The organism is Peribacillus sp. FSL E2-0218 (assembly GCF_037992945.1).
Lineage (GTDB): Bacteria > Bacillota > Bacilli > Bacillales > DSM-1321 > Peribacillus > Peribacillus simplex_B.
Genome location: NZ_CP150304.1, coordinates 1,590,931 through 1,706,273, shown reverse-complemented (window position 1 = coordinate 1,706,273; position 115,343 = coordinate 1,590,931). Strand labels below are relative to the sequence as shown.

Sequence of the window (115,343 nt, the reverse complement as noted above, 5' to 3'; positions counted from 1 at the left end):
TACTGAATTTCCTAACGTAACCTGCCCATCACCGGACATGGCGCATTCACCTTTATGATGCACTGCAAATATCGTTGTCATAAAGTGTCCCCTTTCAACATTTAAGCCCGTGGATGTGTTGCATTATAGACTTTTTTTAATTGGTCTTTTGTAACATGCGTATACACTTGCGTTGATGAAATTTTGGAATGACCAAGCAATTCCTGAACGGTACGAATATCCGCCCCATTATTCAATAGATGGGTTGCAAATGAATGCCTTAGCATGTGGGGATGAAGACTTCCCTCCGCGGCTGACTTTTTGATCAATTCATTTAATATATAGCGAACTCCCCTAGGTGTCAGAGGGTCTCCACGAAAATTTACGAATAAATAAACATGCGCCTTGGCGTCAGACGAAGTCATTTCCATCCTGGCTGTACGTATGTATAACTCTATCGCTTCTTGAGCATATTTACCAACCGGAACGTAGCGATCTTTTTTCCCTTTCCCATGCACCAGTACTGTACCAAGGGACTGATCGATATCGTGCAGCTTAATCTCACAACATTCACTTACGCGAATGCCAGTGGCATACAGTAATTCCAGTAAAGCATTGTTCCTTTTTCCTATCGGTGAATCTTTATTTAAAGAAGAAAACAACTGTTCCATTTCCTTCTCATAAAGAAACCGTGGCAGTTTTTGATCCTTTTTAGGCAAAGAAACAAGGGAAAAAGGATTATCCTTCACATCGCCTTCACGTAATAAGAATTTATAAAAGCTCCGCAGACAAGAAGTTTTCCTTGCTACAGTGCGCTTAGAAAGGTTTTTCTCATATAAACTCGTTAAAAACAACCGGACATCAAAATATTCAACAGAGGTGATATCCGTCATTCCCTGTTCATCAAGAAACAGGAAAAATTCGAGAATATCACGTTTGTAATTTTCAATGGTGTAATGTGAACTGTTTTTTTCAATTTGTAAATATTCGATGAAGGATGATAATGCCTTTTTTTGATTCATCATGGAAACACCTCGCAAAGGCTAATAAATAGTATCATACTTTAAAACGGCAGGCAAATATTTTACAAATTTTTCACAAAGTTCTGAATTGTGTCCAAAGCGCGCTTAGCATGCGTTTCGTTCCGTTCTTTTTTCGATTTGATCCTCACTTCAAGGTCTGGAAGCAGTCCAAAGTTCGCATTCATCGGCTGGAAGCTTTTTCCGTTTGTCGATGTTATGTACCTTGCCATGCTCCCCATAGTCGTCTCGGCAGGGAAAACGGCAGGGTCCTGGCCTTGGACGATTCTTGCTGCATTTATACCTGCAATCAGCCCTGATGCTGCGGATTCAACATACCCTTCGACACCAGTCATCTGACCGGCAAAGAACAAATCATCCCTATTTTTGAATTGGTACGTAGGTTTCAGGACGTTAGGAGAATTTATGAACGTATTACGGTGCATAACTCCATAACGAACAATTTCCGCATTTTCCAATCCAGGGATGAGCCTTAACACTTCTTTTTGCGGGCCCCATTTTAAATGTGTCTGAAAACCAACAATATTATATAGTGTGCCTGCTGCATCGTCTTGACGCAATTGGACGACAGCGAAAGGGCGTTTTCCTGTTTTGGGATCTTCCAAGCCAACTGGCTTTAATGGACCGAATAACATGGTTTTCTTCCCGCGCGATGCCATCACTTCAATCGGCATACATCCCTCAAAAAAGATTTCTTTTTCAAATTCCTTTAGCGGAACCGTTTCAGCAGAAATCAACGCTTCATAAAAGCGATCAAATTCCTCCTCTGTCATCGGACAGTTCAAGTAAGCAGCTTCGCCTTTATCATAACGGGATTTTAGATATACCTTATCCATGTCGATGCTGTCCTTTTCAAGAATAGGAGCGGCTGCATCATAGAAGTATAAGTATTCTTCGTCCATGATTTGCTTTAAGCTGTCGGATAGGGACTGACTTGTAAGCGGACCGGTTGCAATGATGGTGGGCCCATCGGGGATCTCTGTTACCTCTTCATTAATGACCGTTACATTGGGATGATTCTTCACCCTTTCCGTTACAAGGCCGGCAAATTCATGACGATCGACTGCCAGTGCGCCGCCTGCAGGTACAGCACAAGCATCTGCTGCGGACATGATGACCGAATCAAGCATGCGCATTTCTTCTTTTAATACTCCGACTGCATTTGTTAGCGTATTTGCCCGAAGTGAGTTGGAACAAACAAGTTCAGCGAATTTATCGGTATGATGGGCTGGCGTTTGTTTTACCGGACGCATTTCGTATAGATCCACTTTAATTCCTCTTTTAGCTAACTGCCAAGCCGCTTCACTTCCAGCAAGCCCCGCACCGATAACACTTACTTTTGTTTCTTTCATTTTTTCGAACCTCCATGTATAGATATGATAAGACAGGATCATTTATCATTAAAATTGCATTCATAAGCGTTTCATTTTTAACGATATTTATGTATTTATTCTAAGAAATACCTACTCCTGCTAACGATAATTATAAAGCATATGCCTTGGATACGGCATTTCTCTTGCCAACCTTTTTTCCTAAGTGGATAATTTGGCGCAAAGAGGAATTATATCTTTAAAGGAATACACTTGTCCACTGAATTTTACATCACATCACCCAAATAAAAAAGTTTCATGTTCCATCCATTTTCTTCTTGGGAAGTAATTGTGCTCGTTACCATGATACCATACTTCCAGGAACATAAAGAAACTCGGCGAATGCCGAGTCGGTCTATATTGAGTTTTCTTCCGGATGCAGGCACAAAGCACCGTTCCATCCCATTTAACTCTACGCTTGAGGCGTTTCTTTGAAATCACAGTCCATACACTGGACCTGCACACCTTTTTTGAGCTTTTTCTCAACAAGTGTGCCCTCACATTTAGGACAACTACGAGGAAGGGGCTTATCCCAAGAGATGAAGTCGCATCCAGGGTAAGTATCACAACCGTAAAATATGCGGCGTTTTTTACTCTTCCTTTCAATGATGTTCCCTTCTTTACATTTCGGGCATTTCACACCAATCTCTTTCACGATCGGTTTGGTGTTACGGCAATCCGGGAAATTACTGCATGCCATGAACTTCCCGTAGCGCCCCATTTTAAAGACCATTTCATGGCCGCATTCCGTACAATCTTCTCCAGCAGGCTCATCTTTGATCTCGATTTTCTCCATTTCGACCTCGGCTTTAGCCAAATGAACCGCAAACTCTTTATAAAATTCATCAATGACCTTAATCCATTCGATGCTGCCTTCTTCGACGCTATCGAATTCCTGCTCCATCTTGGCCGTGAACTCGGCATCAAGAATATCCGGGAAGAATTCACGTATCAATTCAAGGACAATTTCACCAAGCTCTGTCGGGATGAATCGTTTATTGTCCAAGGTAACATAGCCCCGTTTTTGAATCGTATCCAAGGTAGGTGCATATGTAGAAGGTCGGCCTATACCAAGTTCTTCTAAGGTTTTGACAAGCCTCGCTTCTGTATAGCGGGGCGGCGGCTGTGTGAAATGCTGTTTCGGCTCGACATCTTTCGAAAAGAGTTGATCGCCTTTCTTTACATCCGGAAGGGAATTTTCCTTTTCTTCCACAGAGTCATCGGAACCTTCCACATATACCTTCATGAAACCTGGAAACTTGATTTTGGACCCATTGGCCCTGAAGATTACATCGCCATTATGAAGGTCAATGCTCATTGTGTCCATGACCGCCGATGACATTTGGCTCGAAACGAACCGTTCCCAGATCAATTTATATAGACGGAATTGATCTCTGGATAAATACTCCTTGACGATATTAGGTTCACGTAATGTGCTGGTTGGCCGAACTGCTTCATGCGCATCCTGTGCATTGGTCTGCTTTTTCTCTTTGCGCTGTTCAACCTGTACATAATCCTTCCCATAACTATTTTGGATGAAGGTATGGGCTTCCTGTTTAGCAATATCGGAAATCCGGGTCGAGTCCGTCCTCATATAAGTGATTAATCCGACTGTCCCTTCCTTTCCAAGCTCGATTCCTTCGTAAAGCTGCTGGGCAAGCATCATCGTTTTCTTTGCACGGAAATTCAATTTTCGTGCCGCTTCTTGTTGCAGGGAAGACGTCGTAAAAGGTGCTGCCGGATTACGTTTTCTTTCCTTTTTAGCCACGGCGCCGATAGTGAATTCACTGCCTTTTAAAGAAGCGAGTACTTTTTTGACGTCCTCTTCGTTGTTTAATTCTTTACGCTCTCCCCCGATACTGAAAAAGGAACCTTCAAACTGTTCTTTTCCTTTCACGAAATCCGCCTTGATTGTCCAATACTCTTCCGGGTTAAAATCTTTGATTTCTTTCTCCCGGTCGATGATCATCCTTACAGCGACCGATTGGACCCGTCCAGCACTTAGGCCTTTTTTTACTTTTTTCCATAACAGCGGGCTAATATTGTAGCCGACCAAGCGATCCAAGATCCTTCTTGCCTGTTGTGCATCAACCAATTTCATGTTGATCGGCCTCGGCGATTTAAATGATTCTTTGATCGCTTCTTTCGTGATTTCATTGAAAACCACGCGGCAATCGGAGTTGATATCCACATCGAGACTGTGAGCCAAATGCCAGGCAATGGCTTCACCTTCTCTGTCGGGGTCAGCTGCGAGATATATTTTTTTCGCTTTTTTTGCAGCGGTTTTCAATTCTTTTAAAACCGGGCCTTTGCCGCGGATCGTTATATATTTAGGTTCATATTCATGTTCAACATCGACACCCATTTGACTTTTAGGCAAATCACGCACATGCCCCATGGAAGCCTTTACTTTATATTTTTTTCCCAAGTAGCGTTCTATCGTTTTCGCCTTCGCAGGCGATTCCACAATCACTAAGTATTCTGACATCCAATAAATCCTCCTCAAAGAGGTAATATAAATCTTCACTATTATTAATCATACAAAAATCATTTGTCAACACCCCATTACTTTTCAAAGCATGTTGACTTACATATTCCTAACCATTTTAGCTAAGAGATTCCATTTGCAAAACTTATAACAGTTTTACAATATTTTCAACCCTTTTGTCTAATATTTCAACCCATTCAGGTAAAAATCGCCTTTTTTTACTAATTCCCTGGCTGATTTTCCGTCTATCTTCTATATTATATTGCGAAAAAACTCTTCCTCGATCTGCTTGGAATTCAAAACAAGTTTGGCTCCATCGGAAATCAATTGATTGGTCCCGATTGATTCTGGACTCGTTACATTTCCTGGAAGTGCAAACACCTCACGCCCCTGCTCCAAAGCCGTTTGTGCCGTTATTAAGGAACCGCTTTTTTCTTTTGCCTCCACAACGAACACTCCTTGTGATAATCCGCTGATGATACGGTTCCTTAGCGGGAACATCCATGGTTCCGCTCTCATTTCCGGTGGAGTCTCAGAAATGAGCACCCCTTTAGCCATGATTCTCTCTGCAAGGGGAATGTTGGACTTTGGGTATATTTGCATAAGCCCTCCTCCCAAGATTCCAATCGTATCCCCGTCCGCATCTAACGTGATTTCATGCGCCCTTGAATCGATTCCCGCCGCAACACCACTGATGATGACGTATTTTTTCTTAACGAGCGGTAATAAAATCGTTTTTAAGGCCTCCAGTCCGTACGAGGTCGGCTTACGCGTTCCAACGACACCTAGCGTATCACTCCTACTTAGGAGCTTCTTATCGCCTTTATAATAAAGAACCCAAGGGGGATCGAATATTTGCTTCAATAAAAAAGGATAATCATCATCAAGGATCGTTAGCCAATGAATTTGGCTATCTTCATATCTCTTGAGCTTTTCAAGGGTATTGAGAGAATGTAAATCTTTGAGAAAGAGGTTAAGTTTATTGGAAGGGATAGGGAGCAATTTTACCCATTCATTGCGTTTGGTAGTAAAGAGGGAAGAAAGGGATGGATCATTGGACATGATTGTTTGGATCGTTTTCCATCCTGCACCGCGGCAATGATGGAGGTGGATTAACTTTTCTATACGATTCAACGGAAGCACCCCTAGTCATTTATTTTTAAGAGGTTGATCGTGGCGGAAGCCGGATTGCCGAAAAAAGGAGAGGGAAATAAAGGCCGACCCAAAAAACAGGTCGGCCAGCATGGATCAATGTGTTTTACAAGGTTCGTAAATGCCTTTTTCTTTCAGGACGGAAATCAGTGTTTCGCCCATTACGGATGGAGTCTCGGCAACTTTAATTCCACATTCGTTCATAACGCGGATTTTCTCGTCAGCAGTGCCTTTTCCTCCAGAAATGATCGCACCTGCGTGTCCCATACGTTTACCGGCAGGAGCCGTACGGCCGCCAATGAAACCAACAACAGGCTTTGTCATATTTTCTTTCACCCAGAGAGCTGCCTCTTCCTCTGCCGTGCCTCCGATCTCTCCGATCATGATCACTGCATGGGTTTCCGGGTCCTCGTTGAATGCTTTCAACACATCAATGAAGTCCGTTCCGTTAACGGGATCTCCACCGATTCCGACAGCTGTCGATTGCCCGATGCCTTCTTGAGATAATTGATGAACGGCTTCATAGGTCAAAGTTCCGGAACGGGAAACTACGCCTACATGGCCTTTTTTATGGATGTAGCCTGGCATGATACCGATTTTGCATTCTTCAGGGGTGATGACACCCGGGCAGTTCGGCCCGATCAAACGGGTCTTTTTGCCTTCCATATAACGCTTCACCTTGACCATATCCAGAACGGGAATATGTTCCGTAATGCAAATGACAAGATCAAGCTCTGCGTCAACTGCTTCCAAAATTGCATCCGCTGCAAATGGAGCAGGAACGTAGATTACCGATGCATTCGCTCCGGTTTCAGTGACAGCTTCGGAAACTGTATTGAATACAGGTACTCCTTCCGCTTCCGTTCCACCTTTACCCGGAGTGACTCCGCCAACGATCTTCGTGCCGTATTCCAACATTTGTTTAGTATGAAATAATGCTGTTGAACCAGTGATTCCCTGAACGATCACTTTCGTATCTTTATTAATAAAAACGCTCATTATGTTCCCCCCTGCCTATTATCCTACAAGTGATACTATTTTTTGTGCTCCATCTGCCATTGATTCAGCAGCCGTGATATTCAAACCTGACTCTTTTAGGATCTGTTTGCCAAGATCCACATTCGTTCCTTCAAGACGAACAACCAAAGGTACGTCCAGGCCAAGCTCTTTAGCAGCAGCTACGACGCCTGCCGCAATGATGTCACATTTCATGATTCCGCCGAAGATGTTAACGAAAATGCCTTTAACATTTTGATCGGACAGGATGATTTTGAAAGCCTCTTTTACTTTTTCCTCTGTGGCGCCGCCGCCAACATCAAGGAAGTTAGCCGGATCTCCCATATAATGTTTAATGATGTCCATCGTTGCCATAGCAAGCCCAGCACCATTAACCATGCATCCGATATTACCGTCAAGCGATATGTAACTAAGGCCATGTTTTGATGCTTCGATCTCTTTCGCATCCTCTTCATCCAAATCACGGAATTCCGCGATGTCCTTATGGCGGTAAATCGCATTATCATCGAAGTTCAATTTAGCATCAAGTGCCATGACATTTCCATCACCCGTAACGACTAATGGATTGATTTCAGCAATTGAACAATCTTTGTCAACGAAAGCTGTATATAAGTTCACCATAAGCTTGGAAGCTTTGTTTATAAGTTTAGCCGGGATATTGATATTGAAAGCGATCCTGCGCGCCTGGAAGCCCGTCAGGCCGACAACCGGATCGATCACTTCTTTGAAAATTTTCTCCGGTGTCTTTTCAGCCACTTCTTCAATTTCCGTTCCGCCTTCTTCAGAAGCCATCAAAACGACACTATTGGTAGCACGGTCCAAAACCAGACCGATGTAATATTCTTTCGAGATGTCGCAGCCTTCTTCAATAAGTAAACGCTTAACTTCCTTGCCTGCAGGACCAGTTTGATGGGTCACCAGCGTTTTACCAAGAATTTCTTGTGCATATGTACGTGCTTCGTCAAGGTTTTTCGCTACCTTAACTCCACCGGCTTTTCCGCGGCCGCCCGCATGAATTTGAGCTTTGACGACAACAACTTCCGTACCTAACTCCTTCGCTGCTTCCACTGCTTCATCAACAGTAAAGGCAACCCGGCCATTCGGAACGGATACCCCGTATTGTCGCAAAATCTCTTTCCCCTGATACTCATGGATATTCATTTCCCATCCTCCTTATCTACTAAAAAACAACTTTGAGATTTAATGCGTGTTTTCTCTTACATAGTACAACAAAATTCTGCTTCGTGCATAATTTTCTTTCGTTTTTTTTGGAAATCATTATAATAATATACTAATATAAAAAGGGATAAACAGGGAATGGATCGAGCTTGCTCTCTCTTTCCCTCTATTAAATTTTATTTAATCGGCTTGCCTAACCCTATTCCAGAAAAGGTAATTTATAGAATGGGTTTTTGCAATAGAGCTTATTATGAAAGCCTTTTCCATGATATAAATCTAGTGAGCCATTTTTATAAATTATAGTTTTTTCTAAAAAAACAGTCTTTTCCAGCAATACCCTAATAAAAAAGCAAAAAGGAAAAGTTCTGGATTTTCCTTTTTGCTGCTTATTAATTATGTTTTTAGTATAATTAAATTCTTTTGGCAATTTCCCTAAATTTCTACATAAACCAACATGAATCACCTAAAAAGTCTAATGGCTCACCCATTGTCCTTCATCTGCATCTCCTTGTCCGCTTTATAAATGAAGGCAAATACCTCCGCTACCGCAGCATACAATTCTTCAGGAATCGTCTGATTTATATCCAATTGACCTAAAAGCGCTGCAAGCGACTCATCACTTTGAACGGGAATATTCAGTTTCATCGCCTTTTCCAGAATATTTTCCGCCGTTTTTCCTTTTCCCTTCGCCAAGATGACAGGGGCAATCGATTTCTCTTGATCATATTTTAAGGCAATCGCTTCTTTTCGTTTTACATTTTTCATATTCGAATATCCACTCCACTATAAGATCCCGTTTCTGAAAAAGGATTGAACTTCGGCCCTTTGCCGCCGATTCTTTCATGCTTCGGGTTAACGAACGACACACCGGACAATCTGTAATCCATCTTCTCCAAATTCCCTCTCAGCAGATTTACATATCGATTGGCTGCCCCTTCCATGTGTGCCACTTGCTCATTGATGACCGTCACATTGATGACCCGTTTTTGAACATGCATATCGATGACCGTTTCTTTTATGCCTTCTAGCTCTAGATAAAACAGGACCCGACAGAAATCGGGATCTATATTGCCATCTTTCATTTTCCGTCCGCTCCATTGCAATGTTAAATCTGTTTGGGCATGCCCCAGATTAAGAGGAAGTGTAAGGAGCAGATTCTGCAATGGCCCATTTTCCTGTGAAAGGATCTGCTGCGCCGTGATCCGATTCAGGATCTGTTCAGCCAACTCCTTGATACCTGCTGGCAATTGTTCATTCAGCAGTTTTAACAGCAGCGGCTTTAGTGTCTCCATTTCCTGCGGGTTTTCCTCCAGATTCGCTGCGGATTGGTTAATGAGTGCATGCTCCAGCTGAAGGCCGAGTAACTTCGTCAATTCTTTGAGCTGAAATGCAACAGATGCACCATTTGTAAAATTGACGGCTTGGTATTCCGCTTCCATAACATGAGCCAGAACCAATTTCTCATTATTCCTTAAGGACAGGGCCTCAGGCTGCTGTGTATCCGACTGCAAGATCATCTCGGCTGCCTTGCCCTTCGCTGCAGCTACCAGCTGCTTATCCCCATTCAAATAAGCCAAGAGGTCATCCACTGCCGTATTGGCACCTACCGCTGTTCTTCCTGATGCCACTTCAGTAAAAGCATCCACAAGCATATGAAAGGAAAGCGAAGATATCTTTTCAGAAGAAATACTTTTCTTCTGAACCTGCTGGATTTCAGCTGGCATTTTTGCCCCTACCTGGTCAATATCGTTCATTAAGCGCTGTAATTTAATTTCGACCTTTTCAAGTTCCCCCAATGACCCATCCTTTGCCCTTGACAGCATTTGCAAGCCGTGGTGAAATTTATCGATCGCTGGATTGTCAGGAAATCCGGTCCTTGCCTGTGCTCCATCCATTAAATTGTTCAAAAAGAAAGCTTCCGTCAAACCCTTTGGAATGAATCCTGTCTTTTGGAGCAGTGAGAAAGCACCGGATTTCATTTCGGCTGTAGAATCGGGATCGAGCCAGCTAGTCACAAGTTGCTGCAAACCGGTTTGTTGAATTTGGCTCCTTCCTGCAATTTGCAACCTGTCCAATACGGCCATTAACTTGACGGTTGTTATCGTTTTCTCCCCCATCGCCTGTAACTGCTGCTGGAGGGAAGTGAGCTGTTTGTGGAAGGGTGCTCCCTTGGCCTGTGCCAATAATGCATCAAAAACCTCTTTAACAATGGGAAATTGCTGAATAAACATCGTTTTAAAGATGGGAAGACCAGCTTCAGGTGAATCAGCAGCTTTTAACCATTGCAAAGCGGACTGAAAGGTTTCCTTGGTTATAGGAAGACGGTTTTTCAGGAAATATTCGGCAAGCTTGGCTGCAGCCGGGTCGGAATTCATGCCAAAGTGAGCGGTCAATTGTGCAGCCGCTCCCTTTAAATTGGCATAATTCACATCCGGCAACTCCAGAGCCCTCAATACAAGCTTCCCTTCAATCGGCTGCTCTACTTGAAACCAATATCTTTCCCCTGTGCGAAGCGGGATATCGAGCGTCGCAATCATCTTTTGATCGCCAATCTGCACCTCGGCCATCCGGTTAGGAAATACCTTATTCACCTTCCCGAAAAGAATTTGCCCATTTTTCAGACTTGCCGCTCCTAGCGTTTCAACTGGTGAAGCTGCAGGTTGACCGCTTGTTATGGATTGCATCACTCATCCTCCCTTAATCATTCATTCGTGCAGCAATTTCCTTGACAGGCGCAAAACTCCTCCTGTGCCATGGGGTTAGCCCGTGCTTGTCCAGTGCGTCCAAATGCTGGCTTGTCCCGTAGCCCATGTGCTTTTCGAAACCGTATTCCGGATATTTCTCCCCATACTCCTTCATCATCCGATCACGGGTCACTTTCGCTATAATGGAGGCGGCGGAGATGCTAATGCTTCTTGCATCTCCTTTTATGAGCGAAAGCTGCGGAATCGGGACATCCAGTTCCATCGCATCGATCAGCAAGTGATCCGGGAGACCTGACAGGTCGTTGACAGCTGCAATCATGGCCTTTTTCGTAGCTTGATATATATTGATTTCATCGATTATATCGCTATGTACAACACCGACCCCAATGGACAGGGCTTCTTTATAAATCATTTCATAAAACAGTTCCCGCTTGGACTCCGGAATCTTTTTGGAATCATTCAGCCCTGGCAAATAGAAGGATTCAGGCAAGATGACCGCACTCGTCACAACCGGTCCTGCAAGCGGCCCCCTCCCCACTTCATCGATGCCAGCGAGAATGGAAAACCCCTGTGCTCGAAGTTGCCTTTCAAACTCCGTCATTTCCATGAATGCATTCTTCACCTGCTGCGCTTTTTCATACTTCCTTTGCCACTTGCTCACTAAGTCGGTGACTCCCTTTCTGCCGTCATCCAAGCATTCTTGCAAAAATAAATCTTCAGGATCGTTGATTGCCTTTAATTTTGCAGATATATCTTTTATACTCATTGAAGTTTTCATCATTCATCACCCATCATCTTCATTATCGGCAGTCTTGCTTCCCGCTTACAGCCTAAACAAAAATACGGAGCGGAAAAGAGACATCAAAAAACATCTTGATATCCAACTCCAGCTCCGTATCACCCATTTTTCACTTACTGTCTTCAAAACTCAGCCAGCATTTTCAATCTCCACGCCAGATTATTCCGTAATGGCATCCTCTTCATAGTCCATGGGTACCTCAAACGTAAGTGGCCCCATCTTTTCCGAACGGATTTCACGTACGACCAACTCCGCGGTTTTATCATAATCAATGAACCCACCAGAAGCTAAACATCCCCTGAACTTTCCGACGGCATCAAAGAGTTCGAGCGTTTCTTGAGGAATTTCATCAAGGTTATAGCGTGATTTCATCCTATCCGGATATTCCTTTTCCAAGAAACGGAGCCCGTATAAGGAGACTTCATGCAGGTTTAGAATCGTATCCTTGATCGCTCCGGTTAACGCAAGCTTCAAGCCCACTTCCTGATCCTCGAATTTAGGCCAGAGGATTCCCGGCGTGTCAAGCAGCTCCATTTCCTTGCCGACTTTTATCCACTGCTGCGCTTTGGTTACACCGGGTGTATTCCCTGTTTTAGCAATGTTCTTTTTGGCGAGTCGATTGATTAACGTTGATTTCCCAACGTTCGGAATTCCCACGATCATCGCACGGATCGCCCGCGGCTTGATTCCCCTTGACTCCATCCGGTCATACTTCTCTTTCAAAAGTTTTTTTGCGGCAGCCGTGATCTGGTTCAATCCATTCCCTGCCTGCGAGTTAATCGCAATGGCCGTTTTCCCTTGTGACTTATAATAATCCAGCCACATGTTCGTTTTTGCCGGATCAGCCATATCCGCTTTATTCAAAAGGATGACCCTCGGTTTATGCTGTATGATCTCATCTATCATTGGATTTCTTGATGATGCCGGAAGACGGGCATCCACTAGTTCAAAAATGATGTCGATCAGTTTTAATTTTTCCGTTACTTCCCGTCTCGCTTTGGCCATATGGCCAGGGAACCACTGTATTGTCAATGGAATCAACCTTCCTACTATTCCGCCAATCGAAAGTCTTCGATTGGCCAATAAACTAATTTAGTTTTTCCTAACACTTTATCGTAAGGAACGACGCCTACGCTATCATAACGGCTGTCCTTGCTTAGCCGGCGATTATCCCCCAAGACGAACAGATGGCCCTTAGGAACCGTTTCCCGGCCTATGACCTCGCTTAATGTAAATGGCTCCGTCAAAGCACCGCCATCAATCAATTTCTTTTTATTTTCATCCAAGTATGGCTCAGCGTAAGCTTTTCCATTCACATAAAGTGTATCGTTTTTATATTCTACCTTTTCGCCTGGCAATCCGATGACCCGCTTTATGTAATCCTTGCCCTCTGGAGCATGAAACACGATAATATCGAATCTTTTCGGTTCACCGATCGAATAGGAGATTTTGTTAATGATCATGCGGTCCGTGTCCTTCAATGTCGGCATCATGGAATTACCGTCCACGACAATAGGTGCCAGGAGGAAATACCGAATCAGTGTCGCAGCTATGACCGCGATTATGACCGCCTTTGTCCATTCCCACAATTCATTTTTCTTTTTCGCCATCCTTACCCACCCTTTTAGAATGCATATCAACAACCATTTTAACATGTCGCGGAAGCTATAGCGAGCAGGATTCCATATGGATTTTCACCCACTTGGAGCATTCATGAGTTTCATCAAGTGCAAAAAGGGAGCCTGATGAACAAGCTCCCTTTTCGCATGATACTGTTTGGTTATTCACCTTATGTGGATCATGGTAAACCCGTATGGAGATATTCGAAGGATTAACGACGAATTTCTTTAATACGTGCTTTTTTACCACGAAGTTCGCGTAGGTAATAAAGTTTCGCACGACGTACTTTACCGTGACGGATAACTTCTAGTTTTGCAATTTTTGGTGTGTGAACAGGGAAAGCACGTTCAACTCCAACGCCGTAAGAGATCTTACGAACTGTGAAAGTTTCACTGACTCCGCCGCCACGACGTTTGATTACAACGCCTTCAAACAACTGGATACGTTCGCGAGTTCCTTCAATAACCTTTACGTGTACACGTACTGTGTCACCAGGTCTGAATGATGGAAGATCTGAGCGAAGTTGTTCTTTTGTAATTTCGTTAATAATGTTTTGCATCGTTTCCAACTCCTCCTGGACGCTCTTGCAAATACTGAATGTTTGCAGCGGAACATCGTTATAAGACTGAGCATTTTGCCCAAGTCACAAGGTATATCCTATCATATTCCAAACGTCGATGCAATAGGGATCAGTCTTCTTTTTGAATCTCGGACAATAATTTTTTCTCAAGATCCGAAAGTTCATAACTCTCGAGCAAATCGGGACGCCGCGTCCACGTTCTGCGCAGTGATTCCTTCATCCGCCATTCATCGATTTTTTTGTGATTTCCGGATATGAGCGGATCGGGCACTTTCATTCCCCGGAAATCTGCAGGTCTAGTATAATGGGGATGCTCTAACAAACCAGAAGAGTAGGAATCAAGGATCGGGGAGTCTACATTTCCTAAAACACCAGGCAGCAGGCGGACCACGCTGTCAATAATGACCATCGCGCCCAGTTCCCCACCTGTAAGCACAAAGTCACCGATTGATATTTCATCCGTTACGACATGCTCACGAATGCGCTCATCATATCCTTCATAATGTCCACATATGAAAATGAGATGTTCTTCTTTAGCGAGCTCTTCAGCTTTTTTCTGCGAATAACGCTCTCCCTGGGGACAAAGCAGGACCACCCGGGGGTTTTGTTCAGCTTGTCCTTTAAGAGCTTCCACGGCATCAAAAATCGGTTGTGCCTTCAACACCATCCCGGCACCTCCGCCATAAGGATAATCATCCACCGTCGAATGCTTATTATCGGCATAATCCCGGAAATTGGTCACCTTATAACTGACAGCCTGCTTTTCGGAAGCCTTTTTTAGAATCGACGAGCCGAACACGCCTTCGAACATTTCCGGAAAAAGCGAAAGTACATCGATTTTCATCAATCTAAAAGTCCTTCCATCGGCGTAATGATGACCTTTTTGGCGGATATATCCACTTCTTTGACGATTTGATCAATATACGGTATCAAAATATCCTTGCTTCCGGCTTTCTTTATGACCCATACGTCATTGGCACCTGGCGTCAGCACCTCAACGATTTCCCCTATTTCACTGCCCTCATCCGTAAATACCGCACAGCCGATGATTTCATGGAAGTAGAACTCGCCTTCGTCCAATGGACCAAGCTGTGCTTCCTTGACTTTCAGGACCCCGTTTTTAAAAGCCTCGACTTGACCCACGTTATAATAGTTCTCGAACGTCAATAGATTAAAGTTTTTATGGGTGCGGTGGGACCTGATGACAAGCGGCATAGGCTTTTTCTCCGTATCCCTGAACAAATACAGGGTATTCCCCACTTTGTAGCGTTTTTCCGGAAAGTCTGTTGAAGAAATGACCCGGACCTCTCCTAATAAACCATGGGTGTTGACAATTTTACCTACATTAAACCAGTTTTCCATTCTTTCACCTCTAACGAATTTCCGAGACGATTCCATCTTTAATGACAATGGTCTTCGTTGCCATTATTTCGTCCCAATCTGCCCCGATTTCCACATCAATGATACTTTGAACTTCCCGTTCCTTCAATTCGCTTCCGGCGGGAAGGATCTCCAGCTGCTCCATCTGAAATTCAAGCAGTTTAATTTTTTCCTGCCTCTGATTTATCTCTTTTTCGAAATGGGCACGGAGACTGGCAGGCTGGAGATTTCTTGTTTTTTCAAGCTTTTTCAGCTCAAATCGGAGTTGTTCACTCTCTTTTTGAAGCTGAAGGCGTTTTGATTTGTAATTCTCGAGGAGCTGACTCTTGCTGGATTCCGTTAATACTTGGTTAACGATTACATTTTGGAGAATTTTCATTCCAGCACCTCCTATTATCTATGATTTCTTATTTCCTTCAAAAAATATGTATGATGGGGTAATCTTTTTGAATAATGGGGGTCATTCCCTTAAGTATAACGTATATCGATAAAAGATGCGTCTTAAAAAGGCGTAAAGTTTATCTCCGGACCATTTTCAGAAGTGCGGGGAGCCGGGATTTCACTTTCTTGAAGTGCAAAAAAAGGAGGGGTATTAGCCCTCCTTATTCGGAAATCTCCAAATAGATTTTCTTCTGCTGTGAAGATCCTGCTGCATATACTACAGTCCGAATCGCCTTAGCAACACGCCCTTGCTTCCCGATGATCTTGCCCATGTCCTCTTTATGAACGGAGAGGATATAGACAATCCGGTCGGACTCTTCCTTTGAGGTCACAGTGACTTCTTCGGGAAAATCCACAAGCGCTGAAACAATCGTTTCAATTAATGCTTTCATCAACTACCGTCGATTACTTGCTGTTTTTTGCAACATGGAATTTTTCCATGATGCCTTGTGTTGAGAATAAGTTACGAACTGTATCAGATGGTTTAGCTCCATCTTGTAACCATTTAAGAGCAAGCTCTTCGTTGATGTCAACTTTAGCTGGTTGAGTCACCGGGTTATAAGTTCCTACCACTTCAATGTAACGTCCGTCACGTGGTGAACGGGAATCTGCAACTACAATACGATAGAAAGGAGATTTTTTAGCTCCCATACGTTTTAAGCGAATTTTTACTGCCATTTTAAATAAGCACCTCCGAATAGTTTCACACAAGATAGTATGATATCAAATGTCTTGTATGTTTGTAAAGGTTTTTTTCTTAACAGGCGAAAAAAGTGTTGAACTACATGGCTTCAGCCTGTATTTCCGCTTCGTTTCGACTTGAAATAACCCTTACATGAACGGGAATTTGAATCCCTTTTTCTTTCCTTTTTGCATGTTCGTGACCTGTTTCATCATTTTTTTCATTTCTTCGAATTGCTTCAATAAACGGTTCACCTCTTGAATCGATCTGCCGCTGCCTTTGGCAATCCGTTTCTTGCGGGATGCATTCATGGTTTCTGGATGTTCCTTTTCATGGGTCGTCATGGAACGGATGATGGCTTCAACATGACCGATCTGCTTGTCATCAATTTGAAGATTGTCCATCCCTTTCATTTTGTTCGCACCAGGAATCATTTTCAGAATATCATCAAGCGGTCCCATATTCCGCACCTGACCAAGCTGTTCAAGGAAATCATCAAAGGTGAAAGTCGCTGTACGCATCTTTTTCTCTAATTCTTTCGCTTTGTCTTCATCGACATTGGCCTGTGCCTTTTCGATAAGGGTCAATACATCGCCCATGCCGAGGATCCTTGACGCCATCCGTTCTGGATGAAATGCCTCAAGTGCATCCAGTTTTTCCCCCATACCGACGAATTTGATCGGCGTGTTCGTGACTGAACGAATCGAAAGTGCCGCACCACCGCGTGTATCCCCATCGAGTTTCGTCAAGACGACTCCAGTCAGGCCGAGCTGATCATTGAAGCTTTGGGCTACATTGACCGCATCCTGCCCCGTCATCGCATCGACCACAAGGAAGATTTCATCCGGTTTTGTCAGTTCTTTAATATCCTTCAGTTCGCCCATCAAGTTTTCATCAACATGAAGACGGCCTGCGGTATCGATCAAAACATAATCATGATGTTCTTCCTTCGCTTTTTCAATCGCCTGTTTCGCTATTTCAACAGGACTGATTTGGTCACCAAGGGAAAAAACAGGCATGCTTAATTGTTTGCCAAGTGTTTCAAGCTGCTTAATCGCCGCCGGACGGTAAATATCAGCCGCAACGAGCAATGGCTTGCGGTTGTATTTCTTTCTAAGAAGATTGGCAAGCTTTCCGGTGGTCGTCGTTTTACCCGCCCCTTGAAGCCCAACCATCATAATGACGGTCGGCGGCTTCGAGGCTACGGCAATCTTGCTCTGTTCGCCGCCCATCAGCTCCGTCAATTCTTCCTTAACTACTTTAATTACCTGTTGACCGGGGGTTAAGCTTTTCAGCACTTCCTGACCTACCGAACGTTCACTTACACGCTTTACAAAATCCTTCACGACTTTAAAGTTAACGTCCGCTTCAAGCAGGGCTAATCGAACTTCACGCATCATTTCTTTTACGTCTGCTTCGTTGACCTTCCCTTTTCCGCGGATCTTTTGCATCGTGCTCTGCAGTCGGTCGGCCAATCCTTCAAATGCCATATTGCCGCCTCCTAATCCAACTTCTCAAGCGTCGTGATTGCATCAAGCAGCTTCTCCTTCGAAAAGGAATCCTTTTCAATGAGTGCCTTCATATTCGCAATCCACTGGTTACGCTCTTGAAATTTTTGAAATAACAATAGCTTTGCTTCATATTCCTCAAGCATCGCTTCTGTTCTTTTTATATTATCATAGACTGCCTGCCTACTCACTTCGTATTCATCGGCAATCTCCCCAAGAGAGTAATCATCCAGATAGTAGAGGGACATATAGCTCTGCTGCTTCTCTGTTAACAACGATTGATAAAAGTCATACAAATAGTTAATCCGCGTTGTCTTTTCAAGCATCTTAGCAAGCCTCCCTGCTGTTAAGTGAAAACCCTTTACAAGTTTATATTGTATCGTCTTGTTTATTTGATGTCAAGCTAAACTCCTTACCACTGGCTTGGAGCCGATCCTTTTTTTTCTTTTTCTCGCTTTTAAACGCCGCTTCAGCCTGTTTTTAAGTTTAACTTGCCATCTTTTCATCTGCAAATAATGCCTGTGTAAGCCAAATTTCAATTGCACAAATAAACAGGGAAAGGTCGGAAAGACGCCGAGGTTTCCCTGTGTTTTGAATCCGCGTGTGTCCGGCCGATTGCCTCCAAGGACAGCGGCGGCTACCCCTATCGTGACCATTCCTGCTCTTCTTTTAAAATTGACCGTCGAGAGGAAGTGCGTCCATTTCTTCATTATGGCGACGATAGGCTCCATAAAAGGAAATAAGTCTAAAGATCAGCCATTCCCCTCTGGAGCAGCTATATGGACGGTTAAAACGCTTGTCTTCGATATCCGATGCTTTGATCGACAGTCATGTCCGATTTTTAAAATATATCTATCTTGAAATTACAGTAAACATCCCCATCATATTAGGAGAATAATCTTTAAAACGATATTTTTCATAGAAAGAGTGTTTACCGTGCGAAGCAAACAAACCGATAAATGCCTTATCTGGCGCATGGGTATTCAAGTACCCCACCCAATGATCCATGATCTCCTTTCCAATACCTTTTTTCTGATAATCTGGATGAACCACGATATCTTGAACATAGAAATAGACGGCCCCATGCCCACAACATGACTTTGATCTCTGACTGTAAGGCAGTGGATGGAGTTCCTTAGTAATATTTCCTCCGCTTCAAAATTCATATAATCGGCCCATCCCACAGAAGCACACAAATATATGTATTCTTCCAACGTTGGCGTATTATTTTTCAATCTCATATTTGCTCAAAATGTTTCCTCGCCTACTTATAAAACGGTGAATGGTTTTTCCCTTAAATACTATAGTATCAACAAAAAACCGGAAGAGAATAATCTCTTCCGGCTTACTAAGTTATATTCAAAGCTCTTCTTTATCAATGATATCAGCAAATAGGCCGTAAACATATTTTTCGGCATCGAATTCCTGAAGGTCGTCCATTTTTTCACCAAGTCCGACGAATTTAACGGGAATGGCCAGCTCATTGCGAATCGCCAAAACAATTCCGCCTTTTGCCGTGCCGTCTAGCTTTGTTAAAACAATTCCCGAGACATTCGTCGCTTCTTTGAATGTCTTGGCCTGAATCAGGGCATTTTGTCCGGTTGTTGCATCAAGGGCAAGGAGCACCTCATGTGGGGCACCCGGTACTTCGCGTTCGATTACGCGTTTCACTTTTTCCAATTCCTTCATTAAGTTCACTTTGTTCTGTAAGCGTCCGGCCGTATCACATATCAGAATGTCCGCTTTTCTTGCCTTGGCAGCCTGAACGGCATCGAACATGACCGCAGCGGGATCGGACCCTTCACCTTGTTTGATTACACTGACACCGACGCGCTCCCCCCATACTTCAAGCTGTTCGATTGCGCCAGCACGGAATGTATCCCCCGCTGCCAGTACAACCGATTTACCCTCACTCTTGAACTTATGAGCAAGTTTACCGATTGTCGTCGTTTTACCTACCCCATTCACACCGACAAACAAAATGACCGTCAAACCTTCTTCTTGGATGTTCAGGCTTGAGGTATCACCGTCATCACCTTGGTAGATGTCCACAAGCTTTTCTGAAATGACAGACTGCACTTCCCGTGTGTCCGAGATATTGCGGAGTTTGACCTCCGTTTTTAATTGATCGATCAATTCCATGACGGTGTCGAAGCCCACGTCAGCTTGAATCAGGATTTCTTCAAGTTCTTCAAAAAAGTCCTCATCCACTTTCCGGTAACGGGCAACAAGCTCATTAACTCTTCCAGTAAAGGAATTCCTCGTCTTCGTCAAACCTTGCTTGAATTTCTCCCCTATGGAGATTTCTTGTACCTCTATTTCTTTTTCCTTCTCTTCCTGGGTCGTAAACTTCTCTTTTAGCTTCTTGAAAAAACTCATTGTCCCACTTCCTCTCATTCATGAATTTACACTTCGATAAAGTTTTCCGACTCTTCCATCCGGACAGAAACAAGCTTGGACACACCTGACTCCTGCATCGTAATCCCGTAGAGGACATCAGCCTCTTCCATCGTACCTTTCCGGTGGGTGATGACGATAAACTGCGTTTCCCTGCTGAACTTCCTTAAGAATTGGCTGAACCGGACGACATTCGCCTCATCGAGTGCTGCCTCGACCTCATCAAGGATACAGAAAGGCACCGGCCTCACTTTCAGGATGGAGAATAATAGGGCAATTGCCGTCAGTGCCCGTTCTCCCCCGGATAAAAGACTTAAGTTCTGCAGTTTTTTACCTGGTGGCTGTGCAATGATATCTACCCCTGTATGCAGCAGATCATCGGGATTCGTCAGCTTCAGCTCCGCTCTTCCCCCGCCAAATAAAGCTTTGAACACCTGTTCGAATTGCTCCCGTATCGAATAGAAGGTATCAGCAAAGCGACGTTTCATCTCATCATCCATCTCATCTATGACTTGGAATAATGTGTCTTTTGCCTGTTGGAGATCTTCCTTTTGACTCATCAGGAATTCATAGCGTTCAGCTACACGGGCGTATTCCTCGATCGCACCTAGATTGACCGTCCCCAATTCCTCGATCGCCAGCTTGATGAGCTTCACTTTTTTGCGTGCTTCTTCTACAGGGAGCATCAATGGATACCGTTCCTTGGCCCCTTCATAGGATAGCGTATACTCTTCCCTTAAATGGTCAAGGCGATTTTCAAGTTCCATGTCCAACCGAGTTAATTTGACCTCTTCATCTTTTATCACTTCGATAACGCCTTTATAAACCCTATTTTCTTCCTTCAAGGCCAATTCAAGCGTTTCAACTTGTGAAAGAAGCTCATTTTTCTCTTGTTTTTTACTGGCAATCCCTTCAATGGCCCCGTTTTTATCAAGCAATTTTTGCTGGGCCATATCCTCGAGTGTCTCTTCGCCGCTTGAACTGTCCGTCATTTCATTTGTCAGAAGCCCCAAGTCATCTTTATTTTCGGCAAGCTTGCTCGTTTCCTTTGCAAGATCAAATTCAATGCGTTCCAATTTTTCTTTTTGGTTTTGCAGCAGCCCACGCTTGGACGCCAGTGTTACCTTTAGCTCATTCGTTTCTTCAGCAAGACTTTCTTTTGAAGATTGTTGAGATTGTTTTTGTGCTGTCATGTCTGAAATCAACTTGTCAAGCGCTTCGATTTCCGTTTTGCATGACTTCAATAACTCTTCCAACTCTTCCAATCTGGCCATTTTTTGTTGTTGCTCTTCCAAATAAGAGTTTTTATCCAAATCATACAGGTGAAGCCGGTCATTAACGTTTCTTTCCTGCAATTCGACTTCACGCAGTTCGCCCTTCAGGGTTTGCTCCTGTAACCGGAGATCCTCCCCCGTTTTTCTCGTTTGTTCAAGCGTTTGCTCTTGAACACCGACATCCACTTTCAGCTGTTTGACCTGCTTTTCCAGCTGGTTCGTTTTTGCTTCCATTGCGGAAAGTTTTTGATGGAGTTCTTCCAATTCGGTCTTCCTTGAAAGCAGAGAGGTCGTTTTTTGCTTTAGCGCCCCACCAGTCATTGAACCGCCTGGATTGACGATATCGCCTTCGAGCGTTACGAAACGAAAGCGATGCTGCATCATTTTGGCCAGGTCGTTCGCACCCTTTAAATCGGTGGTGATGATGACCGTTCCTAGCAGGTTTTCGGCGATTGCAGCATGCCTGACATCATATTGGATCAAAGAGGAGCCTGTCCCGACAAATGCTGCATGGCTTTTCAGCATCGATAATTGACTTGATGAAATTTCCCTTGCCTTTATGACGGATAACGGCAAGAACGTAGCACGTCCATATCTATTCTTCTTCAAGAAGGAAATGGCTTCACGTGCATGCTCTTCGCGTTCGACGACAACATGCTGCATCGCTCCGCCCAGGGCCGTTTCGATGGCCGTTTCATACTCCTTTGGCACCTTTATCAACTCTGCGACTGCGCCTTCAATGCCTGAAAGCTTTTCTTTCGCTTTCAAAACTTCTTTAACACCTTGAAAGAAGCCTGCATAGTCTTCTTCCATTTCTTCAAGAAGCTCTTTGCGAGACTTGGCCTGTTGAAGGAATTGATAAGCTTTATAAAGAGTGGTTTCTTGCTTTTGATACACATCTTTAGCCGCATCCAGTTTATTCTGCTGATTCCTGAAAACCGAGACATGCTCTTCAAGCTGCTTGGTCACCTTGTCCATCCGCTGTGAATACTCCCGTTTTTTTGCGGTGATATCATTTCTTTCAATTAGGAACTTTTCATTTTCCGAATCCAGTTTAACGTTTTTATGCTCCTGCTGCGTGAGCTGCTGAAGCAGATACTGTTTTTCGTTCTTGGCCGTTGCCTGCTTGTTCAGCCACTCAATATAATCACTTTTTTTCGCTTCAATCACGGCTTCGATATCGCTATTGAAAAGCCCCAGGCTTTTTTGTTTTTCATATAAGGTTTCCTGGATGCCGTTCACTTCCGAATGCAGCGCATGGAGGATTTCCCTTTCACTTTGCTGTTGGACAGAGAGGCGCTTGACCATGGTCTCGCCTTCCACGATCGCTCTTTCAAGCTGTGATTTGTTTTGGGCAGCATTTTTTTTCCGTTCCTTCAATACTTCTTTACGGCCTTCAAGCTTTTCAAGTTCCTCACTCGCGTTCAGGAGAATCTCCTGAAGCTCATTGATTGATGTTTCGAGCGTAGCCAGATTATCCCGGAGCTTTTTGAGATGCGCTTCCCGTTCATGAAGCTGCCCTGCCATTTGCTGCTCCATTTCATTATGCTTTTCTAGATCATGGGACAGCTTTTCCCATTTTTCATAAAGTTCTTCAATTTCAAACACGGTTAAAGCAACTTCAATTTGTTCAAGCTCGTCTTTTTTCTCCAAAAATTCCTTGGCAAGGGAGGATTGGATTTTTAAGGGTTCAACCTGCCCCTCCAATTCATGGAGGATATCATGGACACGGTTCAAATTATCCTGTGTTTCAGTCAGCTTCGATTCCGCTTTTCGTTTTCTTGTTTTATATTTGAGGACACCTGCTGCTTCTTCAAAGATCACACGTCTTTCTTCTGCTTTGCTGCTTAGGATTTCTTCGACTTTCCCCTGACTGATTATCGAAAACGCTTCACGGCCAAGGCCTGAATCCATGAACAAATCTATGATGTCTTTCAAGCGGCATCCTTGATTATTAATGAAAAATTCACTTTCTCCCGATCGGTATACCCTTCTCGTCACGCTTACTTCATGAAAGTCTATCGGCAGGGAATTGGTCTCGTTATCAAGGGTCAAGGATACTTCTGCAAAATTCAACGCTTTCCTCGTGTCACTCCCCGAAAAAATGATATCTTCCATTTTTGCGCCACGAAGCGATTTCGCAGACTGCTCTCCAAGTACCCATCGGACTGCATCGGTCACATTGCTTTTACCGCTTCCGTTCGGTCCAACCACTGCCGTGACACCAGGTACAAAATCAATCGATATCTTCTCTGCGAAAGATTTAAATCCTACAACGTCCAAGCGTTTGAGGAACATGACCTTTCCTCCTCTACTGTTCAACTATCTTGTTGATTTTTTTCTTTTAAGACGATCAATGCATGCTCGGCTGCATGCTGCTCCGCTTCTTTTTTGGACTTTCCTAAACCAGTGCCGAGCTCTACCCCGTTCAAAGAGACGGTGGAAACGAACTCCCGGTTATGGGCCGGCCCTTTCTCCTGCAGGATTTTATATTGCAGGACACCGATAGCATCACGCTGGATCAGCTCTTGAAGCTGGCTTTTATAATCCATCACATGAGAAAAAGCACCCTCGTCTATCTTCGGAAACACAACATTATTCAAAAACTGCACAACCGACTCCAACCCTTGGTCAAGGTACAACGCCCCGATATATGCTTCGAATACATCCGCTAACATCGCAGGCCGTTCCCTTCCGCCTGTCATTTCTTCCCCTTTTCCGAGTAATACATATTCCCCGTAGGAAAGACTATTGGCAAAAGCAACAAGCGAGGGTTCGCACACGATGGCTGCCCTTAATTTGGTCAGTTCGCCCTCGCTCATCATCGGGTATTTTTGATACAAGTATTTAGAGATGGTCAGTTCCAGTACAGCGTCTCCCAAGAATTCAAGCCTTTCGTTATCTTCATAAGGCTTACGGCGATGCTCATTCACATAAGATGAATGTGTAAAAGCTTGTTTCAATAAATTTTCATCCTGAAAATGAAAACCAAGACTTTCTTGCAACTGTTTAAATTTATTATCCTTGATTGATGGTTTACGATTATTTCCGTTCCTACGTATCACTTAAAACCCTCCACAACGGTTCAAAAAAGCATATTTTTCCAATATATAAAAAGAAACCTGGCAGGAATTCCTGTCAAGCTTTCCTATGTACCATCATACATGATAATTCGCTTAAAGAAAACTAACCGTCAACCACTGTCAGGCAGCAAGAAGCTTGCTTTAGCCAATCATCATTCCCTTATATCAAGCAGCTTTCCTTAAACTTCTTTCATTACAAGAGAAAGCCCCGTTAAAAACGGAGCTTTTAGTCAAAAGACCATACATTACATAGTGCTTTGTATGTAATTCACAGCATCACCTACTGTGGCGATTTTTTCAGCGTCGTCGTCCGAAATTTCCATATCGAACTCGTCTTCGAATTCCATGACTAGTTCAACTACATCTAGGGAATCGGCACCAAGATCTTCTTTGAAAGAAGCTTCAAGTTTCACTTCTGATTCTTCTACGTTCAAACGATCCACAACGATTTTCGTTACTCTTTCTAATACATCTGCCAATTTGTTCACCTCCCCTCAAGACATTATAAATTAAATTCGAAAAAAATCAAAGAAAACTTACATAACCATGCCGCCATCTACATGAAGTGTTTGTCCAGTCATATATTTGCTGGAGTCTGAAGCAAGGAAAGATGCGACAGATGCGACTTCTTTAGGGTCACCGAAACGCGCCAGTGGAATTTGGTCCAGCATCGCTTTTTGGACATCTTCAGGCAATTCCCCAGTCATATCAGTCGAGATGAAGCCGGGAGCAATCGCATTGACCGTTATCCCTCTTGAAGCAAGTTCCTTCGCAGTGGTTTTGGTCAGGCCGATTACGCCCGCCTTCGCCGCCACATAATTGGCCTGACCTGCATTTCCGCTTACGCCGACGATCGATGCCATATTTATGATCCTGCCGCTGCGCTGCTTCATCATTTGCCTGGTGACCGCTTTTGTGCAAAGGAAAACGCCTTTAAGGTTCGTATTGATCACTGCATCCCACTCATCTTCTTTCATGCGCATCAATAAGTTATCGCGTGTGATTCCGGCATTGTTTACCAGGATATCCACGCGGCCGAACCGTTCGACGACTTCTTTGACCATGTTAGTCACTGATTCACCATTGGCAACATCGCATTGAATGGCGAATGCTTCACGGCCCAAAGCCTTGATTTCATCGACCACTTCATTCGCTTTCGCTTCACTGCCGGAATAATTGATGGCAACATCCGCTCCCTGATGGGCAAGCTCTAACGCCACTTCCCTGCCAATGCCCCTTGACGCTCCCGTTACGAGTGCCTTTTTGCCTTTGAGGATCATGCTTGTGCCTCCTTTAATGTTTCAACCGTTTTAGTAAGGGTTTCTAGATCGGATACGGAATGGATTTGCACGGAACGGTCAATCTTCTTGATCAATCCGCCCAAAACTTTCCCCGGTCCTACCTCGATGAACGTATCGACACCCAAATCAAGCAATGTTCTGACGCTGTCCTCCCAAAGTACTGGGGAATACAGCTGCTCAATTAATTTCCCTTTAATTTCTACAGGTTCAGTAATCGGCTTGGCCGTTACATTCGAAATGACGGGAATAGCTGCTTGCTGGATGGTCACTTCCTCCAGGACACCTTGTAGTTTTTCTGCCGCTGGTTTCATCAATTCAGAATGGAAGGGGCCGCTCACTTCAAGGGGAAGTGCCCTTTTGGCTCCATTTCCCTTCGCTTTTGCACTGGCCAGTTTAACCCCTTCAGCCGTACCGGAAATGACGATTTGCCCCGGACAATTTATATTGGCCAATTGGACGGATTCGCCTGCGGCAGATATTTCAGAAGTCACTTCAGCCAGAGCTTCACGATCCATGCCAAGCACCGCTGCCATTGAACCTTGACCATTCGGCACAGCCGCTTCCATGAACTCCCCACGTTTACGAACGGTATATACGGCATCTTCAAAAGAGATGGCACCAGCTGCCACTAAAGCCGTATATTCACCCAAGCTATGGCCCGCTGTATAATCCGCTTTGATTCCCGCTTCTTCCAAAGCGCTGACCAGCGCATAACTTGTAGTCAATAAAGCTGGCTGTGCATTGTAGGTTACCGTCAATTCCTGCTGTGTACCATTAAAGATAAGTTCAGATAGCGGTAAATCAAGTTTTTCATCCGCTGTTCGAAAAATCTGCTGAGCACGCTCGTTTTCCTGATATAAGCTTAGCCCCATTCCTATTGATTGTGAACCTTGTCCTGGAAAGACAAAAGCAATTTTACCCATCTGTTACTCCCCTGCCTCTATGATTTATTATTGTTTTTCTATCGTCTTCGCAATGGTCGGGATGACGTCATGACCAACCATGTCGCGAGTCTGGCGTATCGCATTATAGATGGCATTCGCATCCGAAGATCCATGCGCCTTGATGACAGGAGCCTTCAGGCCGAACAATCCTGCACCGCCATACTCCGAATAGTCCATTTGATTTTTAATGACCTTTAATTCCGGCTTCACCATGGCAGCAGCCAACTTGCTCTTCAAGTTGCTCATCAAAGCCGATTTCAACATGGTGAACACGCTCATAGCCGTACCTTCCAGTGTCTTCAACACCATATTTCCCGTGAATCCATCCGTAACGACCACATCGGCCGGTCCATTTAGAAGGTCTCGTGCTTCAACATTACCAATAAAGGAGATTTCCGATGACTGCTGCAGCAGTGAGAAAGCATGCTTGGTCAATTCATTCCCCTTTTTTTCTTCTGTCCCGATATTCAATAGCCCGACACGCGGCTTATCTATTCCGCGTACTTTTTGGGCATACACGGAACCCATTATCGCGAATTGCAGCAGATGCTCGGGTTTCGCATCGGAGTTAGCGCCCACATCAAGCAGGACAAATCCTTTTCCGTCAATTGTCGGCAGTGTCGGTGCCAATGCCGGACGTTCGATGCCATCGATTCTTCCGACAACAAACAAACCTGCAGCCATAAGCGCTCCTGTATTGCCTGATGAAATGCATGCGTCGGCATCCCCATCTGCCACTTGTTGTGCAGCCAATACCATCGAGGCACTTTTCTTGCGGCGAACCGCCCGAACAGGCTCATCGGTACTCAATATTTTATCTTCAGTATGTACGACCTTTATCCGGCCATGTTTGATCAAGTCTTGGTTGATCTCGGCTTCATTCCCGACCAAGGTGATTTCCACATCGGAAAAAGCCTCGACAGCTTTCATCGCACCTAAAACCTGTGCTTTAGGCGCGTGATCTCCGCCCATTGCATCTATCGTGATTTTCATGTTCATTCATCCTTTACTAGAAAGTTAAGAGCGATACATTTCGAACTCGCCTTTAAAAACCAGCTCATTACCTACGTAGCTTCTGACCTCCACCACTGATCGATCATTGGTATGGTCCACGCTTTTAACCTTCGCTTTGGCTACCACTCTTTCATTTTCCTTTACGGAACGAGTAAATAAAATGGATGCCTTTGCTGTCAGTGCCAATTCATCATTCATGACTGCCACTGCTAATGAATTCGCTTGGGCAAAAAGGTGATGCCCCCTGGCAATTCCGTTCCGCTTGAAGACATGTTCTTTTTTTATATCCAAAATCGAAATGGCATTGTCATCTAAATTGAGATCTATTACTTCCCCGATGATTTCATCCAAAGGCAAAGCCCTGATTTCGTCACTGAATTTTTTCTCGGCTACGTTCTTAATGCGTTCACGCAGTTCAGGTATCGATAATTCAAGACGATCAAGCCTAATTGTCTGGACGCTCACCGAATATTTTTCAGCCAGCTCCTCATCCGTTACAAAAGGATTCTGTTTAATCGTATCGATTAATAATTGCTGGCGTTCCTTCTTGTTTCTTCGCATTTGAAGGTCACCATCCGTAGTATTATGACTAGGTACTAATAGTAGTATATATATTTTAAAAACAGATTGCAAGATAATGTGGAAATTCTCGCAATCTGCTAATGATTTTCATTATTTCAGTCCAGCTTTTCTCCCGTAAATACCCCTGTCCCCTCTAAATAGGTACGCAACGGTGCATACTCCCGGGAATGCCAAAAGCTTTGGGAGGCAATCAGTTTTGCGGCATCCTCGCGCGCCACTTCCAAGGTCCTGTAATCGTGGACCATGTCAGCCACTTTGAACTCCGGAAGGCCGCTTTGCTTTTTGCCAAAGAAATCACCTGGGCCACGAAGTTCCAAATCTTTCTCGGAGAGGACAAAGCCATCATTTGTTTCTGTCATGATTTTCATCCGTTCTTTTCCGACCTCCGTTTTCGGATCTGCCAGGAGGATGCAAAAGGACTGATCACTTCCCCGCCCAACCCTTCCCCGCAGCTGATGCAGCTGTGAAAGTCCAAAACGTTCTGCATCATAGATGACCATTACCGTTGCATTTGGAACATTGACTCCTACCTCGACAACGGTCGTAGAGACGAGGATTTGCGCAGCATTTACGCTGAACTGCTGCATGACCTCGTCTTTTTCATCCGCGGGAAGGCGTCCATGCATGAGCCCCACTTTATAGCGATTGGCAAAGTATTGTGTCAGCATGGCATGGACATCCAGAACATTTTGCAAAGAATCAAGCTTTTCCGATTCCTCGATCAATGGACAGATGACGTAGGCCTGCCGTCCTTTTTTAAGTTCCTTTTCAACAAAAGTCAATATCCGGTCAAGCATTTGATGTTTTGCCCAATACGTTTCAATCGCCTTGCGCCCAGCCGGCATTTCATCTATCGTCGAGACATCCATTTCGCCAAAAACGGTAATCGCGAGCGTACGCGGAATCGGTGTTGCCGTCATGAATAGAACATCTGGATTCGCACCTTTTTCACGGAGGATCCGACGCTGCTCCACCCCAAAACGATGTTGTTCATCTGTTATGACAAGACCGAGGTTTTGAAAATTCACCTCATCCTGAATCAAAGCATGCGTTCCGATCAAAAGGTCGATCTCCCCGGATTCCAGCATTTGTAATAGCTCCCGGCGTTTTTTGCCCTTCACCGAACTGGTCAATAACGCTACTTTCACTCCGGTCGGTTCAAGCATCGCTTTCAATGATTGCGTATGCTGCTCAGCCAGGATTTCGGTCGGGACCATAAGGGCGCCTTGGAAACCCGCTGTAATCGCCGCCTTCAGGCAGATCGCAGCCACAACCGTTTTTCCTGATCCAACATCGCCTTGAAGAAGGCGATTCATCCGATAAGGGGATTTCATGTCATTCAAGATTTCATCGACAACACGGTTTTGAGCATGTGTTAATGGAAAAGGAAGCGTTTCTATGAAGGCTTCCACCGACTTGATGTCAAATTCCTGACCGATTCCTTTTGATTGCTCCCGCTGCACTTTACGCAATGCCTGCATTTTCAATTGAAACAATAAAAATTCCTCATACACAAATCGGCGCCGCGCTTTCTTGATATCATCAGCGGATATAGGAAAATGCATCATGCGAAGAGCATCCTTACGCGGCATCAATTTGTATGTCGCCAACAATTGCGGAGGCAAATTCTCTTCAATCATGGACCCATACTGGGTAAAAGCATTGGAGATAAAGCGGCGCAAACCTTTAACCGTAATGCTGCCCTTCACGGAATAAACCGGTTCAAATTCTTTCTCCCGACTGTGATTGCCAATAAGGCACTCTGAGCCTGTAATGGTTTGGCGATGACGATCCCATTTTCCAGTTACCGTTATGGTTTCCCCTATCGCAAGTTTCGGTTTCAAATATGGCTGGTTGAAAAATATGACATTTATTAAATATCTCCCGGTCAATAATTTAATCGTCAGCCTCGATTTTTTCTTTCCAAAGTACCCTAATGTGGGCACGGTATGAATCTTTCCTTCTACGGTGACGCGCTCGTCATGTTCTACCGTTTCCAAGTCCCTCAAACGGTAATCTTCATAACGATATGGAAGATGTTCAAGGAGATTCTTGACGGTATGGATCTCCATTTCCTCCAGGGCTGCCGCCGTTTCGCTCCCGATCCCTTTCACTGCCGTTATCGGCTCAAAAATGGCGGAGGTCACTTTTTGTTAAGCGGCAAGCCAAAAATCTTCGCTTCCAACTCCCGTCCAGTCGGTGTAGCCGCTAATCCTCCTTGTGCAGTTTCCCTAAGAGCCGATGGCATCGTCTGCCCGATCTTGTACATCGCATCAATCACTTCATCACATGGTATACGGCTTGTAATCCCCGCCAACGCCATATCAGCGGCAACCATTGCATTGGCCGCCCCCATCGCATTCCGTTTCACACAAGGTACCTCCACAAGCCCGGCAACCGGGTCACATACAAGACCAAGCATGTTCTTTAGCGTAATCGCCATAGCTTCAGCGCTTTGCGCAGGTGTTCCCCCTGCCATTTCAACAATTGCAGCCGCTGCCATTCCCGAAGCGGAACCAACCTCTGCCTGACAGCCACCCGCTGCCCCGGAAATTGAAGCATTGTTCGCAACAACAAAGCCAAAGGCACCTGCCGTGAATAAGAACTCGATTTTTTGTTCCCGATTCGGTTTTAGTTTGTTTTGCAACGCAAAAAGGGTTCCTGGCACCACCCCGGCCGATCCGGCAGTGGGGGTCGCACAAATGGTTCCCATGGCCGCGTTCACTTCGTTTGTGGCCACGGCCTTGCTGACCGCATCCAACAACAATTCACCGGATAGGGAATTCCCGGAATTAATATAATCCTGAAGCAGGACTGCATCACCGCCTGTAAGGCCGGAAACGGACCGGACACCTTGGAGGCCCTTTTCAACAGCCTGTTCCATCACATCCAGATTGACCCCCATCTGGTGGATGATTTGTTCACGTGTCCTGCCCGTCACTTCCATTTCCTGTTCTATCATCAAATTTGATATTTTTTTCTGTTTTGATTCAGCTAATTCTATCAATTCCGCAACATTTCGAAACATGGTATCTTCTCCTTCCTATGTGGGAACGAATCGATTTCCTTATCAATCAACAATCCTCGCTACCTGAGTGATGTTGGGGAGTGCCGTAATTTCAGCAATGACTTGATCCTCAAGGTTTTGGTCCACTTCAATCGTCATCAGCGCCATCTTGCCTTTTTCTTTACGGGAAACTTCCATCTGGCCAATATTGATTCGATGCTTAGCCAAAATGTTAGAAACACTGGCAATGGCCCCGAATCTGTCATCATGCACGACCAGTATGGCAGGGTTGTGGCCCGAAAGCCTCAACTTAAACCCATTCAATTCGACAATTTCAATTTTCCCCCCGCCAATCGATATTCCGACGAGTTCAAGTTCCCCATCCTCATCCCCCACCGTTATTTTTGCTGTATTGGGATGTTCAGGGACTGCTTCTTCTTCCCGGAAAGCAATTTTAATTTTCTTTTTACGTGCTATTTCCAACGATTCCTTAATTCTCTCATCGAATGTATCAAAATCAAGTAAACCTCCTACGATGGCTACATCCGTTCCATGTCCTTTGTAGGTTTTAGCGAACGATCCATAAAAAGAAATATGTGCCCATTTCGGTTCACGGTTGAATAAGTTCCTGGCCACCCTCCCAATTCTTGCCGCTCCGGCAGTATGGGAACTAGAGGGGCCAATCATAACAGGACCTATTATATCGAATACACTTCTGAATTTCATGCATTGCTCCTCCTTCAGCTATTGAAATCAAGGGAAAGGCTGGGTGTTAGATTAATAATAACGTCAAATTCGCCGTAATTCCATTCAGGCCGTTCATACCGTTCATCAAAAAATTGGCTCTTTTCCTAAAGAGTGCTGTTTTTTAACCGACACTAGTTAAGGTTGATTGCGAGACTCCTGAGCGGGCAGGGGACAGTTGAGACTGAACAAGCGTTCTTGCCGATAAGGCAGCCCGCCCTCTGGATAAGCGAATAGCAGCAAAAAAAAATAAAACTGCATAGCCTAATGACTTATGCAGTTTCTTGCCTTTTATTCGTTCATGATCCTAAGAAAGAAACGGAACATGCTTTAGCTTCATGAAAGGTTACTTATTCAATTGAAAAAATGAAAGAATATAAAGGTTGTTTGCCATTATGGACTTCAACTTCAACGTCTTCGAAATTCTCCTTACAGAATGCAACAAGATTTTCGACTTCTTCTGCATTGGCATCTTCTCCATATAATATCGTCAGGATCTCGGCATCCTCGTCAATCATTTCAGTAAGAAGTTCTTTTGCCGCTTGCGTCTTGTCTTTATCCTTCACTTTGATGGTTCCTTCAGCTATTCCCATGAAATCCCCCGTCTCAATGGCTAGACCATCAATATTGGTATCACGTACGGCAAAAGTGACCTGGCCGGTTTTCACATGCGAAAGGGCTTCGCTCATCGCTTGTGTATTCTCGGCAGCATCAAGTGTTGGATTGAATGCCAACAAGGCAGCCATTCCCTGTGGTACCGTCTTCGTCGGGACGACCGTCACATGATCTCCAAGGACATCTGCTGCTTGGTTGGCAGCCATAATGATATTTTTATTGTTAGGCAAGATGATGACATGCTCGGCATTTGCCTCTTCGACCGCTTTAACGATATCTTCCGTGCTAGGATTCATCGTCTGACCGCCCTCGATGACGGACTTGGCGCCGATGCTTTTGAACAATTCACTGATTCCTGCACCCATCGCAACGGACACGACTCCGTATTTATCTTTCGTTGCCGGTTTCGTTTGAAGCGGAGTCTGCGTTTCACCCACGATCGCAGTATGCTGTTCGCGCATATTATCGATTTTCATTTTGATTAAGCTACCGTATCGCTGTCCATAATTAAGACATTCTCCAGGCTGTTCAGAATGAATATGTACTTTGACAACTTCATCATCTGAAATGACTAATAATGAATCTCCGTATTCACTTAAATCATTTCGGAATTTTTCCTCATCAAATGATTTATTAGCCAGCTTGTCACTTTCTAACCGGACCATGAATTCCGTGCAGTAACCAAACACGATATCTTCCGTGTTCATATGCCCTTGGACGTTCATGTGATGCTCGGCACTGACCATGTCATCCATGCTAGGGCCATGTTCGGAACGGGCTGGAAGGGCTTCACCTTTCAGCTCGGCCAGGAAGCCTTCATATACGAACACCAAGCCTTGTCCGCCGCTGTCGACGACTCCCACCTCTTTCAAGACCGGAAGCAGATCCGGTGTGCGTTTCAGTGAGGCATTGGCCTCGATTACGATCTCTTCCATAACCTGAATGAGGTCTTGGTGCCTGGCGGCAGATGTAACCGCTTGCTTGGCTGCATCTTTGGCAACCGTTAAAATGGTTCCTTCGACAGGTTTCATTACAGCCTTATAAGCTGTTTGCACGCCTGCTTCGAAAGCTTGTGCGAATTCTTCACTATTGATTTCCGATTTATGTTCAATCGCTTTTGCAAAGCCGCGGAACAACTGTGAAAGGATAACACCAGAATTGCCGCGAGCGCCCATCAGCAGTCCTCTCGAAAGGGATGTGCCCACTTTTCCGATGTGTTCCTGGACGTTATTTTGCACTTCCTTCGCTCCGGAAGTCATCGATAAATTCATATTCGTCCCGGTATCTCCATCTGGGACAGGGAAAACATTCAACGCATCAACCATTTGGGCATTGGCCGCTAAATGATTGGCACCTTGAATGATCATTTCTGCAAAGCGCTTTCCATTTAAACTTGTAATTGACACTAAACTTTCCTCCTATACTTAAGGGTTCGTCACACGAACTCCCTGGACAAAAATGTTTACGGAATCAACCGCTAATCCTACAGTTTTGTTCAGAGTGTACTTTACCTTCGATTGCACATTATGCGCAACTTCCGAGATTTTCGTTCCATAGCTTACGATGATATACATATCGATATGAACTTCTTCCTCTTCTTGACGGACAATTACACCCTTAGTAAAGTTTTCTTTTCTTAAAATTTCAGCAATGCCATCTTTAAATTGTTTTTTGGAAGCCATTCCTATAATTCCGTAGCAATCCACTGCTGCTCCGCCTGCTACGGTTGCGATAACATCATTAGAGATATCAATTTGTCCATATTTCGTTTGTAATTCAATAGACATTTCTCTTTTCCCTCCCAAAAAATCAAGTCAACTAAAGACATTTTACTATAATGTCTGAGGTTTTAAAAGTAATTGTCTTACGGTACTTAATATAATTCAATTTTCCAGTTTGTATGTCAAGGTATTTTTCTTGAAAGTAATTAACTGAAGTATTGCATTCTCACGGTAGGTATGATAAATTATTAAAGTATTTTACAAAGACTTAAGATGACTGTGAAAACTTAAGCTTGGTGTAGTTAGGAGGGAATTGAACATGGCACGTAAATGTGTAATCACTGGAAGAAGAACTCGTTCTGGTAACAGCCGCTCTCACGCAATGAACGCTAGCAAGCGTACATGGGGCGCTAACCTTCAAAAAGTGCGTATTTTAGTTGACGGTAAACCTAAACGTGTATACGTTTCTGCAAGAGCTCTTAAATCGGGCAAAGTAGAACGCGTATAATGTTACGGCATCCTCTAAGGATGCCTTTTTACTTGAAATGGCTGACAATTTAATGGGGATGGTTGATAGCTTCGTAGACTTTTTTATATCCGCATCTAGAAAATCATCTCCCATTAATGGATGGCCACACATTCGGTAACCCTGGATTCACGAAAAATAACACCTCCGGAAATCCGAGAGGTGTCATGTAGAATAAGTATCAGCCCTTTTTAAACGCTCCGAGCATAGCCCTTACCAAACTACCCAGAACTTTTGGCAATTTTATTGTATAAAATTTCATCATGCCCCTCCTCTTTGCATCCCACGAATTAAGATGAAGTGGAATTTTTCTATTACAACATAAGCTTTTAAGCGGATATAGGATTTGTAATTATATCCGAATCTGCTTTAAGCATGAATTTTAATCTCTGCTTCTTACCATCATTAATATGCCCTCCTTAAATGAAACATTCCCAGATTCGGAAATTAGTTCATTGCTGATGCAGAGTGTCGAACCTATCTCCAAGCTGCGATCGCTCAGCGGGTATTTGAAGCCTGTCAGGGTGATGCCAGTGACTGCCGTTGTGACTGGCAGGAATGATACGTACTTCTTATCCTTCAAAGCAGTTACCTCATAAGAGCCTGCTGTCTTGACGGTGAAAATGTTTTGTCGATCGACTATGTATATATCAATATCGGCATGAATGGGAAGGATGCTTTCCTTTTGGAGCAGCTGGATATTGCCAAGAAAATGATCCATTCTCCCCCCAGTGGCCCCAAGGATGTGAATTTCACTCGGTTTTTGATCTATCGCCCAATGAAAAGCGATTTCCAGATCCGTTTCATCCTTTTCCGAAGAATATAAATTCACTTGCTGAAGCCTTTGTGCAATTACCTTGTATTCGTCTTGCGAAACCGAGTCAAAATCCCCGAAGGCGCATTTAGGGTCGATCCCATTTTCAAGCAAGGCCCACACTCCTCTATCAACCCCGATCCAAAGATCCGTCATTACCTTATACCTTGCCAAATCAGGCCATAGCGATTCTGGACCGCCCGCCATTATACTAATGATCATGATCATCATCCTTTTTACACGTATATGCATATACGAGATTTCTTTGTGACACTGTTAAAAAAAGCCGATCATTATCCTATGTATACGATAATGTCGGCTTTATATCAATTTCCCCGAATTCTTTGAATCGCTGCACGGCGATCTGCCTGATTATATATTGCTGACCCGGCCACAAGGACCGTCGCCCCTTGTTCAATACATAGTTTCGCCGTTTCTTCATTGACTCCGCCATCAATCTCTATCTCCAGATCCTGATTATGGTTGTCCGCCATCGCCTTAACTTCAGCGATTTTTGGCAATACGGATGTGATGAACTTTTGCCCGCCGAAGCCTGGGTTAACCGTCATCAACAGCACCATATCAATATCTTCGATTATAGGTTGGAGCAAGGACGCTGGCGTGGCTGGATTAAGCACCACCCCTGCCTTGAGGCCGAATGATTTAATTAACTGGATCGTTCGGTGCAGATGCGTACAGGCCTCTGCATGCACCGTTATATAGTCGGCTCCAGCTTTTGCGAACGCCTCGATATAACGGTCCGGTTGTTCGATCATAAGATGAACGTCTAGCGGCAGTTTAGTCACAGGCCGAATGGCTTCCACTATTAACGGTCCGATGGTAATATTCGGAACGAACTGCCCATCCATGACATCCACATGAATAAAATCCGCCCCGCCTCTTTCCACATCAAGGATTTCTTCTCCCAATTTTGCAAAGTCTGCTGATAAAATCGAAGGTGCAATTTTAACCATTTCAATACCTCGGCTTTCTATCTCTGATTTCTTCCAGGAATTGCATATAATGCTCATAGCGATATTGCGGGATTTCCCCGGAAGCGACCGCTTCCTTCACGGCACACCTCGGTTCTTTATCGTGCAAACAAGCCCTGAACTTACAGTCCTCTCCATGCTTATGCATTTCGGGGAAGCAATAGGATAGCCGTTCAGCTTCCATTTCCATGAATTCGAGTGAACTGAAACCAGGCGTATCCGCGACAAGGCCGGAGCCGATATGAATCAATTCTACATGACGCGTAGTATGTTTCCCCCGTCCAAGATGTGACGAAATGTCATCCGTCTTTAAAGCCAGTTCAGGGTTGATTGCGTTTAGCAAAGACGATTTTCCAACTCCTGACTGACCGGCAAATACACTCGTTTTCCCCTCTAAATAAGGAACAAGTTCTTCAATGCCTCCTGTGGTAACCGAGGATGTTTCCAATACCGTATACCCAAGTTTGCGATAATCATTGATGTACTGTGTCAATTTCGTCCGGGTTTCAGAAGTGACCAAGTCCAGTTTCGTCACGACGATAATGGGCTCGATTTCGTTATCTTCGATCAATACGAGGAAACGATCGAGCAGCGCCGGACTGAAGTCAGGTTCCACTGCCGAAAAGACGAGGATGGCTTGATCTACATTTGAAATTTGCGGACGGATCAATTCATTCTTTCGCGGTTTTATTTCGGTAACGGTCCCATCGGTTTTATTTTCCGCCTGGAACACCACATAATCACCAACGAGCGGAGTTACCTTATTTTTCCTGAACACGCCCCGTCCGCGGCATTGAAAAACTTCTTCCCCATCAAGCACATAATAAAATCCGCTAAGTGCTTTAATAATTTTTCCTTCGGGCATAGCCACACTCCTAATTTATATATTTAGTCGGGATAAGAGACAGCTTTGTCGATGATGACCTGATTGTCCCTCATGACTTTATAGCCTGCTTTCTTATCCTGGGAAACCGTCAATTCGATCGTTCGCTTGGCATCTTCCACGATAAAGAATGATTCCTTAGGCTCCGTCATGCTATTATTGATATCCTCAATGAAAATTTGCACTTTTTGCGCTTTGCCAGGTTCAACTGGATCATATTCAATCTTGATTTTCTCCGTTACGGTCTTGGGGGGGATCTCTTCTTTCCCTTTTGAGACGATGACTTTCACCGTACTGCCTTTTTCCACCTTAGTACCCGGTTCAGGCGACTGGGAAATGACCAGTCCCTTCTCGACGGAATCATCGTATACCTCTTCTTCCACATCGATCTTTATTCCGCTTTCATTGGAATAATCATTTAGGCCGGCTTCATTGAACCCCTTGAGATTTTTCAGGCTCAATAAATCTTCCCCTTTGCTTACAGTTAACTCAAGTTCCGTTTCGGAAGCGACGATTTCAGTTGCGCCCGATGGCGTCTGATCTATGATGGTACCGGCAGCACTTTGATCAAATTTGTAGGTCACGATCGTGTTTTTGAATCCCATATTATCAAGCAGGGATTTAATATCCGAGTAATTCCGGCCTTCATAGTTGGAAAGCGATATCGTTTCTTTACCTACACTTTGATAGATATCGACCTTTGCACCTGCCTTGACGGTTTTCCCTTCCTTCGGGTTGGTTTTGATCACCAGTCCCGCTTCAACCTCTTCATCCTCGATCTCAATGGTTTCTCCGACGACCAAATCCAGATTAAGCAAATCAGTAATTGCATCATCCAATTCCTTCCCTTTAAGGTCAGGGATCGTCACTTCCTTCGGGCCCAAAAGGGATGGTCCTAACGTGACAGATAAGACAGCAAGCAGTGCGAGGACTAAAAAGATGGTTACCAAAATAGCTGGCATTCTCTTCCGTTTTTTGTCCTTTTGTTTCGTCTTCATTTTTTGTTTTTTCTGTTTCTTTTGTTTTTTGTTCACTTTCATGGCTTCGACCGAGTCATCTTCAGCATCGTCTGCATAGACTGCCGTATTTTTCTCCGGCCCTCTTATAATCGTCTCATCAATACTCGAGAGCTGATCATCCGTGATGACAGGTATCGCTTTCGTTGCATCATGGTCTTCCGGTATCGTAAAGGGCTGCTCATTTGAACGCTCAGGATTCAACGACGTACGAATGTCATCTTCCATTGAATCTACGCTTTCATATCGGTAATATGAATCCTTCGCTGTCGCCCTCAAAATAATATTTTCTACACTCTGGGGTATTTCAGGGTTCCACCGTTTGGGCGAAGGGGTTTCCGATTGTAAATGTTTAAGCGCTATCGACACGGCTGATTCACCGGAAAAAGGCAATCTACCCGTCAGCAATTCAAACATGACGATGCCAAGGGAGTATATATCCGATTTCTTATTGGCCATGCCGCCCCTTGCCTGTTCCGGAGATAAGTAATGGACGGAACCCAAGACGGCGTTCGTCTGAGTAATGTTGGTTGCACTCAAGGCCAAGGCAATTCCAAAGTCTGTTATCTTGACAGTTCCTTCTTTATCGATCAATATGTTCTGTGGCTTGATGTCACGATGGATGATCCCATTATGGTGGGCATGGGAAATCGCTGCCGTAATCTGCTTCATGATATCCAAGGCTTCATCAACTGGAATCGGATAATATTTTTGTATGTATTGCTTAAGTGTAAAGCCGTCCACATATTCCATGACGATATAATAGATGGCATCTTCTTCTCCAACATCATAAATACTTACGATATTGGGATGGGCCAAACTGGTTGCCGATTGAGCTTCCCGGTTGAAGCGCTTGATGAATTCTTCGTCATTGTTGAAGTCCATGCGAAGGATTTTCAACGCAACATCCCTATCCAAAATCATATCCCTTGCAAGGTAAACATTCGCCATGCCACCGCCGCCGACCATCTCGATCAGTTTATAACGGCCGTTGATTCTTCTGCCAATCAACATTCAATTCACCTGCTTTCGCTTTCATCAGTAAATTGAACAAGCACAAGGGTGATATTATCTTCCCCACCGTAGTGATTGGCCTTGTCTATTAATGATTTTGCCTTTTCTTCAAGAGGCTGCCCATTTGTAACCGTTTCTTCAAGCTCCTGTTCATTCACTTTATTCGTTAGTCCATCCGAACAAAGCAACAATAAATCACTTTCTTCGAAAATGACCGTCGTGATGTCCATTTCAACTTGCTTTTCCGTTCCCAAGGCTCGTAATAAAACATTTTTTCGTGGATGGTTCTCGGCATCTTCCTTCGAAATCTGCCCGGAACGGACCAATTCGTTAACGAGTGAATGATCTTCCGTAACCTGTTTAAAGCCACTCTCATTGTACAAATAACATCGACTGTCCCCGATATTGGCGATGGTCGCAAATGTATCAGTACATATTGCAGCAACAACGGTGGTCCCCATACCCTTACACTCTGTATGTGACTCGGCATATTCAAAAAGCGAATGATTGACCAAGAAGATTTGCTGTTTTAGCCACTCCTCGGCATCATTTGCCGTTTCGATCCCGCCGGATTCCTCCCATCCCTTTTTCAAAAGGTCAATCGTCATCGCACTTGCCACATCCCCGGCACGGTGGCCGCCCATGCCATCTGCAACGATGGCAAGGCGAACGCCTTCCGAGTTTTTAAAGATTCCGCCATTATCTTCATTATGCTGCCGGACTTTTCCACGGTCTGTTTTAAATATCGCCCTCAATAGGGTCACCTCGTCTCTTCTTTGCGCTCCTTGGCCCGAAGCTGGCCGCAGGCTGCGTCGATATCACTGCCTTGTTCCCTTCGGATCGTCACATTGATACCGCGCTTTTTCAATGTTTTTTCAAACTCAAAAATCTGATCCCGAGGTGTACGTACATAGTTGCGTTCCGGTACATAGTTAACCGGAATTAAGTTGACATGGCATTTGATCCCGCTTATTAAATTGGCTAATTCTTCGGCGTGTTCGACTGTATCATTTTCCCCGCCGAATAGACCATATTCAAAACTTACACGGCGCCCTGTTTTTTCAGTATAGTATTTTATGGCTTCAATCAAGTCGGGAAGTTTGTAAGCCTTGTTGATTGGCATCAATTTACTTCTCAATTCCGTGTTTGGTGCATGCAGGGAAACCGCAAAGTTGATTTGCATGCTCTCTTCTGCAAATTTATAGATTTTAGGAATGATCCCGCTTGTAGAAACGGTAATATGACGGGCCCCGATATTCAAGCCTTTTTCATGATTTATATTCTTCAAGAATGACATCATATTATCGTAGTTATCGAACGGTTCCCCGATTCCCATGATGACGACTGAGCTGACACGTTCTTCCACTTCGTCAAGTGCTTGCTGCACTTTAACGACTTGGGCAACTATTTCGCCTGCTTCAAGGTTTCGCTTCAATCCACCCAGTGTCGATGCACAGAAGGTACAACCAATTCTACAACCAACCTGTGTTGTCACGCAAATGGAGTTTCCGTATTCGTGGCGCATCAATACCGTTTCAATCGAATATCCATCATGGAGTTCAAATAAGAACTTCATCGTTCCATCATTTGACGTTTGCTGGATCAGCGTTTTCAAGGTAGTGAAGGTAAAATGTGATTCCAGCTTATCGCGTAAAGATTTCGATAGGTTGGACATATCTTCAAAGCTGGAGACGCGCTTTTTATAAAGCCAATCGTATACTTGCTCGGCCCGGAAAGCCTTCTCGCCATTTTGAATGATCCATTCTTTAATTTGGTGAAGCTCCAATGAATAGATGGATGGTTTTTCTGGTGTTGTGTCTTTTCTTACTCTGGATGATTTGGTTATTTCTGCCATTACAGCACCTTCTTTCTAAAACTCGCAATAAAGAATCCGTCACTGCTAAAATATTGCGGAAAAACTTGCAGCGTATTGCCCTCGATAAACGGCTGAACGCTCTCGGGCATTCTTTCTGACAGCGATGGATCGCTCTCGAAATCCGGGTGGTCTTGCAAAAACGACATGGCCACTTGGTCATTTTCTTCCCTATCCACCGTGCATGTGCTATATACTAAACGTCCGCCTTGCTTTACCAGCGGTGCGGCAGCTTCCAATAATTGCTTTTGTATACTTGAGAGTTTCATTATATCATCTTTTGTTTTTGTGTACTTTACATCAGGCTTCCGGCGCATGACTCCCAACCCTGAACACGGAGCATCGATCAAGACCCGGTCGAACCCTTCTTTATTGAAGTGTTCCTGCACTTTCCTGCTATCGAGTGCCATAGTCTTGATGTTGTTCCTCAGTTTTAGCCGCTCTGCCTGCTCCTTGATGAGCTTGACTTTATGCTCATGAAGATCCAGCGCATAGACTTGTCCAGTCGTCAGACCTTCTGCAATATGGGTCGTTTTCCCTCCAGGAGCAGCACAGCAATCGAGAACAGCATCATTATCATTTGCCCCCAAAGCATGAGCAACAAGCATCGAGCTTTCGTCCTGGATCGACAGGTAGCCTAGTTTATAACTTTCTGAATGGGCAAGATTGCCTCTATAGCTGACGATGGCTTCGGGGACGACTTCACTTGCTTCGACGTCATATCCCTCTTCCCTTAATATGCTCATTAATTCATTGCGGGAAATCTTCTTTAAATTGACCCGTCCCGTTTGCAATGGGGCCGTTAAGTTCACTTCGCACATTTCCTTGGTTTTTTCATAACCAAATTGCTCCACCCAGCGTTTGATCAACCAGACTGGATGACTCACTTCGATGGAGAGCCGTTCAAGATCATCTTTGATGGCATCAAGGGAAGGAACACCATTTCTCTGGATGTTGCGAAGCACGCCATTGACCATCGAAGATGTCCCTTTATGTCCGCGTTTTTTGGAAATTTCAACTGCCTCGAAGATGATCGCATGGTCCGGCACCTTATCTAAATAAACCATTTGATAAACAGACAGCCTAAGCAGATTGATGACCCAGCTTTGCGTCTTTTTCGGCTGTTTAATATAAGGGCTCAAAAAGTAATCCAATGTCATCTTACGCTGTATTGTCCCATAGCTTATTTCCGTAAGCAAACCGCTGTCAACAGGGGATAATTGATGCTTTTTGATCAAGTTGTTTAATAAGAGGTTACTGTAGGATTGGTTTTTCTCTACAGATTCCAAAATATCGAGAGCAATGTCACGTACTCCCTTTTTAGTTTGCTTCATTCTGTTCTCCTAACTTCATGCCTGCTTTAATGAACGACCCGGCGCCGCGCAAGTAATCTTTCGCCGGCATTTTTTTCTTTCCTGAAGGCTGCAGTTCTGTAACCAGTATCGCCGTTCCATTGCCTGTCGAAACGATGAAACCATCATTTTGCACTTCTAAAATTGTGCCGGGTGCTTCCTGGCTGCCGTATTCAAGCTTACCGGCCTTCCAAATTTTCAGGACCGATCCGTTTAAGGTTGTGTAGGCAACTGGCCATGGATTTAGTCCGCGTACATGGTTATAGATATTTCCCCCTGTTTTCGACCAGTCGATTTTTTCCTCCGAACGTTTAATGTTAGGAGCGAAGGTCGCTTTGCCCTCATCTTGCTTGGTTGCCTTCAGTTCGCCATTGATAAGCTTCGGCAATGTTTCCGCAAGCAAATCCGAACCTACCTTGCTTAACTTATCATGCAGGGTTCCCACATTATCTTCTTCCGCGATGGCCACTTCAGCTTGCGTCAATATATCTCCGGCATCCAATTTTTCCGCCATATACATGATGGTGATACCCGTTTTTTCTTTTCCCTGCAATATTGAATAATGGATCGGTGCGCCGCCGCGAAGTTCTGGAAGCAAGGAGGCATGTACGTTGATGCATCCGTATTTAGGGGCTTCCAACAATTCATTCGGGAGGATTTGCCCGAACGCCGCGGTCACCACAAGGTCAGCACCTAATGCGATGATCTTTTCCAATTCTGCTTTTTCACGGATCTTTTCAGGTTGATAAACGGGAATTCCCTGTTTTTCCGCTTCGACCTTGACCGGCGGGGGCGTCAGCACCTTTTTACGGCCAACGGGACGATCCGGCTGCGTGACGACTGCAATCACGTCAAACCCTTCATCAATGATCCTTTTCAATACCGGCACTGAAAAATCCGGTGTCCCCATAAAGATAATTTTTGTCATTCTTCTTCATACCCTTCTAACTCTTCTTCTGTAATATAGCGCGAAACCTTACTTGTAAATAAAACCCCTTGCAAATGATCGATCTCATGCAGAAGTGCCCTTGCGAGGAAATCCTCCGCCTCTATCTCGAAAAAGCTCCCTTTTCGGTCTTGTGCGCGCACTTTGATGCGGTAAGGACGGGACACTTCACCATATAGGCTAGGAAAGCTAAGGCAACCTTCCACACCCTTCTGCTCACCTTCCGTTTCCAGAACTTCTGGATTGATCAATTCAAGGTGACCCGAATCTTCATCTATTTCAACGACGGCCACTTGCTTTTTAATGCCGACTTGCGGCGCAGCCAGCCCTACGCCATCCGCTTCCACCATCGTTTCATACATATTATTTAACAGCTTTGCCAATTTTTTATCAAAACTTGTTACTTTATCACATTTTTGTTGTAAAATTTTTTCAGGAAACAAAACAATCGGTAAAATAGCCAAAATTCAAAGTACCCTCCTAGATATGAGAAACAACACTTCATTATATAAAAACGCAAGCCCGTAACAGCCCGCGGTGTAATCCTCTTACTCTTCAACCATCACATCATGATCTGCGGATTTAAATCGATCGAAATCTGCAGGTGATTTTGAGCCGTTTCTTTTTGGTAATGCTCCAAAAGCGTTCGTAAATGTTGATTAAGGTCCGGCTCTCGTTTGTATTTTATCAGACATTGGTAACGATATCTATTGTTGATTCGGCTGATCGGCGAAGCGACTGGGCCTAGAACGATTGAGTCCCGATTCAATCGCGAACCTAAATAATTGGTAATTTTTTCGGTGACACTCACTGCCTTCATCAAATCTTCATGAGAAACCGTGATAAGGACAACGTAATAATACGGGGGATAATGACTTTTCCTGCGGAGATCCATTTCCCTTTCATAAAAGGCATCATAATCCTGCAGGGCAGCAAGTTCGATGCTGTAGTGCTCTGGTGTATAAGTTTGGATGACCACTTCCCCCGGAAGTTGATGACGCCCCGCCCTGCCGCTGACCTGTGTCAGCAGCTGAAAAGTCTTTTCCGACGAGCGGAAATCCGGCAGATGGAGCATCGTATCAGCTGAAAGGACACCTACCAGGGTGATATTAGGGAAATCCAGTCCCTTGGCAATCATTTGTGTGCCAAGCAATATATCAGCCTTTCCTTCTCCAAAGGCATTGAGCAGCCGTTCATGTGAGCCCTTTTTGCTCGTCGTATCTACGTCCATCCGAATGACCCGCGCCTCAGGGAGGATTTTCGCTAACTCTTCTTCAACCTTTTGCGTGCCCGTACCGAAGAATCGGATATGTTCGCTTTCACATTCCGGGCAAACGGAAGGCATCCCCTCTTCAAACCCGCAATAATGGCATTTCATTATATCATTAAAGCGATGATAGGTGAGTGAAATGTCACAATTAGGGCAATTGATGACCAATCCGCAGCTTCGGCACATCACAAAGGAGGAATGTCCCCGTTTGTTCAGCATCAAGACCGTTTGCTGCCCCTTTTCAAGCCGATCTTTCAGCTTGCTAAAGAGCAGTTCCGAGAACATCGAACGATTTCCCGTTCTTAGTTCTTCCCTCATATCAACAATATCGACTGCCGGCAATGCATTTTCATTCATCCTCCGGCTCAGTGTCAATAGTTTATAGACGTCCTTCTTGGCACGTGCAAACGATTCGAGTGTAGGGGTCGCACTGCCAAGGATAACTGGGCACTGATGGGATTTTGCCCGTTCAATGGCAACATCCCTGGCATGGTACCTTGGCGTTTCTTCTTGCTTATAGCTGGATTCATGCTCCTCATCAATGATCACCAGTCCCAGGTTTTCAAACGGGGCAAACACGGCTGAACGTGCGCCCACTACCACTTTCACTTCTTTGCGGTGGATTTTCCGCCATTCATCATATTTTTCTCCTACGGATAAACCGCTGTGCATGACAGCGACCTGCTCGCCAAAGCGTTCCTTAAATCTTTTAACCGTTTGCGGTGTCAAGGAGATCTCAGGTACCATCATGATGGCTTCCTCCCCCTTTTCAATAACGGTGGCGATCGCCTGCAAATACACTTCCGTCTTTCCGCTCCCGGTCACACCGTATAAAAGGAATACATCATGCTCATCATGATGTATTTTCTCTTGGATGGGCTTTAGGGCAGCCGCTTGTTCATCTGTTAGCGTAAAAGGATTGGATGGTTGGAACACACGGTTCTCATATGGATCACGGTATATTTCCTGATCCAGTTCCGCCAATGCCCCTTTTGATACAAGGGATTTGACGGTACTGCTGGATGTATGGGTCACTTCAAGCAGCTCTTTTAACGGGACAGGCACTTGATGTTCCATAAAGTAAAGGAGCAGTTCCTGTTGTTTTTTTGCTTGACCGGATAGGCCCGACGCCATTTCTTTCAGTTCACTGGCCGGAAGCAGCGGTTGAATGACACGGACCGTTTTCTTATTAAGGCGGTTTTTCACATTATAAACGAGCTCCAGATTGCCATTTTGGAGTTCTTTTTGAAAAAGGGATGCATACTCTCCTTCGATCACCTCTTTCCAGGACAAAGAAGCGTTTCTTCCGAAAAGTGTTTCAATGATCGGCGGGAGTTGATCCTTTTTATCTTCAATGACATTGATCACTTTTTCATATTTCGCTTTCATTGCTGCCGGAAGCATGGCTTGGAGCGCTGAAATTCTAAAGCACATGGCCTCTTTGGTCAACCAGTTCCCCAGCCGAAGCAATTCATCATTAAGGATCGGCTCCAAATCCATCGGTTCTTTTATATGGCGTAATTTCGAAAAATCGCTTTCATCTTTTAAACCTGTGACGAATCCTTGGACCATTCTTGGACCGAATGGCACAATGACCCGCATGCCAGGCATGATGACTTGTTTCCACTTTTCCGGTATGCGGTAATCAAATTCACGATCGGTTTGTTTGGCGGGTACATCCACAATCACGGATGCAATATCCATAACACATCATTCCTTTTGGTTGCGGGATAGTTCTGCCAGGATGTTTTTAGCTATATCCGCTTTACTCATTTTAGGATACTCGATTGCACTTCCATCTTTCTTGTAAATGGTCACGATATTCGTATCCGTCCCAAAGCCTGCCCCTGCGACGGTCACATTATTGGCAACGATCATATCTGCATTCTTTTTCTCTAATTTCCCTCTTGCGTATTCTTCGACATTGTTCGTTTCAGCAGCAAAGCCTACCAAGATCTGGTGCGTTTTATTCTCACCGAGTTCCTTAAGGATATCCTTTGTCCGTTCAAATTCAATCACATTTTCTCCCGGCTGCTTTTTCATCTTCTGTACATGATAAAACTTCGGTTTATAGTCTGCGACGGCAGCGGTCATGATGACGACATCACTTGCATCGAACTGATTGAGAACGGCATCATGCATATCTGCTGCCGATTCCACGGGAATGACATGGGCCTTCAAGGGCGGCATCAAATTCACGGGCCCCGTCACCAATGTAACCTCAGCACCCATTTCGATTGCCTGCTCAGCTAAGGCATAGCCCATTTTTCCGCTGGAATGATTGGTGACATAACGTACCGGATCGATTGCTTCGCGAGTAGGACCTGCGGTTATCAGGACTTTCTTTCCTTTAAGAAGCTGCGGTTTCCTTTCGGCAAAGTGATTCCTCAGGTGTTCCATGATCGTTTCCGGTTCCTCCAACCGCCCTTTACCTACATACCCGCATGCCAAATACCCTTCCCCCGGTTCAATGAATTGATATCCGAACGTACGAAGTGTCTCCATGTTTTTCTGAACGGCAGGATGGGCATACATGTGAACATTCATGGCCGGCGCTATCCAAACAGGTGCTTCCGTTGCAAGCAGCGTGGTCGTGATCATATCATCGGCGATTCCATTTGCCACCTTGCCAATCACATTCGCCGTCGCCGGAGCCACAAGGATGATATCAGCCCAATCAGCCAAGTCGATGTGGGCAATTACAGAAGAATCCTTTTCATCAAATGTATCTGTGTACACATCATTCCTCGAAAGAGCTTGGAAAGTGAGCGGCGTCACGAATTGACGTGCAGATTCACTCATGATCACTTTTACGTGTGCACCTTCCTGTGTTAATTTACTGGTCAGGGCAGCAGCCTTATATACAGCAATACCGCCAGTGACGCAAAGAAGTACTTTTTTCTCGATAAGCATGCAAATTTCCCCTAACTATACATTCTAGATTTCTTAATTATGAAGGAAAACTGTAGAAAAATCATTTGATATGCGCAATTAATATAGGGTTTTCCCCATCTTGAAAATCAAAACAAACAGGCCTGACACCTTGGCCGCAGGAAGGAAGCAACTTTCAAAAATGTAACGCATCCTGTTTGCTTTAGGGTGTCAGACCCGATAGGTGAAGCTTATGTGTTCTCGCTTAGTTTTCCTCGTAAGAATTATCGTAGGTCAATTTGCCAGAATGAATTTCTTCAAGGGCACGGCCCACTGCTTTATGGGAGACCGGTTTGGTGATGAGGCAATTATCTTTAATTTGCATTTCCCGGGCACGTTTAGCTGCCACAGATACAAGCGAGTATTTAGAATCGATTTTCAATAATAGGGAATCAATTGATGGATATAACATAGTTTATTCCGCCTCCAACATTTTTTTATATAACTTAGCAACTCTTTCCCGACGGCAATGCTCGGCAATCACTATTGCATTAATTCTAGCACATGCTGCATCCACATGATCATTTTCCACGACATAATCATATAGATCCATAAGTTCTATCTCTTCCTTGGCCACTTTCATACGCCCTTTTATCGCTTCCTCCGTCTCGGTGCCGCGTGTAACGATCCGGCTTTCGAGTTCGGTCAAGCTTGGAGGGGCAAGGAAAATGAAAAGTCCTTCAGGGAATTTCTCGCGGACCTGTTTTGCTCCTTGAACTTCGATCTCCAGAAAAACATCTTTTCCGGAATCGATCGTTTCACGGACATAATCCACTGGCGTTCCATAATAATTACCGACAAACTCTGCATATTCAAGCAGTTTGCCTTCTTCAATCAACGCTTCGAATTCCTCGCGCTTTTTGAAGAAATAATCCACTCCATCCACTTCCCCATGGCGAGGCAGTCTAGTCGTCATCGAAATGGAATATTCAAAAGCTGTTCCAGGCTGAGAAAAAATTGCCTTCCTTACTGTACCTTTACCAACACCGGATGGTCCGGACAAAACGATTAATAAACCTTTTTCTCTCATATTGTTTCAGTTACCCCTCTTCCACGCTGTCATCTTTATCTTGCAGCCGTGCAGCAACCGTTTCCGGTTGAACGGCAGATAAGATGACATGGTCGCTGTCTGTAATTATAACGGCCCTGGTTCTTCTTCCGTATGTAGCATCTATTAAGGATCCGCGATCCCGGGCATCTTGGATGATCCTTTTAATCGGAGCCGATTCAGGACTCACGATGGATACGATCCGGTTTGCGGATACGATATTCCCAAATCCAATATTAATGAGCTTAATTGACATTTTTGTCCCCCATTCATATTCTATTGTCACCTTTTTACGTTCATCATAAACCGACTACTCGATATTTTGAACCTGTTCCTTTAATTTTTCAAGCAGGCTTTTCATTTCCACCACATCTTTGGTAATTAAGGAATCATTAGCCTTCGATCCGATTGTATTGACTTCCCTATTCATTTCCTGGACAAGGAAGTCCAATTTCCGGCCGATAGGCTCATTCTCTGAAAGCGTTGCTGAAAATTGCTGGACATGGCTTTCAAGCCTCGTAAGCTCTTCATTTATATCACATCTATCAGCGAAAATGGCCGCTTCTGTCACAATTCTGCTATCCTCAATCAGCCCATCCGTTAAATCGGCCAATTTGGTTTCCAAGCGGGCTTTGTATTTCTCGACGACTCTAGGCGCATGGTTTTTGACGCCTGCGATAATTTCTCGAAACCTATTAAGCTGGTTGACCATGTCCACGGCCAGCTCCTGCCCTTCGTGTGCCCGCATTGTTTTCAGGTTATCCAAGGCTCCCGAAACAGCCTTCAATAATGAAGCTTCCAAATCATGAGGGACCATAGGCACTTCTTCCGTCATGAAAATCGATTCAAGCTGAAGCATATCCTGTAATGTAATGGAGCTTTCCAGTTTGTATGTGTCCTTGACCTTGGCCATCAAATCTACATACTGATCGGCAAGATCCCAATCGACCTTCACTTTTTTGGAAACGAGGCTCTCACCTTCCACTGTAATGAAGATTTCCACCCGTCCCCTTCTTATGTATTGATTCGCCTTTTTCTTAACTTTTTCTTCCAAAATCAAAAGCTGGCGCGGCATTCTAATCGTATATTCACAAAAGCGATGATTCACCGTCTTTATCTCGGCAAAGACCTTGACCTGTCCGTTTCCCGATTCTTCTCTTCCATAGCCCGTCATGCTGGTAACCATGGTTCCACTTCCTATCAAGCATATTGTAGTAATTTCGCGATTAGTTTGATTATATATCAACTGCTGCATCATCAGTTTAGCTTATAAATAATAGACTACAAAAAATAAAAAGGCAATAGAGCAAGACTCTACCACCTTAAAGATTATAACATATTTCACTGTGCTTTTCTTGCTAAAAAGGTTCCGGCCAATAAAAAAGTTGGGATGGAAGCCATTCCTATCACCAATAGCCAATCCCTTCCTGAAATAGGCACTGTGTGGAAGATCGTTTGCAATGGCTCTACATACATGACTGCAAGCATCAATAACAACGAAGACAGGACCGCCCCAACCAGGTACATGTTACCGAACGGGTTTCTAGAGAAAATCGACCGTTCACTCCTGCAATCAAAAACATGTATGAGCTGGGCAAGAACCAGGGTAGCGAACGCAATCGTTTGTGCATATGCCAGGTTTTCGGGGTTTGCCCGATATACGACATAAAAGGCGATCAGCGTTGATATCCCTATCAGGAAACCGCGCGAGATGATCTTCCAGCCAAGCCCTCTGCCAAAAACGCCCTCGTTGGCATTTCGCGGGTTTCGTTTCATGACATCTTCTTCAGCCGAATCGAGGCCCAATGCCATGGCAGGAAGCCCGTCGGTAACAAGATTCACGAACAAGATTTGGATCGGAATCAACGGAAGGGGCAAGGCACATAACATCGCAAAAAACATGACCAAAATTTCCCCGACATTGGAAGCAAGCAGATAGCGGATGAACTTCCTGATGTTTTCATATATGTTCCGGCCTTCATTGATTGCAGATTTAATCGTTGCAAAATTATCATCGACCAATATCAGGGAGGATGCCTCCTTGGCAACATCCGTCCCGGTAATGCCCATCGATATGCCAATATCCGCAGATTTTATCGCAGGGGCATCATTGACGCCATCACCAGTCATCGCTACGACATGTCCTTTATTTTGGAGGGCCTTTACGATTTTCAATTTATGTTCAGGGGAAACACGGGCAAATACCGAAACACTTTCAACTATTTCTTCAAGTTCCCCTACTTCCATGTCAGCCAATTGCCGCCCTTCAAGTACAAGGTCTTTTCCTTTTAAGATGCCAAGTTCTTTAGCTATTGCCTTTGCGGTGATGACATGATCGCCAGTAATCATGACGGTTTTTATTCCGGCATCCCGGCATTCCTTGACAGCCAGCTTCACTTCCGGACGCGGCGGATCGATCATGCCTTGAAGTCCCATGAAGGTCAAATTACGCTCAGCTTCCGTTTCGTGAAGAAGAATCGTTCCTTTCGGAAGGGGTTTATAACCGACAGCAATCATCCGAAGTGCCTGTGAAGCAAGCTCATTCATATCCTGCTGTACCCTTGCCTTACTTTCGCGATTCAATATTTCCGATCTGTCTTCCCACAGAATCGTATCACACTGGGCGATCAATACATCAGGGGCCCCTTTAACGATGACGAAATGATTATCTTTTTCATCCTTGACGATCACACTCATCATTTTGCGGCTTGAGTCGAAGGGAAACTCCTTCACGATCGTAAACCTTTTGGCAAGGTTCTCCCTCGTCAAGCCCGCTTTCATCGCCGCGACCAACATGGCCCCTTCTGTCGGATCTCCGTCCAGTACATGTTGTTTTCCCTTCTCATTTAACTCGGCCTTGTTACAGAGCATCCCGAACGTAATGATCTGAAGCAGGGCATTATGGTTTTTCGGTGCAACCGCAACCCCCCTCAAGGAAAACTCACCGACCGGATTATATCCAGTGCCTGTGACATCCCATGTTTTCCCCCCGCTCCAAACTTTCGTAACCGTCATCTTGTTTTGCGTAAGTGTACCTGTCTTATCTGAGCAAATCACGGTAGCGCATCCAAGCGTTTCAACAGCAGGAAGCTTGCGGACAATCGCTTTTTGTTTGATCATGCGCTGGACGCCCAAGGACAAGGCGACAGTCACGATGGCAGGCAAACCTTCCGGAATCGCGGCAACCGCAAGGGATACACCGGCTAAAAACATCGTATAAAGGTCATGCCCTTGAATGACGCCGGTCAGGACGACAATGACCGTCAATATCAAGGCGGTGATGATCAATATTTTCCCTAGCTGCTCCAGGCGCCGTTGCAGAGGTGTTTCTTTTGTTTCTGCAGTCTGCAGCAAGTCGGCAATCTTCCCCATTGCCGTATTCATTCCCGTCGCGATGACGATTCCCACACCATTCCCTCTTGTGACCATCGTACCCATAAAAGCCATATTTTCCTGATCGCCGATCCCTTCGACCTCATTCATCAATGGATCGGAACATTTAACGGCTGGAAGCGATTCACCTGTAAGTGCCGATTCTTCGATTTCAAGGCTTGAATGGTCGACGATCCGCAAATCGGCCCCTATCCTGTCACCGCTTGAAAATTTCAGGATATCCCCCACGACCACCTCTCGTGAAGGGACCTTCAACCACCGGCCATCCCTAAGTACATTCACTTGCGGAGCTGCCATTTCCTTCAGCGCATCGAGTGATTTTTCAGCCTTTCGTTCTTGAAAGAAACCAAGTAATCCATTTAAAAAAACAATCGCCATGATGGCAATCGCATCAATATATTCACCCAATATCCCGGATACTAAAGTCGCGGCTAGTAATACGATGACCATGAAATCCTTGAATTGAGCAAAAAATAAAAGTATGGCTGACTGCTTTTCACCTTCCTTCAATTCGTTGAACCCATGCTTCTGCAGCCTGTCCTTTACTTCATCATCGTCCAAACCGTGTGTAACGTTTGTTTGAAGCGCTTTTTCCATTTCTTGATTGTTCATTTCCTTAAACTCCATCAAGTATCACACATCCTTTGAGTAGAATGAAATAGGCCCCTGTATACATCTTAAACAGGCGCTTTTGCTTTACTCACCCAACACCTGCCCGCTTATCGATACATAAAACAACCTGCTCTTCTTCCATGATTATTCAGACTCGTCCAAAATAATGCTATAATTAAACAGAATTGCGGAAAGAAGAACGCTCCCAAATTGAACATTGCTTATAGGACCTTGCCGGTTAACAGGTGATAGTAAATCGGCCAGCTCCAGTTTATGCGTCAATCAATCATCATGAATGAGAACATTCTCGAATCATGACTAACGTGTCTTCGAAGAATGGAGTATCATAGAAAATCTTATGTAAAGGAAGTAAAAATAGAATGTCATTCGATGGATTATTTACAAAAGCGATGACCGAAGAAATCGCTTCTATATTAAAAGGCGGTCGGATCAACAAGGTACATCAACCATACAAAAATGAAGTGATATTGGTGGTTCGTGCAGGAGGGAAGAACCATAAGCTCCTCTTATCAGCACATCCAAGCTATTCAAGAGTGCAATTGACGGAAGAAAGTTATGAAAATCCAAAAGAGGCACCCATGTTCTGCATGCTTCTTCGAAAACATCTCGAAGGTTATACAATAGAAGATATTTATCAATATGAACTCGATCGGATGATTATATTGGAGGTGAAGGGCCGCAATGAACTGGGGGATGTCTCCCAAAAGCAATTAATCATTGAAATCATGGGCCGGCACAGCAACATTGTGCTAGTCGATAAAGAACGGAACATGATATTGGACAGCATTAAGCATGTCTCATACGCCGTGAACAGTTACAGAGCCATATTGCCAGGCCAGGAATATAAGGTCCCTCCTGCCCAGGAGAAGGTTAATCCCTTCGAGGCCACCGAGGAAGATATCAGGAAAAACCTGGATTTCAATGCAGGAAGACTTGACCGACAGCTTGTCGCCAGCTTTTCAGGAATATCACCTTTAGTAGCCAAGGAAGCCGTCTACCGGGCTGGATTGGCAAACAGCACCACCCTTCCTGTCGCTTTTTCAAGCCTGATCAAAGAGATATCGGTACAAAAATATACTCCGACGATTAAACAAGACGGAAATAAAGAAGTTTTTTATATGCTTCCACTTGAACACCTGGGTGAAACACAACGGTCGTTCCCTTCATTAAGCGAAATGCTAGACAGATATTACTTCGGCAAGGCCGAACGAGATCGGGTTAAGCAGAAGAGCCAGGATGTGGAACGTTTCATTTCCAACGAAATAGAAAAGAATTCAAAAAAAATCGGGAAGCTCGAGCGTACGTTGAAAGATACGGAACGCGGGGAACAGTATCAATTATTCGGTGAGCTGCTTACAGCTAATCTTTATCAAATGAAAAAAGGCATGAAGGAGATTGAAGTCGTCAATTATTATGATGAGGGGCAAGGTACGATAACGATTCCGCTTGACCCGTTAAAAAATCCATCCGATAATGCGCAAAAGTACTTCTCCAAATACCTAAAGTCCAAAAATGCGGTCGGAGTGGTCCAAGAACAAATCGAAAAGACAAAATTGGAATTATCCTACTTCGAGGCCTTGCACCAGCAGCTTCAATCAGCTTCGCCCCGGGATATAGAGGAAATACGCGAAGAGCTTCAGGAAGAAGGCTACATCCGCCAAAAAAAGAAAAAAGGCATGAAAAAACCCGCCAATGCCAAACCGCAGCTTGAAACCTATTATGCTACCGATGGGGATCTCATTTTTGTCGGAAAGAATAATAAACAAAATGACTATTTAACGAATAAATTTGCACGCCGGGACGAAATCTGGCTTCATACGAAAGACATCCCTGGATCACATGTCGTGATCCGAAATGAATCACCGAGCGAAGAAACGATAAAAGAGGCAGCCGTGTTGGCAGCATTTTTCAGTAAAGCCAAGCAATCGAGCTCCGTTCCCGTTGACTTTACACAAGTCCGCCATGTAAAGAAACCGAACGGGTCCAAGCCAGGCTTCGTTATCTATGACCAGCAGCAGACCGTATATATTACACCGGATGCCGATACCGTCATTCGCTTAAAGGAAGCGGTAAAAGCCTAAAAAAAATAGAGGTGGCCCAATTGATATGTTTGGGCCATCTCTATTTTCATGCTGAAATCCAAGCTGTATCTGCCGGATTCTCGCGCCACTTTTTAAGCTTTTCCAATTCTTCCGCAGTGATGTATCCTTTTTCATTAGCGACCTTGATCAAGGTTGAATAGTCGCTCAAGGAATGATTTGTGATGCCTTCAGCACTGAACTTTTCTTTTCCCTTTTCCAATTCGTACGTAAAGATCGAAACGACTCCAAGAACATCACATCCAGCTTCTTTAAGCGCGTTAACAGCCGTAATTACACTGCCGCCGGTTGAAATTAAATCTTCCACAACCACCACTTTTTGTCCCGGAACGGCTCTGCCTTCAATTTGATTGCCCTTTCCATGCTCTTTCGCTTTAGAGCGAACATAGCACATCGGAGCGTTTAATTTGTCGCTCACCCAGGCTGCATGCGGGATGCCGGCAGTAGCGGTGCCTGCAATCAGCTCGGCTTCAGGGAAATGCTGCTCAATCAATTCCTTCAAGCCTTCCGCAATTACCGTGCGTACCTTCGGGTAAGAAAGGGTTAAGCGGTTGTCGCAATAAATCGGTGATTGAATACCTGATGCCCAAGTGAATGGATCATTTGGCTGCAGGTACACTGCTTTTATTTCCAATAGATGTTCGGCTATCGTTTCGTTTAACATGATATTCCCTCCCAAGCTGCTTTCATATCCAAATACGCCTTCAATGGATCCTTCGCCCCCGTTATCGCTCTCCCTACAACGATGGCATCCGCTCCAAAGCCCCTTGCCTGTTCAGGCGTAGCAATTCTCTTTTGATCATGCGTCTGTCCGCCTGCACTTCTGATTCCAGGTGTGACCGTTAAGAATTCTTGGCCGATGCGTTCATGTATGTTCTTTACCTCATGAGTGGAACAAACAACGCCATCCAATCCTGCCTGTTGAGTAAGACTTGCATAATGGAGAACCGAATCCTCCAGAGATCCTGCAATGTTTTGTTCACTGTTCATTTGTTCCTGTGACGTGCTTGTCAGTTGGGTAACTCCGATGCATAACGGACGTTTTTTCCCTGCACGCGTTCCCCTATCCAAGCCCTCTATTGCCGCCTCCATCATCCTTTGACCGCCAGCTGCATGTACATTGACCATATCAGCACCTAATGTTGCCAAACCTGTCATGGCCATTTTGACCGTATTTGGAATGTCATGCAGCTTCAAATCCAGAAACACATCGTGGCCCTGTTCCTTTATGGAGGAAATGATGGACGGTCCATTTTGGTAAAATAGTTCCATCCCTACTTTCAATGCCAATTTTTCCGACGGGAACTGACTCAGGAATCGTTCCGTCTGAATGACATCGGGAAAATCAAGGGCGATAATTAGCGACTGCTTCATTCTGCTTCCAGCTCCTTCCGGTACATTCTGAAATGTGGTCAAAACCAAGCTCATCCAACAATTTCGGTAATTCCTCAATGATGGTCGGGCATACAAAGGGATCGACGAAGTTGGCCGTTCCGACGGCAACCGCACTGGCACCAGCATAGAAAAACTCGATGACATCTTCTGCAGTAGCGATTCCGCCCATTCCGATTATCGGAATCGACACTTGCTGGCTCACCTCATAGATCATCCGGAGGGCAACCGGTTTGATTGCAGGACCTGATAGTCCCCCCGTCCGGTTCGAAAGGATCGGCTTGCCCGTTTTTAAATCCAATCGCATGCCGATTAATGTATTGATCATTGTCAGCCCATCGGCACCGCCTTGTTCAACCGCTTTGGCCATTTCCACGATGTCACTGACATTCGGTGAGAGCTTCACATATACAGGCACCGAAGATACTTCCTTGACTGCCTTTGTAACCTCTTTGGCAACTTCCGGCACCGTCCCGAAAGCGATGCCTCCTTCTTTTACATTCGGACAGGAAATGTTCAATTCGAGTGCTTTGACATTTCCAATCTTGCTTATTTCACGGGCGACCTTTACATAGTCCGTTATTTGTGAACCGGCAACGTTAGCGATGATCGGGACATCATATGTGCCTAACCAATCCAGTTCTTCACTGATGACCTTTTCTAAACCCGGATTCTGCAAACCGATAGCATTCAGCATTCCCGACGAGGTTTCCGCTACACGCGGGGTCGGATTGCCGAACCTAGGTTCCGGTGTTGTCGCTTTTATCATGATTGCCCCTAGAACATCCAAGTCGAAAAACTGGCTGTATTCGCGGCCAAAACCAAAGCAGCCGGAGGCTGGCATGATCGGATTTTTCAAATGCAAGCCTGGTAACTCAACTGAAAGTCTGCTCATAGTACCACCTCTCCTGCCCGGAATACCGGTCCATCACTGCATACCTTTTTATAACTAAATCCAGTTGGATCATCTCCTGTATGACACACACAGGCAAAGCAGGCGCCGATGCCGCAGCCCATCCTTTCCTCAAGGGACAGGTAAAGCTTTTTCTGACGATAGCCCGCTTCCAACGCTTTCAGCATTGGCGTCGGTCCGCATGAAAAGATCGTAGTAAATTCCTGCTCCAGCTTGTCGATCACAGTCGTTACAAATCCTGCTGTTCCATATGACCCGTCCACTGTGGCAATATACGTATCACCTAATTCACTAAACTCTTTTTCGTAAAAAATCGCCGACTTCGTTTGGAAGCCCAATACATGGATGACTTTTACCCCGTTGGCGACCAACATCTGTGATAGTTGATAGAGGGGGGGAACCCCAATACCGCCGCCAACCAATAACGCCGTTTCTCCCTCTTTTGCTTCATGTACGGGAAACCCATTCCCTAGAGGTCCTAGGATATCGACCGCTTCAGCCTCTCTACGCTGTGATAGCAGCGTCGTTCCTTTTCCTTCAGCCCGGTATATCATCGTGAACCGTTTTTCATTGCTGTCATAAGAAGAAATGGAAATCGGGCGTCGTAACAATGGCTCAGCACCTTCTGTTGTCTTGACTTGAACAAACTGGCCTGGCTGGTTCATTTCTGAAACCAGTTCCCCTTGCAGGGTAAGTTCAAAGATGGATGGGGCCAGTTCTTTATGAGCTAACACCTTCATTCTTTCCTTCTTGATCATATATAGCTCACCTCACGACTTTTTTCCATTTTCCCCATAGCTTCAGCCGAGAAGGTCATCGACTCTATCACTCTTAAAATCGCTTCTGCCGTGTCGAGAGATGTTAGGCATGTCACTCCATTTTCAACCGATTCACGGCGAATCCTGAATCCATCACGTGCAGGCTGCTTTCCTTTTGTCAGTGTATTAATGACGAATTGCGCTTCCCCATTTCTGATGACATCGAGCAGGTTCCTACCTTCTTCACCGATTTTACCGACAATTGCAGTCGGGATGCCTGATTGCTTCAATAGGGCCGCAGTTCCGCTTGTGGCGATTAGCTTGAACCCGATATTATGGAACCGTCTTGCCAACAGCAGTGCTTCTTGCTTATCTTTATCCGATATCGTCAATAAAACAGAACCATGACCTTGAATTTTGAATCCGGAAGCGACAAGCCCTTTATATAAAGCCTTTTCAAGGGTGCTATCTTTCCCCATTACTTCACCGGTCGATTTCATTTCAGGTCCGAGGGAAATATCCACACCTCTTAATTTAGCAAAGGAGAAGACCGGCACTTTCACATAAACCCCGGATTGTTCGGCGACTAAACCGGACTGGTAACCTTGGCTTTCAAGCGAGTGTCCTAGAATCACCTTCGTGGCTAAGTTAGCCATCGGCACATTCGTAATTTTACTCAAGAATGGAACGGTCCTGCTTGAGCGCGGATTCACTTCAATGACATATACTTCCTCGTTGCTGATGACATATTGAATGTTCAAGAGACCAATTATATTCAAGCCTTTTGCCAGTCTTGTCGTGTAGTCGATGATCACTTGTTTCTGTTTCTCCGTTAAATTCTGGGGCGGATAGACGGCAATCGAATCACCTGAGTGGACGCCCGCACGCTCGATATGCTCCATGATTCCTGGGATGACGACCGTTTTGCCATCGGATATTCCGTCGACTTCAACTTCTTTACCCGTCAAGTATCGGTCTATAAGCACCGGATGATCCGGGTTGATCTTCACGGCATTTTTCATATAATGCAGCAATTCTTCTTGTTTATAGACGATTTCCATCGCTCTTCCGCCCAGTACATATGAAGGTCTGACCAAAACCGGATAACCGATATCTTCCGCAATGACGATCGCTTCGTCAACAGATGTAGCCGTTTTTCCCTTTGGCTGCGGGATGCCTAAATCCTGCAGGGCCCTCTCGAATTTATTGCGGTTTTCCGCCCTGTCGAGGTCTTCCAATGAAGTGCCAAGGATTTTCACGCCTCTTTCAACCAAGCCCTCCGCGAGGTTGATTGCCGTTTGTCCTCCGAACTGGACGATGACCCCTTCCGGTTTTTCCAAATCGATGACATGCATGACATCTTCCAGTGTCAAAGGTTCGAAATAAAGTTTATCGGAGATGCTGAAATCCGTTGAAACTGTTTCCGGATTATTGTTGATGATGATCGCTTCATAGCCCGCTTCTTTGATGGCCCAGACCGAATGTACAGTCGCATAATCAAATTCCACGCCTTGGCCGATCCGGATGGGACCTGACCCCAGGACAATGACGCTTTTCTTATCGGTCACGATGGATTCATTTTCATCTTCATATGTTCCATAGAAATAAGGTGTTTCCGATTCGAATTCCGCCGCACAAGTATCGACCATTTTGTAAACAGGGATGATTCCTTGTTGTTTCCGAAATTCATAGACTTCGATTTCGGGAACTTTCCATATTTCTGCAATCGTTTTGTCAGAAAAACCAAGTTCTTTAGCTTTTTGCAGAACTTCACATTCAAAGGAATGTTCCAGCAGTTCCTTTTCAAAGTCAATGATCTTTTTCAGCTTATGGAGGAAGAATAAATCGATTTGGCTCCATTCATGAATGGTTTCGATCGTTTTTCCCCTTCTTAAAGCTTCGCCGATATAGAATAACCGCTCATCTCCCGCTTTACGGATCCGTTTCTCTATTTTTTCATCCCCAAACTCGTCATTCAATTCAAGATGGTATATGCCGGCTTCAAGGGAACGAACAGCTTTCAGGATCGATTCTTCGAAGGTACGGCCGATTGCCATGACTTCCCCCGTCGCCTTCATTTGCGTACCGAGCCTCCGGTTGGCACTTTCGAACTTATCGAATGGCCAGCGCGGGATTTTCGTTACAACATAGTCCAGGGCCGGTTCAAAGCTCGCATAGGTTTTGCCTGTGACCGGGTTCATCATTTCATCAAGCGTCAAGCCAACCGCGATTTTTGCTGCAAGCTTGGCAATCGGATATCCAGTTGCCTTTGAAGCAAGTGCTGACGAACGGCTCACCCTCGGGTTCACTTCAATGACGTAATATTGGTAGCTATCCGGATCCAAGGCTAGTTGAACATTGCATCCTCCTTCAATTTTCAGGGCACGGATAATTTTCAAGGATGTATTTCTGAGCATTTGATACTCTCTGTCACTTAACGTTTGGCTTGGTGCCGCAACGATAGAATCTCCTGTATGGACGCCGACAGGGTCGAAGTTTTCCATATTACAAACGACAATGGCATTATCGTTCGAATCACGCATCACTTCATATTCCACCTCTTTGAAACCGGCAATGCTTTTTTCGAGCAGACATTGGTGGACGGGACTGCTTTTCAGGCCGCCCTCCACGATCTCGATCAGTTGCTCCTCGTCATCGCAAATTCCGCCGCCCGTTCCGCCAAGCGTGAAGGCCGGGCGGACGATGACCGGATATCCGACCCGCTCCACGAATGTGTAAGCCTCTTCCAGGTTATGAATGATATCACTGTCAGGAACGGGCTCCCCAAGATCGTTCATGAGGGTACGGAAAAGATCTCTATCTTCCGCTTGCTGAATCGCGGAAAGTTTCGTCCCAAGGATCTGCACATTACATTCTTCCAGAATTCCCGCTTCGGACAATTCAACGGCCATATTCAGCCCAGTCTGACCGCCAAGTGTAGGCAACAGTGCATCAGGACGCTCTTTACGAATGATTTTGCTGACAAATTCCAATGTGATCGGTTCGATATAAACCGCATCGGCCATTTCACTGTCTGTCATGATGGTAGCAGGGTTAGAGTTAATCAGGATTACTCGGTAGCCTTCCTCTTTCAAGGCCATGCATGCTTGGGTTCCGGCATAATCGAATTCGGCTGCCTGGCCGATGACGATCGGACCTGACCCGATCACTAGGATGCTTTTTATATCATTGCGTTTTGGCATGTTTCTTCCCCCTTGGTGGTTGCAGTCTCGATCATTTGTAAGAATTCATTGAATAAGTAGTTGGCGTCTTCCGGTCCAGGTGAAGCTTCAGGATGGTATTGTACCGTGAAGGCTGGATATTTTTTATGGCGCAGTCCTTCAATCGTATCGTCATTCAACGCCGTATGGGTCACAATAAGCTCCGTCTGTTCGATGGAAAGCGGTTCGACCGTATAACCATGATTTTGAGAAGTGATGGATACCTTCCCGGTGCGAAGTTCCTTTACAGGATGGTTTGATCCTCGATGGCCGAATTTTAACTTTTCCGTATCTGCTCCATTTGCAAGGGCGAAAAGTTGATGTCCCAAACAGATTCCGAATAATGGCACTTTTGTTTGGATGGTGCGTATCATTTCAAGCGCCTCATGAACGCTTTTCGGATCTCCAGGTCCGTTAGAAAGCATCACGCCGTCCGGATGATATTGCAACACTTGCTCAGCCGTGACGTTGTATGGTACGACCACTACATCACAGCCGCGCTTGGTCAGCTCACGCAAAATTCCATGCTTCATTCCATAGTCCACAAGGACGACCCGGGGACCCCTGCCTGGACTTGAATACGGTGCTTTCGTAGAAACCTGTTTCACCTGATTGGTTGGAATCACCGTTGCCTTCAGTTGTGAGATAACTTCTTCAGCATCTTTGCCGATGTTGCAGATCGCACCTTTCAGGGCACCAGATTTCCTGATGATCCTTGTCAGCTTCCTTGTATCGATACCGCTTATTCCGGGTATGTTCTTCATTTTCAAATATTCATCAAGAGATGATTGGCTGCGCCAGTTGGACGGATGATCTGCCGTTTCTTTAACGACAAACCCAGCGATAGCAGGGTTGATTGATTCAAAATCACCCCTATTAATTCCATAGTTTCCAATCAATGGATACGTCAGTGTGACAATTTGGCCACAATATGATGGATCGGAAAGGATTTCTTGATATCCTGTCATCCCTGTATTAAAAACGACCTCACCGATTTTTTCTACGTCCCCGCCGAATGCTTCCCCAAGGAAAATCGTTCCGTCTTCTAAGATTAACTGTCTTTTCATTGTTGAACACGTCCTTTTTCCCAAGCTATTTTACCTTCTGAAATCGTCATGACCGGCCAGCCATAGCATTTCTTTTCATTGAAAGGTGTATTTTTCCCTTTTGATGCAAACTCTTCTACATTAATTTCTTTTTCCGCTTCCAAGTCAATGAGCACGATATCGGCAATGGCGCCTTCCTTCAGTTCCCCATATGGAAGGGAAAAGCTTTCAGATGGCTTGATTGTCAAGAAGTCGACCAATTGCTTCAAGGTCAAAACTTCCTTTTTGACCAATTCGGTATATAGCAGCGGAAAGGCCGTTTCCAATCCTACTATTCCAAATGGAGCCAGCTGCATTCCTTCTGCTTTTTCCTCTGCTCCATGTGGAGCATGGTCCGTTGCAATGAAATCGATGGTCCCATCCAGCAGCCCTTCAATCAATGCGTCCCGATCTTCACGACCTCTTAAAGGCGGATTCATTTTATAATTGGCATCAAGCCCCGGTATATCATCTTCACACAATAATAAGTGATGCGGAGTAACCTCGGCTGTCACCCGAATGCCTGCACGTTTGGCATCGCGTACTGTTCTGACCGATTCCTTCGTCGATATGTGGCAAACGTGATAGTGGCAGTCCGCCGCTTCCGCAAGGAGGATATCCCTGGCGATATGTACAGCTTCGCATACAGACGGAATTCCATTGATTCCCTGCTCTTTAGAGAATCTCCCTTCATGGACGGAGCCTTTATTGATCAAGCTATTATCTTCACAATGAGCGACAATCGCCATATCTTGGGCGGCAGCCCGCTTCATCGCTTCAAGCATCATCCCCGCTTCTTGAATCCCTACTCCGTCGTCCGTAAAAGCGAAAGCGCCAGCTTGTTTCAATGAAGAAAAGTCTGTTAGTTCTTTGCCCGCTTCCCTTATCGTGATGGATGCATAAGGAAGGACCCGTACATGTGCCGTTTCTTCGATTTTCCGATTGAGAGCATCTAGGTGGTCCACTGTATCAGGAACGGGCCTTGTATTGGGCATCGCAGCAACCGTAGTGAAACCGCCCCTTGCTGCTGCAAGCGTTCCGCTTTCGATCGTTTCCTTATGTTCACCGCCCGGCTCGCGTAAATGGACGTGCAAATCAATGAAGCCTGCCGTTATAAGCAACCCTTTTGCATCAACTACCTTGCAATTTTCCGTAGCCAAGTCCTCGCCGATTTTCGTGATGACCTTTCCTTCCATTTCAATGTCCGCTTTTTTGAATGAGTTTTGATTATCTAGCAATACTCCATTTTTGATCACAGTTTTCATGGTTCATTCCCCCTTCGGTTTGTTCGAGCACATTTTTCAACACGGCCATTCTAATGAACACGCCATTTTCCATCTGTTTAAAAATTCTAGAGCGGCTGCATTCGACTAAATCACTGTCAATTTCAACACCGCGGTTTATTGGTGCAGGATGCATGATGATCGCGTCCTGCTTCATATTTTTTTCACGTTTCTTCGTCAGGCCAAAACGTTCCAGATAGTCCCCATTCGCATGATTGTATTTTTCACTATGCCTTTCATGCTGGATTCTAAGCAGCATGACCACATCAGATGTCGCTATCGCTTCATCGATGTCCTGATACCTTCCCAAACCTTTTTCTCCGTCAAACCACTCAGGCGGACCTGAGAATACGACCTCCGCTCCTAAGCGCGTTAATGCCTCAGCATTCGATTTGGCGACCCGACTATGTCTCACATCGCCGATTATCGCAATCTTCAGACCTTTGAAACTATCAAACTCTTGTTTTATCGTTAATAAGTCGAGCAATGACTGGGTCGGGTGATTTCCGCATCCATCCCCGGCATTGATTATCGGAATCCTGATTTTCTCTTTCAATTCGTCAAAATAATGATCTTGCTCATGCCGGATGATCAAAGCGTTGACGCCTATTGCCTCAAGCGTTTTAACCGTGTCATACAAGGTTTCTCCTTTTAATATGGATGAAGTGCCGGCATCAAAAGGAATGACCTCCAAGCCAAGTTTCCTTTCCGCCATTTCAAAACTTGATTTGGTACGTGTGCTAGGTTCAAAGAAAAGGTTGGCAACCATGGTCTGCAGTTTAGGTTGCCAGCTCGATCCATTGGCAAATCCCTCCGCTTCATGAAGGATTCCTTCAATTTCAGTAACGTTCAATTCATTCATCGTGAATAATTTTTTCATGGATCCTGCTCCTTTCACAATCGTGATGCGGGGCATAAAAAACACCCCGCCTTTTAAGGACAGGGTGTAGGTCATAAAGAGGCGTGAGCATAGAGACTGGTTATAAGAGCCTTGTCCCGTTCTCATTCTTCTTTACAGCAACACCCTTTTAAGCCTCTCTGGACTTCTTTTAAAAGGTGATCTTTCATGATTCAGTTTTTCTTATTTTCCAAAGATATCCGCTGATATTTTTTCACGGTCAGGTAAGATCAGGTTAAGCAGGATGCCGACGATTGCCGAAAGTGCCATTCCGGAAAGCGAAACCGTTTCCGATAGTTGCACGAATGCTCCCCCGATCCCCAACACTAGTATGACTGAAGCGATCATCAGGTTTCTTTTTTTGTCGAAATCAACCTTATTATCAACCAGCATCCTCAGCCCGCTTGAAGCGATGATTCCGAAGAGCAGGATTGAAATCCCGCCCATTACCGCTGTTGGTATCGAGCTGATGACCGCTGAAATCTTACCGTTGAAGCCAAAGATGATTGCAGCCAATGCTGCGCCGCCGATGATGTATACACTGTATGCCTTTGTCATCGTCAGGACCCCGATATTTTCACCATAAGATGTCAGCGGCGGACCCCCAATGAAGGAGCCTATCATGATACCAGCTCCATCCCCAAGGATCGAGCGGTGCAAGCCGGGTTTTTCCAAAAAATTTCTGCCGACTACCTTACTCAAAACCATCTGGTGTCCGATGTGCTCGGATAATGTGACGATGGCCACGGGTACCATGATGGCAATGACTTCCCATGAGAAGGTCGGGGTATAGGTGACATATGGAAACATGAAATCCGGCATTTCAAACCAGTCTGCTTTCTTGATTGGTGAGTAATCTATTATTCCTGCTGCAGCCGAACAGCCATAGCCCACTATAATCCCCATTAATATCGGGATCAAGTTAAGGAAGCCTTTAAAGAATACGTTACAGATGATGGTTACCGCTAATGTAATCAGCGCTATTACTATATATGTCACACTATATTCATGCTTCGGATCATACATGGCCATATCCACGGCCGTTCCGGCAAGGCTTAGCCCGATTACGATAATGACCGGACCTACCACGACCGGAGGAAGTAAATTCATTAACCAGCGCAAGCCGACTTTTTGGATGACCAGGGCTACTATCCCATATATCAATCCGGCTGCAAAACAGCCAATCATGGCCGCCTCAGGCCCCCCTAACGCCTTTGCCGCGATGATGGGCGTGATGAAGGCGAAGGATGAGCCAAGGTAAGCGGGTATCTGCCCCTTGGTAATCAATAGGTAAGATAGTGTTCCCAACCCGCTTGAAACCAGGGCAACCGCTGGGCTTAACCCCACCAAGAATGGCACGAGCACCGTCGCGCCGAACATGGCGAACAAATGCTGGATGCTTAGTGTAATCCATTGACCAACCTTTGGCACGTCCTCAACATCAAGTACGATGTCCCTTTTTACTTCTTCCATTTCTGTATCCTCCTCTTGATGCGTTAAAGCGGCAAAAACCCTCTTTGTCTAAACAAAGAGGGTTTCACGGAAGGTGCATGCCCATGGATAGGCACACATCTCCCGATTGACTCCCCTTTGCCAGCCTCTCTGGACTGTCTTTAAAAGGGTTCTATCTAATTTTCAGCTTGTTTATTTTTCTAATATAGTGACTTGATCTGCTTCATCCACTTCTGTCAACGTAACGGTAATCTTCTCGGATTGTGATGTCGGAACGTTTTTCCCGACGAAATCTGCCCGTATCGGAAGTTCCCTATGCCCTCGGTCCACTAAAACTGCGAGCTGGATTTGCGAAGGCCTTCCCAAATCCACCAAGGCATCCATTGCCGCTCTGACGGTCCTGCCTGTGAAAAGAACATCATCAACCAAAATCACTTTCTTGTCGCTTATATTGACCGGAATATCTGAGCCTTTTACAATGGGATCTCCATCGTTGGTTTTTTTCGAAAGGTCATCGCGATATAGGGTAATGTCCAGTTCTCCTAGCTCGATTGCCTTACCCTCTATTTGATTGATGCGTCTGGCCAGTCGATCAGCGAGGAAAATCCCGCGTGTACGGATCCCGATCAATACACAATCTTCAATTCCCTTATTTTTCTCGATAATCTCATGTGCAATCCTGGTCAAGGCCCTGCCAATGGCCTGCTCATCAAGTACTATCGCTTTCTCATTCAACATCTCGGCCACCTCGGTTCCTTTTTCCTTCAACAAAAAATCCTCATGCCAAGAAGGCATGAGGATTTTTGACGACGTGGGTATGGGTATCCCGACTTCGCGTATCCGTTTCCTTCTCAGTCTCTCTGAACTGTGTTAAAGGTTCTTGTTAAGTTGTTATCATGATATATCATAAAAACGAATTTGTCAATCCTTACTTCTGCGCAATTGATTTATTAGCTGTTCAAACTCTTCAGGTATCGGAGCTTCGAATTCCATATATTCATTGGTACGGGGATGGATGAATCCTAGAAGGCCAGCGTGCAACGCTTGTCCATCTATCTTCAAGGTCTTCTTCGGTCCGTATTTAGGATCGCCGGCAAGCGGGAAGCCAATGTATTTCATGTGGACACGGATTTGATGCGTCCTTCCGGTTTCAAGTTGGCATTCCACCAAAGTGAAAGCATTGAAACGTTCGATGACACGGAAATGTGTTACAGCATTTTTGGAATTCGAGTCCGTCACGGTCATGCTTTGACGATCTTTTTTATCCCTGCCGATCGGTGCATCGATCGTTCCGAAATCATGCGGGATCACACCATGGACTATTGCTTGATATTTACGGGTAACCGTCTTGTCAACAAGCTGCTGGACAAGTTTTTCGTGTGCCATGTCGTTTTTGGCAACCATTAATAGACCAGATGTATCTTTGTCGATTCGATGGACGATGCCGGGACGCATCACGCCGTTAATGCCCGACAGGTCTTTACAATGGGCCATCAACCCATTTACCAGCGTGCCTGATACATGTCCAGGTGCTGGGTGGACGACCATTCCGCTCGGTTTGTTGACCACGAGGACATCTGCATCTTCATAATAGATATCCAAATCCATTTCTTCTGCCGCTGCATCCAATTCCTCAAGCTCGGGAATCGTCACTTCGATCGTATCGCCGGGAATCGATTTATAATTCGTTTTTATGGCCAATCCATTGACTAATACATGATCATCTTTAATCCATTGCTGAACTTGTGTACGCGACCATTCCTCGTTCAAAGTCGAAAGTGCCTTATCTATCCTGACACCTTTTAGTGTTTCATCGATGCTGTATAACCTTTTATCCATTATTTTTCTCCTTAGCGTTTTTTTCTTCTAATAACATATGAATCACGAGCAGTCCGACTCCAATTGAAAGCGAAGCATCGGCAACATTAAATACCGGAAAACTGTAGCTAAAAATATAGGTATGAACGAAATCCACTACTTCCTGGCGAGCGATGCGATCGATGAAGTTACCGATTGCCCCGCCTAGCATGAGACCAAGGGCCACTCCAAGCAAACGGCTTTGCTTTGCCATTTTCTGAATATAATAGACAAGTCCAATAATGACAGCGATGGTGATGATGTAGAAAAACCACATTTGTCCTTGTAGAATTCCCCATGCTGCCCCACGATTACGATGCGAGGTAATATATAGAAGGTTTTCAATAATTTCAATGCTTTCTCCGTACTCCATTTTTTTCACAATCATCCATTTTGTCAGCTGATCGAGAGCAATGACCAAAAGGGCAATTAAATAATAAAACACATTTTTTCCCCCAAACTAATCAAATCTTCACTTTTGAATTGTAGCATAAACTAGAAATAATGACTAATCCGAAAAGTATAAAACCATGACAATATCGCTTTATGGGATGTGCCTTATTTGCATGATCATAATTGAATTGTTTTAAAAATCCAGACTTTGCAAATAGAGAACGACTAATTCGAAGATAAGGCATGGAGTTTGGCTACAGTTTTGAAGTTTATCCTTAGACTGTTCCAAGCCAATGCTGGCGCTCCCTTATCCAGAGGGCGGTTCGTGAGCTTCTTCGGCTTTTAGCCTGTGGGGTCTCACGCAGACGCGTATCTCCTTGGCGGCAGTCTCGCACATCCGCTCCAATTTTACCTTTATTTTTCCTTAGATAGATGCCCATTGCCTATTCATTCAGCTCGACTGAGACCGTAACACCTGGAAAGACACATGAAAATCCATCCTTGGCTCCATTTGTTGAACAGGAGATTAAACATGTCGGAATACCCAGGCCACAGATGCAACATATAAAACAGCCGCGATAGCAAGCTACCTATTAAATTAAACAAAGTGATTGTACCGGCTTTACCCTATACACGTTCTCGATCAAAAGAAGGGTTCTTTCGCACACATGACTATCTAAAATGGGCTTACCTGCTTCAAAACCTATCTAACATTAAAAAGGCTTCGAAATGTAATCATTTCGAAGCCTTTTTGTATACAAGCTGACCGGACCCTTCATAGAGAGTCCCGCCGCATGCCTTCTGGAATCATTGATTCACATAATGCTCTTTCACTACTGTTGCACAACGCGGGCATAGTGTCGGATGTTCCTCCACTTGACCCACTTGTTTGGAAACATTCCAGCAACGCTCACATGTTTCACCTTCGGCTTTTGTCACCGCGATCGCCATATCCTCTAGTTTAACCGCTTCTGATGGTGCACTTGACACATCTCCAGCAAGTTCGAATTCGGATACGATGAATAACTGTTCAAAGCTCTCCTTGATGCTATCAAGCAGATTTTTCGTTTCTTCATTCACGTAAACCTTCACTTTTGCGTTCAGCGATTTACCGATGATTTTCTGATTGCGAGCCTCTTCTAATGCTTTCAGTACGTTGTCACGCACGTTCATGAAAGCCGTCCATTTTTCTTCGATGGCTTGTGCATCATCAACGTGAATTTCTTCAGGCATCCATGTCAATTGGACACTTTCTTCCGTTACACCAGGAATGAACGCCCATACTTCATCAGCCGTATGCGAAAGGATTGGCGACACCAATTTCGTCAAGCTTACCAATGATTCGTATAGCACCGTTTGAATGGCCATACGCTCTTTACCATTTGGTGCTTCACAATATAAAATGTCTTTCGCATAATCAAGATAAAACGAACTCAAATCCTGTGTACAGAAATTATTGACCATATTATAAATGGTCGCAAACTCATAATTTTCATAACTTAATTTGGACTGAGTGATCAGCTTATTCAATTTGACCAGCATGTAACGGTCCACTTCAGGCAGTTCATCGATTGCCACTTTATCGGTTTCCGGATTGAATCCATCCAAATTCCCCAGTAGGAAGCGGAATGTATTGCGGATTTTACGATACACTTCCGAGACTTGTTTAAGGATAGGATCTGAAACCCTGACATCTGATTGGTAATCGACAGAAGCGACCCAAAGGCGTAATATATCTGCACCAAGCTGGTTCATGACCTTGGATGGCAGGACGACGTTCCCAATCGATTTACTCATTTTGCGGCCTTCTCCATCCAAAGCGAATCCATGGCTCAGCACGCCTTTATAGGGTGCTTTTCCTGTTACGGCAACACTTGTTGAAAGTGAAGAGTTAAACCAGCCGCGATATTGATCCGAACCTTCTAAATAAAGATCGGCAGGACGCTGCAAGTCTTCCCTTTCTTCAAGAACAGCTTGATGAGATGAGCCGGAATCGAACCATACGTCCATGATATCCGTTTCTTTCGTGAAGATGCCATTTGGGCTGCCTTCATGAGTGAAGCCTTCCGGAAGTAACTCTTTTGCTTCCCGTTCGAACCAGATGTTTGAACCGTGTTCACGGAAAAGGTTTGAAATATGATTGATCGTTTCATCGGTAATGATCGGCTCGCCATTTTCTGCATAAAGGACAGGAATCGGTACACCCCATGCACGTTGACGGGAGATACACCAATCTCCGCGGTCACGGACCATATTGAATAGCCGCGTTTCCCCCCAAGCGGGAACCCATTTCGTTTCTTCGATGGCCTCCAAAAGCTCACTGCGGAAGTCTTTGATTGATGCGAACCATTGTGCAGTTGCCCGGAAAATCGTCGGTTTCTTCGTCCGCCAATCATGTGGATAAGAGTGAGTGATGAACGTCAAGTTTAATAACGCGCCAGCTTCGGTTAATTTTTCTGTAATCGGTTTATTTGCTTGATCATAGAATAATCCAGCGAATTCACCGGCCTCTTCTGTCATGACCCCTTTCTCATCCACGGGGCAAAGGACATCCAAGCCGTATTTTTGTCCGATGATAAAATCATCTTCACCATGTCCTGGAGCCGTATGGACACAGCCCGTGCCAGCTTCCGTCGTAACATGTTCACCCAGCATCACTAAAGATTCGCGATCATAAAGAGGATGTTTGGCACCTGCCCGGTCCAATTCGCTCCCTTTTACCGTTTTCACAACGGTTGGGTTATCCCAGCCAAGCGTTTCGGTCACGGACTCAAGAAGAGCTTCAGCAATTAAGAACTTTTCATTTTCGACTGCCACTACGACGTAATTTAATTGCGGGTGCAACGAGATACCAAGGTTAGCAGGAATCGTCCAAGGAGTTGTCGTCCAAATGATGATTTTAACTCCTTCTTCAATTACTCCTTTGCCATCCGTTACTTCAAAAGCAACATAGATTGACGCAGAACGTTTATCTTGGTATTCAATTTCAGCTTCCGCAAGTGCTGATTCACTGGAAGGTGACCAATAAACAGGTTTTTTCCCTTTATAAATATAGCCTTTTTTCGCCATATCGCCGAAGACCTTGATTTGCTGGGCTTCATATTCAGGCTTTAATGTGATGTAAGGGTTATCCCAATCCCCGCGAACCCCAATTCTCTTAAACTGTTCACGTTGATTGTCGATCTGAACATAAGCATACTCTTCACAAAGCTTCCTGAATTCGGCTACACTCATTTCTTTCCGCTTAACACCTTTTTTAGTCAAGGCCGTTTCGATCGGAAGGCCGTGCGTATCCCAACCAGGAACATACGGTGCTTGAAAACCGCTCATTGATTTAAAGCGGACAATGAAATCTTTTAAAACCTTGTTCATCGCGTGACCCATATGGATATCACCGTTAGCGTATGGCGGTCCGTCATGTAAAATGAATAAAGGGCGTCCTGCCGTTTGTTCCTGCACCTTTTTATAAATATTCATTTCTTTCCATTTCTCTTGAATCTCCGGCTCTCGTTTTGGTAAATTTCCACGCATTGGAAATTCCGTTTTTGGCATCAATAAGGTATCTTTGTATTCCATCGTTACATCCTCCATCCGTCTTTACACAATTTCATTGGCACCCAAAACTCCTCCAGGCAAAATAAAAAGCCTTCTCATCCCTAAAAAAGGGACGAGAAAGCTTTGCTTCCCGCGGTACCACCCTGGCTAGAAAGATTCACAAAGTGAATCCAACCTCTCGAGCATTCGTAACGTGAATGAAACGCTTCGTTTACTTGCTGCAAAAGCAGGTTCAACTCAGAACTCGAGGGTGATCTTCAATATCTTCGCTTATTCCAGGCTCTCACCATCCCCGGTCGCTATTAATAAGCATGTGAAGAATTTACTTTCCCTGTCATCGTCTAAAGTAATCATGAATTGTATTGTTAAAAAATTATATGCGAAAAAAGTGTTGAAAGTCAAGGAATCGTTTAAATTTCCTCTTCCACTCTCTCATTTAATTCTATTTCAGTCGCATCCACTTCGTAATCAAGAAGGTGGTCCCAATCATCATTGTCCAGCAAATCCAACTGTGCACCGACAAGCATTTTGAAACGGGTCCGGAATACTTTGGATTGTTTTTTCAAGTCTTCGATGTCCATCGCGATTTTCCTAGCCTTCACAAGTGACTCATTGACGATCCGATCGGCATTTTTCTCTGCTTCCTTAATGATCAGCTTCGCTTCTTTTTGGGCGTTGCGCCTTAATTCCTCAGCTGCTTCTTGTGCGACAATAATCGACTTATTAAGTGTACCCTCGATTGTCGTAAAATGTCCCAAACGATCATAAGTCTCGTTCAGTTTATCTTCAAGTTCTTTTTTCTCCCTCAATATCAGTTCATAATCTTTAATGACCTGGTCGAGAAACTCATTAACTTCATCTTCATCATACCCTCGAAATACTTTATTAAATTCCTTATTATGTATATCTATCGGGGTTAAGGGCATTACGGCACCTCCAGAACGGTTTCTACTCTAGTATATTAAAACTCTATATTCGACAATAAATGTCCAAATCCTGCTTAATCTTGAATTATTTTTGCCTGCCTAACGAGATTCTCCACTTATCCTTCTTGGTTTTTCCATCTATCGACAGTATCTTGCACCTGCCAAACCCCCTGATGGATAACGTATCCCCCTCGCGGCATTCTTCAGAAACATTTTCCGTTTGCTTGAAATTGACCTTCACTTTACCTGACGTTACCAGGGCTTGCGTTTTTTGGCGGGAGATATTCAGCACGGCAGAAAGCACACTATCCAGCCTTAGGGAACTGACGGTGGTGACTTGTTCTTCCCATTTATCTTGGACTTGGATGATATTCCCGATAGGAAGCCGTTTTATGGCAACGGAAGCTTTACCGATCTTCTCCAGGTTCCCAGTGAGATAGGCATCCATCTCCTCGGCCGCAATAAATTGAATATGCTCCTCCGTCACGATTATATCGCCGAATTTTTCACGTTTTACCCCAAGTGACATCAAGGTTCCAAGTATTTGCCTATGTTCAAGCGTAACAAACTTTTTTGGATAGGAAATATCGTATAAGGAGATATTGAAATCCGATGGTTCAGGAGAGTAATAATCAGGGTAAATGAGCACACGTTTTCGCTCAACGAATTCGCTCCCGCCGTTGAATTGCAGTTTGGCATCCGGATCATTTCCCAATAAGGAAATAAGGATTTCCTGCTGTCGCGGATCCAGAAAGTCAGATAATTTCGGAGCGTAAGAATCTTTCACCTGATCGATCCAATTCATTGCCTGGTCAATGAATTCTTTTTCCTCCGGCCTGAAATGCTGATAAATACTCATGATTGTATAATTGCTCCTTAATTATCAAGATAATGATTGATCTAAACATGCTTTCTTCCTTCGTTGCCACTACACAGCTGAGAATCTTCCGGCTGTGTAGTTTCGTTCTTTGCCGGTTGTGGTTAACCTACCAGCGTCTGAAGGTAATGAATGCCATACCCACTTGCGAAGTTAAGCACCAGAAGGGCCACAAGCGGTGAAAGATCGATCATGCCAAGTGGTGGTATGAACTTTCTGAAAGGCTCTAAATATGGTTCGCAAATCGTTTCCAGGAATTGACCGATGGATGTCTCCCTTGCATTTGGAAACCATGACATCAATATGTATACGATTAATGCCATTGAATAAATTTCAATTAAATAATATAAACCTTGAAGCACTAAACCCATTAATCATTACCACCTCGCTTCTTCATACTCCTCATCGACGGCAAATCCGGTAATATTACCGGAAACATCGACGTTGTCAGGGGTACATAAGAATATATCTGTTCCGATTTTTTGGATATCCCCGCTGATTGCATAGACAGTCCCGCTAAGAAAATCAATGATCCGCTTTCCTTGATCATGCTGAATCCGTTGAAGGTTCACGACAACAGCCCGCCTATTCTTCAGATGGTCGGCTACCTCCTGGGCTTCTGCATAGGCACGAGGCTCCAATAATACTACTTTAGAAGATTTCTGGACGCTTTGCAAACTTACGATATTCTGATTGCCATTAGTCCCTGCAGAAACTGGCTGCTGCTGTTTAGTTGACTTCACGGTTTTTCGTTCAGCCTCCTCTTCTTCCATCACTTCATCCTTGTACTCATACTCATCATCCAGTGCGAAATAAGATTTAAATTTTGATACGAACGACATCTTTAGCGTACCTCCTTAAAATTATTCGCCTACAAGTGCTGTGCCAATCCTGATCATAGTAGCGCCTTCTTCGATGGCAATCATGAAATCATTGGACATCCCCATGGATAATTCCGTGCATGGTGCATGCGCGAGCGCAGCATTTTGGATTTCCACCTGCAGATTTTTCAGGTTCCGGAAGCACTGACGTAAAACTTGTGGATCATCCGTCAAAGGAGCCATCGTCATCAATCCTGCAACCTTCACCTTATCAAAACCGGCTAACCCCTTTATGAAGCTCATTGCTGCCTCTGGGTCCATGCCATGTTTGGATTCCTCACCCGAAACATTCACCTGCACTAAACAATTTATCGGCTCTTTTGCGCGTTTTTGAATTTCTTCCGCTAAAGAAATTCGGTCCAGTGAATGGATATAGGTGATTTTATCAATGACATTCTTCACTTTTCGCGTCTGCAAGGAGCCAATATAATGCCAGTTCGGCTTGTCCTGCAGTATTTCGTATTTATTCAGGAGCCCTTCGTCACGGTTTTCACCTAAGTCGCTGATTCCCGCTTCCAAGGCTTCCTTCGCCCTCTCGATCGAAACATATTTTGTCACGGCGATCAACTTTATATCTTCACGGCGCCTGCCGCTATTTTCACATGCTATATTTATCTTTTCTTCGATGTTTTTTAAATTGTCCAATACTTTCACAATTACCTTAAATCCTCCTTCCAACCGATAAAGCTCATTAACCTGCCTGTTTTCCCGTTATCACGGCGATGTGAAAAAAACAAATCGTGATCGCAGCTTGTGCAGTACGATGTAATCTCAATTTGACTGTTTGGAATTCCCGCTTTCTGAAGAACCAAAGAATTGAGTCGCTTAAGATCTAACTGATATTGTCCTTCACTGATTAAATTATATGGCTTTTCGTCATTATCTTCCAGCAAATTCTGCACCAAATCTATGACTTTGTCATCAACAACATAGCATTTCGAGCAAATGGACGGTCCTATTACAGCAAATATCTCCGCTTCCTTTATACCCTCTCTTAGCCATGCTTCAACCATTTTCCGGGCAATTCCGTTTACACTGCCCTTCCAGCCTGCGTGCGCCACCCCAATCATACCATGCGCCGGAGCAAGAAAGTATAGGGGCACGCAGTCTGCGTAGCACATTGTCAAAAGAACATTATGATCCTTCGCATAAAATCCGTCTGTGCCTTTAAAGGCTGAATGATAATCCGTTGCGCCTCTGCCGCCATCAAGCCTGTTCACTTGCAATATTTGCGTTTCATGCGTCTGTTCCGCCCCTACCCAGCCATCTAGGGAAAATGACAGCTTTTCTGCCAAAATCCTGCGATTCCCCTGGACATCTTCAAGGCGATCCCCGACATGGAAACCGGTATTCAATGTTTGAAAATCCCCTGAACTGACTCCCCCATTTTTCGTGGTGAAGCCCGCTACGAGCTGGAGATTTTGCTGTCTCCAGCTGTCAATGAGCATATATTGATCATCTATTAAAACAAATGGCTCTTTCATGCTTTTAACCTCTTCATTTTTAGTCTAGTGTATCATAGATTTGTGCACTTCACCCCTTAAAACCGTTCATCTTTCAGTTCTGCCTGAAATACCGTCTGATGTTCAACAAGAATGACATCTGCGCCGATTTTTTTTATCTTGCGCCATGGAATCACAATATCCTGTTCCCTGCCGAAGAACCCCATTAACCTGGTGCCATTTGAAACGACGATTGCCTCAATTTGCCCTGTAGACGTATTGATTTCAAGATCCGACATATTCCCAAGTTTCTTTCCATCTGCTATGTTGACGATATCCTTGATCTGAAATTCGGAAATTCTGGTCATCCCACTCAGCTCCTCACAATTTCATCATAGATGAAGGTCCTCTTCACATGTATATGACATGATTCACTCAAGGATGAAGAATACGATAAATAAACGTTTCGCCCTCCATCTCCTCCCTTATGCATTTTCGACAAAATAAAAAAGCCGCTACGGATAAGTGGCTTTGGGCGGGTAATGAACATTGCTTCACTACCCGCTTAAGCTACCTTTTCTCATGCTCAGCTTCTACTGTTGGATATTTTTATTCATTTGCTTTATTGCCGCCTTTTCCAACCGGGACACCTGCGCCTGTGAAATGCCGATTTCTTCGGCTACCTCCATTTGCGTCTTCCCTTGGAAAAACCGTTTCCGAAGGATCATTTTTTCCCGGTCATTCAACCGTCTCATGCCTTCGTTAATAGCTATTTCATCAATCCACGTACTGTCTTTATTTTTCTCATCACTCAGTTGGTCGAGTACATAAATCGGATCCCCGCCATCATTATAAATCGGTTCAAAAAGTGAAACTGGATCTTGTATCGCATCAAGTGCAAAAACGATTTCTTCATGAGGTACTTCCAACACCTTGGCGATTTCTTCAGCTGTCGGCTCACGAAGGGTCTGGCTTATGAGCTTTTCTTTAACCTGCAAAGCTTTGTAAGCGATGTCTCTTAAAGAACGGGAAACCCGAATCGGATTATTGTCACGAAGATATCTTCGGATTTCTCCAATAATCATCGGTACAGCATATGTTGAAAACTTAACATTTTGACCTAAGTCAAAGTTGTCTATCGACTTCATTAACCCTATACAGCCTACCTGAAATAGATCATCCACATACTCTCCCCGATTGTTAAAGCGCTGAATGACGCTTAGAACGAGTCGAAGATTCCCGTTTACCAGTTTTTCTCTTGCTGAAATATCGCCATCTTGCAGTTCTTTAAAGAGTTTTCTCATCTCTTCATTCTTTAAAACCGGTAATTTTGATGTATCCACACCGCAGATTTCAACCTTATTACGAGACAAAATTATTCCCTCCTCACAGGAGCGCTGTACAAAAAACAGTATTTCCGCGGGAGGGAAAAATATGCACTTGGCTAGAACAGAAAATCACCATAATTTTTCATATCGTTGCCAAAGTATTGATTTAATTGGCATTTAGGTGCTAATTTTTTTTACACCATTTTATTAAATTCCTTTCGAAGCCTCTTGATGATCCGTTTTTCCAAACGTGAAATGTATGATTGGGAAATTCCAAGCATATCGGCAACATCCTTTTGTGTTTTCTCTTCTCCGCCTGCCAGGCCAAACCTGAGTTCCATTATTTGTTTTTCGCGTTCAGATAGCTGCGTGAGTGCCTTCGTCAGCAGCTTGCGGTCCACATTCGCTTCAAGATCTTTCGTGATGATGTCATCGTCAGTGCCAAGGACATCCGATAGCAGAAGCTCATTCCCATCCCAATCGATATTCAATGGTTCATCAAAAGAAACTTCAGAACGGATTTTGTTATTCCTTCGTAAATACATCAAAATCTCATTCTCGATGCATCTCGAGGCATATGTAGCCAATTTTATTTTCTTCTCTGGATTGAATGTATTCACGGCCTTTATTAAACCGATGGTGCCTATGCTGATGAGGTCTTCGATATTGATGCCCGTATTTTCAAATTTCCTGGCGATATAGACGACCAACCTTAAATTACGTTCGATCAAGATCGATCGTGCAGCTTCATCGCCATTCGGCAATTTGTTGATCAGTATTGCCTCTTCTTCCTTCGAAAGGGGCGGCGGCAGCGCTTCACTCCCTCCAATGTAATGTATTTCGTCCGTCTTCAATCCAAGCTTGAACAATAGTTTGTACCAAAAATAAGTGAGCCGAAGAATGAGTTTCTTCAAAATAATTCTCCCTTCTAATAAACGGATTATGGATCGGATGTTAGAGTGAATCAATGGTTCAGGAGGCATTTTGCACCGGGATGCCGGTTAACATTTTCGGGTGAACGATAGATTGATAGCTGTTGTCGGGAGAGAGTTTCGAAAAGGTGAATGAAACGAGCCCTTGCTTAACGTGATATTCTTTTTCCCCTTGAACGATTTTGATGGAATCCGGCTTGATAGCGGTCAAAAGCTGATGTTCATGCCCCACCACCTTATAAGGGATGACCCGCATTCGTCCAGTCCATGAATAATCAGGTTGTTCTTCCTGCTTGATCAGATTATCAGGGTTTTTAAAGAGCTCTAGCATATCGTCAGGAATGCCCGATTCCCCTCCCGATAGAGAAATGATCATCACAGGGGAGCGTGAAATCGGATCATATAATTGATTCCCTGTATCCACCAGTCCGTGGAATGTCCCTTCGAAGTCAGATATCTTAACCGAAATCATAACCATTTGTTCATGTGTAAGCTTTGTCATTTCCATCCCTTCAAGTGTACGCTTGGAAAATTGCCAAGCAAGCGGGAATCCGATCATTACGAATATCCAGCTGACAGGATCGCCAAAACGATTGATTCCTGCATATTGACCGGGGTCTTTGGCTACGATTTGAAATTCGAATAAATAATGAAGGCCCAGGAGGATTCCCCCAGATAAAAACGTCACAAAGTATAAAGTGGCCACCGATTTCATGAAAAGCTTTAACCTATTAAATCCAAAGGTGGCCAGCACCATGACCAGGGATACAAAAATCTTCATGTACACTCGGTCCGCCATTGCATAAAAAGGAGTGAATGCCAATACGATAATGAAGGAACCGATCAACCCGCCGATGCATACCCGCCAAAGAGCGACCCTTCGTTTGAGAATGATTGCGGTCCCATATAAAAGGAGGCAGTCAAATAACCAATTCAACAACCAGATCACATCTAAATATAAGGTCAAACACCCTCCCCTCCCTTTAGGAACTAACCTTCCACTAGCAAAAAGTATAGCGTACCTGGCCTTGGAAAGTGTGTCACTTTTTGTACCGAAAACTTAAGAGTTTTTCAGTCATTTTTACCCTTTTTGTAGAAAAACAGCTCTTGAAATTTTCCAATACTTTCCGAGAGACTATCCTGCCCCCTTTTACTTCTGTCGATTTATGTTTTAAAAGTTTAAGATTTTCAGAGATCCCTCCCTTTTTCCTTTATATTAATGAAGGTCCCAGCCCGGAAACGGCTCCCTTGCAGAAATCATTTAAAACATCATCCAAGAACCTATCCAGGTTTCAACCTGGAAGATATTTGCGATAGCCGCAAGAAGTTGAAAACGGGGCCATAAAAAAAACCGTTCCCAGCGGGAACGGTTTTTTAGCCGGTGATATTAACGGCGTCTATTGCGGTTACGGAGAAAAGTTGGAATATCCAGAGCCTCTTCGCCTTGGTTCGCATTGCGCGAAGGCTGCTCATTGACTTCTTCCCGCTTCACTTCACGCTTCACATTAGTCTGTGGCGCTTGCTGTGTCTGCGGCCTTGATTGCTGCTGCTGTCCAAGTGTTGGACGTCCAGAAGGGCGTATGGAAGCTTCCACTTCGTTAAACCCTGTTGCAATTACCGTCACGACGATTTCATCTTTAAGGTTCTCGTTGATGACTGAACCAAAAATCATGTTTACGTCCTGATCGGATGCAGTAGCGACGATATCGGCTGCTTCCTGAACTTCGAAGAGGCTTAAGTTCGTTCCGCCGGTGATGTTCATCAGTACGCCTTGGGCACCATCAATCGATGTTTCGAGTAGCGGGCTGGAAATGGCTTTCTTCGCCGCTTCTGCCGCACGGTTTTCCCCTGAGGAAATCCCGATGCCCATAAGCGCCGAACCTTTGTTGGACATGATGGTCTTAACATCGGCAAAGTCCAGGTTAATAAGACCGGGAACCGCAATTAAATCTGAAATCCCTTGTACACCTTGACGAAGTACATTGTCGGCCTCACGGAAAGCTTCAAGCATCGGAGTGCTTTTATCGACGATTTCAAGGAGACGGTCGTTTGGTATGACGATCAGTGTATCGACCGATTCCTTCATGGATGAAATGCCGCCTTGTGCTTGTGTTGCCCGTTTTCTGCCTTCAAAGGTAAATGGACGTGTGACTACACCAACGGTAAGCGCGCCTAAATCTTTAGCAATGCCCGCGATGACAGGAGCAGCTCCCGTTCCGGTTCCGCCACCCATTCCAGCGGTTACGAAAACCATATCGGCACCCTTAAGCGCTTCTTCGATCTGTTCTTTGCTTTCTTCAGCAGCCTTTTTCCCCACTTCAGGATTGGCTCCAGCACCCAATCCGCGTGTAAGCTTTCCGCCGATTTGCATTTTGATTTCAGCTTTTGATAGATTAAGAGCCTGGGCGTCAGTATTGACAGAAATGAATTCAACACCTTGCACGCCATGCTCGATCATTCTGTTTACCGCATTGTTTCCGCCGCCGCCAACACCTATTACTTTTATCGTTGCTAATTGTTCTAAATTAGAATCAAACTCCAACATGACAATCCTCCTATTTTGACGAAATTCCCGATTCTTAATGATTGTTATTCAAAAAAGTAACCTAGGATTTTTTTGAATTTAGATTCACCTTTTTCACCTTGTTTTTTAGCCGCTACGTTCTCTTTGTTTTTCTGAGAAACCTTTTGGCTGCGCTGGTCATTCTCTTCTTGCGTTTGACCGGCTGCTACAGGCGTTTTATTAGCGGTGTTTTTTTGCATTCTCTCTTTCTTGCATGCATGTTTAATCAAGCCGACTGCAGTCGTATATTGGGGTTCCCTGACACCGATGTAATTCGGTTCGGCCGTCCTTACACGGTTTTGGAACACATATTGAGCGAGCTCCAGGACTCCCGGCATTTTGACAACGCCACCGGTCAATACGAAACCGCCTGGAATATCCTGAAAGCCAAGTCTCCTCAAATCATCTTGAATCAACTCGAAAATTTCGGTCAATCTCGCTTCAATGATATCCGAAAGCATTAATTGATTGCAGGGCTGCTGCTGGTCGCTGCCGATGATCGGTATTTGGAATACTTCATCTTCGGACGCGTCATCATAAAAGGCATGGCCATGCTTTACTTTTATTTTCTCAGCCTCCTCCATCGTTGTCCTAAGAACGATGGAAAGATCCTTCGTAAGTGTTTCCCCGCCTATAGGTATCACAGACGTATATTGTAAATAGCCTTGTTCGAATATTGCCAGCGTAGTGGAACCCCCGCCAATATCGACAAGCGCCACCCCAAGTTCTCTTTCATCCTTGGATAAAACAAGGGAACCTGCCGCCAATGGCTGCAGGGCGATATCGGTTATTTCTAACCCAGCCCTTTCCACACACCGCAGCGTATTATGTAAGATTGTCCGAAGACCTGTGATTAAGATCCCTCTCATTTCCAAGCGAACGCCGATCATGCCTCTTGGATCGCTGATCTCATCAAGTTCATCAACTTTGTAATGGATGGGCACCACGTCGATAATCTCCCTGTCGGATGGGATCGTAATTAACTCCGCTGCTTCCCTAACACGGAAAACGTCATGCTCCGTAATTTCTTTATTATCACTGGATACCGCTACTACCCCATGACAAGGCTGCAGCGTCACGTGATTTGCACTTATGCCGACGATTACGTTTTTTATCTCCATCCCTATCATACGTTCTGCTTGCTCGACAGCCTTTTGGATGGATTGGACGGTTTCATCAATACCGACGATCGAGCCCTTTTTGAGCCCTTCTGATTTAACATTTCCTACACCGATTATATTTAATGTGTCATTGACCATTTCCCCAATGATAACTTTTACACTGGATGTACCGATGTCAAGACTTACGTATATTTCATTGCTGTTCATTCTCCATGGCACCTCCTTCAGTTTTATACATGTTTTAGTAGAATAACATTTTTATATCGAAAGACCTATTCATTATAGAATAACTGAACTGATTTCACCAACTCGTGAATGTCATAATAAGCGGTACATTTCGTAGATTTCTCACTTTAAGCTGCACATTGTTCGCTTCTCGTCATAATGGAGAAATCTGCTAAACTGGATACTGCATAAACTATTCGTCATTTAAGATGTGATTCCCTTTAAAATTATAGATTTTTTTTCTGCTTTTTACGGGAATCGGACCATTTTTCAATCAGTATTCTTCTGATCATGGCGATATTCTGAAACAGTCTTACGCCGAATACGAAGATAGCGGCTAAATATAAGTCTACACCAAGATGTACACCTAGAAAAGCCAAACCTGCGGCAAGAATTATATTAAAGAAGAATCCGGTTACGAATACGACTTCATCATAAAGACCTTGCAAATGGGCCCTGATGCCTCCAAATAAGGTATCAAAAGCCGCGAGCACGGCAATGGAAAGGTAATTTGAATATTCATGGGGAATATCCAAATCGACCAAAAAGCCGAGGGTGACCCCAATCAGGAGACCAAAAACTGGAAGCCACATTACGAATCCCCCCCATCCATGATGGGCATCATGTGTTCCACTTTTACATCATTTTGGTAGGCAGGCAATGTCAATTCACGAGAAGGCACCTTTATTTGCAATTCGAAGTTATCGATGAAAAAATCATCCATTAGTTCCGAGCCTTCAATACGCTGCTTTAATTTCTTTGGATCATCCGTCATTACCAGCAGTTCGACCGGGTAATCGGTTAACGGATATCCGTCCATTTTCGGCTGTCCATTTATATCACGAATGACCGATGTCGTTATGTACCTTTGACCAGCTATGGAAATGTCGTCCGCCCCATACCTATGCATTTCATTAAGGAGCCTGATTAACAATACCGGGGAAATATACTCGATCCGCTTGCCAAGTAAAATCCCTTCCTTAATCGGTTGAATGGACACGATTACACCTTTACCCTTTATTTCGGTCAAACCAGCTTCAGTCTTTAATTCAGTCAGGGTCTTTCGCAGCAATTCTTCCTTGCTTTCATTTCTCTCGGTTTCATAGGATGCTACTTTCCCTTCGAGCTTACTGATGCCATCTATCAATTCCACTTGTGCTTGCTGTTCTTTCAATAAATCATTTTTCAGCTCCCACATATCCCTTGTATCGGAAACGACAGGTTGATTCACCAAATTGAATTGGATGGCGAGCATGAAGCCCGCAATCAAAGTAAGCAAACTAAAAGAAAGCTTTTTTTTCATTTCCAGTCTCTCACCAATCTTTCATCGAATCCAGGAAACTGATCACCCTCCAATAATGGGGTCAAACATGATATTCTTTTTCTTTTCCATAGTAAAGATGATATTTTCGTCAACCAGCTGTTCCTTTATGCCTCCAGGAAGGTCGAGGGAAGCCCCCAGGACATCCGGATCCCCGATTGCAGTAATGATGAATGGAGCCGGATGCTGGTGTCCATCGACTGTGATGACTGGTCCATTACAGATTATATAGGAATCATGGTTCAATCTCTGACCGTTGATCGCAACAGCCTCTGCACCTGATATGTATAATTCATTTACAACCTTGAAGACATGCTGTTCATGAACCAAGTAGTTATTGACATTGGCTGCCGGATCCACATTCGCACCATCGTCAAGGGTTACCTGAAGGCCTGAACCTGTCACCTTCACTTTCCCGAGAAACATCCGGTATTTCTCCGTATCTTTGGCCAAATTGAAAAACTGCTGCTTTTCCTGGGCCAGATCTTTTTCTATCCTGGATACGGTTTCCTGCTTTTGAAGCAGTTCCTTCTGAAATTCCCGGTTCTTGGTCTCTTGTTCAATCAGTTGCTGCCTAAGCTCATATTCTTGATTCCATGCCTTGTCCTCACTTACTCCCCGATTATCCTTAGCCAGATTGTAAGAGAAGGCAATCATAAATCCGAGCACCAGGCAAACGAGGGATAGCACCACCCGTTTGCCATCAATTTTGCTCATTCGTGTCTTCCTTTTGTTCCGCATTTTTATACGCTTTAAAATAAGAACCCACTTCCAGATCGATGACTCCCTTTACCTTTGGATCCAACTGACTGACGATTGATGGGTAGTGGATCATTTTCTCGAATAACGTCCGGCTTGTCGCGTTCACTTCGAACCCATCGTTCATGAACATGACGATATGGTAGGCGTCGGTTTTGGTTGGAGCATAATGGATTTCCGAAATGGCATTTTGAATTTCGACAGGAAGCTTATCCAGCTCTTCTAAGAGCAACTTTAATGCTTTACCCTCTTTGAAACCAATTAAAACCGGGGCATATACTGGAATTTCCCCTGTCGCTAACTCCTCCAGGACGGTCCCGTTCTCCAAAATGGGGGCATACTTCCCATTATTGGACAGGTATGCCATCTTGTTATGCTCGGATACCGTAATTTTAATCGAATTAGGAAATACAGGTGTTACCTTGGCACTTTTTATTTCCTGGTTTTTTTTAATATTGGCTGCCGCTTTCCCTGTATCGACCTTCCAAATGCTTCGATCTTTCTTCACCTTGCTCAATTCAATGATTTGCTTGGAAGTGGTATATCGATTCCCTTCCACCTGAACGGTTTTCACATAGCTTAGCGGGGATAAGAAGTATAGTACGCATGCAACCAGAATGAAGAAAAGGGAAAGCAACAGAACCAGCCGTTTGTTTGCTTTGCTTTTTCTTAATTGTTTTAATTTCGGGATGCGGTCCTCAATGGAAACGATTTTCCCCTTTTCCATCCCTTTCACCTCTTCCTGAAAAAATGGATGGTTTTTATACAATACGAAATCACGACACACTCTAAGTCCGTTTATATGAAACTTTAAAAGGTAACACATTATAACACAAAATTTGGATATATTGCATCCTATTATTTACGGCCGATAATTTCGACTTCTGTTTCCATTTCAACTTCAAATTTATCATATACAGTATCTTTCACATGCTGTATCAAGGCCTGAACATCCGCTGCACTCCCATTACCCGTGTTGACGATAAAGTTACCGTGCATTGGGGAAATTTGCGCTCCGCCAATCGAGTGTCCCTTCAGACCGGCATTTTCCACTAATTTACCGGCATGATGCGGTAGTGGATTCCGGAATATGCTGCCTGCACATGGCAGGTTATACGGCTGCGTATCCTTGCGGTAATTTTTGTTATCCTGCATTCTTGCAACGATTTCGGTTTTATCTCCCTCGGTCAATTGGAACACGGCTTCCAACACGATACCAGGTCTTTTCTTTTGAAGTACGGAAGTTCGATAAGAAAACTCCATTTCCTCCTTCGAAAGCCAAGCTAAAGAACCATCCTCAAACAGAACATGCGCTTCCTTGAGAATCTCACTCATATCGGAACCGTGTGCACCGGCATTCATATAGACAGCTCCGCCGACGGAACCTGGTATCCCACTGGCAAATTCCAATCCTGCATAGCCTTTTTTACTGATCTGAACAGACAAGCTGACAAGTGAAACACCAGCTCCAGCTTTGATTTCCGTTCCATTCATCTCGATATGATCAAGGCCTCTGCCCAATTTAAGCACGGCACCCTCAATTCCCCCATCACTTACAAGAAGGTTGGAGCCCCTGCCAATAGCCCGCCACGGTATGGCATGCTCTTTGATGATCTGCATCGTTTTTTCTATATTTTCAACGGAAGATGGCACGATGAATAAATCAGCGGGCCCTCCTATTTTCATAGTTGTATGATTCGCAAGCGGTTCTTGTTCAAGAACCTTGCCGATTTTCATTTCAGTTAATTGCTTTATCACTTTATCCATGATAAACCTCCTTGTTGTTCCCATAATTCCAAATCATGATTTTCATTTCCTCTTTCATGAGGTCACTGTTTTTTCCGAGAATGATGACATCTTGCATGTAAAAGCATATAAAATGAACAGAAGCAAGCGCCTATGCGGCCTGACCCTCTTATACTATAGTCTAAACAAAGCTGTATTGCCAATATTTATTGTGGATTCGCAAACATTCATACATGGTAATATTTTATTGGCATTTCATTTATTTCTAATTTAAGCCAAGGTTCCTTCACCCTTCATTTCCTGCAAAGGCTTTCAACCTAAAAAGGGAAGCCCCGCGTGTGACAGGGCCTCCCTTTTTTGTGAAATTCTCTTAAAACCTTGAGTAGCGGCTAATGTTCAATAGTACCCCAATCGCCATCAACATGAGTGTAAGCGATGAACCACCGTAGCTTAACAGGGGCAGGGTGATGCCGGTAACTGGCATCAAGCCCGTCACGACCCCGATATTGATCATCACCTGGATGGCGACCATGGCAATGATCCCCACCGCTACAAGGCTGCCGTATAAATCAGGTGCCCCAAGCGCTATCCTAATCCCTCTCCAAAGCATAAGCGCAAATAACAGAATGACGAGAGAGCCGCCGATGAATCCCAGCTCCTCGGAAAGGATCGCAAAAATGAAATCGGTCTGCGGCTCTGGTAAATAGAAAAATTTCTGCCGGCTTTGCCCGAGGCCAAGACCGAACAATCCACCCGGACCGATCGCATAAAAGGATTGAATCATTTGAAAGCCGCTTCCCAAAGGATCTTCCCACGGATCCAAGAAAGATGTGATCCTTTTTATCCTGTAGGGCGCTGACAAAATCAAACCGATGAAGCCGGCTACGCCGATCAGCCCCAAGCCAACAAAGTGGCTGATTTTTGCTCCGGAAATGAAAATCATGACAATGCATGTTCCCACCATGACCGTTCCCGTTCCAAGGTCGGGCTGTAACATGATCAAGCCAAATGCCAAAAACACTAACCCTAAGGATGGAAGCATCCCTTTTTTAAAGGAGGTGATGAGCTTTTGCCGTTCGGATAAAAACTTGGCTAAAAATGCGATCATCGCCAGCTTCATGAACTCGGAGGGTTGGACCGAAAAAGCCCCTACGCCAATCCAGCTTCGTGAACCATTTCTTGCCATCCCTATTCCTGGCACCAATACTGCAAGCAGCATGATGAAACAAATGATGATCAAGATCTTGGCCCAGGTCCTCCATGTCCAGTAATCCACATTCATGATGAAAAACATGGCGATGACCCCGACGCAGGCGAACAGCAACTGTCGCTTTGCAAAATAAAAGGAATCATCAAATTTATATGTTGCCCAAATGGCACTTGCGCTGTAAACCATGATTAAACCAACGGTCAGAAGAGTTAAGGTGACGATAATGAGAATGAGATCAGGATTCGATTTTTTAAATGGCACGGACATCCACCTCGAGGAAGTTTTTCGAGCCTGTACGAATATAAAAATCAATGCTGCACTATAGCCAAAAAAAAAGCGATAACGGCTCATTATCGCTTTTTTCCAAGGTGTCAACGTAGAAGCAGATTCACTTCTTTCTGCGAAAGCTGTTACTTAAGTTTATGCACGGCCTCCATAAACATGTCTCCTCTTTGCTCAAAAGTTTTATATTGATCCCAGCTTGCACAAGCCGGGGAGAGAAGAATACAGTCGCCTTCATTAGATAATTCAAATGCAGCCGGTACGGCCTTTTCTACATTATCGACACGTTTTATATTCGTTATTCCTATTTCTTTAGCTATCCGCTCAATCTTTTCTGCCGTTTCACCAAACGTTATCACGGCCTTGACATTTTTCATGGCCGGTTTTAACTCATCGAATTCATTGCCGCGGTCCAATCCGCCCGCCAAAAGGATGACAGGTTCAGAAAAGGATGTCAATGCTTTGGATGCTGCTAGGATGTTCGTCGCCTTCGAATCATTATAGAATTTACGGTTTTCGATCATAGCTACGAACTGCAGGCGATGCTCCACGCCATAAAATGTTTTCAGGACTGTCTGGATCGCTTCGTTTGCAACATCCTTCAATTTGGCCGCTGAAATGGCTGCGAGCACATTTTCCAAATTGTGTTTCCCAGGAAGGGCTATGTCGGCAATGCCGATGATTTTTTCTCCACGGAAGAAGACGGCTCCATCTTCTACATAGGCACCATTCTCGTTCTTCCCTTCGGTCGAAAAGGGAACGAGCTGAGCCTTGGTCTTTTTCGCCATCGATACAACGGCATCCTGGTCTGCATTATAAATCAAGAAATCGGAGGCTAGCTGATTTTTCGCAATCGCCGCTTTTGCTTCCGCATATTCTTGTTTGGAGCTATGATAATCCAGGTGCGCATCATACAAATTCGTCAAGATGGAAATCTCAGGACGAAACTCCTCTATTCCCATTAGCTGGAAAGATGATAATTCAATGACGATCGAGTCATCCGCTGTCGCCTTTTCGGCCACACCTGATGCGACTGTCCCGATATTCCCGGCGATGAGGGGTGACTTTTCACCGGCCTTCAACATTTCGAATATCAATGTTGTCGTAGTCGTCTTCCCGTTCGTACCCGTAATTCCTATGAAAGGAGCCTCACTGATTTGATAGGCAAGCTCCACTTCCGTAATTACCGGTATCCCTTTTTCCAACGCCCCTTTTATAATCGGATTTCGATAGGGTATCCCGGGATTTTTCACGATCAATTCAAAGCCTTCATCAAGCAGTTCAATCGGATGGCTGCCGCAGATGACCTTGATTCCCTGTTCCAGCAGTCCTTGAGCCTCAGGGTTTTCCGATAATGGCTTCATGTCATTCACCGTCACGAAAGCCCCTAATTTATGTAGAAGCGATGCTGCCATCACTCCGCTCTTTGCCAAGCCCAATACCAATACTTTTTTTTCTGAATACCTTGCCGTCTCTTTCAATTATATCCACACCTCTAAATAGATTCCGAGTACCGCACACAGCAAGCCTACTGTCCAGAAAGTCACGACGACGCGCCATTCGGACCACCCAGATAGTTCATAATGGTGGTGGAGCGGACTCATTTTAAAAATACGTTTACCAGTCGTTTTAAAAGATCCTACTTGCAGGATGACAGAGAGTGTCTCTATGACAAAAACTCCGCCAATGATTACTAACAGTATTTCAAGCTTCGTCAGTAAGGCTATCGTTGCGATGGCTCCTCCCAGGGCCAAGGACCCTGTATCACCCATGAATACCTTAGCAGGGTGGGCATTGAATACCAAAAATCCAAGAACAGACCCTACGACTGCCACCGAAAATATAGAAATGTCGTATTGTGACTGACTCCATGCCAAAATCGCAAAAGCGCCAAAGGCAATGGCTGAAGTTCCTGAGACAAGTCCGTCAAGTCCATCCGTCAAATTGACGGCATTCGAAAATCCGACCAACCAGAAAATCACGATAAATAGATAAAACCAGCCAAAGTCGACGGAAAAGTCAGTGCCCGGGATCGACAATTCCGGATTGAAACGATCTGTCTGCTTGAAGACGAAATAAAAGATGACCGAAATCACGATTTGTCCAATCAGTTTTTGCTTGGATGTCAAGCCAAGGTTCCGCTTCATGACCACCTTGATGAAATCATCCAGGAAACCAAGCAATCCAAACCCTAAAGTAACGAATAATAATAAATAGGTTTCGGTGGAAGGTACCGAAAATTTAAAAGTCATCACCAGCGTGGCGATGGTAACCGATAATAATATCACCAAACCGCCCATGGTAGGCGTTCCCGTTTTCTTCAAGTGCGATTGCGGGCCTTCTTCCCTGATGCTTTGCCCGAATTTCAGCCTTCTCAAAAACGGGATGAAAATGGGCGAAAGAAGTACAGTTACTAAAAACGCCACCAAAATCGTATAAAAAATTACTTGTTCCAACATTCCTTACTCCCTCATTCCTAACACAATTCAAATATAAAATTCTGCTTGTTGTCTTTTCCTGATAGTAAACCCGGCCCATTCACCGTCGGTTCAAACTGTACCGAAACGGCTTCGAATCGCCTTTTCCGCTTCTTCACGGTCATCAAAGTGCAGCACTTCGTAACCGACCAATTGATAGGTTTCATGACCTTTGCCCGCTATTAAAATAACGTCGCCCTCTTCAGCCTTGGAAACGGCATGGATTATTGCCTGCCTCCGGTCTTCGATTACCAAATATTCTTTACCTGCCACTCCAGCTTCCATATCCCGCAAAATCTGGGCCGCATCCTCACTGCGTGGATTATCGGAGGTGAAAATGGGATCTGTCGCCAAGTTGCAGGCAATCTCTGCCATGATCGGGCGCTTTGTCTTGTCTCGGTCCCCGCCGCAGCCGACGATCACAAAAATTTTCTTTTCAGCGAACTCAGCAACGGTCTTGAGGACATTCTCCAAGCTGTCCGGAGTGTGGGCATAGTCAACGATGACTGGAAAGGCTTGATTCACCGTAACGAGTTCAAAACGGCCTGCCACTCCTTTTATCTCCTCGATCGATTTAATGGTGTCATCTATATCGTTGCCTGCGCATAGGGAAGCCGCGATGGCGGAGAGCACATTATATACGCTGAATTTACCAATGAGCTTCAGCTGAATGTAACGTTCTTCCTTACCCGCTGTCAAGATGAATGATGTGCCATTGGCATCAATTTTTAAATCCTTCGCCCTGATATCGGCTTCATTGTCTATACCGTAAGTTACGACTGTAGCAGCCGTCGCTTTAATGAAATCTTCGGTTGCCTCATCATCAGCGTTAAGCACGGCATATTTAGGACGATTTTCTATGTAAGCATTTCCGAGCTGCGAGAAAAACAAGGATTTTGCCTGCTTGTATCTGTCCATCGTTTTATGGAAATCCAAATGGTCTTGTGTGAGATTCGTAAATACGGCAATATCATAGTCGCAGCCATGGACGCGTCCAAGTTCAAGTGCATGCGAAGATACTTCCATTATGGCCGTTGACACAGACGCTTCGGTCATTTCATGAAAAGCCTTTTGCAATGTAACGCTATCGGGCGTCGTATTCTTTGTTTCATAGACCTTATCGGCAATTTTTGTATACATCGTGCCGATCAATCCCGTTTTTTCATGCCGATCCTCGAAAATCTTTTCCAGCAGATGACTGGTTGTCGTCTTTCCGTTCGTGCCGGTGATTCCGATCAAACGCAGCTTTTGCGTCGGATGACCATAGAATGCATCGGCAAGGACCGCCATCGCCCTGCTTGAATCCCTGACGACGATTACGGGTACAGGCAAATCCAGCTCCCGTTCGGCAATGACTGCCGCAGCTCCATTTTCAACAGCGGATTGGGCAAAATCATGACCATCGACCGTATAACCTTTTATACAAACAAATAAACTTCCGTCTTTGACTTTACGGTTATCATTTTCAATGGAGGTGATTTCAGGATTCTCTCCTTCATGGCTAAATAAGGAGTGTAAATAAGATAGTAATTTTTGAAGCTTCATTTTTCCATCCCTCTCAACTTAATTTGAGGATTCATTATATGTGATTAACCTTGGCTTGTCGAGAAACCATTTTTAATTATACGGGGTTATCGCGCCTCCGTAAACAAAGCGGCTGATGATTCTTCAGCCGCTTAAACTATTCATCTATTATATTATACTTAATCTTTATTTTCGCCAAGATAAATTCTTATTGTAGAGCCTTCTTTTACCTTAATGCCCGCATCAGGTGCTTGATTTATGACTTTATCCCCATTTCCGGCTATATCGAGCTTCAAATCCACTTGCTGGGTTTGAAGCTCTTTTCTGCTCATTCCGACCACGTCCGGCACCTCGACCATGACGGGATCCGTCCAGACCCGTTCCTTCTCAATCTGGTTTTTCCTTGGTTTGACGCCCATCGCCCTTAGAGAATCCTCCATGATATTGCCGACGATCGGAGCCGCAACGACACCGCCGAATTGCACCGTTCCTTTCGGATTATCGACCGCGATATAGACGACGATTTGCGGGTCATCGGCTGGAGCGACACCAATGAATGAGAGAATATAATTATTTTCAAGGTAGCGGCCATTTTCCGCTTTTTGCGCCGTACCTGTCTTTCCGCCAACGCGATATGACTCGACGAATGCACCTTTACCGCTGCCTTGCGCCACTACTGATTCAAGAGCTTCACGCACTTTTTTCGAGGTCGCTTCCGAAATCACCTTTTTCTTGGCCTGCGGGGTCTTTCTCATAAGTACTTCTCCCGTTTTTGGGTCAACCAATTCCTTTGCGATATATGGCGTGTATAAAGTCCCGCCATTCACGGCAGCCGATACCGCCGTCACCTGCTGAATCGGCGTTACGGCCACACCTTGTCCAAATGCGGTCGTTGCCTGCTCAACCGGGCCCACGCGATCCATATTGAACATGATCCCTTTTCCTTCTCCGGTTAAATCAATCCCCGTTTTTTGTCCAAACCCGAAATCATTGATATATTTAAATAACTTGTCTTTCCCGAGCCTGTTGCCCAACTCCACAAAACCTGGGTTGCATGAGTTCTCGACAACTTCAAGAAAGGTTTGATCGCCATGTCCTCCGCTTTTCCAGCAATGGAGCGTGGATCCAGCCACCTCAACATGCCCGGAGTCATAAAAATGTTCCCTCTGCAAATCCACCTTCCCTTCCTCCAGCGCTGCAGCAAGGGTGATGATCTTGAAAGTCGATCCCGGTTCATATATGCTCCAAACCGGCAAATTACGGTTATACACTTCGGATGGTACATTTTGAAAATTAGAAGGATCGAAGGTCGGCCTGCTGGACATGGCTAAAATTTCGCCAGTATTGGGGTCCATGGCAATGGCGATAAGACCATCAGGGTCATAGGTTGCCTCCGCATTATCGAGCTCCCTCTCCACGATCGTCTGGATTTTGCTATCGATCGTCAGCTTCAAATTATCTCCATCAACGGGAGGCTTATAGTCATCGGCCATGTTTTCCAGCCTCTTCCCTTTGGCATCCGAATAGAATTTAACAAACCCCTTCTTCCCGCTTAGCTCCTTATCATAGGACAATTCAATTCCCATCAGTCCCTGGTTATCCGATCCCGTGAAACCGAGTACATGTGAAAGATATTCACCGAATGGGTAATGGCGCTTTGAATCCTCAGCGATATACACGCCCTTTATCCCCAATGCTTTTATTTCTTTCGCCTTTTCATGGGATATTTTTCTGCCTTCGGGAATTCTGACGCTCATCGCTTGTTTCGTCAGCCATTGATAAGCCTTTTCCTTGGTCATATCCAATATGGAAGCAAGCTGTCCCGCCGTCTGATCGGGATCTTCAATCTGCCTTGGGATGACATAGACCGTTGGGGCGGAAATATTCGTTGCCAACTCTACACCATTGCGATCCAAAATCTCTCCCCGCTTAGCCTCAAAAGGAATATTCCTGCTCCAGGAATCTTTAGCGAGCCCCGTCAACTTATCACCTAGATAGAATTGTACAATTCCCAAGCGGATATCAATGATAAAAAAAACTACGATACCCACTGCCAATGCGATTGCCAGCCGTTTTCGGACAGTAACATTCGAAACACGCAAAAACAGGCACCTCCATTTCATACATGCTTCAATATATGCTTGTCTACTTGATGCTAGACTAAGAAACCTTCAAAAAAATGAAGGGGGGAACCCGGATGGATTCCCCCCTTCATTGCTCATTCGGTTTTTTTATCTTTCGGGATATCTTCAGTAGCCCCTTCTGGCTGGGATAATTCAATATGGAAGGAATCCCCTTCCTTCACCTTTTTCCCTGCCTGGAGATTCTGTTTACTCACATATCCCGTTCCTGTCGTTTTGAGGTCCAGTTTGGCGACATTAGCGAATTTCATGACGTCCCGCAAGGACCACCCTGTCATATCCGGAACTTTCATTTCACCTTCCGTTCTCAAGATGATTTTTTCGCCCTGCAGAAGCGTGCTCCCAGCCTTCGGGGATTGATCGAGCACTTTACGCCCGCTCCCTATAGTGCTTACATCATAACCAAGTTCCTTCAGCTCCTTGGCGGCGGAGCTTTCAGGTTGGTTGGTATAGTCGGCGATGTCAATCGCTTTTTGTTTTTTCACATCAGATGGCTTGATGTTTAAATATTGCAGGCTATTCTGCATGACCGGATTGAAAATCTCTGACAATGGGTCTGCTCCGACATAAGAAGCACCCAGCTTGGGCTGCTTCACTGCCACGTACATGACCAATTGCGGATCATCTTTTGGAGCCATCCCTAAAAAGGAGAATACGTAATTATTTTTCCCTTCCAGATATCTTCCAGTCGGACCGGCAATTTGTGCAGTACCCGTTTTTCCTGCGACTTCATATCCGTCGATGGCATATTTGCTTCCTGTCCCCTTTTTCGCAGAAATGACCGTTTCCAAATAGTCACGCACCTGCTTGGCAGTCTCTGCTGAAATCGGGTTCCCTGTCACTTTCGGCTTTGTCGTTTTCAAAACCTTGCCTGTATCCTGATCGGAAATGCTTTTGATCACATAAGGCTGCATCATCTTTCCGTCATTGGCTATGGCGGAAGCAGCCTGGATCTGTTGGATCGGGGTGACGGTCGAACCTTGCCCGAAGGCAGTGGTCACTTTTTCAAGCTTGTACTTATATTGAATTTTACCGGTTATTTCATTCGGCAAATCGATTCCCGTTTTGTTGTCGAACCCGAATTTCGTCAAATACTCCCTGAAAGTATCCGCACCGATCTTATCCATGGCAAGTGTTGCGAAAGCGACGTTGGAAGAACGTTGGACCCCTTCAAGAAACGTCATGCTTTTCCCTCTTTCGATTCCACTATGATCATGAATTTCCCCTGAACCGGCCTTATAGGTTCCCGCTACAAAACTATCGTTCGGTTTGAAGACTCCTTCCTCAACAGCCGCCGCAAGCGTGAAGGTTTTCATCGTTGATCCCGGCTCGAAGGTTTCTTCAATGGCAAGGTTGCGCCATGTATCCGTAAGCCCGACTTTCGTTGTCGGATGGAAGGTGGGCCTTTGTCCCATCGCCACAATCTCTCCCGTTTTAGGATTGGATACGATCGCTATGATTTGCTCGGGATCATATTTTGCCTGCACTTTGCTCAATGAATCTTCCAAGAAGGTTTGGATTTTCTTGTCGATGGTCAGCATGACATCATTGCCATTATCCGGGGCAACCACTTTCTCCTTCGCATCCGGTAATAGCAATCCCCATGAGTCACTGTCATACGTCAGCTTCCCGTTCGTTTCCTTCAATTCTTTGTTGAGATACCTCTCAATGCCGAACTTACCGGCCATCTCGCCCGTTTTCTCATCCTTTTCCACATACCCTATCAAATGGGATGCGAAAATTCCATTCGGGTAAAAACGTTTATTCGTCCTTCCGAATGTAATGCCCGGCAGCTCCATTTTTTCGATTTTCTGTTTGACGACCTGGGTCAAATCCTTGCCCGCGCTGCCAAATTCGACTTGATAAGCCTTTTTATTACTGGTAAGACGCTCATAAATTTCCTGCTCATCCATGTCAATATATTTAGCAAGCTTGCTCGCGGTCATTTCCGGATCCTCGACGTGCTTAGGTTCCTTGTCACTGAGAACAGCTCTTAAGATATAAGATGAAGTATCCTCGGCGATGACTTCCCCCTTTGTATCGAGGATGCTGCCCCTTTTTGCCTCTATCACCTGTTTTTTCTCGTATTTCTTTTCGATTTTCGAAGCAAGCACTTCCCCGCCTGCTGTTCCTGTCACCTGAATATATAAAAAGCGGCAAATTAAAACAAAAAAGAGCAGGCCGAATAAGAAGAATAATCCGGCTGCCCCATGCTTCATATTTTTTTGTTTCTGCATTATTACTGCACACCCTTCACATTATTCTTATTTAACTTGAACCCAAGCGCTGCAGCTTTTTTCCAAATTCTCTCGTATGTACTAAGTTCGGCAACTTGCACTTTCAAATCATCATTCACTTTGCCCTGTTCGTCAATTTTCGACTCAACAAGCTGGATCTCTTTATTCGTTTCATAAATGGCCGCTTGATTGGAAACGATCTTCACTCCCATAAAAGCAACCATAATAGCAAGGGCACATAGTAAGAAAACTTCACCAATGGATATCTTCGCCTTACGGATGACCACTGTTTGTGTCTGTTGCTGATGTTGGTCTTCATATTGCTGTTCTTGCATTTTTTTGGCTATGGAACTCATTCCTGTTCCCCCTTACTGATTTTTTCTATATTTTTTGCTTTTCAGCAATTCTTAGCTTAGCCGAACGTGAACGGTTATTCCCTTCCAATTCATCTTCCGAAGGTAATATCGGTTTTCTCGTTATGATTTTTAGGGTTGGTTTGAATTCATCCGGTATGACAGGGAGTCCAGGCGGAAGGTCCGGCATGCTGCTCGCTTTCTTAAATACCGTTTTGCAAATCCTATCCTCAAGTGAATGGAATGTGATAACCGAAATCCTGCCTTCCATATCCAAAAGCGAAATCGCTTGCTCCAGGGAATCCTCGAAGACGCCAAGCTCATCGTTCACGGCGATCCTGATTGCTTGAAATACCCGTTTTGCAGGATGTCCGCCTTTACGTCTTGCAGGTGCTGGGATCCCTTCTTTAATCAGCTCCACAAGCTCGAATGTCGTTTCAATCGGTTTTATCTCGCGTGCCGCTTCTATTTTCCTGGCGATTTGCTTGGAAAACTTTTCTTCTCCGTATTGAAAGAAAATCCTCATCAAATCATGGAATGACCAAGAATTCACGACATCATAAGCAGAAATGGCCGCACTTTGGTCCATCCTCATATCCAAAGGAGCATCATGGTTATAACTGAAACCCCGTTCCGGTGTATCCAATTGAGGCGATGACACTCCTAAATCGTATAGGATCCCATCGACTTTCTCGATTCCCCTGGCATTCAACTCTTCTTTCAAGTATTTAAAATTATTAGGAACAAGCACGATGCGTTCACCATAGCTTTCCAGTTTTTCCTTAGCATTCCGAATCGCCGTTTCATCCTGATCAAAAGCATAAAGCCTGCCCTTGTCAGAGAGCTGTGAAAGCAAGTATTCGCTGTGACCGGCTCCTCCTAGTGTACAATCTACGTAAACTCCATCAGGTTTGATGTTCAATCCATCAACCGTCTCTTTTAATAACACTGTCGTATGTTGAAACATGCTAGACATCCTTCCAATCGGTTATTGAGTGACTCTATTTCTGAGGGCAGCCTTAAATATCAAAGCCAATCATATTTTCTGCTATCTCAGCGAAAGAATCCTCCGAAGCTGAAAAATAGTTTTCCCAAAGGGATTTGCTCCAAATCTCAATACGATTGGTAACACCAAGAATTACACATTCTTTTTCCAATTGGCCATATGAAGTAAGCGGCGTGGGGATATTAATTCGCCCTTGTTTGTCAATTTCACATTCTGTCGCTGCAGAAAAGAAAAAACGGGTAAAGGCCCGGGCATCTTTTTTTGTTAAAGGCAAGGCTTTCAGCTTTTCTTCAAGCAGCTTCCACTCTTCCATAGGGTAACCAAATAAACATTGATCGAGTCCGCGGGTCAATACAAATTGCTCCCCGAGATTGTCCCGGAATTTCACTGGGACTATCAAACGGCCCTTAATATCGATGTTATGATGGTACTCTCCCATGAACATACCCATTACCCCCACATTCTAATCTCAATGTACCACAATCCCCCACCTTTCTCCACTTGTTTTTACTTTCTCCTTCCAAGTAATAATTCCCTTCTTTTCAATGCCTTTTTTATTTAGCCAATTTTTTCAAAGAACCGTGCATTTCCCTCGAATGGACTCAAACTAGGACGCAGTCCCGCTATTCCTGTCGAAGCAATGCCTGACAGGTGTCCAGGAAACAGAAAAAGACAGGCTTTAGCACCTGTCTTTCATCCTGTGGACAAACTCGATGAATACCTGCGAAGTTTACGTGTGCAACATTCGAAGGATTTTAATGAAAGGCACTCGTTTTCAACGGTCGGTCCGGGTGCCTGGGGGGGCATCACGTAACCTTTGCAACAGGAGTCTCGCACCTTCCGTCCCAAACCACTTTGTTGCACTTTTACCCTTTCATTCTAAGCGACCGCAGACCATAACGTTTTTGTATCGGCCAACTTACAAGTTATTGAACACTATTTTCAACAAAGAAATCCCACCTCCTTACCCTATGCACACCCCCGAATAAAAGAAGGTTTCTTTCGCAAGAAGAGCAAGTGTGTTGGACCACTTCATGCGGGTCCGAGGCTCCCATTCCGCTTCCAAAACTGTAAGGACCAATTACATGAAAGCACCTGAAAAATGGCTGACCGTAAGTGGTTTAGCAGAGCCAATCTCTGAACATAAAAGGGGGTTCGGAATTTTCCAATCCGAACCCCCTTAAACTACAAACCTAGACAGGCTATAGCATTCATCCTTTTTTCCATTTATTAACCTTCGACAGGGGTTGGCATTCAGCAACGCTATGCAGCATGAAATTTAATCCGCCACCATTCCCAAAACGGCTCGTTTTTCTAAATGAAAATCAGTTTGTGCTGATTATTGAATTGGTAATCCAGCTTCATGATATCGCTAATGAATTCCGTTCCATATTGATTCAGGTAATAAAAAGCATTCCAGATCCGCTCTTGAGGCGATTCCAGCGGAAAAAGCGAATGGGCGATCCGTTCATATTTTTTCAATGTAACCGCATGACGTTCCTTTGTTCGGTCACCGATTTTCCCATATATGAAATCCAATTGCTTTTGGATGAATTCCATATTTTTGTTCAGCATCGGCTCAATCCCTTTATCTAAAGAAACAGCATGGTCTGAGAGTTTTTTATGATTCTCTTCAAGCTGTGATTTCAGTTTCCCGAAGAGATCAGCCGTTTTCTCATCTTCCACTGCTTCCAAGTACCGTTTTACAGCATTGGCGGTTCCTTCAGTCAAAACAGTTTCCAAAGTAAGTTCCATTTCTTCTAAATCGGTTAGGACACCCCGTTCTACAATCGTGATGTTTAACCTAGGGATGATTGGCGGCATTTTCATCGAAAACAACTCAAAGGCACGTTTTAATTCGGCCCAATAGGCAATCTCCCCCGGACCGGAAATGAAGGCCAATACCGGAAATAGCATTTCCTGCATAAGCGGACGTGTGATGACATTGTTGCTTAGCCGTTCAGGATGATTCTGGGCTATCATCAGCAGTTCCGCCTCCGAAAACGATGCCTCCGCGGTTTTACCGCTGAAGCCGCCCTCTACACGCTCCAGTAAACATCGATCTTTCTTTTCTGGATCATAATAAAATAAATTCGCGGCGTGTCTATCCATTTCGATCATTTTCGGATAACCTTTTGCCTGCATGAATGCTTGTTGATCCTCGACCACTTCAGCGATCCGCTCACTTTTTTGGATCATCGATACAAAGTGACCCTTCTCGATTTGCCTTAAGTCGGGATCTGCTGCATCCACGAGTAATAGACCATATTCATGGAACCACTCATGTATCAGGCGGGCAAAAAAGTCGACAAAGGTTTTCGATTCCTTAATCGTTTCTTTCATATTGATCAGGAGTTTATTCGTAAAGGCCGTTTCTCCATAGGTTTCGATGATTTCTTCGAACCACTTCTCTGCCTTTTCCGTTTCAAGCTCCACATCCGATACCATCGTTTTATAAGGCTGATAGGAAGGATACGTTTTTTTGTGCGGCTTTCCGTTTTTCATAACATACACATGATTGACCTCAGCCAAATCATGATCTTCCCCGGCTATCCAAAAAACCGGTATGACAGGGCGTCCAAGTTCTTTCTCCTGTTCTTCCGCAAGTTTTATGATCGAAATCACTTTATGGATGGTATAAAGCGGACCTGATAGCAACCCAGCCTGCTGTCCGCCGATCACGACAACGGAATCATCCCTGCGCAACCTTTCGATATTTCCTTTAACTCCCTCACTGCTCGAAAAACGGGACATGTATCGTTGTATGTAATCGGATAATTCACGACGGGAAAAAGCACGGTTCATCAATTCATTATATCTATCGCGATATATAGCCGGCTTGGACAAGTCATAATGAAAATAATCCTCCGCTTCAAGATGGTTTTGTAAATAGTCCGATGCAAAACGGTTTAAAGATGGTAACGCGAGATCTTTCATCTCCATTTCTGTTCTCCCTTTCTCTGCAACTACAATTCTTTTTAGAGTATAACATTCCGGTTTAAGAAAACAAAAGAAGTTGCCCAGCAGCAGAAAATTGATGTGGTGTTCTATTTTATGTAGTAAATATCTTTGTAATACTTGTAATTAATCCGATGGAAAATAATAGAATGTACGCAACGAAAAAGAAGGCGAAGTTCACTCTCCAAAAACCCTTTACCACCTTATGGAAGATGATTTCCTCTTTCACCTTGTAATGGACCATGACCACCACGGATGCGTTGACGATCATGATCAGCATGATCACCCAAAGGATATGCTTATCCCAAATGGCAATGATTAAATAATGGACGGATATTACGAAAAGCAGCGCACTCATGTCCATCGCGAACTGAACGGAGCGCCTATGGTTTCCCGTGAATTGTTTGGCGCCTATAAAAAAAAGTATATACCCTACAAAAGGCAATGTAATGAATATCGCGACTAGACTAGAAACAACGTTCGGCACACACTCATCCCCCCTGAGTCTCTTTCCCCTTGATCATCTTATATAGAGAAGACGCCAGGCCAAAAGTTTTCCCCTTACCCTCTGCCATGGAAAGTATATGACCCAATATAGCATCAATTTCCGTTTGGCTGCCCTTTTCCAAATCCTTGAGCATGGACGATCGATTCCCTGCAGTCGCCATGCAAACGGATTTGACATGTTCAAATGACTCTGCTTTATTCTCCAATTCCAAAATCCCGGAGATCTCATCAAAAAGTTCCTGAAACAATTGATAATAAAAAGCATTGGTGATCAAGCTGCCATTTTTCACTTGCAGGATCGCTGTTAATGGATTGATCACTGCATTGACGACAAGTTTATCGAGGAGCATCGATCGATAGTCCCCGCTCTTAATAAAAGGAAAACCATCTATCTTCTCATTCACTAACGAGAGCCGATCCAGCTCCCCTTTAAAGGAAGCGATCCTGGTAAGGCCAAGCCCGGTATGCTCCACTGTATTCGCATCATGTCTCAAGGCCCCATGCTCCACGACTCCCACATAGACGGCAGGAGATTTCAGCTTCCTTAAATGAGCAATATGCCCGTAGCCATTCTGCAAGAACAATAACGGTACATCAAGGCTATTGATCGCAGGAAGGATGTGTGGAAGGTGGTATTGTTTAACTGCCGTAATAAGGAGGTCGTGATCGGTTATCCCTTCGTCCAAGCTTTTCGACATGACGCTGTCCAGTAACCGGCTTTCACCTTCTTCGATTAGCCGGAGCCCGTCATGATTGATGATTGAGGCCTGCTGTTCTGTGCGAGTATAGAGCGTCACAAGATGTTTGCCGCTCAAACGAGATGCAAACAGCAGGCCGATCGCCCCTCCTCCAATGATTCCAATGCGCATATTACCAATCCTTACTTTTCTAGATATATTTACTATTTTAACACATAATCTTTTTTATCCTGCATCTAATTTCATACCATCCCCTTTGAAAAATTCCGCGACCCAGCGTTAGGAAGATCCGATGCGCACGACTCGAAAAACATTCCAATTAAAAGTGCCATAAATGAGATGCCGGAGATTTATTTTCTTCTTTAAACATTGAATTAATGGTATATTAGATACGAAAAGCTTAGCCAATCTTCACTCTTTAAGGGATAGAAAATACCTCCAACCTAAAAGCGGCGAGCAATCGAAGGCTAGGGGCGGAGATGGTTGGCAATGGCTATAAGCATAAGTCAGCAGGATGGGTCGATGTCATGCTAGATTTAGCCTTTTGCCGGGTTTCGGAAAGGTACCTGGCAGCGGGATGACTTTCGAAGGTCACTATCGAAGAGGTTTATCAGAATTAAGGGGGAGCTTTTTTATGGAATACAAGGTGGAACGTTTACTTGTAAATTTTAAAACGCTTGAGGAATTCAAAAAATTCAAAGAATACGGGATTCAGGAACTGTCAATGCTAGATGATTTGGAAGGTAACATCATCGAAAATGACAGCCAATCACCTTTTTATGGAATCTTTTACGGCGACAAACTTGTAGCCAGGATGAGCCTGTACAAAAGAAGCGCTAAATTTGATCAGTATTTTGACAATTCAAGGGACTTCCTTGTTCTTTGGAAACTTGAAGTCCTCCCTAACTATCAGAAAAAAGGGTATGGAAAAGCTTTGGTCGAATTCGCCAAAAGCCTGAACATGCCTATTAAAACCAATCCAAGGGTTCACTCACAAGATTTTTGGAAAAAGATGGGCTTTTCTGCCGTTTCCTATGACATGGACCGGGACCTCGGAGAAAACCCGCTGATTTGGAGCCCATTCGACAACCAAACGAAGACAGAAACAGATACAGAAGAATAACGAAATGCGGGCGGATTTTTCCACCCGCCTTTTTTATTTGTTGACTCTTTCCAAATTACCGTTCTTATCCATCTGAAAACTCACTTTCGGGTTCGTTTTTTCATCCTCTTGTACACTAAGCTTCCTGGCACGCTCCATGATTTGCATCAGTGCACGATAATCTTCCTCCACAGCATTCAAGTTTTCTCTCAACAGGGCATTCTCTTCCTGCAAACGGCAATTTTCCTGTTCAATAAGTAGGGAGTGCGCGGATATCCGTTCCTTCTCCCTATTATCAACCTGGAAGAACTCATCCATTTTGGTTAAATATAATATTACCTTCTGAAGCGTAATAGAATCTTGTACTTCCTCTTGGGACTCCTCTTGTTCAAACTTGCTATGTTCCACTGCTGCAACAGGATTCTGCTCCGCATCAGGCTCAAGGACGGCCTGTTCCTTCCTTTGTCTCTTTGCCAGCTCGATCCCCGATTTATATTGCTTCCTTACAAAAGAATTCCACCGAAACCCACAAGCCGCCGATGTTCTTGATAATTGCTTCCCCACTTCTTCAAAGGCCTTCAATTGTGTACTGCCCTCTCTTATATGCCTTAGCACCACTTCAGCCAACAGCAAATCCTCATCATGGGTCCATGCATCTTGTCTCGCAATCGACATCCCTCTACCTCCTTAGCAAGTTTTAATTCATAATATGCACATGCTAGGAAAGATAGAAGAAATATAGAGGCAGTAATTTTTTATTTTTTCATGCTTAAGAAACGGCGGACAGCAGCATGATGTGCATCACTTGCCCAAAGTTTGGCACACTCATGGATTTCAGCCTCCATTCTCCCTTTAAGGCCACTCGCCTGCCACTTATTGACCAGCACCTTTTTATAAGCCGCCAATACCCCTGTCTCATGGCGGAGTAATTTTTCCGCGAAACCTTCCCATCCTTCCTCGCCGACTATTTCATCTACGAAACCGAATCCTTGAGCCTCTTCCGCCTTATGTATGCTTGCATCCATCAATAGCTTTAACGCCTTTTGCCCTGGTATTTTTTCAAGTAAAATCGATGCGCCGCCCCAGCCCGTAGTGATCCCTAGCGTCCCTTGTACAAATCCTAGCTTGACTCCGCTTTTCGCTAAACGGAAATCACAGGCAGTCGCTATTTCGCATCCACCGCCAATAGCGCTGCCATTAATATAGGCCAGGGTCGGTTTTGGAAAAACTGCTAGTGTATACAGAATCTCACCCATTCGCGATAACATCGTAAAGGCCTCTTCTTCGGTATATAAATCTTGAAACTCACTCAAATCCCCGCCTGAGCAGAAGGCCTTGGTACCCGCCCCTGTTAGGACAAGCATTTTAACCTCGTCATCGCGGGCCGCTTCCGCCAATATCGATTCGAGTTCGTCCATAAGTTGATAATTAACGGCATTCCTTTTCTCCGGTCTATTAAATATGACCTTCATGAAACCGCGCAAGTCCTTTTCAACCTTAATCACCCGATTCACGTAAGCACCTCCGCCATATTCTTCATTTAAGTTGTTGCGTTTCCCGAATATTCCGCCAAATGAACTTATAAAAAAAGCCCAGAGAAAATCTCTGCGCTTTGATTAGCGTGTTGCATCAAGAAAGCAAAGCTTTCAAGTAGAAAAAGAAATTATTTTGCGACAACTTCTTTTCCTTTGTATGTTCCACATTCTTTACAAACGTGATGTGAAAGAGTCATTCCACCACAGCTTGGGCATTCTACCATACCAGGTACTTGAAGCTTGAAGTGTGTACGACGTTTTCTTTTTACAGTTTTCGACGTTCTTCTAAAAGGTACAGCCATTATTCCCACCTCCTTAAAAAATATAAAAAAGCTGGAAAAATCGGATTAACGATTTTCCGTTCCAATCAAGATTCTTTATTGTTGTCAAAAAAGTCGGCAAGCTTTGCAAATCGCGGATCAACCTTATGCTCATTTTCCTCTTCAGAAATAACGGCCCAGTCTTTACCGGATTGAGGAGCAGCTTCATTGGAATCGACATCCTCACAAAAAACCTGCATCGGAATTTCTAGCAATAAATTTTCTTTAATTACCGGTATAAGGTCTACAACATCGCCTTCTACAACAGTGACATCATCTCCGTAGAAATCAGTGCCATCTGCCTTTAATAGAAAGGTTTCCTTTGTATCAATATCAATCGGATATTTAACGTCTACCAGTGTACGGGAGCAAGGTAATGTCAATTCACCTGAAAGATGCAAGTGAAAAGTAATCTCGGTCGAGCTGATATCAGCTCTTCCTGCTACTCTGATCGGAGAAACATCGCGAATTTGCGGGTCTCTTTCTCTAATGTCTAAGACATCCACCAGTTCATCAAACCGTAAATCTTTGTCCCGAATTTTTTGAAGTTGACTAATCGTCCATTTCAAATGAAATCACCTCAAGGCAACAAAAATAATTATAGCTTTCAATTATAAGTTTGTCAATATTTTTTCTTTACACTATAATGTAGTCATCCTAACTGATTATCGAAAGTTTGAGATTCTTTTCGAACAAGAAATCACGATGAAACATTATAGAATTTAACTTGAAATACTATTTTAGCACTAAGTTGAAAAAATACAAAGTTTTTCTCTGAGGTGAACGAATGAAGGCTTGCGGTTTAGTAGTCGAATATAACCCTTTTCACAATGGACATGTTTTACATGCAAGAAAAAGCAGGGAAGAAAGCGGGGCAGATATCGTGGTGGCAGTGATGAGCGGCCCCTTTTTACAGCGGGGAGAGCCTGCTTTAGTCAGCAAATGGACCCGTGCCGCCATGGCCCTGCAAGGAGGCATCGATCTGGTCCTCGAGCTTCCTTACGCTTTTGCAACGCAGAAGGCGGAGATCTTCGCAAGAGGCTCCATCTCCCTTTTGGAGTATCTTGGCTGCGACTCTTTTTGTTTCGGGAGCGAAGATGGCAGGATTGAACCTTTCATCACCGCGCATAAAGTCATGTCGGATCGATCGGTTCCTTTCGATGCCGCCGTCAAACTGGCCATGGATGCCGGAAACAGCTATCCAGCAAGTGCGGCCAAAGCTTATCAAACGATCGTCAAGGACGAGGGGGCCTTGGATTTGACGAAGCCCAATAATATTCTTGGAAAGGAATATGTAAGTGCTGCCCTTACTAACGGTTTTTCAATCCGCCCCTATACGATCCGACGAGTTGCTGCCGGATACCATGATACTGATTTGTCCAATGATTCCATTGCCAGCGCGACAGGGATACGCAAAGCCATCCAGGAAGAAGGGGGCAAAGGCTTGGATTCCGTTTCAAACTATGTTCCCCGACCGACAAGAACAGGTCTTGAGCATTACCTATCGAGCTACCGCGCCTTGCATGATTGGGAAATGTATTGGCCTTTGTTGAAATATCGGATCCTCTCTTCTTCTTTAAGCGAATTGGCAGAGGTTTATGAAATCGAGGAAGGGATAGAGCATCGGATCAAACAGATGGCTCAAACTGCCGCTACCTTTTCACAGTTCATGACGGGGCTGAAAACAAAACGCTACACATGGACACGGCTCCAACGTATGTGTGTCCATATATTGACCCATACTTCAAAGGAGGATATGGCACATACTCACCTCCCAACCTATTTCAGGCTCCTTGGCATGAATGGCAAGGGACGGGAATATTTGCACAACGTCAAGAAGGACTTGCCGCTACCGCTCATATCCAAATTGTCTGCCTATCAAAAGCAGGATATCGAAATGGATGTCCGGGCAGCGCAGGTATACGCACTTGGCTTATCCGGTCCGTCTCAAGCTGCCCTGATGAAACGGGAATACGAAGCTCCCCTCATCCTTACATGAAGAACGATTCCGGCATGGCCCATTAAAAGGGATTTCCTGAACAAAAAAGCGCAAACAGTTAACCTGCCTGCGCTTTTTTTCATTTTTCCTTTAACTTGTTTAAATAGGCTAAAGCATCATCAAAGTTATCGACCGGGACAATTTTCATCTCCGTACCAATATCCTTCGCTGCTATAAGTGCATCTTCATAATTCGAGCCGTCTGCTTCGTTTTCGTTTGGGGCAAAGAAAATTTCCGCTCCAGACTTATCGGCAGCCACTATTTTTTGCTGGATTCCGCCAATCGGGCCGACTGTCCCATCATCCGACATCGTTCCTGTACCGGCTATATCGTAACCTTTCGTAAGATCTCCTTCCGTCAATTGATTATAAATTTCCAAGGAAAACATCAATCCTGCGGAAGGACCGCCTATTTGTTCAGAATCGATGGCGATCGCCGGCTTTGTTGTCACTTTTCGGTTGTCATCGAGTGAAATGCCTATGCCAACCCTGTTCGGATCATCTTTAAAAGGCTCCAAGGATAATACGGCTTTTTTCTCCGTCTCTTCCCGCTTATACACCAATTCTACCTTATCACCGGCTTTCTTTCCGTTAATGTAGCCCATGAATTCTTGCGCAGATTTGAATTTAAGGTTATCGACCTGAATGATTTGGTCGCCCGCTTTCAGTTCCTTGGCAGCCGGCATTCCCTTAAGCACGTCCAAAACATACACACCTAAATACTGATAATCTACTTCTTTCCCAGCTTTTTCATATGCTATCTGAATGGCATTATTTTTAGAACCATCCATTAAGTGCAATTGCCTAATGTTATATTCTTCATCCGTTTCATCTGCGCTCCTGATCGAGGTTTCCGGATAAAGCTCCTGATATTTGCTCCATTTCGCCAGCAAATAGGAATAAATATTCGCCCTGCCCATCCTTACCGTAGTCAACATAAAGCTCCCTTTCGCTTCATCCCCGCCTGAAACCTCTATAATAGGCTCCAATTCCTTAGCCATTCCTGGTTTGGATACATAAAAAGGTAAAGAATAAAGTGCTGATGCTATGAGAAGTATAGCAACCACCAGGAAAGTGCGTACATACATTTTACGGTTCATCTTCAAAGGACTCCTTCCAAGTAACAATGCTTTGTTTAATTTGATCGATCTTTCCTCTTGCTGCTTCTTCTCCAATACTAATTATTTCCTGTACGTTTGTAAATGATTTAGAACTGTATTTCTCGACCCTTGGACGTATCATGATATCTGAAGCAAATTCCCTGCTTTTAACAAGCTCCATCTGCAGGATATCCAAGCTTTGCATGATTACATCGTAGATGGAGTTTATCTCCATGTCCTGTTTCACATGGGCGACATCCACTCCGATTATGATGTCGGCCCCCATCTCCTTCACGACAGAAACAGGAACCCTGTCAACGACCCCGCCATCGACAAGCAGCCTCTTGCCAATTCTTTCGGGAATGAATATTCCGGGAATCGAAATGCTCGCCCTGACTGCAGGGGCGATGGGACCTTCTTGAAAAATGACCTTATCTCCCGTTTTTATATCAGTAGCGACAACAGCCACAGGAATATCGAGTTCTTCAAAATTCTTTCCATATGTAAATACCCTGATCAGATCCTTTGTTCGTTTCCCAGAAATGAAGCCCATTTTAGGAATCGTGAAATCCAAATAGTACTTTCGTTTGAATGCACGAGACAGCTTATATAGGCGTTCGATGTCCGAACCTGCTCCATAAAAGGCCGCCACCATTGCCCCCATGCTGCTCCCGGCAATCATATCGATTGGAATTCCTTCTTGCTCCAATACCTTTATCACTCCAATATGTGCAAACCCCCTCGCTCCTCCCGATCCAAGAGCTAGCCCGACCTTTGGTTCCGACAAAGATATCCCCCCTGTTGAAAAATATTGAAAATACAACTCATTCAAAGTTATGGTCTTAAACGGATTTATAGAAGCATATTATTTATATTGACAGTGAAACAAGCTTGGCGGAGAATGCATGTCCCGTGTGGTTTAATGTGGTCATTGAATTTACAATGTACGATGTTGCCCATGTAGCCATGTGCATGCAGATCACATGGCATCCTGCACTTTTCTTTTCTAGAAAAGAAAGTTCATATTTTATTATATACAAAATGGACTGCCCCTATTTAGTAACCTTCAAAAGGAGGCTGAATTTTGCTTAAATCAAAATCGAAAACAATACTGTTGGCCGCCTTCGTCACGATGCTGGCCGTCGGCTTGATCACCTTCCCCCAAGAATCCTTTGAAGCTTCCACAGGCGGGCTGAATATGTGGTGGAAAATCGTTTTCCCTTCCCTTTTACCATTTTTGATTTTATCGGAGCTATTGATCAGTTTTGGAGTAGTGAAGTTTATCGGTGTCATGCTCGAACCATTCATGCGGCCCTTATTCCGTGTACCCGGAGTGGGCGGGTTCGTCTGGGCCATGGGACTTGCATCAGGGTTCCCTGCTGGTGCAAAATTCACGGTAAGGCTTCGCCAGGAGGAACAATTGACCCGCATTGAAGCTGAAAGACTCGTTTGTTTCACTAATTCATCCAATCCTTTGTTTTTGTTCGTTGCCGTTGCCGTAGGCTTTTTCCACAATCCTCATTTGGGGATCATCCTTGCACTCTCCCACTACCTGGGGAATTTTTGTGTAGGCATCATCATGCGTTTTTACCGGCGGAAAGAGGAAAAATCCCATCCGAAATCCATGACCAAGCTCCCCTCCATTAGACAAGCCTTTAGCGAGATGCACCGGACACGAATTAAGGAAACAAGACCCTTTGGCAGTTTGCTCGGAGACGCCGTACTCTCATCGATTCAAACCTTATTAATGATCGGAGGTTTCATCATTCTCTTTTCGGTAGTCAACAAGCTTCTGTTTCACATGAATATTACCGTACTGCTCGCAACATGGGTCGGAGGGGTATTACATATTGTTCATTTTCCGGATTCCTTAAGCCTCCCGTTCATTTCAGGAATGTTTGAAATGACGCTCGGTTCAAAGTTGACCAGCGCCGTCGGAAATGCGAGTCTTTTCCAACAGACAGTTATGACAAGCTTCATCCTAGCTTTCAACGGGTTCAGCATACAGGCACAGGTTGCCAGCATCATAGCATCGACCGACATTCGTTTCTTGCCGTTTTTCCTTGCCAGAGTAGCACATGGTTTTTTGGCATCGATGATCACCGTCTTGCTTTGGGTACCATTCTATAGAGGCAATATGGATAGCGGCAGCCCGGTGCATGCCTTCCCAGTCAGCAATACAGGGGAACAGGCAAGCTCCCTATATCAATATATGATTGATTTCGGTCCGATCCTTACCCTGCTTTTTCTCGTCCTTTATATCATCATTTTCACGAAAAGGTTATTCAAAGGACTATCATAAACAGAAAAAAGAGCATTGCGCGGCTGGCAATGCTCTTTTTTTCTGTTTTTACTGTTGTGCGTACTTTTTGGCAAGGGCTTCCTGGACAACAGGCGGAACTAGTTCGGAGATATCTCCTCCATATTTCGCGACCTCTTTCACGATACTTGAACTCAAGAAAGAATATTGATTTTTAGTCATGATAAAGAATGACTCAATTTTATTGTTAAGGAAGCGGTTCATGGAAGTTCCCTGCATTTCGTATTCAAAGTCGGAAGTCGCCCGTAATCCCCTGATAATGGCGTTGGCGGAAACGCTTTCAGCATAGTCGACCGTCAATCCTTGATAGAAATCCACTTTAACATTAGGCATATGTTTCGTAGCTTCCGTAATCAATTCCAGCCTTTCTTCCACTGAAAAAAGGGAATTCTTCGCTGAATTATTCACGATGACGACATATACCTCATCGAAAACATTGGCTCCCCTTTGAATGATATCAAGATGACCGAATGTTATTGGATCAAAACTCCCTGGACAAATCGCTATTTTGGACATTCATAGTTCCCCCTGTTCGTGTACGTTTCCCCAGTGATATATCGTAACAGCAATGACGCCATACACTTCTTTCCGCTTAACGGTAAAGCCGGCAACACTTTCCGGCAACGTAACGTCATGTCCATGTTCACAAACGATATACCCCATATCGCTCAGTAATCGGTATTTATGTATTTCTTCCAAAATTTCCACTAGCTTTTGTTTCTTATACGGCGGATCAAGAAAAATTAACTCAAACGCCATTTCCCTCTTGACCAAGGCTTTCAAAGCACGCTCTGAATCATTTTTATAAACTTCTGCACGGTCTGTAAACTTACATAGCTCCAAATTGGATTTAACCGTTTGATTTGCTTTAAAGTCGCGATCGACAAATATGGCTTTATCCATGCCCCTGCTTAACGCTTCAATTCCAAGGCCGCCGCTACCTGCAAACAAATCGAGGACTAAACCTCCTTCGAAATAAGGTCCAATCATATTAAAGATGGATTCCTTCACTTTATCCGTAGTCGGCCGGGTTCCTGTACCCGGTACAGCCTTAAGTGGTCTTCCTTTACAAATACCGGAAACGACCCTCATCATTCTCACCACATTTTATGACAAATTTCTGTTACTTTCCTATCCTAACATATTCGAAAAAGCAAGCCAATATTTAATACGATTCCTCATGGCGCGATGGGCTTCCCTTTTGGTTTCCTCTGGAGGACAAATTTACAAATCTCATTCATTTTGAATAAGATAACAAATTTTGGTCATAATAAGAATAACAACATTCCTTTTTAGGTGTTGTTGCCAACCGCGGAGAAGGCTTACGTTTCCCCATAAGTTCTTCCTCCGGTTTCTCCTCTCCCTTTGCCTTCTGGTCCATAGTTAGACATAGAAGGACCCTGCAAATTTTTTGCAGGGCTTTTTTTATGTACCGATTAAACCAATCATCTCTTGTCATGATTCAACATAAGTTGTCCTTCTCTTTTAAGGAGGAAAATGATAAAGTAATGAATAATAAGCAAGTTAGGAGAGGTTTAATTGATTCAACGTTTTATTGAACTTGGACAAGGACATTCTGATATATATGAATTGCTCGAGGTAGGGCGCAACCAAAAACATCGTGTCATCAGGCTTTTGGCGCTGCATACAACCATAAACGATAAACAGGTAACCTCCATGGTCATCGTTATGCAGCCTACGGATCCCGGTAAATTCCAACCGCTTTATATTTGCCGTGAAGGTATACCGAATCCGCATATTACCAAAAATAAACGCTATGAGCTTTTTGAGAACTTGGCTGAGGAGCTCGATAAACCGATCATCGAAATCGATGTGAAATCCTCGGTGCTTTTTGCAGAAACCGAGCTCTACTACCAGCACTTAATCGGCATTTTGCGAATGAATAGATACCTTCCTCCATTGGGCTAAAAAAAACTGACTCTTTTTGAGTCAGTTTTTTTCAAATCCCCATCTTATAATCATATTCCTTCGCCTTATCCGGTTTGGAGTTTTCGTATTCCACCTTCAAGAATGGCTTATAAGAGAGGTCCACTTTTTTTACGAACGAATAATTGTTCAGCTTTTCCACTAAGGGCTCCACCTCATCCATATTCGTATATAGGACCACATATTTCAGTTTTTTCGAAACATAATGGATATTTCCAAATTTCCTAAGCATTTTCGCTTGTTTTAATGTATGTAAATAGACGATGATTCCTTGTCTCGCTCCAAGCATATCTCAATAACTCCCTTTTATAAAGGTTTTAACTAAGTGTAGCATAGCAGAATCTTTACTTTCAACCAAGAAAAAGATTATAAACGAAATTCTCTCACTATTATGAATATAATTACTGGAAGGGAGCTCAAAAAAAATGGATTTAGATCAAATTTGGCATCAATTTATCGTTCACCTTCTGGCTAATGATGAAATTACCGAAGCGTCGGTAAAGAAGTTCACCGGCATCCCCTTTATATATATCCATTACCAATCACCGGAAAAGGATGAAGGGTTGCTTTTTTTCCTCATAAAAAAGGCTGCGAGCCATTCGATGCGCGGCAAGCAGCTCCATTGTGAAACCATTTTCGTCAGGCAGGAAGAGCAGGTATATGTATTCCGCCATCGTTTTTTTGTCCCGCAGAAAAAGATGTTTTGCTGCGGAAATCTTTGTCCGGATTGTATCCTTTTTCGCAGTTGACCGCTTCCCTAAGGTTCTGCACATGGAAAAGCCACCGGACTCCGAGAAAACTAACGAATTCCGATGGCTTTAATGCACTGCGTCAAAGCCGGCCAACCAGCAAACCTTTAGGTTCGACTAGTTAGGCAGAGCACCCGCAGCTTCCTCCAGTGCCACAGCTTCCGGTTGAACACCCACCCGAAGAGACAAAAAATGGATTGCCCGCAGGCGTTTTGACTTGCTCCGAAACCGCGCGGCCGATCCTTCCGCTGATTTCATCAAGAACGGATTGCAGTTCGGTCTCCGCCCTTTTGAAATCGGCAACGGTAGAGTGCATATCCATATCCCGTTTTGCCTCTCTCGTTTCTAAGTTGATGCGTTTATAATCCGGATGATATTTACCGAACCTTTGGACATCCTCGAATAGATCCTTCAAAGAAGTGAACTTCGAGATTTTTTGCTGTGCCTCTTTGTCGCTCTGTAATTTATATAAACTAAGGAGATATTCTTCTCCTATTTCAGAATGAAGGATCATTTCAGCTAATCCATCAGCCTGTTGCAGAATGTCGATGATTTCCATAGTAGCAAGCATTAACAAGCTCACCTCCACCTTCATTTTACCATTACTCCCTTACAGATGCTAATGGTTTAATTAGAGCGAAGAAGTGATATGTACCTCAAACTCTTTTTGCAGTCCCGTTTTCTTTCCAGAACCATTCAATATCTCAAGCTTCATTTTATGCCTGCCACTCGGGACATCCTTTACAATAAATGCTGCCGTTTTCATATCGACTTTTTTATCATTATCAATATATACGGACACCGTTGCCGCATTTTCACCATTCTCGTTTGAAAAACCATAGTTTTTCAAGTAGCACTCTACATAAACGGCGTTGCCCTTTACAAACGTTTTCACCCGAAAATCCTCATCTGAATTTCGAATGCTTGATACAGTGGTGGCAGCTTTTAGGGTTGATACATCCTGTATAGCCATTTTTGCATTTTCAGGTTCGGGTATTTTCTTGCCACAACCCGCCACTGCCATCAACACTGCTAGACCGACAATCAATTTTCTCATACCATCGTCCCCCTTTTGCCTTTATTGTTAGCAAAACGGAGTAAATTACTCTTTTTTTCTTCATTCACCGGGAGCGTTCATGGCTTGAAACATATGAAGCATCATCGAGGCAACCTGAACGCTTTCGGAAAATTTAGAAACACGATGAGGAATCGACTTCTCGAAATAATATTTAGCCTCAGTTTCGAAAACATCCACTTCATGAGGATTACGCATTAATCTTTTGTACCAAGCAGGTTGAACTCTCAAGTAATTTCGCATATCTTCATTCGTTTGAATGAATTCATATATATTCTGACGCATCAAAATCCCTCCTTAATCTTTTGTGAATAAAAAAGGGTTGGTTCTCTGCTCTTTTTCTTTTGCAGGAGGGCTCGATTCACCCCCTGATTTATTTCCCTGAAAAGCAGATAGAACTCCTTGGATGGCTCCGATCGCCTGGTTGGCATTCACAATATATTGTTGAATCTGCCCCATATCCATATTTTTGACTGCACTCATTATCGTACCGATCAACTCCGTACTTTCTTCCTTTTCCACCGGCTGTGTTGGAGATCCTGCATTCACAACAGGTTGATTCATGCCGACTTCAGCCTGCCAGCGCGGATGATCCTCACCGAGTAAATACCATTCCTCAAAAAGTTCCTGCCATGTTGCTTGCTTGTTTCTCACTTCATTCACTAAATAAGGGTGCTTCTTGACAAACTCCCTAAATCCATCCACGGAGGGGCGCTTTTTTTTTGCCATTACTCTCACCTCACACTTAGACATCGCCTATTTCACCATATGCAACAGGGAAATAAAAAGTGCATCGCTCCCTTTTCTACTGTCATTCATTTTCTTTATAGTATAATATAGGTAAAGGAATGAAGGAGGGAATTCCATGATGGATTCAGGTGATGTGATCAGAGAATTTCAAAAGCTGGCAGAGTCAGCGGATGCAACAGAGTTATCCATTTTATCCGGATTAATCTCCGGACTAAAAGCAAGAAGGGAGCAAAGGAAATATTCCTATATTTCCAGCCTGCTCCAGTTAAATAAGAATATATGCACCGACGGGACGAGACTTACGATGACCATGCCCAACACGCCTCTTGTACATAATGAATTGAACATTACCCATGGAGGCATGATAGCCACTCTTATTGATACGGCCATGGGGACGCTGGCAAGCTCGACCGTTCCAAAAGGCCATGCAACGGTGACTACGGATATCCAGGTCAGATATGTTAAACCAGCCATCGGTGATTCATTGACATGCACATGCGAATTAATCCATACCGGAAGCAAAACGATCATCATCGTGGGGAAGGTCCACCGTGATGATGGGGAACTGTGTGCTGTATCCACGGGAAATTTTTTCATCTTGAAAATGCAAGATGCCAGAAAATGAAAAACGGACCCATTGCGGATCCGTTTTGTTATTTTTTTATGAAATTCTGGGTGTAATATTTGTTATAAACGCCGACCCCTAGACCGGTG

114 protein-coding genes and 1 pseudogene (2 of these 115 only partly in view) are annotated in these 115,343 nt (G+C 44.4%); 8 read left to right on the top strand and 107 right to left on the bottom strand.

The features are described from left to right. From hslV to MHI53_RS08060, 34 genes and pseudogenes are all read right to left on the bottom strand, one after another. Positions 1 to 81, bottom strand: the 5' end (the start) of a protein-coding gene (hslV, locus tag MHI53_RS08225; protein ID WP_057913421.1) for an HslU--HslV peptidase proteolytic subunit. It extends 447 nt beyond the left edge of the window; the window shows 81 of its 528 coding nt (coding positions 1–81); the start codon lies at positions 79 to 81; the stop codon falls past the left edge of the window. Between the two features lie 20 nt (positions 82 to 101). Next, positions 102 to 1,004 (bottom strand): tyrosine recombinase XerC, encoded by a 903-nt coding sequence (xerC, locus tag MHI53_RS08220; RefSeq protein ID WP_340373190.1) that lies wholly within the window; start codon positions 1,002 to 1,004, stop codon positions 102 to 104. A 59-nt stretch (positions 1,005 to 1,063) separates the two neighbouring features. Then, positions 1,064 to 2,371, bottom strand: coding sequence for an FADH(2)-oxidizing methylenetetrahydrofolate--tRNA-(uracil(54)-C(5))-methyltransferase TrmFO (gene trmFO / locus MHI53_RS08215; RefSeq protein WP_061144610.1), 1,308 nt, complete (start codon positions 2,369 to 2,371; stop codon positions 1,064 to 1,066). A 430-nt stretch (positions 2,372 to 2,801) separates the two neighbouring features. Then, a complete protein-coding gene (topA, locus tag MHI53_RS08210; protein ID WP_061144609.1) occupies positions 2,802 to 4,877 on the bottom strand; it encodes a type I DNA topoisomerase in 2,076 nt (691 codons plus the stop codon). A gap of 252 nt (positions 4,878 to 5,129) precedes the next feature. After that, positions 5,130 to 6,020, bottom strand: coding sequence for a DNA-processing protein DprA (gene dprA, locus MHI53_RS08205; protein ID WP_260320347.1), 891 nt, complete (start codon positions 6,018 to 6,020; stop codon positions 5,130 to 5,132). Positions 6,021 to 6,125: 105 nt separating this feature from the next. Continuing rightward, positions 6,126 to 7,028: a succinate--CoA ligase subunit alpha gene (sucD, locus tag MHI53_RS08200; protein WP_061144607.1), complete on the bottom strand. Its 903-nt coding sequence runs from the start codon at positions 7,026 to 7,028 to the stop codon at positions 6,126 to 6,128. Positions 7,029 to 7,046: 18 nt separating this feature from the next. Further along, positions 7,047 to 8,207: an ADP-forming succinate--CoA ligase subunit beta gene (sucC, locus tag MHI53_RS08195; RefSeq protein ID WP_061144606.1), complete on the bottom strand. Its 1,161-nt coding sequence runs from the start codon at positions 8,205 to 8,207 to the stop codon at positions 7,047 to 7,049. A 498-nt stretch (positions 8,208 to 8,705) separates the two neighbouring features. Further along, positions 8,706 to 8,990: an EscU/YscU/HrcU family type III secretion system export apparatus switch protein gene (locus tag MHI53_RS08190; RefSeq protein WP_061144605.1), complete on the bottom strand. Its 285-nt coding sequence runs from the start codon at positions 8,988 to 8,990 to the stop codon at positions 8,706 to 8,708. After that, a complete protein-coding gene (locus tag MHI53_RS08185; RefSeq protein ID WP_340373189.1) occupies positions 8,987 to 10,909 on the bottom strand; it encodes a hypothetical protein in 1,923 nt (640 codons plus the stop codon). The genes MHI53_RS08190 and MHI53_RS08185 overlap by 4 nt, the downstream gene beginning before the upstream one ends. A gap of 13 nt (positions 10,910 to 10,922) precedes the next feature. Continuing rightward, entirely contained in the window at positions 10,923 to 11,708 is a 786-nt protein-coding gene (locus MHI53_RS08180) for a ribonuclease HII (RefSeq protein WP_061144603.1), read from the bottom strand. A gap of 180 nt (positions 11,709 to 11,888) precedes the next feature. Further along, positions 11,889 to 12,761: a ribosome biogenesis GTPase YlqF gene (gene ylqF / locus MHI53_RS08175; RefSeq protein ID WP_061144602.1), complete on the bottom strand. Its 873-nt coding sequence runs from the start codon at positions 12,759 to 12,761 to the stop codon at positions 11,889 to 11,891. 17 nt (positions 12,762 to 12,778) lie between these two features. Next, on the bottom strand, positions 12,779 to 13,339 hold the full coding sequence (gene lepB / locus MHI53_RS08170; RefSeq protein ID WP_061144601.1) for a signal peptidase I: 561 nt from the start codon (positions 13,337 to 13,339) through the stop codon (positions 12,779 to 12,781). 221 nt (positions 13,340 to 13,560) lie between these two features. Beyond that, the gene (gene rplS / locus MHI53_RS08165) at positions 13,561 to 13,908 is read right to left on the bottom strand and encodes a 50S ribosomal protein L19 (protein ID WP_057913433.1); all 348 of its coding nucleotides are present in this window, start codon (positions 13,906 to 13,908) and stop codon (positions 13,561 to 13,563) included. A 130-nt stretch (positions 13,909 to 14,038) separates the two neighbouring features. Next, entirely contained in the window at positions 14,039 to 14,773 is a 735-nt protein-coding gene (gene trmD, locus MHI53_RS08160) for a tRNA (guanosine(37)-N1)-methyltransferase TrmD (RefSeq protein WP_061144738.1), read from the bottom strand. Further along, positions 14,773 to 15,291: a ribosome maturation factor RimM gene (gene rimM / locus MHI53_RS08155; protein WP_061144600.1), complete on the bottom strand. Its 519-nt coding sequence runs from the start codon at positions 15,289 to 15,291 to the stop codon at positions 14,773 to 14,775. The genes trmD and rimM overlap by 1 nt, the downstream gene beginning before the upstream one ends. Before the next feature lie 10 nt (positions 15,292 to 15,301). Continuing rightward, positions 15,302 to 15,688 carry a YlqD family protein gene (locus MHI53_RS08150; protein ID WP_061144599.1) on the bottom strand — a complete coding sequence of 129 codons (387 nt, stop codon included), beginning with the start codon at positions 15,686 to 15,688 and terminating at the stop codon, positions 15,302 to 15,304. A gap of 223 nt (positions 15,689 to 15,911) precedes the next feature. Further along, entirely contained in the window at positions 15,912 to 16,142 is a 231-nt protein-coding gene (locus tag MHI53_RS08145) for a KH domain-containing protein (RefSeq protein ID WP_061144598.1), read from the bottom strand. 13 nt (positions 16,143 to 16,155) lie between these two features. Next, a complete protein-coding gene (gene rpsP, locus MHI53_RS08140) occupies positions 16,156 to 16,428 on the bottom strand; it encodes a 30S ribosomal protein S16 (RefSeq protein WP_053345299.1) in 273 nt (90 codons plus the stop codon). Between the two features lie 153 nt (positions 16,429 to 16,581). After that, positions 16,582 to 17,922, bottom strand: a complete 1,341-nt coding sequence (gene ffh / locus MHI53_RS08135) for a signal recognition particle protein (protein ID WP_061144597.1) — start codon at positions 17,920 to 17,922, stop codon at positions 16,582 to 16,584. A gap of 11 nt (positions 17,923 to 17,933) precedes the next feature. Continuing rightward, positions 17,934 to 18,266 (bottom strand): putative DNA-binding protein, encoded by a 333-nt coding sequence (locus tag MHI53_RS08130; RefSeq protein ID WP_061144596.1) that lies wholly within the window; start codon positions 18,264 to 18,266, stop codon positions 17,934 to 17,936. A gap of 526 nt (positions 18,267 to 18,792) precedes the next feature. Continuing rightward, a pseudogene (locus MHI53_RS08125) lies at positions 18,793 to 19,181 on the bottom strand (GNAT family N-acetyltransferase). A 118-nt stretch (positions 19,182 to 19,299) separates the two neighbouring features. Continuing rightward, on the bottom strand, positions 19,300 to 20,319 hold the full coding sequence (gene ftsY / locus MHI53_RS08120; protein WP_061144594.1) for a signal recognition particle-docking protein FtsY: 1,020 nt from the start codon (positions 20,317 to 20,319) through the stop codon (positions 19,300 to 19,302). Between the two features lie 26 nt (positions 20,320 to 20,345). Beyond that, the gene (gene smc, locus MHI53_RS08115; protein WP_340373188.1) at positions 20,346 to 23,909 is read right to left on the bottom strand and encodes a chromosome segregation protein SMC; all 3,564 of its coding nucleotides are present in this window, start codon (positions 23,907 to 23,909) and stop codon (positions 20,346 to 20,348) included. A gap of 20 nt (positions 23,910 to 23,929) precedes the next feature. Then, entirely contained in the window at positions 23,930 to 24,673 is a 744-nt protein-coding gene (gene rnc, locus MHI53_RS08110; protein ID WP_061144737.1) for a ribonuclease III, read from the bottom strand. A gap of 266 nt (positions 24,674 to 24,939) precedes the next feature. Next, positions 24,940 to 25,173 carry an acyl carrier protein gene (locus tag MHI53_RS08105; protein WP_034313729.1) on the bottom strand — a complete coding sequence of 78 codons (234 nt, stop codon included), beginning with the start codon at positions 25,171 to 25,173 and terminating at the stop codon, positions 24,940 to 24,942. A gap of 57 nt (positions 25,174 to 25,230) precedes the next feature. Further along, entirely contained in the window at positions 25,231 to 25,974 is a 744-nt protein-coding gene (gene fabG, locus MHI53_RS08100; protein WP_340373187.1) for a 3-oxoacyl-[acyl-carrier-protein] reductase, read from the bottom strand. After that, entirely contained in the window at positions 25,971 to 26,918 is a 948-nt protein-coding gene (fabD, locus tag MHI53_RS08095; RefSeq protein WP_340373186.1) for an ACP S-malonyltransferase, read from the bottom strand. Before fabD ends, fabG begins: the two co-directional genes overlap by 4 nt. Before the next feature lie 27 nt (positions 26,919 to 26,945). Beyond that, entirely contained in the window at positions 26,946 to 27,932 is a 987-nt protein-coding gene (gene plsX, locus MHI53_RS08090; RefSeq protein ID WP_061144590.1) for a phosphate acyltransferase PlsX, read from the bottom strand. 24 nt (positions 27,933 to 27,956) lie between these two features. Further along, positions 27,957 to 28,514, bottom strand: coding sequence for a transcription factor FapR (fapR, locus tag MHI53_RS08085; RefSeq protein WP_061144589.1), 558 nt, complete (start codon positions 28,512 to 28,514; stop codon positions 27,957 to 27,959). A 116-nt stretch (positions 28,515 to 28,630) separates the two neighbouring features. Continuing rightward, positions 28,631 to 30,682 carry an ATP-dependent DNA helicase RecG gene (gene recG / locus MHI53_RS08080; protein WP_061144588.1) on the bottom strand — a complete coding sequence of 684 codons (2,052 nt, stop codon included), beginning with the start codon at positions 30,680 to 30,682 and terminating at the stop codon, positions 28,631 to 28,633. Continuing rightward, positions 30,679 to 31,563 carry an L-serine ammonia-lyase, iron-sulfur-dependent, subunit alpha gene (sdaAA, locus tag MHI53_RS08075; protein WP_061144587.1) on the bottom strand — a complete coding sequence of 295 codons (885 nt, stop codon included), beginning with the start codon at positions 31,561 to 31,563 and terminating at the stop codon, positions 30,679 to 30,681. The genes recG and sdaAA overlap by 4 nt, the downstream gene beginning before the upstream one ends. Before the next feature lie 42 nt (positions 31,564 to 31,605). After that, on the bottom strand, positions 31,606 to 32,268 hold the full coding sequence (gene sdaAB, locus MHI53_RS08070; RefSeq protein ID WP_061144586.1) for an L-serine ammonia-lyase, iron-sulfur-dependent subunit beta: 663 nt from the start codon (positions 32,266 to 32,268) through the stop codon (positions 31,606 to 31,608). A gap of 368 nt (positions 32,269 to 32,636) precedes the next feature. Next, on the bottom strand, positions 32,637 to 34,307 hold the full coding sequence (locus MHI53_RS08065; RefSeq protein WP_340373185.1) for a DAK2 domain-containing protein: 1,671 nt from the start codon (positions 34,305 to 34,307) through the stop codon (positions 32,637 to 32,639). An 18-nt stretch (positions 34,308 to 34,325) separates the two neighbouring features. Beyond that, positions 34,326 to 34,688 (bottom strand): Asp23/Gls24 family envelope stress response protein, encoded by a 363-nt coding sequence (locus MHI53_RS08060; RefSeq protein WP_061144584.1) that lies wholly within the window; start codon positions 34,686 to 34,688, stop codon positions 34,326 to 34,328. Positions 34,689 to 34,941: 253 nt separating this feature from the next. Between MHI53_RS08060 and rpmB the strand changes: the two genes are divergently transcribed. Next, positions 34,942 to 35,130 (top strand): 50S ribosomal protein L28, encoded by a 189-nt coding sequence (gene rpmB / locus MHI53_RS08055; protein ID WP_034313767.1) that lies wholly within the window; start codon positions 34,942 to 34,944, stop codon positions 35,128 to 35,130. A 199-nt stretch (positions 35,131 to 35,329) separates the two neighbouring features. Here the strand turns inward: rpmB and spoVM are convergent, their stop codons facing one another. The 17 genes from spoVM to MHI53_RS07970 all read right to left on the bottom strand — a co-directional run bounded on the left by spoVM (position 35,330) and on the right by MHI53_RS07970 (position 53,307). Further along, the gene (gene spoVM, locus MHI53_RS08050; protein ID WP_034313769.1) at positions 35,330 to 35,410 is read right to left on the bottom strand and encodes a stage V sporulation protein SpoVM; all 81 of its coding nucleotides are present in this window, start codon (positions 35,408 to 35,410) and stop codon (positions 35,330 to 35,332) included. Positions 35,411 to 35,530: 120 nt separating this feature from the next. Next, the gene (locus MHI53_RS08045; protein WP_340373184.1) at positions 35,531 to 36,184 is read right to left on the bottom strand and encodes a thiamine diphosphokinase; all 654 of its coding nucleotides are present in this window, start codon (positions 36,182 to 36,184) and stop codon (positions 35,531 to 35,533) included. A 104-nt stretch (positions 36,185 to 36,288) separates the two neighbouring features. Then, positions 36,289 to 36,936, bottom strand: coding sequence for a ribulose-phosphate 3-epimerase (gene rpe / locus MHI53_RS08040; protein WP_061144582.1), 648 nt, complete (start codon positions 36,934 to 36,936; stop codon positions 36,289 to 36,291). 1 nt (position 36,937) lies between these two features. Beyond that, a complete protein-coding gene (rsgA, locus tag MHI53_RS08035) occupies positions 36,938 to 37,819 on the bottom strand; it encodes a ribosome small subunit-dependent GTPase A (protein WP_061144581.1) in 882 nt (293 codons plus the stop codon). 23 nt (positions 37,820 to 37,842) lie between these two features. Next, positions 37,843 to 39,867 carry a Stk1 family PASTA domain-containing Ser/Thr kinase gene (pknB, locus tag MHI53_RS08030; RefSeq protein ID WP_340373183.1) on the bottom strand — a complete coding sequence of 675 codons (2,025 nt, stop codon included), beginning with the start codon at positions 39,865 to 39,867 and terminating at the stop codon, positions 37,843 to 37,845. Between the two features lie 5 nt (positions 39,868 to 39,872). Further along, on the bottom strand, positions 39,873 to 40,622 hold the full coding sequence (locus MHI53_RS08025) for a Stp1/IreP family PP2C-type Ser/Thr phosphatase (protein WP_061144736.1): 750 nt from the start codon (positions 40,620 to 40,622) through the stop codon (positions 39,873 to 39,875). Positions 40,623 to 40,627: 5 nt separating this feature from the next. Beyond that, a complete protein-coding gene (gene rlmN / locus MHI53_RS08020) occupies positions 40,628 to 41,722 on the bottom strand; it encodes a 23S rRNA (adenine(2503)-C(2))-methyltransferase RlmN (RefSeq protein WP_061144579.1) in 1,095 nt (364 codons plus the stop codon). Beyond that, the gene (rsmB, locus tag MHI53_RS08015; protein ID WP_061144578.1) at positions 41,722 to 43,074 is read right to left on the bottom strand and encodes a 16S rRNA (cytosine(967)-C(5))-methyltransferase RsmB; all 1,353 of its coding nucleotides are present in this window, start codon (positions 43,072 to 43,074) and stop codon (positions 41,722 to 41,724) included. The genes rlmN and rsmB overlap by 1 nt, the downstream gene beginning before the upstream one ends. After that, positions 43,061 to 44,020, bottom strand: a complete 960-nt coding sequence (gene fmt, locus MHI53_RS08010; RefSeq protein ID WP_061144577.1) for a methionyl-tRNA formyltransferase — start codon at positions 44,018 to 44,020, stop codon at positions 43,061 to 43,063. Before fmt ends, rsmB begins: the two co-directional genes overlap by 14 nt. Next, entirely contained in the window at positions 44,017 to 44,502 is a 486-nt protein-coding gene (gene def / locus MHI53_RS08005) for a peptide deformylase (protein WP_340373182.1), read from the bottom strand. Before def ends, fmt begins: the two co-directional genes overlap by 4 nt. Before the next feature lie 98 nt (positions 44,503 to 44,600). Beyond that, positions 44,601 to 47,012, bottom strand: coding sequence for a primosomal protein N' (priA, locus tag MHI53_RS08000; RefSeq protein ID WP_340373181.1), 2,412 nt, complete (start codon positions 47,010 to 47,012; stop codon positions 44,601 to 44,603). A gap of 6 nt (positions 47,013 to 47,018) precedes the next feature. Then, on the bottom strand, positions 47,019 to 48,221 hold the full coding sequence (gene coaBC, locus MHI53_RS07995) for a bifunctional phosphopantothenoylcysteine decarboxylase/phosphopantothenate--cysteine ligase CoaBC (protein ID WP_340373180.1): 1,203 nt from the start codon (positions 48,219 to 48,221) through the stop codon (positions 47,019 to 47,021). A gap of 223 nt (positions 48,222 to 48,444) precedes the next feature. After that, on the bottom strand, positions 48,445 to 48,651 hold the full coding sequence (rpoZ, locus tag MHI53_RS07990) for a DNA-directed RNA polymerase subunit omega (RefSeq protein WP_061144573.1): 207 nt from the start codon (positions 48,649 to 48,651) through the stop codon (positions 48,445 to 48,447). 3 nt (positions 48,652 to 48,654) lie between these two features. Next, positions 48,655 to 49,269, bottom strand: a complete 615-nt coding sequence (gene gmk, locus MHI53_RS07985; protein ID WP_061144572.1) for a guanylate kinase — start codon at positions 49,267 to 49,269, stop codon at positions 48,655 to 48,657. 10 nt (positions 49,270 to 49,279) lie between these two features. Continuing rightward, positions 49,280 to 49,543 carry a DUF370 domain-containing protein gene (locus tag MHI53_RS07980; RefSeq protein ID WP_057913464.1) on the bottom strand — a complete coding sequence of 88 codons (264 nt, stop codon included), beginning with the start codon at positions 49,541 to 49,543 and terminating at the stop codon, positions 49,280 to 49,282. A 54-nt stretch (positions 49,544 to 49,597) separates the two neighbouring features. Then, entirely contained in the window at positions 49,598 to 50,473 is an 876-nt protein-coding gene (locus MHI53_RS07975; protein ID WP_061144571.1) for a YicC/YloC family endoribonuclease, read from the bottom strand. Positions 50,474 to 50,628: 155 nt separating this feature from the next. Next, positions 50,629 to 53,307, bottom strand: a complete 2,679-nt coding sequence (locus MHI53_RS07970) for a calcium-translocating P-type ATPase, SERCA-type (RefSeq protein WP_340373658.1) — start codon at positions 53,305 to 53,307, stop codon at positions 50,629 to 50,631. A 365-nt stretch (positions 53,308 to 53,672) separates the two neighbouring features. On the opposite strand from MHI53_RS07970, the gene MHI53_RS07965 reads away from it, so the two are divergent. Next, a complete protein-coding gene (locus MHI53_RS07965) occupies positions 53,673 to 55,394 on the top strand; it encodes an NFACT RNA binding domain-containing protein (protein ID WP_340373179.1) in 1,722 nt (573 codons plus the stop codon). A 46-nt stretch (positions 55,395 to 55,440) separates the two neighbouring features. On the opposite strand, the gene pyrE is transcribed toward MHI53_RS07965, so the two are convergent. The 42 genes from pyrE to MHI53_RS07755 form a co-directional block, all read right to left on the bottom strand. Further along, a complete protein-coding gene (gene pyrE / locus MHI53_RS07960) occupies positions 55,441 to 56,076 on the bottom strand; it encodes an orotate phosphoribosyltransferase (protein WP_061144568.1) in 636 nt (211 codons plus the stop codon). Next, on the bottom strand, positions 56,070 to 56,786 hold the full coding sequence (gene pyrF / locus MHI53_RS07955; protein ID WP_340373178.1) for an orotidine-5'-phosphate decarboxylase: 717 nt from the start codon (positions 56,784 to 56,786) through the stop codon (positions 56,070 to 56,072). The genes pyrE and pyrF overlap by 7 nt, the downstream gene beginning before the upstream one ends. Beyond that, positions 56,758 to 57,699, bottom strand: coding sequence for a dihydroorotate dehydrogenase (locus tag MHI53_RS07950; RefSeq protein ID WP_340373177.1), 942 nt, complete (start codon positions 57,697 to 57,699; stop codon positions 56,758 to 56,760). Before MHI53_RS07950 ends, pyrF begins: the two co-directional genes overlap by 29 nt. Further along, entirely contained in the window at positions 57,696 to 58,475 is a 780-nt protein-coding gene (locus MHI53_RS07945) for a dihydroorotate dehydrogenase electron transfer subunit (protein ID WP_340373176.1), read from the bottom strand. The genes MHI53_RS07950 and MHI53_RS07945 overlap by 4 nt, the downstream gene beginning before the upstream one ends. Then, complete coding sequence (gene carB, locus MHI53_RS07940) at positions 58,472 to 61,678, bottom strand: carbamoyl-phosphate synthase large subunit (protein ID WP_340373175.1); 3,207 nt, start codon at positions 61,676 to 61,678, stop codon at positions 58,472 to 58,474. Before carB ends, MHI53_RS07945 begins: the two co-directional genes overlap by 4 nt. Beyond that, positions 61,657 to 62,763, bottom strand: coding sequence for a carbamoyl phosphate synthase small subunit (locus MHI53_RS07935; protein WP_340373174.1), 1,107 nt, complete (start codon positions 62,761 to 62,763; stop codon positions 61,657 to 61,659). The genes carB and MHI53_RS07935 overlap by 22 nt, the downstream gene beginning before the upstream one ends. Continuing rightward, positions 62,760 to 64,046 (bottom strand): dihydroorotase, encoded by a 1,287-nt coding sequence (locus tag MHI53_RS07930; RefSeq protein WP_340373173.1) that lies wholly within the window; start codon positions 64,044 to 64,046, stop codon positions 62,760 to 62,762. The genes MHI53_RS07935 and MHI53_RS07930 overlap by 4 nt, the downstream gene beginning before the upstream one ends. Further along, entirely contained in the window at positions 64,009 to 64,944 is a 936-nt protein-coding gene (locus MHI53_RS07925) for an aspartate carbamoyltransferase catalytic subunit (RefSeq protein WP_340373172.1), read from the bottom strand. Before MHI53_RS07925 ends, MHI53_RS07930 begins: the two co-directional genes overlap by 38 nt. A gap of 201 nt (positions 64,945 to 65,145) precedes the next feature. Then, the gene (locus tag MHI53_RS07920; RefSeq protein ID WP_061144561.1) at positions 65,146 to 66,435 is read right to left on the bottom strand and encodes a solute carrier family 23 protein; all 1,290 of its coding nucleotides are present in this window, start codon (positions 66,433 to 66,435) and stop codon (positions 65,146 to 65,148) included. Between the two features lie 171 nt (positions 66,436 to 66,606). After that, on the bottom strand, positions 66,607 to 67,152 hold the full coding sequence (pyrR, locus tag MHI53_RS07915) for a bifunctional pyr operon transcriptional regulator/uracil phosphoribosyltransferase PyrR (protein WP_061144560.1): 546 nt from the start codon (positions 67,150 to 67,152) through the stop codon (positions 66,607 to 66,609). A gap of 183 nt (positions 67,153 to 67,335) precedes the next feature. Next, positions 67,336 to 68,253: an RluA family pseudouridine synthase gene (locus MHI53_RS07910; RefSeq protein WP_061144559.1), complete on the bottom strand. Its 918-nt coding sequence runs from the start codon at positions 68,251 to 68,253 to the stop codon at positions 67,336 to 67,338. Continuing rightward, positions 68,246 to 68,716: a signal peptidase II gene (lspA, locus tag MHI53_RS07905; RefSeq protein ID WP_061144558.1), complete on the bottom strand. Its 471-nt coding sequence runs from the start codon at positions 68,714 to 68,716 to the stop codon at positions 68,246 to 68,248. The genes MHI53_RS07910 and lspA overlap by 8 nt, the downstream gene beginning before the upstream one ends. A gap of 755 nt (positions 68,717 to 69,471) precedes the next feature. Beyond that, the gene (gene ileS, locus MHI53_RS07900; RefSeq protein WP_340373171.1) at positions 69,472 to 72,240 is read right to left on the bottom strand and encodes an isoleucine--tRNA ligase; all 2,769 of its coding nucleotides are present in this window, start codon (positions 72,238 to 72,240) and stop codon (positions 69,472 to 69,474) included. Positions 72,241 to 72,629: 389 nt separating this feature from the next. Beyond that, complete coding sequence (locus MHI53_RS07895; protein ID WP_061144556.1) at positions 72,630 to 73,145, bottom strand: DivIVA domain-containing protein; 516 nt, start codon at positions 73,143 to 73,145, stop codon at positions 72,630 to 72,632. Positions 73,146 to 73,230: 85 nt separating this feature from the next. Next, positions 73,231 to 74,004, bottom strand: coding sequence for an RNA-binding protein (locus MHI53_RS07890; protein ID WP_340373170.1), 774 nt, complete (start codon positions 74,002 to 74,004; stop codon positions 73,231 to 73,233). A 122-nt stretch (positions 74,005 to 74,126) separates the two neighbouring features. Next, the gene (locus tag MHI53_RS07885) at positions 74,127 to 74,393 is read right to left on the bottom strand and encodes a YggT family protein (RefSeq protein WP_061144554.1); all 267 of its coding nucleotides are present in this window, start codon (positions 74,391 to 74,393) and stop codon (positions 74,127 to 74,129) included. A 6-nt stretch (positions 74,394 to 74,399) separates the two neighbouring features. After that, entirely contained in the window at positions 74,400 to 74,864 is a 465-nt protein-coding gene (locus tag MHI53_RS07880) for a cell division protein SepF (RefSeq protein WP_340373169.1), read from the bottom strand. A 21-nt stretch (positions 74,865 to 74,885) separates the two neighbouring features. After that, positions 74,886 to 75,557, bottom strand: a complete 672-nt coding sequence (locus MHI53_RS07875) for a YggS family pyridoxal phosphate-dependent enzyme (protein ID WP_061144552.1) — start codon at positions 75,555 to 75,557, stop codon at positions 74,886 to 74,888. 2 nt (positions 75,558 to 75,559) lie between these two features. Beyond that, a complete protein-coding gene (pgeF, locus tag MHI53_RS07870) occupies positions 75,560 to 76,387 on the bottom strand; it encodes a peptidoglycan editing factor PgeF (protein WP_340373168.1) in 828 nt (275 codons plus the stop codon). A 56-nt stretch (positions 76,388 to 76,443) separates the two neighbouring features. After that, positions 76,444 to 76,713 carry a YlmC/YmxH family sporulation protein gene (locus MHI53_RS07865; protein WP_061144550.1) on the bottom strand — a complete coding sequence of 90 codons (270 nt, stop codon included), beginning with the start codon at positions 76,711 to 76,713 and terminating at the stop codon, positions 76,444 to 76,446. Between the two features lie 225 nt (positions 76,714 to 76,938). Next, positions 76,939 to 77,718, bottom strand: coding sequence for an RNA polymerase sporulation sigma factor SigG (sigG, locus tag MHI53_RS07860; RefSeq protein ID WP_034313871.1), 780 nt, complete (start codon positions 77,716 to 77,718; stop codon positions 76,939 to 76,941). Positions 77,719 to 77,867: 149 nt separating this feature from the next. Continuing rightward, the gene (sigE, locus tag MHI53_RS07855; RefSeq protein WP_061144549.1) at positions 77,868 to 78,587 is read right to left on the bottom strand and encodes an RNA polymerase sporulation sigma factor SigE; all 720 of its coding nucleotides are present in this window, start codon (positions 78,585 to 78,587) and stop codon (positions 77,868 to 77,870) included. Between the two features lie 58 nt (positions 78,588 to 78,645). Continuing rightward, complete coding sequence (gene spoIIGA, locus MHI53_RS07850; RefSeq protein ID WP_340373167.1) at positions 78,646 to 79,572, bottom strand: sigma-E processing peptidase SpoIIGA; 927 nt, start codon at positions 79,570 to 79,572, stop codon at positions 78,646 to 78,648. Positions 79,573 to 79,992: 420 nt separating this feature from the next. After that, entirely contained in the window at positions 79,993 to 81,150 is a 1,158-nt protein-coding gene (ftsZ, locus tag MHI53_RS07845) for a cell division protein FtsZ (RefSeq protein WP_340373166.1), read from the bottom strand. Between the two features lie 44 nt (positions 81,151 to 81,194). Further along, the gene (gene ftsA, locus MHI53_RS07840; protein ID WP_340373165.1) at positions 81,195 to 82,496 is read right to left on the bottom strand and encodes a cell division protein FtsA; all 1,302 of its coding nucleotides are present in this window, start codon (positions 82,494 to 82,496) and stop codon (positions 81,195 to 81,197) included. A gap of 245 nt (positions 82,497 to 82,741) precedes the next feature. Continuing rightward, positions 82,742 to 83,107: a small basic family protein gene (locus MHI53_RS07835; RefSeq protein WP_100534042.1), complete on the bottom strand. Its 366-nt coding sequence runs from the start codon at positions 83,105 to 83,107 to the stop codon at positions 82,742 to 82,744. Beyond that, positions 83,107 to 83,817, bottom strand: a complete 711-nt coding sequence (locus tag MHI53_RS07830; RefSeq protein ID WP_340373164.1) for a DUF881 domain-containing protein — start codon at positions 83,815 to 83,817, stop codon at positions 83,107 to 83,109. Before MHI53_RS07830 ends, MHI53_RS07835 begins: the two co-directional genes overlap by 1 nt. Before the next feature lie 42 nt (positions 83,818 to 83,859). Continuing rightward, positions 83,860 to 84,552 (bottom strand): DUF881 domain-containing protein, encoded by a 693-nt coding sequence (locus MHI53_RS07825; RefSeq protein WP_340373163.1) that lies wholly within the window; start codon positions 84,550 to 84,552, stop codon positions 83,860 to 83,862. Beyond that, a complete protein-coding gene (locus MHI53_RS07820; RefSeq protein ID WP_340373162.1) occupies positions 84,539 to 85,321 on the bottom strand; it encodes an FtsQ-type POTRA domain-containing protein in 783 nt (260 codons plus the stop codon). The genes MHI53_RS07825 and MHI53_RS07820 overlap by 14 nt, the downstream gene beginning before the upstream one ends. Before the next feature lie 131 nt (positions 85,322 to 85,452). Further along, on the bottom strand, positions 85,453 to 86,361 hold the full coding sequence (gene murB / locus MHI53_RS07815; RefSeq protein WP_100534038.1) for a UDP-N-acetylmuramate dehydrogenase: 909 nt from the start codon (positions 86,359 to 86,361) through the stop codon (positions 85,453 to 85,455). 349 nt (positions 86,362 to 86,710) lie between these two features. Further along, entirely contained in the window at positions 86,711 to 87,811 is a 1,101-nt protein-coding gene (gene spoVE / locus MHI53_RS07810; protein ID WP_340373161.1) for a stage V sporulation protein E, read from the bottom strand. Between the two features lie 149 nt (positions 87,812 to 87,960). Beyond that, positions 87,961 to 89,313 (bottom strand): UDP-N-acetylmuramoyl-L-alanine--D-glutamate ligase, encoded by a 1,353-nt coding sequence (gene murD, locus MHI53_RS07805; RefSeq protein WP_340373160.1) that lies wholly within the window; start codon positions 89,311 to 89,313, stop codon positions 87,961 to 87,963. After that, positions 89,314 to 90,291 carry a phospho-N-acetylmuramoyl-pentapeptide-transferase gene (gene mraY, locus MHI53_RS07800; protein ID WP_340373159.1) on the bottom strand — a complete coding sequence of 326 codons (978 nt, stop codon included), beginning with the start codon at positions 90,289 to 90,291 and terminating at the stop codon, positions 89,314 to 89,316. 90 nt (positions 90,292 to 90,381) lie between these two features. Beyond that, on the bottom strand, positions 90,382 to 91,854 hold the full coding sequence (locus MHI53_RS07795) for a UDP-N-acetylmuramoyl-L-alanyl-D-glutamate--2,6-diaminopimelate ligase (RefSeq protein WP_340373158.1): 1,473 nt from the start codon (positions 91,852 to 91,854) through the stop codon (positions 90,382 to 90,384). A 158-nt stretch (positions 91,855 to 92,012) separates the two neighbouring features. Next, the gene (locus tag MHI53_RS07790; protein ID WP_061143459.1) at positions 92,013 to 93,935 is read right to left on the bottom strand and encodes a stage V sporulation protein D; all 1,923 of its coding nucleotides are present in this window, start codon (positions 93,933 to 93,935) and stop codon (positions 92,013 to 92,015) included. 116 nt (positions 93,936 to 94,051) lie between these two features. Further along, positions 94,052 to 96,211 carry a penicillin-binding protein gene (locus tag MHI53_RS07785; protein ID WP_061143460.1) on the bottom strand — a complete coding sequence of 720 codons (2,160 nt, stop codon included), beginning with the start codon at positions 96,209 to 96,211 and terminating at the stop codon, positions 94,052 to 94,054. A 2-nt stretch (positions 96,212 to 96,213) separates the two neighbouring features. Next, positions 96,214 to 96,567 (bottom strand): cell division protein FtsL, encoded by a 354-nt coding sequence (gene ftsL / locus MHI53_RS07780; RefSeq protein WP_061143461.1) that lies wholly within the window; start codon positions 96,565 to 96,567, stop codon positions 96,214 to 96,216. Between the two features lie 25 nt (positions 96,568 to 96,592). Next, positions 96,593 to 97,531, bottom strand: coding sequence for a 16S rRNA (cytosine(1402)-N(4))-methyltransferase RsmH (gene rsmH, locus MHI53_RS07775; RefSeq protein ID WP_340373157.1), 939 nt, complete (start codon positions 97,529 to 97,531; stop codon positions 96,593 to 96,595). Positions 97,532 to 97,583: 52 nt separating this feature from the next. After that, on the bottom strand, positions 97,584 to 98,015 hold the full coding sequence (gene mraZ, locus MHI53_RS07770; RefSeq protein WP_053345229.1) for a division/cell wall cluster transcriptional repressor MraZ: 432 nt from the start codon (positions 98,013 to 98,015) through the stop codon (positions 97,584 to 97,586). An 869-nt stretch (positions 98,016 to 98,884) separates the two neighbouring features. After that, positions 98,885 to 100,513 (bottom strand): bacillithiol biosynthesis cysteine-adding enzyme BshC, encoded by a 1,629-nt coding sequence (bshC, locus tag MHI53_RS07765; protein ID WP_340373156.1) that lies wholly within the window; start codon positions 100,511 to 100,513, stop codon positions 98,885 to 98,887. A 109-nt stretch (positions 100,514 to 100,622) separates the two neighbouring features. Further along, entirely contained in the window at positions 100,623 to 101,015 is a 393-nt protein-coding gene (locus MHI53_RS07760; protein WP_061144060.1) for a DUF3397 domain-containing protein, read from the bottom strand. Between the two features lie 4 nt (positions 101,016 to 101,019). After that, the gene (locus MHI53_RS07755; protein ID WP_340373155.1) at positions 101,020 to 101,904 is read right to left on the bottom strand and encodes a 2-dehydropantoate 2-reductase; all 885 of its coding nucleotides are present in this window, start codon (positions 101,902 to 101,904) and stop codon (positions 101,020 to 101,022) included. A 463-nt stretch (positions 101,905 to 102,367) separates the two neighbouring features. On the opposite strand from MHI53_RS07755, the gene MHI53_RS07750 reads away from it, so the two are divergent. After that, positions 102,368 to 102,856 carry an N-acetyltransferase gene (locus MHI53_RS07750; protein ID WP_061144062.1) on the top strand — a complete coding sequence of 163 codons (489 nt, stop codon included), beginning with the start codon at positions 102,368 to 102,370 and terminating at the stop codon, positions 102,854 to 102,856. Between the two features lie 33 nt (positions 102,857 to 102,889). On the opposite strand, the gene MHI53_RS07745 is transcribed toward MHI53_RS07750, so the two are convergent. The 4 genes from MHI53_RS07745 to MHI53_RS07730 all read right to left on the bottom strand — a co-directional run bounded on the left by MHI53_RS07745 (position 102,890) and on the right by MHI53_RS07730 (position 105,259). Further along, complete coding sequence (locus MHI53_RS07745; RefSeq protein ID WP_061144063.1) at positions 102,890 to 103,510, bottom strand: RsfA family transcriptional regulator; 621 nt, start codon at positions 103,508 to 103,510, stop codon at positions 102,890 to 102,892. An 80-nt stretch (positions 103,511 to 103,590) separates the two neighbouring features. Further along, positions 103,591 to 104,349: an enoyl-CoA hydratase/isomerase family protein gene (locus MHI53_RS07740; protein ID WP_061144064.1), complete on the bottom strand. Its 759-nt coding sequence runs from the start codon at positions 104,347 to 104,349 to the stop codon at positions 103,591 to 103,593. Positions 104,350 to 104,498: 149 nt separating this feature from the next. Further along, positions 104,499 to 104,672 carry a 50S ribosomal protein L32 gene (gene rpmF, locus MHI53_RS07735; RefSeq protein WP_034313929.1) on the bottom strand — a complete coding sequence of 58 codons (174 nt, stop codon included), beginning with the start codon at positions 104,670 to 104,672 and terminating at the stop codon, positions 104,499 to 104,501. 65 nt (positions 104,673 to 104,737) lie between these two features. After that, on the bottom strand, positions 104,738 to 105,259 hold the full coding sequence (locus MHI53_RS07730) for a DUF177 domain-containing protein (protein WP_048684570.1): 522 nt from the start codon (positions 105,257 to 105,259) through the stop codon (positions 104,738 to 104,740). 218 nt (positions 105,260 to 105,477) lie between these two features. Here MHI53_RS07730 and MHI53_RS07725 point away from each other — a divergent pair, with 218 nt between their 5' ends. Further along, a complete protein-coding gene (locus tag MHI53_RS07725; protein WP_061144065.1) occupies positions 105,478 to 106,689 on the top strand; it encodes a nucleotidyltransferase in 1,212 nt (403 codons plus the stop codon). 79 nt (positions 106,690 to 106,768) lie between these two features. On the opposite strand, the gene MHI53_RS07720 is transcribed toward MHI53_RS07725, so the two are convergent. Both MHI53_RS07720 and MHI53_RS07715 read right to left on the bottom strand, forming a co-directional pair. Further along, positions 106,769 to 107,788 carry a SepM family pheromone-processing serine protease gene (locus MHI53_RS07720; RefSeq protein WP_340373154.1) on the bottom strand — a complete coding sequence of 340 codons (1,020 nt, stop codon included), beginning with the start codon at positions 107,786 to 107,788 and terminating at the stop codon, positions 106,769 to 106,771. Then, the gene (locus MHI53_RS07715) at positions 107,778 to 108,575 is read right to left on the bottom strand and encodes a patatin-like phospholipase family protein (RefSeq protein ID WP_061144067.1); all 798 of its coding nucleotides are present in this window, start codon (positions 108,573 to 108,575) and stop codon (positions 107,778 to 107,780) included. The genes MHI53_RS07720 and MHI53_RS07715 overlap by 11 nt, the downstream gene beginning before the upstream one ends. A gap of 297 nt (positions 108,576 to 108,872) precedes the next feature. Between MHI53_RS07715 and ylbJ the strand changes: the two genes are divergently transcribed. Next, positions 108,873 to 110,090 carry a sporulation integral membrane protein YlbJ gene (ylbJ, locus tag MHI53_RS07710; RefSeq protein ID WP_061144068.1) on the top strand — a complete coding sequence of 406 codons (1,218 nt, stop codon included), beginning with the start codon at positions 108,873 to 108,875 and terminating at the stop codon, positions 110,088 to 110,090. 48 nt (positions 110,091 to 110,138) lie between these two features. Here ylbJ and coaD read toward each other — a convergent pair whose 3' ends face one another. Further along, positions 110,139 to 110,624, bottom strand: a complete 486-nt coding sequence (coaD, locus tag MHI53_RS07705; RefSeq protein ID WP_061144069.1) for a pantetheine-phosphate adenylyltransferase — start codon at positions 110,622 to 110,624, stop codon at positions 110,139 to 110,141. Further along, positions 110,625 to 111,200 (bottom strand): 16S rRNA (guanine(966)-N(2))-methyltransferase RsmD, encoded by a 576-nt coding sequence (gene rsmD, locus MHI53_RS07700; RefSeq protein ID WP_061144070.1) that lies wholly within the window; start codon positions 111,198 to 111,200, stop codon positions 110,625 to 110,627. Positions 111,201 to 111,647: 447 nt separating this feature from the next. Between rsmD and MHI53_RS07695 the strand changes: the two genes are divergently transcribed. Continuing rightward, positions 111,648 to 112,037 carry a hypothetical protein gene (locus MHI53_RS07695; RefSeq protein ID WP_061144072.1) on the top strand — a complete coding sequence of 130 codons (390 nt, stop codon included), beginning with the start codon at positions 111,648 to 111,650 and terminating at the stop codon, positions 112,035 to 112,037. A 31-nt stretch (positions 112,038 to 112,068) separates the two neighbouring features. On the opposite strand, the gene MHI53_RS07690 is transcribed toward MHI53_RS07695, so the two are convergent. After that, positions 112,069 to 112,344 carry a YlbG family protein gene (locus MHI53_RS07690; protein ID WP_034313951.1) on the bottom strand — a complete coding sequence of 92 codons (276 nt, stop codon included), beginning with the start codon at positions 112,342 to 112,344 and terminating at the stop codon, positions 112,069 to 112,071. A gap of 136 nt (positions 112,345 to 112,480) precedes the next feature. On the opposite strand from MHI53_RS07690, the gene MHI53_RS07685 reads away from it, so the two are divergent. Further along, positions 112,481 to 112,804 (top strand): hypothetical protein, encoded by a 324-nt coding sequence (locus MHI53_RS07685; RefSeq protein WP_061144073.1) that lies wholly within the window; start codon positions 112,481 to 112,483, stop codon positions 112,802 to 112,804. 121 nt (positions 112,805 to 112,925) lie between these two features. Here MHI53_RS07685 and MHI53_RS07680 read toward each other — a convergent pair whose 3' ends face one another. From MHI53_RS07680 to MHI53_RS07665, 4 genes are read right to left on the bottom strand one after another with little or no spacing between them, the layout of a single operon-like run. Next, a complete protein-coding gene (locus MHI53_RS07680; RefSeq protein ID WP_061144156.1) occupies positions 112,926 to 113,375 on the bottom strand; it encodes a YlbF family regulator in 450 nt (149 codons plus the stop codon). Positions 113,376 to 113,435: 60 nt separating this feature from the next. Next, positions 113,436 to 113,861, bottom strand: a complete 426-nt coding sequence (locus tag MHI53_RS07675; RefSeq protein WP_061144074.1) for a hypothetical protein — start codon at positions 113,859 to 113,861, stop codon at positions 113,436 to 113,438. Positions 113,862 to 113,921: 60 nt separating this feature from the next. Continuing rightward, entirely contained in the window at positions 113,922 to 114,164 is a 243-nt protein-coding gene (locus MHI53_RS07670) for a YlbE-like family protein (protein WP_061144075.1), read from the bottom strand. A 12-nt stretch (positions 114,165 to 114,176) separates the two neighbouring features. Further along, a complete protein-coding gene (locus MHI53_RS07665) occupies positions 114,177 to 114,608 on the bottom strand; it encodes a YlbD family protein (RefSeq protein WP_061144076.1) in 432 nt (143 codons plus the stop codon). 136 nt (positions 114,609 to 114,744) lie between these two features. On the opposite strand from MHI53_RS07665, the gene MHI53_RS07660 reads away from it, so the two are divergent. Continuing rightward, positions 114,745 to 115,254: a PaaI family thioesterase gene (locus tag MHI53_RS07660; RefSeq protein ID WP_061144077.1), complete on the top strand. Its 510-nt coding sequence runs from the start codon at positions 114,745 to 114,747 to the stop codon at positions 115,252 to 115,254. A gap of 28 nt (positions 115,255 to 115,282) precedes the next feature. Here the strand turns inward: MHI53_RS07660 and MHI53_RS07655 are convergent, their stop codons facing one another. After that, positions 115,283 to 115,343, bottom strand: the 3' portion of a protein-coding gene (locus MHI53_RS07655) for a CAP domain-containing protein (RefSeq protein ID WP_260320326.1). The gene runs 974 nt beyond the window's last position; 61 of the gene's 1,035 nt are visible here — the last part of the coding sequence; its start codon lies off the right edge, out of view — the gene reads right to left on this strand; the stop codon is at positions 115,283 to 115,285.

Bases quoted from the DNA above. Each gene is read 5' to 3' on its own strand.
- xerC (WP_340373190.1), bottom strand. From the start codon at position 1,004: ATGATGAATCAAAAAAAGGCATTATCATCCTTCATCGAATATTTACAA.
- trmFO (WP_061144610.1), bottom strand. From the start codon at position 2,371: ATGAAAGAAACAAAAGTAAGTGTTATCGGTGCGGGGCTTGCTGGAAGT.
- topA (WP_061144609.1), bottom strand. From the start codon at position 4,877: ATGTCAGAATACTTAGTGATTGTGGAATCGCCTGCGAAGGCGAAAACG.
- sucD (WP_061144607.1), bottom strand. From the start codon at position 7,028: ATGAGCGTTTTTATTAATAAAGATACGAAAGTGATCGTTCAGGGAATC.
- sucC (WP_061144606.1), bottom strand. From the start codon at position 8,207: ATGAATATCCATGAGTATCAGGGGAAAGAGATTTTGCGACAATACGGG.
- MHI53_RS08190 (WP_061144605.1), bottom strand. From the start codon at position 8,990: ATGAAAAATGTAAAACGAAAAGAAGCGATTGCCTTAAAATATGATCAA.
- MHI53_RS08185 (WP_340373189.1), bottom strand. From the start codon at position 10,909: ATGCAATCCATAACAAGCGGTCAACCTGCAGCTTCACCAGTTGAAACG.
- MHI53_RS08180 (WP_061144603.1), bottom strand. From the start codon at position 11,708: ATGAAAACTTCAATGAGTATAAAAGATATATCTGCAAAATTAAAGGCA.
- lepB (WP_061144601.1), bottom strand. From the start codon at position 13,339: ATGGCGAAAAAGAAAAATGAATTGTGGGAATGGACAAAGGCGGTCATA.
- rplS (WP_057913433.1), bottom strand. From the start codon at position 13,908: ATGCAAAACATTATTAACGAAATTACAAAAGAACAACTTCGCTCAGAT.
- trmD (WP_061144738.1), bottom strand. From the start codon at position 14,773: ATGAAAATCGATGTACTTTCGCTTTTTCCGGAAATGTTCGAAGGCGTG.
- rimM (WP_061144600.1), bottom strand. From the start codon at position 15,291: ATGGAAAACTGGTTTAATGTAGGTAAAATTGTCAACACCCATGGTTTA.
- MHI53_RS08150 (WP_061144599.1), bottom strand. From the start codon at position 15,688: ATGAAAATTCTCCAAAATGTAATCGTTAACCAAGTATTAACGGAATCC.
- MHI53_RS08145 (WP_061144598.1), bottom strand. From the start codon at position 16,142: ATGAAAGCATTAATTGAAACGATTGTTTCAGCGCTTGTGGATTTTCCC.
- rpsP (WP_053345299.1), bottom strand. From the start codon at position 16,428: ATGGCAGTAAAAATTCGCTTAAAACGTATGGGAGCTAAAAAATCTCCT.
- ffh (WP_061144597.1), bottom strand. From the start codon at position 17,922: ATGGCATTTGAAGGATTGGCCGACCGACTGCAGAGCACGATGCAAAAG.
- MHI53_RS08130 (WP_061144596.1), bottom strand. From the start codon at position 18,266: ATGCTTGAAAAGACAACGCGGATTAACTATTTGTATGACTTTTATCAA.
- ftsY (WP_061144594.1), bottom strand. From the start codon at position 20,319: ATGAGTTTTTTCAAGAAGCTAAAAGAGAAGTTTACGACCCAGGAAGAG.
- smc (WP_340373188.1), bottom strand. From the start codon at position 23,909: ATGTTCCTCAAACGCTTGGACGTTGTAGGATTTAAATCTTTCGCAGAG.
- fabG (WP_340373187.1), bottom strand. From the start codon at position 25,974: ATGATCCTCAAAGGCAAAAAGGCACTCGTAACGGGAGCGTCAAGGGGC.
- fabD (WP_340373186.1), bottom strand. From the start codon at position 26,918: ATGGGTAAAATTGCTTTTGTCTTTCCAGGACAAGGTTCACAATCAATA.
- plsX (WP_061144590.1), bottom strand. From the start codon at position 27,932: ATGAAAATCACGATAGATGCAATGGGCGGAGATCACGCGCCTAAAGCA.
- fapR (WP_061144589.1), bottom strand. From the start codon at position 28,514: ATGCGAAGAAACAAGAAGGAACGCCAGCAATTATTAATCGATACGATT.
- sdaAA (WP_061144587.1), bottom strand. From the start codon at position 31,563: ATGTTTCGAAATGTTGCGGAATTGATAGAATTAGCTGAATCAAAACAG.
- sdaAB (WP_061144586.1), bottom strand. From the start codon at position 32,268: ATGAAATTCAGAAGTGTATTCGATATAATAGGTCCTGTTATGATTGGC.
- MHI53_RS08060 (WP_061144584.1), bottom strand. From the start codon at position 34,688: ATGTCTATTGAATTACAAACGAAATATGGACAAATTGATATCTCTAAT.
- rpmB (WP_034313767.1), top strand. From the start codon at position 34,942: ATGGCACGTAAATGTGTAATCACTGGAAGAAGAACTCGTTCTGGTAAC.
- spoVM (WP_034313769.1), bottom strand. From the start codon at position 35,410: ATGAAATTTTATACAATAAAATTGCCAAAAGTTCTGGGTAGTTTGGTA.
- MHI53_RS08045 (WP_340373184.1), bottom strand. From the start codon at position 36,184: ATGATCATTAGTATAATGGCGGGCGGTCCAGAATCGCTATGGCCTGAT.
- rpe (WP_061144582.1), bottom strand. From the start codon at position 36,936: ATGGTTAAAATTGCACCTTCGATTTTATCAGCAGACTTTGCAAAATTG.
- rsgA (WP_061144581.1), bottom strand. From the start codon at position 37,819: ATGCCCGAAGGAAAAATTATTAAAGCACTTAGCGGATTTTATTATGTG.
- pknB (WP_340373183.1), bottom strand. From the start codon at position 39,867: ATGTTGATTGGCAGAAGAATCAACGGCCGTTATAAACTGATCGAGATG.
- rlmN (WP_061144579.1), bottom strand. From the start codon at position 41,722: ATGGCAGAAATAACCAAATCATCCAGAGTAAGAAAAGACACAACACCA.
- rsmB (WP_061144578.1), bottom strand. From the start codon at position 43,074: ATGAAGCAAACTAAAAAGGGAGTACGTGACATTGCTCTCGATATTTTG.
- fmt (WP_061144577.1), bottom strand. From the start codon at position 44,020: ATGACAAAAATTATCTTTATGGGGACACCGGATTTTTCAGTGCCGGTA.
- priA (WP_340373181.1), bottom strand. From the start codon at position 47,012: ATGGATATTGCATCCGTGATTGTGGATGTACCCGCCAAACAAACCGAT.
- coaBC (WP_340373180.1), bottom strand. From the start codon at position 48,221: ATGCTTATCGAGAAAAAAGTACTTCTTTGCGTCACTGGCGGTATTGCT.
- rpoZ (WP_061144573.1), bottom strand. From the start codon at position 48,651: ATGTTATATCCATCAATTGATTCCCTATTATTGAAAATCGATTCTAAA.
- gmk (WP_061144572.1), bottom strand. From the start codon at position 49,269: ATGAGAGAAAAAGGTTTATTAATCGTTTTGTCCGGACCATCCGGTGTT.
- MHI53_RS07980 (WP_057913464.1), bottom strand. From the start codon at position 49,543: ATGTCAATTAAGCTCATTAATATTGGATTTGGGAATATCGTATCCGCA.
- MHI53_RS07975 (WP_061144571.1), bottom strand. From the start codon at position 50,473: ATGGTTACCAGCATGACGGGCTATGGAAGAGAAGAATCGGGAAACGGA.
- MHI53_RS07970 (WP_340373658.1), bottom strand. From the start codon at position 53,307: ATGGAGTTTAAGGAAATGAACAATCAAGAAATGGAAAAAGCGCTTCAA.
- MHI53_RS07965 (WP_340373179.1), top strand. From the start codon at position 53,673: ATGTCATTCGATGGATTATTTACAAAAGCGATGACCGAAGAAATCGCT.
- pyrE (WP_061144568.1), bottom strand. From the start codon at position 56,076: ATGTTAAACGAAACGATAGCCGAACATCTATTGGAAATAAAAGCAGTG.
- pyrF (WP_340373178.1), bottom strand. From the start codon at position 56,786: ATGAAGCAGTCGCTAATTATCGCCCTTGATTTTCCCGATGTCATTCAG.
- MHI53_RS07950 (WP_340373177.1), bottom strand. From the start codon at position 57,699: ATGAGCAGACTTTCAGTTGAGTTACCAGGCTTGCATTTGAAAAATCCG.
- MHI53_RS07945 (WP_340373176.1), bottom strand. From the start codon at position 58,475: ATGATCAAGAAGGAAAGAATGAAGGTGTTAGCTCATAAAGAACTGGCC.
- carB (WP_340373175.1), bottom strand. From the start codon at position 61,678: ATGCCAAAACGCAATGATATAAAAAGCATCCTAGTGATCGGGTCAGGT.
- MHI53_RS07935 (WP_340373174.1), bottom strand. From the start codon at position 62,763: ATGAAAAGACAGTTAATCTTAGAAGACGGAACGATTTTCCTTGGGGAA.
- MHI53_RS07930 (WP_340373173.1), bottom strand. From the start codon at position 64,046: ATGAAAACTGTGATCAAAAATGGAGTATTGCTAGATAATCAAAACTCA.
- MHI53_RS07925 (WP_340373172.1), bottom strand. From the start codon at position 64,944: ATGAAAAAATTATTCACGATGAATGAATTGAACGTTACTGAAATTGAA.
- MHI53_RS07920 (WP_061144561.1), bottom strand. From the start codon at position 66,435: ATGGAAGAAGTAAAAAGGGACATCGTACTTGATGTTGAGGACGTGCCA.
- pyrR (WP_061144560.1), bottom strand. From the start codon at position 67,152: ATGTTGAATGAGAAAGCGATAGTACTTGATGAGCAGGCCATTGGCAGG.
- MHI53_RS07910 (WP_061144559.1), bottom strand. From the start codon at position 68,253: ATGGATAAAAGGTTATACAGCATCGATGAAACACTAAAAGGTGTCAGG.
- ileS (WP_340373171.1), bottom strand. From the start codon at position 72,240: ATGGAATACAAAGATACCTTATTGATGCCAAAAACGGAATTTCCAATG.
- MHI53_RS07895 (WP_061144556.1), bottom strand. From the start codon at position 73,145: ATGCCCTTAACCCCGATAGATATACATAATAAGGAATTTAATAAAGTA.
- MHI53_RS07890 (WP_340373170.1), bottom strand. From the start codon at position 74,004: ATGAGTATTTATCAGCATTTCAGGCCGGAGGAAAAAGAATTCATTGAC.
- MHI53_RS07885 (WP_061144554.1), bottom strand. From the start codon at position 74,393: ATGGGTTTAGTGCTTCAAGGTTTATATTATTTAATTGAAATTTATTCA.
- MHI53_RS07880 (WP_340373169.1), bottom strand. From the start codon at position 74,864: ATGTCGTTCGTATCAAAATTTAAATCTTATTTCGCACTGGATGATGAG.
- pgeF (WP_340373168.1), bottom strand. From the start codon at position 76,387: ATGAAAGAGCCATTTGTTTTAATAGATGATCAATATATGCTCATTGAC.
- MHI53_RS07865 (WP_061144550.1), bottom strand. From the start codon at position 76,713: ATGACCAGAATTTCCGAATTTCAGATCAAGGATATCGTCAACATAGCA.
- ftsZ (WP_340373166.1), bottom strand. From the start codon at position 81,150: ATGTTGGAGTTTGATTCTAATTTAGAACAATTAGCAACGATAAAAGTA.
- ftsA (WP_340373165.1), bottom strand. From the start codon at position 82,496: ATGAACAGCAATGAAATATACGTAAGTCTTGACATCGGTACATCCAGT.
- MHI53_RS07835 (WP_100534042.1), bottom strand. From the start codon at position 83,107: ATGTGGCTTCCAGTTTTTGGTCTCCTGATTGGGGTCACCCTCGGCTTT.
- MHI53_RS07830 (WP_340373164.1), bottom strand. From the start codon at position 83,817: ATGAAAAAAAAGCTTTCTTTTAGTTTGCTTACTTTGATTGCGGGCTTC.
- MHI53_RS07825 (WP_340373163.1), bottom strand. From the start codon at position 84,552: ATGAGCAAAATTGATGGCAAACGGGTGGTGCTATCCCTCGTTTGCCTG.
- MHI53_RS07820 (WP_340373162.1), bottom strand. From the start codon at position 85,321: ATGGAAAAGGGGAAAATCGTTTCCATTGAGGACCGCATCCCGAAATTA.
- murB (WP_100534038.1), bottom strand. From the start codon at position 86,361: ATGGATAAAGTGATAAAGCAATTAACTGAAATGAAAATCGGCAAGGTT.
- mraY (WP_340373159.1), bottom strand. From the start codon at position 90,291: ATGTTGGAACAAGTAATTTTTTATACGATTTTGGTGGCGTTTTTAGTA.
- MHI53_RS07795 (WP_340373158.1), bottom strand. From the start codon at position 91,854: ATGAAGCTTCAAAAATTACTATCTTATTTACACTCCTTATTTAGCCAT.
- MHI53_RS07785 (WP_061143460.1), bottom strand. From the start codon at position 96,211: ATGCAGAAACAAAAAAATATGAAGCATGGGGCAGCCGGATTATTCTTC.
- ftsL (WP_061143461.1), bottom strand. From the start codon at position 96,567: ATGAGTTCCATAGCCAAAAAAATGCAAGAACAGCAATATGAAGACCAA.
- rsmH (WP_340373157.1), bottom strand. From the start codon at position 97,531: ATGTTTCAACATACGACAGTGTTATTAAAAGAGACGGTTGATGGATTG.
- mraZ (WP_053345229.1), bottom strand. From the start codon at position 98,015: ATGTTCATGGGAGAGTACCATCATAACATCGATATTAAGGGCCGTTTG.
- bshC (WP_340373156.1), bottom strand. From the start codon at position 100,513: ATGGAGATGAAAGATCTCGCGTTACCATCTTTAAACCGTTTTGCATCG.
- MHI53_RS07755 (WP_340373155.1), bottom strand. From the start codon at position 101,904: ATGCGCATTGGAATCATTGGAGGAGGGGCGATCGGCCTGCTGTTTGCA.
- MHI53_RS07750 (WP_061144062.1), top strand. From the start codon at position 102,368: ATGGAATACAAGGTGGAACGTTTACTTGTAAATTTTAAAACGCTTGAG.
- MHI53_RS07745 (WP_061144063.1), bottom strand. From the start codon at position 103,510: ATGTCGATTGCGAGACAAGATGCATGGACCCATGATGAGGATTTGCTG.
- rpmF (WP_034313929.1), bottom strand. From the start codon at position 104,672: ATGGCTGTACCTTTTAGAAGAACGTCGAAAACTGTAAAAAGAAAACGT.
- MHI53_RS07725 (WP_061144065.1), top strand. From the start codon at position 105,478: ATGAAGGCTTGCGGTTTAGTAGTCGAATATAACCCTTTTCACAATGGA.
- MHI53_RS07720 (WP_340373154.1), bottom strand. From the start codon at position 107,788: ATGAACCGTAAAATGTATGTACGCACTTTCCTGGTGGTTGCTATACTT.
- coaD (WP_061144069.1), bottom strand. From the start codon at position 110,624: ATGTCCAAAATAGCGATTTGTCCAGGGAGTTTTGATCCAATAACATTC.
- rsmD (WP_061144070.1), bottom strand. From the start codon at position 111,200: ATGAGGGTCGTTTCCGGTATTTGTAAAGGAAGACCACTTAAGGCTGTA.
- MHI53_RS07690 (WP_034313951.1), bottom strand. From the start codon at position 112,344: ATGCTTGGAGCGAGACAAGGAATCATCGTCTATTTACATACATTAAAA.
- MHI53_RS07685 (WP_061144073.1), top strand. From the start codon at position 112,481: ATGGATTTAGATCAAATTTGGCATCAATTTATCGTTCACCTTCTGGCT.
- MHI53_RS07680 (WP_061144156.1), bottom strand. From the start codon at position 113,375: ATGCTTGCTACTATGGAAATCATCGACATTCTGCAACAGGCTGATGGA.
- MHI53_RS07675 (WP_061144074.1), bottom strand. From the start codon at position 113,861: ATGAGAAAATTGATTGTCGGTCTAGCAGTGTTGATGGCAGTGGCGGGT.
- MHI53_RS07670 (WP_061144075.1), bottom strand. From the start codon at position 114,164: ATGCGTCAGAATATATATGAATTCATTCAAACGAATGAAGATATGCGA.
- MHI53_RS07665 (WP_061144076.1), bottom strand. From the start codon at position 114,608: ATGGCAAAAAAAAAGCGCCCCTCCGTGGATGGATTTAGGGAGTTTGTC.
- MHI53_RS07660 (WP_061144077.1), top strand. From the start codon at position 114,745: ATGATGGATTCAGGTGATGTGATCAGAGAATTTCAAAAGCTGGCAGAG.